Below are 84146 nucleotides of genomic sequence, written 5' to 3' on the forward strand. Positions count from 1 at the left end.
ATCTTCCAGGTCGCCGACATCGGACTCGTCGGCGACCTCTTCGCCATCGTCCCCGAGCTCACCGAAAAGCTCTGACACACACCCCAGGCCAAACCGAAAAGCCCCGCAAAACGCGGGGCTTTTCTCTATCCACGGGTCAAACCAGGGGGAGGGGTGCTCAGCCCAGCGCCCCGCTGGCGTGAAGATGGGCGGCGAGATGGTCGATCATCGCCCGCAGCCGCGCCGGGACGGCCGGGGCAGGGGCGTGGACCGCGAAGATCCCGACATCGTGCGAGCCCTGGTACTGCGGCAGCACCCGGCGCAGGGCTCCCAGCCGCAGCGCCTCGCCGACGTCCCACAACGAGCGGAGCGCGATCCCGCAACCGCCCAGCGCCAGCTCGCGCACGACCTCGCTCGAATTGGTCCGCACGTGGCTCTCGCCCTGGAGGGTGACCATGCCCTCGGGTCCGTCGAGCTCCCACGGCAGCTGGCTGGTGGTGGCCAGCAGGCGGTGTCGGGCGAGCGCGGCGAGGCTGTCCGGCTCGCCGAAGGCGGCCAGATAGGCCGGCGCCGCGCAGAGCACCCGGTGACTGGTACCCAGCCGATGCCCGACCAGCCCGGTCCCGATCCGCGCGCCGATGCGCACCGCGAGGTCGCACGAACCGTCGAGCAGGTCGACGAAGTCGTCGGCGAGATCGATCGACAGCGCGATGTCGGGATGGGCGGTCAGGAAGGCCGGCAGGCAGGGCACCACGTGCATCCGCCCGAACGAGGTCGGCGCGGTCACCCGCAGCGGGCCGCGCAGCAGGTCGGGCCGGCCGCCCACCCGTTCCTCGGCGGCGAGCAGCGCCCCGCGCAGCGGCAGCAGGGCATCGTGCAGCTCGCGCCCGGCCGGGGTCAGGGCGAGCCGCCGGGTGGTGCGGTGGACCAGCCGGGCCGAAAGGCGCTGCTCGAGCCGGGCGAGCCGTTTCGACAGCGCCGCGGTCGACAGGCCGCGGGCGCGCGCCGCGGCCGAGATCGAGCCGGCCTCGATGATCGCCAGGAACAGGTCGTAATCGGGATCGAACATTGTCAACTCAAACGAGAAGCTGTGTTGAATTCTTTCCTTCTAGTGCGGGGAAGGGCGCTGCGATAGGCCCGGCCGCAAGGAATCAGGAGATGACACGATGACCGCCTATGTCGAACGGGCCGGCTTGCAGATCGCCGCCGAGCTGGCCACCTTCATCGAGACCTGCGCGCTGCCCGGGACCGGGATCGATGCGGCTGCCTTCTGGACCGGCGCAGCGGCGATCTTCACCCGCTTCGTTCCGCGCAACCGCGCCCTCCTGGCCCGCCGTGACACGCTGCAGGCGGCGATCGACGGCTGGCACCGCGCGCGCGCCGGACAACCGCAGGATCTGCCGGCCTATCGCGCCTTCCTGGCCGAAATCGGCTATCTGGTGCCCGAGCCCGCGCCCTTCACGGTCGCGCCGCGCCAGGTCGACCGCGAGCTGGCCGAGGTCGCCGGGCCGCAGCTGGTCGTCCCGGTGCTCAATGCCCGCTTCCTGCTCAACGCCGCCAATGCCCGCTGGGGCAGCCTTTACGACGCGCTCTACGGCACCGACGCGATCCCCGGCGCCCCGGCCGGGCCGGGCTACGATCCGGTGCGCGGCGCGGCGGTGATCGCCTGGGCCAAGGATTTCCTCGACGCGGCCGTGCCGCTCGCCACGGGGTCCTGGTCGGCCTGGCCGGGCGGGGATCCGGTGCTGGCCGATCCCGCCCAACTGGTCGGCCGCGCCGGTGACACCCTGCTGCTGCGCCACAACGGCCTGCACATCGAGGTGGTGATCGACCGGAACCACCCGATCGGCCGCGACGATCCCGCCGGGATTGCCGACGTGGTGCTCGAATCCGCGCTGACCGCGATCTGCGACTTCGAGGATTCGGTCGCCGCGGTCGATGCCGCCGACAAGGTCCAGGCCTATGCCAACTGGCTGGGGCTGATGCGCGGCGATCTTGAGGACACGTTCGACAAGGGCGGGACCACGATCACCCGGCGGCTCAATCCCGATCGCCACTATGTTGCGCCGGATGGCAGCGCGATCACGTTGCCGGGGCGCTCGCTGCTGCTGGTGCGCAATGTCGGCCACCTGATGACCACCCCGGCGGTGCGGCTCGACGACGGCGCCGAGGCGCCCGAGGGGATCCTCGACGGGATCGTCACCAGCCTGATCGCGCTGCATGACCTGCGCGGCGCCGGGCCGCTGCGCAACAGCCGCGCCGGATCGGTCTACATCGTCAAGCCGAAGATGCATGGACCCGAGGAATGCGCCTTCGCCAACGACCTGTTCGATGCGGTCGAAGACCTGCTCGGGCTGGCGCGCCACACGCTCAAGATCGGCGTGATGGACGAGGAGCGCCGCACCAGCGCCAACCTGGCGGCCTGCATCCACGCGGTGAAGGACCGCATCATGTTCATCAACACCGGCTTTCTCGACCGCACCGGCGACGAGCTGCACACCGCGATGCAGGCCGGGGCCATGCTGCGCAAGGGGGCGATGAAGACCACCGCGTGGATCCAGGCCTATGAGGACCGCAACGTCCAGATCGGCCTTGCCTGCGGGCTGTCGGGCCGGGCGCAGATCGGCAAGGGGATGTGGGCCATGCCCGATCGCATGGGCGATATGCTCGAGCAGAAGATCGGCCACCCGCGCACCGGGGCCAACACCGCCTGGGTGCCATCGCCCACCGCCGCCACGCTGCACGCCACCCATTACCACCGGGTCGACGTCTTTGCTCGCCAGGCCGAACGCCGGGCCGAGCCGGTCGCCGCGCTCGATGCCCTGCTGACCATCCCGCTCGCGGCGGGCCGGAACTGGTCGGACGAGGAGATCCGCGAGGAGATCGAGAACAATGCCCAGGGCATCCTCGGCTATGTCGTGCGCTGGGTCGATCAGGGTGTTGGCTGCTCGAAGGTGCCTGATATCAATGACATCGGTCTGATGGAGGACCGCGCGACGCTGCGCATCTCGAGCCAGCACCTGGCCAACTGGCTGCTCCACGGCGTGGTCAGCCCCGCGGCGGTCGAGGCGGCGCTGCTGCGCATGGCGGCCAAGGTCGACGCGCAGAACGCGGGCGATCCGCTGTACCGGCCGATGGCCGCCGACCCGGCCGGCAGCCTGGCCTTCCAGGCCGCGCGGGCGCTGGTCTTCGAGGGCGTGGACCAGCCCAACGGCTATACCGAGCCGCTGCTCCACGCCTTCCGCCAGCGGGCGAAGGCGGCGGCCTGACCGTCTGGACAAGCCGCGTCGTGCATGCAACGGCGCGCGCCTGTTCACAGGGTTCACAGGCCAGGGATCACAGGCATGGATATCGCAGGACTTTCGGCCATCGTCACCGGCGGCGCCTCGGGGCTGGGGCAGGCCACCGCCGAGCGGCTCGCGGCGCGCGGCGCGCGGGTGACGCTGCTCGACCTTGACAGCGCCGCGGGCGAAGCCACCGCGGCGCGGATCGGCGGCCACTTCGTGCGCACCGACGTGACCGACGAGGCCGCGGTCGCCGCCGCGCTGGCCTCGGCCGAGCAGGCCCACGGGATCGCCCGCCTGCTGGTCAACTGCGCCGGGATCGCCACCCCGGCCAAGGTCATCGCCCGCGATGGCACGCCCACCCCGCTGGCCCATTTCAGCCGGGTCGTCACCATCAACCTGATCGGCAGCTTCAACGTGCTGGCCCAGTTCGCCGCCCGGGCCGCGACGCTCGAGCCGATCGGCGAAGAGCGCGCGGTGATCGTCAACACCGCCAGCGTCGCCGCCTTCGACGGCCAGATCGGGCAGTCGGCCTATGCTGCCTCGAAGGCCGGGGTCGCCGGGATGACCCTGCCGCTGGCGCGCGAACTGGCGCGCTCGGCGATCCGCGTGGTCGGCATCGCGCCGGGCATCTTCTGGACCCCGATGCTCGCCGGCCTGCCGCAGGAGGCGCAGGATTCGCTCGGCACCCAGGTGCCGTTCCCGAGCCGGCTCGGCAGGCCCGAGGAATATGCCCAGCTGGTCGAGAGCATCGTGACCAATCCGATGCTCAATGGCGAAGTCATCCGCCTCGACGGCGCGATCCGCATGGCGCCGCGCTGAGCGGCCGGGGGAGGCTTGGGCCGGGTTCGTCCGGCCTACCCGACCAAAGTGCAATTCCGCCCGGACGGACGTCATGGCACCCCGCGGGAAACACCTGCGGGAGACGATCGATGGCCCTTTCCACCCTGGCGCTGCTGCGCCCCGCCGCGCGGTCCGCGCTGGCCACCAGCCTGACCTTGGCGCTGTTCGGGCTGGCTGCGCCGGCTGTTGCCGCCCCGCCCGCCCCGCCGCCCGCGCCCGCGGTCTTCGCGCGCTGCGCGGTGTGCCACAATGCGGCCAAGGGCGCCGGGGCGAAGATCGGGCCCGACCTGTGGGGCGTCTATGGCGGCAAGGCCGCGCGCGGCGGCTTCGCCTATTCGGCCGCGCTCAAGGCCGCGCGGCTCAAGTGGGACGATGCCACGCTGGACAAGTGGATCACCGCGCCGATGGCGCTAGTGCCCGGCACGATCATGTCGTTCCCGGGGATCAAGGATCCGGCCAAGCGCGCCGAGATCATCGCCTATCTCAAGCAGTTGCGCTGACCCGGAACGGCGACCCGGGGAGCAGCGGGAACGGGCGGGAGTGGCAAGGGGGCCGCTCCCGTCCGTCCTGTGCGTGTTTCAGCGCAGGCCGACCCGCAGCCCCACCCACAGCGTACGCGGCACCCCGAGATCAACCGTCCCGCCCGAATTGCGGGTGATGATCCGCGTATCGGTAAGGTTCTCGCCGCGCAGCACCAGGCTGGCCGGGCCGGCCAGCGGGAGCTGGACGAAGGCATCGAGGGTGGTCGCGGCCGGCAGCACGTCGGTCTGCAGATCGTCCTCGAACTGGGCACCGACGTGGCGCAGGGTGAGCGCGGCGGTCCAGCCCGTCGCCGGGCGGAAGGCGGCGGTCAGCGCGGCGGCAACCTTGGGCGTCTGTGCGGGGCGCTTGCCGTTCAGCGCCTGCCCGGGTGCGCGCATCGCGGCATCGGTCAGCGCCAGCGAGCCGTCGAACGAGACCGGACCCCGCTCGAGATGGGCGGCGAACTCCAGCCCGCGCGCCTGGATCGCCGCGACATTGGCCCGCGTCCGCTGGTTCGGATCGGTCGCGCTGGTGACGTTGGCGATGGCATCGCGCACGCGGTTGGTGAAGGCCGTCACGCTCAGGCTGACGCCCGGCAGCGGAGCCAGGTCAAGCCCGGCCTCGAACCCGGCGAGCCGCTCGGCCTTGAGCAGCGGGTTGCGGTTGGTGGTCACCCCGGCGACCACGAATGAGCGGTACAGCTCGTTGAGGGTTGGCAGGCGCAGACCGGTGTAGCCCGCCGCGCGCAGTTTCAGGCCGGGGCTCACCTGGGCGACGGCGCCGCCGCGCAGGCTGCCCAGCCAGCCGCTGCGGTCGGCGAAGGTCAGGTTGCTGGTGAAGGTGCCGTCGGGGCGGGCGATCGAGGCGTGGCCGCTGCGGATCGACCAGCGGTCGGCACGGGCCCCGGCCGTGAGGATCAGCGCGCCCAGGGTCCAGTCATCCTCGGCGAAGACCCCCAGATCGCCATTGGTCCCGCCCGCCCGGCGATAGGTCACCGTGGGGGTCAGCCCGGTCTCCAGCGTCTCGCCGGTCGCGACCCGCCAGTCCCCGCCCAGCCGCAGCAGGTGGCCGCCGCCCACCGGCGGGCGCAGCTCGATCTTGCCGCCGGCCCCGGTCGACGGGGTGGCGCGCTGGTTCAGCGTGGGGCGGAAGGTGACGGCGCTGACCACCACGTTGGTGAAGTCGCGCCGCTGGACATAGCCGAGCACGTCGAACTGCCAGGCCCCGCGCCCGACCAGACGCAGGCTGGCATCCTCGCCCGCGGTGCCGGTGTCGGCCCCGGCAAAGCGCAGGGTGCGGTTGTCGCGGAAGGCCAGGACGCGGGCCTGCAGCTCGATATCGGAGGTGATCGGCGCGACGGCGCGCAGCCCGGCCGACCAGCTTTCGTAGCGCGCGCGGACGCTGGCCGCGGCGCGCTGCGCGGGCGGTGTGGTCCAGAACCCCGGGCCGCGGTCCCACCGCCCGGACAGCACGGCGAAGCCGCTGCCAAGCTGCGGGGCGAAGGTGCCGGCCAGCTCGGTGTCGCCGCGGTCGTCGACCAGCGCCGAGCCGGCGAAGCGCCCGAGCTGGTCGGCCGAGGCGCTGGCCAGCTCGATCGTTCCCGCCACCGCGCCCGCCCCGAAGGCGCCCGAGCCGCCCCCGCGAGTGACCCGCGCGCCCGCCAGCCGCTCCGGCGAGAGCGCCGAGAGCGGAACATAGCCGAAGAACGGATCGGCCATCGGCACCCCGTCCAGCAGGACCAGCGTGCGGCTGGTGGCGTTGCCGCCAAGCGCGCGCAACGTCACGCCCTGGGCCGAGGGATTGGACGAGCGGCTGTCCGAGCGGCGGAACTGCTGGAACCCCGCGACCGAGGCGAGGGCATCCTCGATCCGGCCCGAAGCGGCCTGGTTGAGCCGGTCGCCGGCAATGTCGGTCGAGCCATAGGCCGGGCTGGCCGGGGGCGCCTGGAGCCCGCGGCCCAGCACCACCAGCTCGGGCTGGCCCGGTGCGGCCTCGTCGGCCCGGGCCGCGCCGGGCAGCACGGCGAGGGACGCGAGGGGGAGGGTGGTCAGGGCAAGGAGCAGGCGGCGACGGGCGACCGAAGGGGACATGACAGGCACTTTCCAAAACCACCCGCCACCGGGCGGTGCTCCAGACGCAGGATGCTGCGCCGGCCTCTAGGCCGACGCAGCATCGCTGTCACCTGCACGCAAGGGGATCAGAAGAACAGGATCCCGCCCGCGGCCACCGCATCGCTCGATGCGGCATTGCCGTTGTGGGCGCGCGACTGGGTGTGGATGTATTCGCCGATCAGGGTCACCCAGCTGGTCAGGCCGTAGCGGACCTGGCCCACCGTGCTGGCATTGCGGCGCACCAGGGTGGGGTTGGCGGCAGCATCGGCGGCGCTGGCGAACTTCAGGAAGCTCGCGCCATAGGAGGCGCCGATGCCCCACTTGCCCTCGCTGAGCAGGGCCTGGACATAGAAGCCATTGCTCTTGCGCGGATTGCCCGCGGCGTCGGTGTCGAACAGGTTGAGCACGGTCGTGCCCAGCCCCTTGGCCGTGTACCAGTAGCCGGTCACGGTGAGCGGCCCGCCGGTGACCTTGGCGCCGAGATCCAGGCCCTGGCCGGTGTAGCTCAGCCCGGTCAGCGCGTTGTGGCGCTGGGTGATGCCCGAGAGCCAGCCATGCACCGACAGGCCACCGACCGCGCCATCGTAGGTAACCTTGCCCTGGAAGCCCGGCGTCTTGTTCTGCTGGGCCGCGCCGGTGAGGGAGGCGAGCGGCTGGAACACCCCGACCGAGGCCTGGAGCCCGGCCATGCTGGGGGTGGTATAGGTGATCTGCGGCTGGAAGTCGGTGTAGATGTAGCCCGAGCCGATCCGCCCCAACGTGGTGTTGCCCGGGGCGACATTGCCGCCCGGCGCGCCCGAGGAGAGCAGGGTGATGTCATTGAGGATCGCGTCCGAGCCGAACAGGCCGATGTCGCGGCCGATCTTCAGCGTGCCAAAGCCCGCCTTGCCCACGGTCAGGAAGGTCTGGCGGAAATCGATCCCCGAAGTGGCCAGCGCGGTCGGCTGGCCGCCGTTGTTGGCGCCGAGCGTGCCCCAGGCCGTGCTGTTGATCCCGGGATACATCCCGAAGTGCGCGCCAACGTCCCAGCCGTTCTGCTTGGTCGTCACTTCCACCTTGAGGAAGCCGGGCAGCAGGCCGTTGCGCACCGCGCTGGTGCCGTTGCCGCCGACATTCGCGATCCCGCCGGTCACCGCGGTGCGCGCCCCGGCGGCCTGCGGGCTGTCATGGACGTAGAACCCGTTCACCGAGCCGGTGAAGGTGAGCGTCGCGCCGCCGACCTCGAGCCCGACGCCGGAATCGGTCCGCCGGACCATGTGGCTGACGTCGAGCGCGGCCTGGGCCGTGGTCATGGCGGCGGTGGCCGAGGGTGCCGGCGCGGCGGCGGCGGCCTGCTCCTCGCGCGTCAGTTCGGCATATTCCTCGTCACTGAGGATGCCCTTGTCGTGGAGCCGCTTGAGCAGCGTCTCGGTGGTGCCGGCCTGGGCGCTGGTGGCGCTCAGGCACAGGGCCAGGACGGCGGACGCGCCGCCGAGCAGTGTGAACCTTCCCATGGTACTCCCCCAATTGATCATGCCGTCCGTTCGGCTGGAGCGGATCATGAGACGGGGGGGAGGGCCTCGGAATTGGACTTTCGGTCCTGATACCAAAGGCCAATGGGCGCCTGCCGCGGCCGGGTCAGGGCGCCACCGCGACACCCCACGGCCCCGCTCCGGCGCGGATCGTGGCGGTGACCTGGCCGGTGGCGAGATCGACCAGGCTGACCGTGTCGCTCATCCCGTTGGCGACCAGCGCGCCGCCGCCGTCCGGGGTCAGCGCGAGATGCCAGGGCCGCCCGCCGACCGCGCTGTAGGACAGGACCCTGCGGCTGGCGACATCGACCAGCGCGACGTGGTTGGCCCGCCCCAGCGCGATCACCGCGCGCCGCCCGTCGGCGGTGAAGCGGATCCCGCAGGGCAGGACCTTGTAGGCCGGCACGCCGGGCGGGGCGAAGGGGATCGTTGCGACCACCGCGCGGCTGGCCGGATCGATCACCTGGACCACCCCGCCGGCCTCGGCCGCCACCCACAGCGCGCTGCCGTCGGGCGTGAACTCGACATGGCGCGGCCGTTCGGCGGTGGCGGTCTCGGCCACGGGCTGACGGCTGGCGAGATCGATCCACGCCACGCTGTGCTGGTCCTCGCTGGTCACCACCAGCCAGCGGCCGTCGGGGCTTTCGGCGATGCCCTCGGGTTCGCGGCCGACCGGGACCTGCCAGGCGACCCGCCCGGCCGCGAGATCGATCGCGGTGGCGGCGGCATCGTCCTCGTTGGCGACGAACAGCAGGCGCCCGTCGCGCGAGGGAAAGAACTGCTCCGGGTCCTGCCCGGCGGGCAGGGTGGCGAGCAGCCGCCCGCTGGCGCGCTCGTGCACCTCGACCGCATTGTCCTGCCCGGCGGCGACGAACACCCGGCTGCCATCGCGGGAAACCGCGATGCCGCGCGGGCGCTTGCCTACGGCCCAGGTGGCGGTCACGGCCCGGCTGGCGAGATCGATCACCGTCACGCTGTCGCCGCGCTCGTTGCTGACATAGGCGGTGCCCTTGGCGGCGGTGCCCTTGGCGGCGGTGCCCTCCGCGGCGGCGGCGCCAGCCGTGTGGAGCAGCAGAAGCCCGGCCAGTGCGGCCCGGCAGGGGTTGGTCACGGTCATGCGTGGGTCCTCTCGTCCGCACCATCCTATGGGGCTGGCCCGGGGCCGATATGGGACCAAGGTACTATGTCTGGGCGCGGGCGCGGCCAGTACCTTCGCGAGCAGACCAAGGATGGCACCCGCCGGTCCGCGCCCCTGGCCGCCGCCAGAGCGAACGGCCGGTGCGAACGGAAGGATGCTGAGATGTCGGGCACGACCGGAAACCGCAAGATCGGGCGGATGCTGCTGCTGGCCGCCGCTGCGGCGCTGACGCTCAGCGCGGCGCCGCGCCTGTCGGCCCACGGCAATGTCACGCCGCAGGCGGTCGACACCACCGCGCTGCCGGACATCGCCCCGAGCAACGAGACCTGGCTGACGCACAATCCCTATCGCGGCAATGCCAAGGCGATCGAGATTGGCGCCTCGGCCTATGGTCAGAACTGCGCGCGCTGCCACGGGCTGGATGCCATCTCGGGCGGGATCGCCCCCGACCTGCGGCTGCTCGAGCTGGGCGATTCGGGCGATGAATGGTTCGTCCAGCGTTTCCAGCATGGCTCGGTCCGCGAGGGCAAGGTCTACATGCCGCCGATGGGCGAGGTGCTGGGCCAGAAGGCCGGCTGGGCGATCCGCACCTGGCTCGAGACCAAGCACACCGATGAGTGAGCCGCGCTCCGGCGGCCGGCTGGGCCGCCGTGCCCTGCTCGGCGGCCTGTTCGGCGCACTGGGCGCGGCGGCGTTGCTGCCGCAGCCGCTGCGCGCCGCACCGCTCGCCAGGGTCCGCGCCGAGGGCCGGCTAAGGGTCGGGGTCTATGCCGAAAACCGGCCGTGGTCGTGGAGCGAGGGCGGGGTGCTGCGCGGGATCGATGTCGATCTCGGCAAGGCGCTCGCCGCGGCGCTGCAGGTCCGGGCCGAGGTGGTCGAATTCTACGCCGGCGACGATCTCGCCGCCGACCTGCGCAACGTGGTGTGGCGCGGCGGCCTGCTTGGCTTCCAGCCCTGCGACGTGATGCTGCACGTCCCGTTCGACCGCCAGCTGATGCTCGACAGCGATCAGGTGGCGATCGTCGCGCCCTATTACCGCGAGGGCTTCGCGATCCTCTGCGGACCCGACGGCGGCGATTGCGAGGCCCCGCCGGTGCAGTTCCGCGGCAAGCGCCTGGCTGCCGAGACCGCGACGATGTCGGACGCCTACCTGCTCGGCAGCTTCGGCGGGGTGCTCGGCGCCGGGGTGCGCCACCACACCACCGGCTACGGCGCCATGGCCGCGCTGGCCGGCGGACAGGCCGACGTGGCCATGGGCACGCGCGCCCAGGCCGAGGCGGCGCTGCACGATTTCCCCGCGGCCGGGCTGCGCCGCCGCCGCGGCCCGATCCCCGCGCTGGCCTCGCCCGGCTGGGACGTCGCCATGGCGGTCAAGGACAACAGCCGCACGCTGGGCGATGCGTTGGAGGCGGCGCTGGCCGAGCTGGCCACGCGCGGCGATCTGGCCCGGCTGTTCGCCGCGCACGGCGTCGAATGGCACGCCGCGCTCGCAGGCTGAGCGCCCGCTCGACCACGTTCCCGCCCGCGCTGCCGACCCCGGGCGCGGCCCGGTCTAGGCCGAAGGTGCAATTGTCGCTCCTCCCCCGCCCGATAGGTTTCCCGGGGAAGCAACGGAAGGAGGGGCCCGCCGGGTCCCTCGGGGACTTCCGGGTTTCGGTTTCCGCGCGGCCAGACCGTGGGGAGCGAGCACAGAACAGGAGGAGAGTATGAAGGGCACTATCCGGCGCAGCCTCGTGAGCCTGGCGTCCGTGGCGCTGGTCACCGCCGCCCCCGTCCGCGCGGAGGGGCCGACCAGCCAGGACATCGCGGCGAGCGCGACCAACACCAGCGCGGTCCTCACCAACGGCATGGGGCCCTGGGGCCAGCGCTATTCCACGCTCACCCAGGTCAACACCGCCACGGTCAAGGGCCTCGTCCCCGCTTTCGCCTCGTCGCTGGGCGGCGAGAAGCAGCGCGGCCAGGAATCGCAGCCGATTGTCTATGACGGCACGATCTACGTCACCGGCTCGTACTCGCGCCTGTTCGCCTTCGATGCCCGCACCGGCGAAAAGAAGTGGGAGTACAACGCGCGCCTCACCGACGGGATCATGCCGTGCTGCGACGTGGTCAACCGCGGCGCCGCGATCCATGGCGACAAGATCATCTTCGCCACGCTCGACGCGCACCTGATCGCGCTCAACCGCAACACCGGCAAGGTGATCTGGAACAAGACCCTGGCCGACTACCAGGCCGGCTATTCGGCCACGGCCGCGCCGATGATCGTCAAGGACATGGTGATCTACGGCAACTCCGGCGGCGAGTTCGGCATCGTCGGCTCGGTCCAGGCGCGCGACGTCAACACCGGCGAGCTGATCTGGGAACGCCCGACCATCGAGGGCCATGTGGGCACCCTGCGCGGCCAGCCCAACGGCATGACCGGCAAGCTCAACGCCAGCTGGCAGGGCGACATGTGGAAGACCGGGGGCGGGGCCACCTGGCTGGGCGGCACCTATGACCCGGACAGCAACCTGATCTTCATGGGCACCGGCAACCCCGGCCCGTGGAACAGCCACCTGCGTCCGGGCGACAACCTCTACACCAGCTCGACCCTGGCGATCGACGCCGACACCGGCGTGATCAAGTGGCACTTCCAGACCACGCCGCACGACGGCTGGGACTTCGACGGCGTGAACGAGTTCATCCCGTTCGATGCCACGATCGGTGGCAAGCCGATGAAACTGGGCGCCAAGGCCGACCGTAACGGCTACTTCTTCGTGCTAGACCGCACCAACGGCAAGTTCGTCAGCGCGAGCAAGTTCGTGATGCAGACGACCTGGGCGAACGGGTTCAACCCCAAGACCGGGCGGCCCAACTACAACGACGACAACCGTCCGGGCGCGCCGGTCGGGGCCGAGAAGGGCAAGGTCGTGTTCTCCTCGCCCAGCTTCCTCGGCGGCAAGAACTGGATGCCGATGGCCTATTCGCAGCAGACCGGGCTGTTCTACATCCCGTCGAACGACTGGGGCATGGACATCTGGAACGAGCCGATCGCCTACAAGAAGGGCGCGGCCTATCTGGGCGCTGGCTTCACCATCAGGCCGATCGCCGAGGACCACATCGGCGCGCTGCGCGCGATGGACCCGACCGCCGGCAAGATCGTGTGGGAATACAAGAACAAGGCCCCGCTGTGGGGCGGCGTGCTGACCACCGCCGGCGGGCTGGTCTTCACCGGCACCCCGGAGGGCTACCTCAAGGCCTTCGACGCGAAGACCGGCCAGGAGCTGTGGAAGTTCCAGACCGGCTCGGGCGTGGTCGGCTCGCCGGTCACCTGGCAGCAGGACGGCGAACAGTACGTCGCCGTGATGTCGGGCTGGGGCGGCGCCGTGCCGCTGTGGGGCGGCGAGGTTGCCAAGACCTTCAAGGACATCAGCCAGGGCGGTTCGCTCTGGGTGTTCAAGCTGCCCAAGGGCTGACCGGGGCGGGTGGGGGAGGGCCTGTGGGTCGTCCCCCTTCGCCCCGATTGCCGGGCGTCCCATTCATGCTAAGTTGACCGGAGCAGCCACGGGAATGAATATCGAGATGGAACGGGTGCTGATCGTCGATGACCATTCGCTGGTCCGTGACGGCATGCGCAGTCTGCTCGAGATCAGCTTCCCCGACTGCGAGATCCTCGAGGCCGGGGCCCTGACCGAGGCGGTCGACGCCCTGTCGCGCGGCGACGAGGTCGACATGGTCCTGCTCGATCTCAACATTCCTGACGTCACGCGCTTTTCCGGCCTGACCGAACTGCGCGACCATTTTCCCAGCGTCCCGGTGGTGATGGTCTCGGGCCAGCTTGACCGCATCACCGTGCGCGAGGCCCTGGCCGCCGGCGCCGCGGGATTCGTCCCCAAGAGCCTGAAGCGCAACGAGATCGTCGACGCCCTGCGCCAGGTGCTCGAGGGCGAGATCTATATCCCCGAATTCCTCGGCGAGGAGGATGACGCCAGCCGCGAGGCCGCGCAGACCCTCGCCCGGATCGACACGCTGACCCCGCAGCAGACGGTCGTGTTGCGCCATCTGGTCAACGGCAAGCTCAACAAGCAGATCGCCTATGAGCTCAACGTGTCGATGACCACGGTCAAGGCCCACGTCTCGGCCATCCTGCAGAAGCTTCACGCCTATTCGCGCACCCACGCGGTGATCCTGGCGAACCGGGCGGGGTTCAACTGAGTCGCGCGGTTCCGGCAACCGGCCGGACAGGTCGGACCCCGCTGTCGCCACGCTGGATCCACGCAGGCAACCTCGTGGCGAATCCGAAAGCCAGGCTGCTCGAGCCCGCTAGGGCAAGGCATTGCCGAGGTTGTGCAGCACCACGGGCAGGGCCAGACTGCCGGTGCGCAGGCGCAGCCACACGGCCAGGAAGGCTGGGCCGCCGGTCAGTGCCATGGTGAGCGGATCGAACGTGAAGGTGCCGTGCGAGAATCCGAACGCGTGGGCCAGGCCGAACAGGAGGCACGACAACACGCTGCCCCAACCCCACTCGACCCCGAGCCAGGTCACCCGGCCGGTGAATGCCCGGTCCAGCGCCAGCAGCAGCACGCCGCGATAGAAGACCTCTTCCTCAAGTCCGGGCAGGGTCAACTGGAAGGCCAGCGTTTCACCATCGGGCTTGTCACCGGGAAAGGCCAGGGCCTTCGCCACGAACAAGGCCGCGTAGAGCAAACCGACCGCCAGCGCCGGGCGCCAGCTGCCCCGGGCCTGCGACAGGGTAAGCCCGGTCCGGCGCCAGCCGAACGCCGGCATGGCCGCAATCGCCAGACTCGCCCCGAGCGCCAGCAGCTTGCCCTGCCAGTTCCAGGTTCCACCAAGCATATTGGGCAGCAACCGGTAGGCATTGGTCAGCAAGGCATCGTTGAGCGTCACGAGTAGGGCCGAGATCAACAGCCACCGCGGCGAGAAGGCGGCGCGATTGCCGAGGCCCACGACCAGGCCGGCGCCGAGCAGGATGCCGATGACGCCCGCAAGTCCAATCAGACCATTCATCGCCTCACTCCGCCGCCACACTCTCCACCTTGCCAGCCGTCGACCCGCGCCCCAGCATGGTGCGCATCAGCGCGCGCAGCTGGCCGGGCTTGATCGGCTTGTGCAGCATCGGGATGCCCTGGGCGGCGAGGCTGGCCTTGACCTCGTCGCTGCGGTCGGCGCTGATCACCAGGGCGGGGAGGTCGCCCAGATCGCCGCGCAGCGCGGTGATCGCCGCGTCGCCGCGCTGGCCGTCGTCGAGGTGATAGTCGGCGATGATCAACGCCGGGCGCTGCCGGGCGAGGTCGAGCGCCCGGGCCGCGGCCAGGCTCGGCGCGGTCAGCACGGCATAGCCCCAGCGGCCGAGCAGCGCCTGCATGCCTTCAAGGATCGCGTCCTCGTTGTCGACGATCAGCACGGTGCCGCCGGCATCCTCGCCAGTGGCGCGGCCGCGCGGCCCGGTTTCCGTGCGTTCGGTCTGCCCGGCCGCCGCCAGCGGCACCCGCACCGCGAATTCGGAGCCCTGGCCCGGTTCCGAGGCGACCTCGACCGTATGGTCGAGCATCTGGCAGGCCCGGCGCACCACGGCCAGACCCAGGCCCTTGCCCGCCGGCCCCTTGTGGTGGGCGATGCGGCGAAACTCCTCGAAGATCGCCTCGAAGTTGTCCGGATCGATTCCGCGCCCGGTGTCCTTCACCGCGATCCGCACCTCGTCGCCCTCGCAGGTCACGGCCACCGAGACCCGCCCGGTCGGGGTATAGCGCAGCGCATTGGACAGGAAGTTCTGCAGCACGCGGCGCAGCATGCGAAAGTCCGAGCGAACCCAGAGCCCGGTGTCGGGGATGTCGAACGACAGCCCGGCCTGCTTGGCCTGGGCGGCGAATTCGATGCGCAGCGCGCCGATCATCCGGTCCAGCTCGAAGGCGGTGATATCGGGCTGAACCGCCCCGGCATCCAGCCGCGAGATCTCGAACAGGGCCTCGAGCAGCTCCTCGACCGAATCGAGCGCCACCCCGGTCTGGCGCACCAGCGCGCGGGTGGGCAGGGCCAGCCGCCGCTCGCTGAGTGCGGCGACGAACAGGCGCGCGGCGTTGAGCGGCTGGAGCAGATCGTGGCTGGCCGCCGCGAGGAAGCTGGTCTTCGAGCGGTTGGCGTGCTCGGCCGCGGTCTTGGCGGCGAGCAACTGCACTTCCACCGCGCGGCGCTCGGCCACCTCGGTCTCGAGCTCGGTGGTGCGCTCGGCGACGCGGCGTTCCAGCGTTTCGGCCGCCTCGCGCAGCTCGGCCTCGTAGCGCAGGCGGTCGGTGATGTCGTCGAAGCTGTAGGCCATGCCGGCGGGCAGGATCGGGGTGCTGCGGATCTCGACCACCCGCTCGCCCAGTTGCGCCCGCGCGCGCCGCCGCGCTCCGGGCGCCTGGCGCCAGTCCAGCACCTCCGGATCCTCGAGCCCGAGCCGCTGGCAATGCGCCATGAGCTCCACCTGAGTGGCGATCGGACGGCGATCGCCAGGAGCAAGGCAGAGGATCCGCTCGAGCCCGCCGTTCGAGACGACCAGGGCCTGGCTCTGGTCATAGAGGCAGACCCCTTCCGACAGGGTGTCGAGCGTGGCCTGCAAGGCCAGGTTGCGCTCGGCCAGTTCGCGCGCCCGTTCGCGTGCGTCCTCGGCCTTGACCTCGGTGATGTCGGTGTAGATTCCCACCGTCCCGCCTTCTGAGGTGCGGATCTCGTTGATCTGCAGCCAGCGGCCGTCGGTCAGGGCCTGGACGTGGACCCCGTCGGCCGTGGCATGCCGCGCCACCCGTTCCGCCACCCAGCGCTCGGGCGAGGCGAGGGCGCCGATCGTGCGCTGGCCCTCGGCCACGGCGCGGGCGACGTCGGCGAAGGGAGCGGCCGCGGGGAGGGCCGCCACCTCGGGCCAGAACTGGCGATAGGCCGCGTTGGACATGATCAGCCGGTCCTCGCTGTCGAACAGGGCAAAGCCGTCCTCCAGCGATTCGATCGCGTCGCGCAGGCGGGTCCGGGCGGCCTCGGCCTCGCGGTGGGCCACGGCGAGCTCGGCATTGGCGTGCGACAGCCGCGCCAGCACGTCCTCGAGCGCGGCGGTGCGTTCGCGCACCAGCGTTTCCAGCGAGATCGCTGTCTCGAACATCGAGAAGGCCCCGCCCTGCACGTCACTCGCCCGCTCGACCCGGTCGATCAGCGCGGCGTTGATCGTCTCGAGCTGGGCCACCCGCGCGGCCAGCTCGGCCTCGCGCGCGGTCTGGGGTGCCGGGCATCCGGCCGGTGGCGCGCCGGGCACCGGGGCGGAAGGCGCCGGCGCGCTCACCGCCCGATCGCCAGCCCGCTCAAGGTCTGGTTGATATGCGCGGCGCGGAACTGCTCGCCATAGGTGTTGAAGCCGACCACCCCGCGCTGGGCGTAGAGTTCGGATACGGCGCGCTGCAGCTGGCGCCGTTCGGCGTCGATGCGGTTGAGCACGCAGTCGAAGCCGATCACGTGGTCGATCCCGCCCAGCCCGGCCTCGAGCCCGTCGAACAGCCGTTCGAGCTGGCTCAGCCGGTCGACCGGCTCGCCGATGCTGAGCACGATGCCGTTGTCGATCGCGCAGTAGAAGGTCAGGCTGCCGTCGGGGTTGACCGACTGGATCGAGCGGACGTGGTAGCCGCCACCCGCGCGGACCATCGGCGGATGGGCGGCGAAGAAGGCCGCGTCGAGCTGCTCGCCGGTCCGCCCGGCCAGCCGCAGGTATTCGTCGGCGGCGGGCAGGGCATTGATCTGGTGGACCACCCGGGCGGCCGGATCGGCCGCCGTCACCACCATCTTCTCGGCGCCGGGGAGGTAGTGGTTGGCGGTGAAGGCCTGCATCGGCCGGCGGCTGGAGAGCAGCGCAACGACCGCGGCGTCCCTGAGGAAGCGGTCGCCCACCAGGATCCCGGTCTCGCGGAACCGCATGCCGTCGCCCGACGAGCCGCCGACCATCGGCGTGTCGCCGAGCGCCTCCTGCACGGTCATCGCCAGCAGCTCCTCGCGGTGCGACAGGCCATCGACCAGGAAGATCGCCGCACGGTTGGGCAGCGGCGCCGCCTCACCGCCAAGCTCGGCCCGGGTCAGGCGGGCGGCGAGCCGGCGGATCGCCTCGCGGCCCATCGCCGGATCGAAATGGTCGAGATCGTCGAAACAGTGCAGCGCCATGCGGAAGTCGCTGGCCGGAAAGCCGATGAAGACCAGGCTGTCCTCGTCGTAGCCGCGCTGGCTGAGCTCGCCGGCGCTGGTGCAGCCGATCAGTGGCAGACCGCCCAGCCGGCCGGCAAGGGCGCGGGCCAGCGGCTCGCGCGGGTAGCGGTGGGAGCAGAACAGCAGCCCGCCGGCGAGTCGGCGACCGCCGATCCCGGCGACCACTTCGGCCACGGCATCGGCCGGGTTGCTCCGGTGTGAAGACACGACGGCCAGATCATCGGCCAAGCCGGTTTGCGCCAACCTCTCCTCCATCCCCGTCCGGCTTGCGCCGGATCCGCGCCCCGCGTGTCCCGCCCGGGTTCTACCCAATCATCACCCGGGTTCCAATCCCTTTGCGACCGGGGCGCTGGTGGCGTCCTCGGCGCAGTCGCCCCGTGGCGGTTCGCCCGCGGCCAGGAGCGCCGCGGTCTCGGCCTCGTCGAATACCCGGCTGCGCACGATGAAGCGCAGCCCTGCCGGCGCCTCCAGGCTCATTCCGGCCCCGCGGCCCGGCACGACATCCAGGGTGATCTTGGTGTGCCGCCAGTATTCGAACTGGGCCGCCCCGATCCACACCGGGGTCGCCGCCCCCGGGCCGGAGCCCACATGGCCCAGCAGCACGTCCCGCCCGCCGACGCGGAACTCGCCGCGCACGAAGCACATCGGGGCCGATCCGTCGCAGCATCCACCCGACTGGTGGAACATCAGCGGCCCGTGCGCCGCAACCAGCCGGGCGATCAAGGCCTCGGCCGCCGGGCTGGCGAGAATGCGCGGGGGCGTGGTCATGGCCTGCGGCGCACCGGGATCAGCCGACCTCGCCAACCACGACGGTGACCCCGCCGGTGGCGAACTGGGCCAGATCGGCGACCGCGGCCTGGCCCTCGGCCGAGCCGAGCGACCGTTCCATCTGCTCCGGGCCGGCGAAGAACAGCTGGGCCAGGCGGTAATAGGCCGGCTTGCTGCCATCGGCATTGGGCAGGCCCCTGATCAGCACGGCCCGCTCGATCCCGGCGATCCGCGCGACCAGCGGAAGATGGGTCGCCGCGTAATAGGCTTCGAACGCCGCCGGATCGGCGGGTTCGCCATAAAGCACGTTGAGCACCGCCGCCTGGCTGGTCATCGCCGGATCTCCCCCATCCCAACGGCCCGATCCCGGGCCTGGGCGGGGCATGCCACAGGATCGCCCCGCTCCAGAACCGGCAGGCCCAAAACCGGAAGGGCCGCCTTCCGGAAGAAGGCGGCCCACCCTGTGCCCGTCGCCTCAGAAGAACCCGAGGGCCTTGGGGCTGTAGCTGACCAGCAGGTTCTTGGTCTGCTGATAGTGATCGAGCATCATCTTGTGCGTCTCGCGCCCGATGCCCGACTGCTTGTAGCCGCCGAAGGCCGCGTGGGCCGGGTAGGCGTGGTAGCAGTTGGTCCAGACGCGCCCGGCCTGGATCGCCCGGCCGAAGCGGTAGCAGGTGTTGGCGCTGCGGCTCCACACCCCGGCGCCCAGGCCGTAGAGCGTGTCGTTGGCCATGCTCAGCGCCTCCTCGTCGGTCTTGAAGGTGGTCACCGCCAGCACCGGGCCGAAGATCTCCTCCTGGAAGACCCGCATCTTGTTGTGCCCTTCCAGCACGGTCGGCTGGACATAGTAGCCCTCGGCCAGCTCGCCCTCATGGACCTGGCGCGAGCCGCCGGTCAGGACCTTGGCGCCTTCGCCGCGGCCGATGTCGATATAGGACAGGATCTTCTCGAGCTGGTCGTTCGAGGCCTGGGCGCCGATCATCGTCGCCATGTCGAGCGGGCTGCCCATGCGGATCGCCTGGACCCGCTTGATCGCCTTTTCCATGAACCGCTCATAGATCGATTCGTGGACCAGCGCGCGGCTCGGGCAGGTGCAAACCTCGCCCTGGTTGAGCGCGAACATGGCGAAGCCTTCCAGCGCCTTGTCGAGATAGTCGTCATCCTCGGCCATCACGTCGGCGAAGAAGATGTTGGGGCTCTTGCCGCCCAGCTCCAGCGTGACCGGGATCAGGTTCTCGCTGGCGTACTGCATGATCAGCCGGCCGGTGGTGGTCTCGCCGGTGAAGGCGATCTTGCTGATCCGCGGGCTGGTGGCGAGCGGCTTGCCCGCTTCGATCCCGAAGCCGTTGACGATGTTGAGCACGCCGTCCGGCAGCAGGTCGGCGATCAGTTCGGCCAGGACCATGATCGACATCGGGGTCTGCTCGGCCGGCTTCAGCACCACGCAGTTGCCCGCGGCGATGGCCGGGGCCAGCTTCCATGCGGCCATCAGCACCGGGAAGTTCCAGGGGATGATCTGGCCGACCACGCCGAGCGGTTCATGGAAGTGGTAGGCCATGGTGTCATGGTCGATCTCGGCGATCGAGCCTTCCTGGGCGCGGACGCAGGCGGCGAAATAGCGGAAGTGGTCGACCGCCAGCGGCATGTCGGCCGCGGTGGTCTCGCGGATCGGCTTGCCGTTGTCGATCGTCTCGGCCAGCGCCAGCAGGTCGAGGTTGGCCTCCATCCGGTCGGCAATGCGCAGCAGCACGTTGGACCGCTCCGTCGGCGAGGCCTTGCCCCAGCCTTCCTTGGCCTTGTGCGCGGCGTCGAGCGCCAGTTCGATGTCCTCGGCGGTGCCGCGGGCGACCTGGCAGACCGGCCGGCCGGTGATCGGAGAGATGTTCTCGAAGTACTGTCCCTTCACCGGAGCGACCCACCGCCCGCCGATGAAGTTGTCGTAGCGCTCGCGGAACAGCGAGGTGGCGGCGAATTTGTTCATGGCCTGTTGCAGCATGGGCTCTCTCCTGTGGAACGCCGCCGAAGCATCGTGGCCGGGCGGGCGGAATCGGCTGAGCGGGAGACTGCGCGCGGCTCCGGGCGGCGCCAATTGTACCTTCGGTCGGACCCGGCCGGGCGGCAGCGGCGTGATCCGCCGGCTCAAGGCGCGACGGTCACCGGATCGGCCGCGGCCAGGGCGCGGCCGGCGTCGTGCCAGCCGTCGATTCCCTCGGGTTGCCACCAGACGTTGGGCAGGCCGGCCAGCGCCAGCCGCCGCGCCGCATTCCAGCCCATCCAGCAATCGGCCCGGCAGAACACCACGACCGGCCAGTCTGGATGGCGCTTCCGGGCCGCCGCGACCGCGTCCAGCACCCCGCGCCACAGCACCGGATCGGGCGCCGCGCGGCCCACCTCGGGGAACCACCGGGCGCCCGGGATGGTCTGGTGCGGCGGGACCCCGCGCCAAACGCCCGTGCCGGGGTCGCGCCTGGCCCCCTCGGCGGGGAGCACGTCAAGGAACAGGGCGTCGTGCCCGGGCCGGAGCTGCAGCGCCGCGGCGAGCGTGAGCCGGCGCGCCGGATCGGGCGCGCGGTCGACCGGGGCGCGGTAGCGGGCCTGGCGGAACCCATCGGCGTCGAACAGCGCAGCCGGCGCCGCCGCAGCCGCGTCCTGCCCGCGCGCGGCTCCCGCAGCGCCGGGCAGGGTGCCGAGCAGCGCCGCAGGGGCGCCAAGCGTCAGCGTCAGGGCCTGCCTGCGTCTCATCCCATGGCACAATAGAGTGCCGCGCGCCGGGCGCTATTGTGCCAAGGTATGGTCCGCTTGCCCCTTCCTGCATTGGCCGCCTTGGCGCTGCTTGGCGCCGCCGCACCCGCGGCGCCCGCGCCGGGCCGGCCGCCAACGGTGGCGCGCGATCCGCTCGGCTCGCCCCTGTGGGCGCTGCACGCCGCGCGCCTGTTCGCCGGCGCCCCCGTGGTGTTCGATCCGGCCGTGCGCGTCGCATTGCCGGTCATTGCCGAGAACCAGCACATCTTCCCCGTGGCGGTCGATGCGCGGGCGCTGGGTGGGGTGCGACGGATCGTGATCCTGGCGGATCTCAACCCGATTCCGGTCGCGGTCGATTTCGCCCCGGGCGGAGCGGCGCCCTGGCTGGCGCTCCGGATCAAGCTGGACCAGCGCACGCCGGTGCGCGCCGCGGTGCTGGCCGGCGACGGGCGCTGGCACGTCAGCGGGGCCTGGGTCGATGCCGCTGGCGGGGGCTGTTCGGCGCCGCCGGTCAGCCGCGCCCGGGGCGACTGGGCCGAGCATCTTGGCGAGCTGCGCGGCGCGGCCTTCGCCACGCCCGAGGGCACGCGGCTGCGCTTCACCGTCCGCCATCCGATGGACACCGGACTGGTCGAGAACGTGCCCGCCTATCACGTGGAGACCGTCACCGTGGCCATGGCCGGCCATGATCCGGCCCGCCTGACCGTGTGGGGCGCCGTGGCCGAGGATCCGGCCTTCACCCTGCTGTTCCCCGGCCGGCCGGGTGCTGCCACGCTGCACCTGCGCGACAGCAACGGGCGCGAGTTCAGCGGGCGGGTGCCCGGCCCGGACCGGCCATGAGGCCGCGGCTGGGCGCGGCGACCCGGCGGCAGACGCTGGGCGCGCTGGCCGGGCTGGCCGTCGGCGCCGCCGCCCCGCTGCAGGGTGAGACCTTCGCCGGGCGCTATGCGCTGCGCCCCCAGGCGGTCGCGCCCGGGTTGTGGCTGGTGCGCGGAGCGGCGGCGCCGATGGCCTTCGCCAATGGCGGGGCCATCGCCAACTGCGCCATCCTCGCCACCATGGCCGGCCCGGTGCTGTTCGACTGCGGGCCCTCGCGCGGCTACGGCGCCGCCTTGCGCGCGCTGGCGCGGCGGCTGACCGGGCGCGATCCGGCGCTGGTGCTGGTCAGCCACCTCCATCCCGACCATGCGCTGGGCGCGGCGGCCTTCGACCCGGCGCTGGTCGCGGCCCTGCCCGAGACGATCGCCCAGCTCGAACGCGACGGCCCGGCCATGACCGATGCGATGTTCCGCCTGCTGGCCGACTGGATGCGCGGGACCGAGCTGGCCATCCCGCTGCGGCGGCTGACGCCGGGCCTGCTCGAGCTGGGCGGCCGTCGGCTGCACCTGGTGGCGCTGGCCGGCCACAGCGGCGGCGACCTGGCCGTGCTCGACGAGGCGAGCGGGACGCTGCTGGCCGGCGACCTGGTGTTCCACGACCGCGCGCCGGCGACACCCCACGCCGACCTCGCCCGCTGGCGCGCCGCGCTCGACACCCTGGCCGCGCTGCCGCACCGCCTGCTGCTGCCCGGCCACGGCCCGGCTGATCCGGCCGGCCGGGCGATCGCCCAGACCCGCGACTGGCTCGACTGGCTGTCCGAGGCGCTGGCCGGGGCGGCCGCGCAGGGGCTCGACATGGTCGAGGCCGGCGCCCAGCCGATTCCCGCGCGCTTTGCCGGGCTGGCCGCCGCGCGCTACGAGCTGCAGCGCAGCGTCGCGCACTTCTATGCCGCGATCGAGGCGGCCCGGCTGCCGCGGATCGACTGAGCGGGCCGCACCGGTTCCCCCCCCGGCCGGCCCGCCCGCCCGGTTCAGATCGCGTTGGCCTTGGCGAAGCGGCTGATGTGCTCGGCCGCGCGGAAGGCCAGCGCCTCGATCGTCAGCGTCGGTTGGCCGCGGCCCGAGGTGACCATGCTCGACCCGTCGCAGAGGAACAGGTTCTTCACGTCATGGGTGCGGTGGTACTTGTCGATCACCGAGGTGGCCGGATCGTTGCCCATCCGGCAGGTACCGAGCAGGTGGACCCCGCCGCTCGCCTCGCCCACTTCGCCCGGGACGATCTGCTTGGCCCCGGCCGCGTCCATGATCTCGACCGCGCGCTCGACCTGCCACTTGGCGTGCTTGATGTCGTCCGGGTGGTCCTTGTAGGTCACCCGCATCGCTGGCACGCCCCAGGCGTCCTTGAGTTCGGGATCGATGTCGACCCGGTTGGTCTCCTGGGCCAGCGAGGTGCCGTGGCCCGAGCAGTTCATCCAGTAGGTGTAGGATTCGAGGTATTCCTTGAACCCCGGACCCCAGCTCGGCGTGCCCTTGGGCACCGACTGGCCCCAGGTCAGCGGCCCGCCCGACCGCGCGTCGAACCCGCCGCCGCCGTAGAACCCGCGCTTCGGATCGCTGTCATAGAAGTCGTGCAGGATCCGGGTGACGTTGGCGCCCTTGTACTCGTTCAGCGGGTTCTCGAACCGGGCCATGGCCCCGCCACCCTTGTTGAACATCAGGTAGCGCCCGACCTTGCCGCTCGAGTTGGCAAGCCCCTCGGGCTGCGCGTTGGTGGCCGAGTTGAGCAACAGCTTGGGCGTTTCCGAGCCGTTGGCGCAGACCACCACGGCCTTGGCGTTCTGGAAGTGCTCGACCTTGTTCTTGTCGAAATAGTGCACCCCGGTGGCGCGGCCGGCCTTGTTCATGCCGATGCGGAACACGTAGCTGTCCGAGCGCACCTCGCAGCGGCCGGTCGCCTCGGCCTCGGGAATCATCGTCCAGACCGACGAGGACTTGGCCATGACCTCGCAGGCGAAGCCGCCGCACAGCCCGCACTGCGCGCAGGGCGGGCGTCCCCGGTACATCACCGAGTTGATCGCCATCGGCGAGGGGAAGGGGTGGAGCCCCAGCTTGCGCGCGCCGCGCTCGAACAGCACGCCCGATGACTTCACCGGCAGCGGCGGCATCGGATAGGGCTTGGAGCGCCACGGATCGAACGGGCTCGCCCCGGCCAGGCCAGAGACGCCGACCTCCCATTCGACCTTGGTGTAGTAGGGCTCGAGCTCGGCGTAGGTGATCGGCCAGTCGACCAGGCTGGCGCCCTCGATCGGCCCCCACTTGCTGCCCTCGATGAAGTCGATCTCGTGCAGGCGCCAGAAATTGGCGTTGAAGTGCGCACTGCTGCCGCCGACCACGCGGGCATAGGTCAGCGGGTTGCGCCCGCTCATCCGCTTGGCGGTCTCGGAGGGATCCTTGCGGAAGGTCTGCGGGCTGACCGCGGGGTTGTTGGTGATCCCCGAGAGGTTGCGGTACTTAAGCTCGTCGTGCTCGAACTCGTGGGCTCCCATCCGCGGACCCTGTTCCATCACGATCACGCTGTGGCCGGCCTGGGCCAGCTCGCGCGCCATGATCCCGCCCGAGGCGCCGGATCCGACCACGATGAAGTCGACGGTCTCGCTGGTCTTGTAGGTCTTCGCCATGGTCGGCTCCCTCAGGCGGTGTAGGGCTTGGTGCCGGGGTAGGGCTGGAAGCCCGGATAATCCTTGTCGTAGTAGCCGAAGGGGGGCTCCCAATAATGGTTGTCCTCCACCCCGATCAGCGTCCAGCCGATGTTGTCGCGGTTGCCGCCGTACTTGGGCAGGGCGAGCAGGCCGAGCACGGTGAGCCGGCGCACGGCCTGGAAGAACGGGGTCTTCTCGACCTGCCCGAGATAGGCGGTCTGCTGGTCGGGCGCGGCCTTGGCGAAGGGGGTGCTGACCCCGGCTTGCCGGGCGAAGCCGGCCTGGAACTCGGCCAGGCCCTGACGGAACGCGGTGAGCTGGTCCTTGAAGAAGCTGCCGAGCGCATTGTCGATGAAGTAGGGCACGCCCGCGGCGCGCGCTCCCGGCTTGGCCCCGCCGGGCACGATCAGATCGGCGATGGCGTCAACATCGGCCGCTTCCAGCGGGTTCAGCGTGGTGAAGCTGGTCGGCGGCGCGGCGCCGTCGGCCATCGCGTGGCCGGCATGGGCGTGCTCGGCGGGGGCCGCCGCGGCGATCGAGGGCCAGTTGAGCGCGACCCAGCTGGCACTGGCGAGATTGCCGACTGCCGTCAGAAACTGACGGCGCGAGGGGGATGCGTGCTCCATGGGTCGCTCCGGTCCGGGGACGAGATATCGCCCCCGGACAGAGCATTCTCTTGTTGGGCAACGTATACGAGATAGTGCGCATTGGCGCGGCGCCCCGCCCGGGCCACCTGCTTGGCGACTCCCGCTGTTTCCGCGCGCCCGGCGCGCCGGGCGAATCAGTCCCGCCAGGTGCGCGCCGGCAGGGTGATCGCCACCGGGGGCCCCAGCCGCTCGGCATCCTCGCCCAGCGCGAAGGTGTAGCGCCCGCCCTTGATCGTCCACCCCTGCGGGGTCCAGTCGGCCAGGATGCGCGGCTCGAGGGTGACGCTGACGGTGCGCGCCTCGCCGGCCTTGAGCTCGACCCGGGCGAAGCCGGCCAGGCGGCGGCGCGCCTCGTCACCGCGGCCGACCAGATAGACCTGGGCGACCGTGGCACCGTCGCGCGCGCCGGTGTTGCGCAGGGTCAGGCTGGCGGTGAGCGCCCTGGCGCCGCCACCGGCCAGCCGCAGCCCGTCGGCGGCGAAGCGGGTGTAGGACAGGCCGTAGCCGAAGGGAAACAGCGCCTTGTGCCCCTGCCGGGCGAACCAGCGGTAGCCGACGTCCGACCCCTCGATGTCGTAGTTCGCCACGAGGCTGGCGTCAGGCGAGGGGGCATCGCCGCTGAAGCTCGGCTCGAGCGCGAAGTAGCCGTCCAGCACGGGACGCGGGAGCTGGTCCGCGCTGGCCGGGAAGGTGATCGGCAGCCGGCCGGACGGATTGGCCTCGCCGAACAGGATCCGCGCGATCGCCTCGCCACCGCGGCTGCCGCCGTACCAGGCCTCGAGCACGGCCGGCACCTGGCCCAGCCAGGGCATGGCCACCGGGTTGCCGGTCTCGAGCACCACGATCGTGCGCGGATTGGCGGCCGCCACCGCGGCGATCAGCGCGTCCTGGCCGTTGGGGAGGCTAAAGTCGGCATGGTCCTGGCCCTCGGTCGACCACTTGGTCGCGAAGACGATCGCGAGGTCGGCCTTGCGCGCCTGGTCGACCGCATCGGCAATGATCGAGCCGTCGCGATAGGTCACCGTCGCGGCCGGGACTCGCGTGCGGATCGCGGCGAGCGGCGCAGTGCCATGAAACTGCTGGTTGAACAGGGCGGCGAAAGGGCCATCGGTGCCGGAGGGGATCGAGGCCTTGGGGCCGCCCTCCGGATTGGCCTGGCTCGAGCCGCCGCCCGAGAGCACGCCCGCCCCGGCATAGCCGCCAATCACCGCGATGCGCTTGGCCGTGGCCGCCAGCGGCAGCAGGTCGCCGCTGTTCTTCAGCAGCACGATCCCCTGGGTCGCCGCCTCCAGCGCCACCTCGCCATGGGCTGCCCAGTCGATCGGCTGGCCCGGCCGGGCATCGTTGCGATCGAGCCCGGCGGCATAGATCGCGGTCAGCACGCGCACGTTCATGTCGTCGAGCCGCGCCGCCCAGCGCGGATCGGCCTTGGCGCGCGCGGCCAGCGGCGCGCCGAAGAACACGGCCGGGTCGAGTTGCTCGCCGGATTGCTGGTCGAGCCCGAGTTCGGCCGCCTCGACCCCGGGCACGGCGCCCCAGTCCGACATGACGAACCCGCGCCAGCCCCAGTCGCGCTTCAGCACCCGGTTGAGCAGCCAGTCATTGGCGCAGGCCTGGGCGCCGTTGACCCGGTTGTAGGCGCACATCACCGAAAGGGGCTGGCCCAGTTCGATCCCGATCTGGAAGGCCAGCAGGTCGCTCTCGCGCGCAGCCGGCTCGGCGATCCGGACATCGACGAACTTGCGGCCGGTTTCCTGGCCATTGAGGGCGAAGTGCTTGATGGTCGAGATGATCCCGTTCGACTGGACGCCGCGGATCGCCGCGCCGACCAGGTGCCCGGCAAGCAGCGGGTCCTCGGCGAGGTATTCGAAAGTGCGGCCGTTGCGCGGATCGCGGGTGAGGTTGACCCCGCCGGCGAGCAGCACGTTGAAGCCCTTGGCGCGGGCCTCGCGGCCGATCATGGCGCCGCCGCGCTCGAGCAGCGCCGGGTTCCAGCTCGCCGCCTGGGCCAGCCCCGCGGGCAGGACGGTGGCGCCGTCGCGGCGGATCCCGCCGACCCACGACACGCCGAGCGAGGCGTCGGTCTCGCGCAGCGAGGGGATGCCGAGGCGCGGCACGCCGGGGATATAGCCGGCACCGGGGATCGCCTCGGCCGGAATCGCCGGGGCAGTGGGCCCGAACGGGAGCGGCATGATGCCGTGGGTGAGCAGGGTCTTTTCTGCCGGCTGCATCGTGGCGACCACGGCGCGCGCCCGCGTCGCCGCTGCCGCGATCTCCGCGGCAGTCGGCGCCTGCGCAGGGGCGGGGGCAGGGGCAGGGGCGGAGGGCGCTGCAGCCAGCGGCGTCGCCAGCAGCGCGGCTCCGGTCAGGATCGAACAGCGCAGGATCATCGCAGGTACTCCTTGGGGCCGGGCGGCCAAGAAAGGACAGCCGCGGACCTGGAGGCCAGGCCGCGGCTGTTTAGTCAGGGTGGAGGCAGGATCAGAACTTGAAGCCGGCGCGCACACCATAGAGCTGCGGGTCGGCCAGCTGGGCCGTACCGTTGGGCCCCGGCGCGATCGACGAGACGGTAATGGCGTTCTCCAGGTTCTTGACGAAGCCCTGCAGGTACCAGTTGCGGTCAGGAGAGTTGTAGGTGACGTTGATGTCGGTCTTCGAGAAGGCCGGCTGGGTCACCTGGTAGAAGTTGGCCAGGCCGGCCAGCTTGTAGCGGGTCGACAGGCGGCTGCGCACGTTGAACTCGATCGACCCGGAATTGCCGAGATCGAAGGTGCGGGTGTAGGCCAGCAGCACGTTCCAGGCCGGCGAGCGATCGAGCCTGCGACCCTGCCAGTTGGCGCCATTGGGCAGGGTGTAGCGGTCGTAGCGCGCGTTGAGCCAGGACACCGCCGCCTCGAACCGGTCGTTCGGGCTGGCCTGGATGGTGGTTTCCGCCTCGACGCCATCCACCTTGGCCGCCGCCGCATTGGTGGTCGCCTGGCACTGGCCGCCGCCGGGGGTGCAGGTGATGATCTGGCTGACCTGCAGGTTGGTGTAGTCGTAGTGGAAGGCGGTCAGGTTCAGCCGCACGCCGTCGGCGATGCGCGTCTTGGTGCCGATTTCGTAGGAGGTCAGCGTTTCCGGATCATAGTAGAGCGCGTCGGCGGTCAGGCTGCAGCCGGTGCCGGTGCCGCTCTCGCACCCGTCGTTGAACCCGCCGGCCTTGTAGCCGGTCGAGACGGTGGCATAGACCAGCGTGCGGTCGTTGAGGTCATAGTCGACCCCGGCGCGCCAGGTCACCTTCTTGAACGTGCGCGAGGCATCGTTGCGGGTGACGACGTCGGTGGCCAGATTGCAGGCCGTGGTCGAACAGGTCACGGTCCGGCCGACGCGGCTCTTCTGGTCCTCGGTGTAGCGGATGCCGCCGGTCAGGCGCAGGGTGTCGGTCAGGCTGTAGGTCGCCTCGCCGAAGGTGGCGATCGACTTGGCCTTGGTCGGGTTCTGCGGGAAGCCGAAGACGTAGCCGGGCGCGCCCACCGTCGGGTTGAGCAGACCGAGCAGGTAGAAGGCGATGCCCGACTGCTCCTGGAAGAAGTAGGCGCCGGCCTGGGCGCGCAGCGGCCCGGTGCCGTTGGTCGCCACGCGCAGTTCGTGGCTCTGCTGCCAGTATTCGCCGTCGAACCGGGTGGGGACCGCGACAGTGCCCAGCCCGCGGACGCTGAGCCCGTCCTCGCGGCGGACGAACTCGCGGTAGGAGCCAAGGTACTGGAGCGTTACCGGCCCGACATCGTAGTTCAGGTCGGCCATGATCCCCCAGGTCTTGTTGTCGCGCATGGTCGGCGCGCTGGTGGGGGTGTTGAGCGTGAATAGCGCGTCGGCCGAGCGGTCGCCGCCGATATAGGTCGGGTTGACGCCGTTGGTGGTGACCGTGCTGTAGAGGTTGCTGAGCGAGACCGCGTTCACGGTGCTGCCCTTGATCGCGCTGTAGTCGGCGCGGATGTTCAGTTCGCCGGCGTCGAACTTGTAGAGCGCCGAGCCCCGGAACGACAGGTTGTCCTTGAACGGGCTGATGTCCGAACGCAGGTTCGGGCCGGGCTGGACGAAGGTGTCGCGGCGGTCGAAGTTGGTGGCGAGGCGGAAGCCCAGGTTCTCGCTGGCGGGCACGTTGATCACGCCCGTTACCTGGGTGTTGTTGTAGTTGCCGTAGTTCACGTCGACATAGCCCGACACGCGGTCAAGCTGGGGCTTGTTCGACAGGACGTTGATCAGACCGGCCGTGGTGTTGCGGCCATAGAGCGTGCCCTGCGGGCCGCGCAGCACCTCGACCCGCTGGACGTCGAAGAAGCTGACTTCCTGGACCTGCGGGCGGGCGATGTAGATGCCGTCGAGCATGAAGGCCGCCGAAGGATCGCCCTTCTCGGTGCCGTCGGTCGAGGTGACGCCGCGAATCGTGATCTGCAGGCCATTGCCGCGGTCAATCGAGACGTTGGGTACCGTATCAGCCAGCGCGGTGGGGTTGGTGATACCGATCGCGCGCAGATTGTCCCCGCTCACCGCGGTCAGCGCGATCGGGGTCTTGGAAGCCAGGGTTTCGAACCGCGTCGCGGTGACGATGATCTCTCCGGCGGGGGGCGCATTGGTATCCTGTGCCATCGCGGCCGATGCCGCGAACAGCGCCAGCGCCGAAACCATACCCCCCATTACCACCTTGGTCATTTGTGCCTCTCCTCGTCGTCGGGCCTTGGCCCGTGCATGCACACCGGAGCGACGTTGTCGGAGCGGGAGGGAGCGAAGTGGCGCAAGGGCTGGACATGCCTGCGCCCGCGATGATGCCCCCCAGTCTCTCCCAACGTCGTTCTATATACACAACAACGCCCAAACACACTTTGTGTATTTTGGACGAGTCATGGCTAGACCACTCTGAAAACGATGTCAAACCGCATCGCCGGGGCGATGCCCAGGCGATACCAGCGTTCCGACCAGCGTTGCAGAAGGGTCACACCAGCGCGCTGAGCGCCAGGAACAGGAGCGAGGGACAGAGCAGGCAGCCGAGCCCGGTGTGGAAGGTCGCGGTCAGTGCGCCATAGGGCACCAGCCGCGGATCGGTGGCGGCCAGCCCCCCGGCCACCCCGCTGACCGTCCCGGCGAGCCCGCCGAACACCATAGCGCTGCGCGGGTTGTCCAGGCCCATCAGCCGGGCGCAGAGCGGGGTGAACACCATGACCAGCACGGCCTTGAGCACGCCGGTGGCGATCGACAGCGCCATCACCGGCGAACTGGCTCCCAGGGCCGCCCCGGTGACCGGGCCGACGATGTAGGTCACGGCCCCGGCGCCCAGGGTGGCAAGCGACACGGCATCGCGGTAGCCGAAGCTCCAGGCCATCCCGACCCCCACGGCGAAGGGAACCACGGTGCCGAGCAGCAGGGCGAAGGCGCCCAGCAGACCAGCCTTGCGCGCCTCGGCGGCATCGACCTCGAAGGCGGTCGAAACGATCGCGAAATCGCGCAGCATGGCCCCGCCTAGCAGCGCCAGCCCGGCGAAGGCGGGCAGGTCGGCGAGGCCCTTCTTCCCGCCGGTGAGAACGCCGCCCCACCAGGCCAGGGCCAGCGCGGCGAGGATCGCGATCGCGCTGGCGTGGATCCGCCCGCGCGAAAGCAGTCGCGAGACCACCACGCTGGCTCCCATCAGCGCCCCCACCAGGGCCAGGGCGATCAGCAGCGACTGGTCGGCGATCAGCTTGCCGGCGATCTCAGTCATCGCCGCGCCTCCCGAGCCGGCTCAGCAGGGCCACCAGGGTAAAGCACAGGGCCACGGTGCTGATCCCCGCAAGCACGACCATCGGCCCGCCTTCGAGCGCGGCGACCACGTTCTGCTGGGCGGCCATGGCCACGACGATCGGGATGTACAGCGCGGCCCAGAACTCGATGCCAAGGCGCAGCTGCGCGGTCAGCCAGCCGCGCCGCGCCAGCCAGGCGCGCGCCGCCATGAGCAGCAGCATCGCCAGACCCACCCCGCCGACATTGGCCTTGACGTGCAAGGCCATGCCCAGAGCTTCGCCCAGCGCCACGCCCAGCAGCGTGCACAGCGCCAGCAGGGCCGTTCCGAAGATTGCCACCTTACTCTCCCCCTCGCCGCCGCGCGGGCGGTCCCGTTCTGGTCACGCCGTCCGCTCAGAGTTCGCGGCTGGCGAGGTAGCGCTCGAGCGAGATGGAGGCCTTGAGCTTGTGCGCGCGCATGCAGCGCGCCGCCTCCTCGCCATCGCCGCGCATAATCGCTGCGACCACCTCGCCGTGCTCCGCGTGCGACTGATCCAGTCGCCCGCGGACGCGCAACTGGGGCAGCCGAAAAGCGGCCATCCGGTCGTGCAGTGCTGCTGCCTGTTCGACGATGAAGCGGTTGTGGGTGCCCTCATAAATGGCGTGGTGGAAGTCCCAGTTGAGCTGGTTGTAGCCATCACTGTCACCGGCGGCCACGATCGCTTCGGACTCTTCGTGCAGCTTGGCCAGACGGCTGCGCTCCACCGGATTCATCCGGTAGGCAGCGAGGCGCGCGCACATGGCCTCGATCTCCGCCGTCATTTCGAACATGTCGATCACCCGCTGGCTGTCGAAGCCCGAGACCACCGCACCGCGGCGCGGCCGGACCTCGAGCAGTCCTACCGCGGCGAGTTCGCGGATGGCTTCGCGCACGGGCGTGCGGGAGGCGCCGAAGCGGGCAGCGATCTGCCCCTCGTCGAGCGGGTGCCCGGGCTTCAGCTGGCCCGCCATGATCTCGTCGGCCAGCGCCGCGCGGATGCGTTCGGACAGGAGCAGGCCAGGGGCCTCAGGCAGCATCGCGATCACTGGACACCTTGCATGCAGAGTAATAACAGTACCGTCTTCTCGCATACACAAGCGCCTCGATCAATTGGTTCAGCGGTAACCCGCTGCGGCGCTCCAGAGGAAAAGTCCGTGGTCCAAGACATGTTCAGCCGGTTTCGCGAGCACGCCGAGACGGCGCCCGATGCGCCCTTCCTGATCCGGCCCGATCTGTCCGTGCTCAGCTATGGAGCGGCGCTCGCGCGGACCGCGCAGCTGGCCAACCTGCTGCAGGCGCAGGGCGTGCGCCCCGGCGACCGGGTGGCGATCCAGGTCGAGAAGACGACCGACGCCCTGCTGACCTATCTGGCCGCGCTGGCGATCGAGGCGGTGTTTCTGCCGCTCAACACCGCATACACCCCCGAGGAGGTGCGCTTCTTCCTGGCCGATGCCGAACCCGCGCTGTTCATCCACCGCCCCGAGGACGAAGCTGCCATGGCCGACCTGTGCGGCGCGCTCGGACTGGCCTCGCGCCTGACGCTGGATGCGGCGGGCCGCGGCACGCTGGCCGAGGGCGCCGATGCCCAGCCGGCCAGCTTGTCCTTTGGCGAACCGGCGCCCGACGGGCTGGCGGCGATCCTTTACACCTCGGGCACCACCGGCCGCTCCAAGGGCGCCATGCTGACGCGCGGCAATCTCGCCTCGAATGCCGCGGTGCTGGTGGAGGAGTGGCGGTTCACCGCGCAGGACGTGCTGCTCCACGCGCTGCCGATCTTTCACACCCACGGCCTGTTCGTGGCGACCAATGTGACGATCGCCGCCGGCGGTGCCATGATCTTCCTGCCCCGCTTCGACGTGGCCGAGCTGATCCGCCTGATGCCACGGGCCAGCGTGCTGATGGGGGTGCCGACCTTCTACACCCGTCTGCTCGGCGAGCCCGCCTTCACCCGGGCGTTGGCCGCACCGATGCGGTTGTTCGTTTCGGGTTCGGCGCCGCTGTCGGCCGAGACCCACAAGGCTTTCCAGGCCCTGACCGGTCACGCCATCCTCGAGCGCTACGGCATGACCGAGACCAACATGAACACCAGCAATCCCTACACGGGCGCGCGCGTGCCGGGCAGCGTCGGCCGCCCGCTGCCGGGGGTCGAGCTGCGCATTGCCGATCCCGCCACCGGGGCCAGCCTGCCGCAGGGCGAGGTCGGGGTGATCGAGGTGCGCGGCCCCAACGTGTTCCGGGGTTACTGGCGCCTGCCCGAGAAGACCGCGGAGGAGCTGCGCCCCGACGGGTTCTTCATCACCGGCGATCTCGGGCGGGTCGACGAGCGGGGTTATGTCAGCATCGTCGGTCGGGCCAAGGACCTGATCATCTGCGGGGGCTTCAACGTCTATCCGGCCGAGGTCGAGGCCGTGCTCGATGCCCTGCCCGGCGTGGCCGAGAGCGCAGTGATCGGGGTGCCGCACGCCGACATGGGCGAGGGCGTGGTGGCGGTGCTCAAAGCCAGCGATCCGGCACTCGACGAACCAGCCGTGCTGGCCGCCCTGGCGGGCCGGCTCGCCCGGTTCAAGCAGCCGCGCCGGGTGGTCTTCGTGCCCGATCTGCCCCGCAACGCGATGGGCAAGGTGCAGAAGAACCAGCTGCGCGACACCTATGCCGGGCTGTTCGCCCGCGAGCCGACGGGCTGAACCGGCGCCGCCTCAGCCGGTGAAGCGACTGAGGAAGTCGGCGCTGATCTGCATCGAGGCGAAGCGGTCGCGGGTGTAGGGCGGCTCCTGCTCGACGTAGTAGTGCTCGACCCCGGCGGCCGCGCAGGCGGGCAGGATGGCCCGCCAGTCGAGCTTGCCCTGGCCCACTTCGGCCGGGTCCTGGCGCAGCGCGTAGTTGGTCGTTGTGGTGGCCTTGATGTCCTTGAGGTGGACCATCCGCACCCGGCCCTTGAGCCGGCGCAGCTCAGCCGCCGGATCGATCCCGCCGGCCGCGGCCCAGCCGAGGTCGAGCTCGATGAACACCAGTGCCGGGTCCAGCTCGCCCAGCAGGGTCGCCCAGCCGGTGGTGCCGCCCTGCGGCCGGAACTCCATGTTGTGGTTGTGATAGCCGAGCGCGATGCCGAAGGGTTTGAGCGCGGCGGCGCGGTCGTTGAGCAGGGCGGCCAGGCGCTTCCACATGTCGAGCCCGCCGGCATCGACCGCACTGGCCAGGGCATCGCGCGGATCGCCCGAGGCCGGTGCCGCGAACGTCTCGGGCAGCAGCGGCATCGGCAGCACGGCCTTGGTCACCCCCAGCGCGCCGAGCGCATCGGCGAGCTGTTGCGGACTGCTCATCAGCGACAGCGCGCCCGGGGCGACGCGCGGCGGCAGGCCAAGGTGGATCGACCCGTAGCGGACCCCCGCCGCCTCGGCCTCGGCGCGCAGGGCCTGCGGGGTGCGGTCATAGAACCCGGGCAGCTCGATATCGCGGTAGCCCATCGCGGCCAGCCGCCGCAGCGTCCCCGCCAGGTCCTTGCGCGGCGCCTCGCCGAGGGCATAGAGCTGGATCCCCAGGGGCTTGCCGATCCGCTTGAACAGCGGCGTGCGCCGGGCCGCACCGGCGGGAACGGCGGCAGCGAGGCCCGCCGCGCCCAGGCCGGCGAGAAGGGTGCGACGATCGAGCGGATGGGTCATCAGGCAATCTCCGGAGCGGTGGCGGGAGCCGTGGTGGTCGGGCGGAAGGCCAGTGCGAGGATCACCGCGCCGAGCGTGGCGAGCCCGGCCGGGACAAGGAACAGGCGGCTGTAGTCGACCGTGCCGTCGGCGCCGGTCCAGGCCGCGGTAAGCGCCGGGAAGAGGGCGCTGGCGATCACGTTGCCCACGCCCAGGATGAGCAGGTTGAACAGCCCCTGCGCGCTTGACCGGACATCGCGCGGGCAGACCTCGTCGACGAAGATGTAGACGGTCGCGAAGAAGAAGGCATAGCAGATCCCGTGCAGCAACTGGACGCCGATGATCGCCGGCACGCTGTCGGCCAGGAAGGCGAAGGCCAGGAACCGCGCCGCATGGCCAAGGATCCCGACGATCATCGTCACCCGCCAGCCGAGCCGCGCCAGCACCCGGCCGAGCGCGAGCATGGTCAGGATCTCGGCGATCTGGCCGAGCGAGAGCACCACCATCGAGAGGTTGCCCGCGATCCCGACGCGGTTGGTGAGGAAGGCGTCGGCCATCACGAAATAGCCGTTGTGGACCACCGAATCGATGAAGGTCACCACGAACAGGACCGCGACGACCGGCTGGCGCAGCAGCCCGAAGGCGCGCCGCCAGGCCAGGGCATCGACGCCGTCGCTGGCCGGCCGGGGCGGGGTGTGCGGCAGGGTCAGCGAGAAGGCGGCCAGCGCCAGCGAGATGGCGCCGGCGACCAGGAAGATCGCCCGCACGTCCTGCGGTCCGGACTGGGCCCCGAGCAGGAAGATGAACGGCCAGCTCGCCATCACCCAGCCCACTGTCCCGCCTGCCCGGACGCGCCCGAAATCCTTGCCATCGGCCAGATGGGCAAAGGCGATCGTGTTGCTCACCGACAGGGTCGGCACATAGACCAGGCTGTAGGCCAGATAGCAGGCGAAGAATGGCCCGAACGTGGTCGCATAGGCCGCGCCGATCAGGCACAGACCGCCGATCAGGTGGCTTACCGCAAGGAACCGCTCGGCCGCGAAATGGCGATCGGCGAACTGGTTGGAGAAGAAGATCCCGGCGACCGAGGCGATGCCCCAGCACGAACCGACCAGCGCTTGTTGTCCGGGGGTGAAGCCCAGCATGCCCATGTAGGGGAACAGCTTGGGCGCCCAGGCTCCCCAGATCGCAAGCTGGAGCGCCATCATCCAGAACAAGGCCATGGTCGGAGGCCGCTGCGCACGCGGTGTTGACAAGGTTAGCTCCTCTGCCCAGTATTTTTGGAAACGTTGCCAGAACGAATCTGCCCGGGTCAAGTGGCAATAACCGCTGCCCCGGAATAGCCAGTGGCGTTATGGTCGGGAGCCGCGCGTGCTGCGTCGGCCGAGGGGATGGAGGAGGCGCATCGATGCTGGAGCTTGATCGTCGTAACCTGCTGGCCGTCGTGGCCGGGCTGATCGGTGCGGCGGCCTTGCCGTCTGGCGCCCTGGCGGCGGCGGCGACACCCGCGCGGGCCGGGCTCGACCCCGCCACCCGAGCCCTCGTCACGGCCGTGGCCGATACGCTGATCCCGCGCACGGACACCCCCGGGGCCCGCGATGCCGGCGTGCCGGCCGTTTTCGCCGCCCTGATGCGTGACTGGGCCAGCGCTGAGCGGCGCGCGACGTGCCTCGGCGCACTGCAGGCGATCGACACCGCGGCGCAGACCACGGCGGGCCAGCCCTTCGCGCGCCTGTCTCCGGCCCGCCGGACCGCGGTGCTGACCGCCCACGACGCGGCCCGGCTGGGCAGCGACGCCGGCTATACGATGACCAAGGAGCTGCTGGTCGCACTCTATTACCTGAGCGAACCAGGGGCCACCCGCGAGTTGCGCTACGAGCATGCGCCGGGGGCCTGGGAGGCATCGATCCCGCTGACCGCGCAGACCCGCGCCTGGGCCGGCGCCTGAACGCGCCTCAACGTAACAAGAAAGCGGGAGAGACCCATGTTTGACGCGATCGTCATCGGCTCGGGCATGAGCGGCGGCATGGCCGCCAAGGAACTGTGCGAACGCGGGCTCAAGACGCTGGTGCTCGAACGGGGCCGCAAGCTGGAGCACGGCACCTCCTACACCGATTCGCTGCAGCCCTGGGAGCTGCCCAATGCCGGCGGCATCCCGGAGGAGGAACTGGCGCGCGACTATCCGATCCAGCGCCAGTGCTACGCGGTCAACAGCGCGACCCAGCAATACTGGGTGAAGGACAGCGAGCACCCCTACGAGACCCCGGCGGACAAGCCGTTCTCGTGGATCCGCGGCTATCATCTGGGCGGCCGCTCGATCATGTGGGGCCGCCAGACCTACCGCCTGTCCGAGCTCGATCTGTCCGCCAACGCGCGTGACGGGCACGGGGTCGACTGGCCGATCCGCTATGCCGATCTGGCCCCGTGGTACGATCATGTCGAACGCTTCATCGGCGTGTCGGGCGAGGCCGAGGGCCTGCCGCAGCTGCCCGACGGGCAGTTCCTCCCGGCCATGCCGATGACCGATGGCGAGAAGCTGTTCAAGGCCGCGGTCGAGCGCCAGTTCGGCGACCGCAAGGTGATCATGGGGCGCTGCGCCCACCTGACCGAGGCGCAGCCGCAGCATACCGAGCTTGGCCGCGCCCCCTGCCAGTACCGCTCGCTGTGCGAGCGGGGCTGCTCCTACGGCGCCTATCACTCGAGCCTGTCGTCCTCGCTCCCGGCGGCCGAGCGGACCGGCAACCTGACGATCGTCACCGATGCGATCGTCCACTCGATCATCACCGATCCGGCCACCGGCAAGGCGACCGGGGTGCGGGTGATCGACCAGAACACCCGCGCCGCGACGACCTACCAGGCGCGGGTCGTGTTCCTCTGCGCCTCGACGATCGGGACCGCCCAGATCCTGCTCAACTCGGCCTCGGCCGCGCACCCCCGCGGGCTGGCCAATGGCTCGGATCAGGTCGGCCGCAACCTGATGGACCACGTCTACGGGCCGTCGGTGCAGGCGATCATGGACGGGCCCGAGACCTATTACCGCGGGCGGCGGCCCAACGGCCTCTATATTCCGCGCTACCGCAACATTGCCGGCCAGGAGGAACCCTATGTCCGCGGGTTCGGGTTCCAGGGCCGGGTGATGCGGCAGGGCTGGCGCCAGATGGCCGGCAGCGCCCCCGCGGTGGGCGCCGCGCTCAAGGACCAGACGCGCCACCCCGGGCCGTGGCTGGCCGGGCTGGCCGGCTTTGGCGAGATGCTGCCGAATCCGGCCAACCGGGTGACGCTCCATCCGACCCGGACCGATGCCTGGGGCCTGCCGCAGCTGGTGATCGACTGCAGCCATGGCGAGAACGACCGCGCGATCGGGCGGCAGATGCTCGAGGATGCCAAGGCCATGGTGCGCGCCGCCGGTGGCCGGATCGTCCGCGAGACCGCGCGGCTGCATCCCCCGGGGCTTGGCATCCACGAGATGGGCACGGCCCGGATGGGGCGCGATCCCGCCACCAGCGTGCTCAACCGCTACAACCAGGCCCATGAGGTGCCCAACCTGTTCATCACGGATGGTGCGGCGATGGCCTCGAGCGGCTGCCAGAACCCGTCGCTGACCTATATGGCGCTGTCGGCCCGCGCCGCCTATCACGCCGCCGAGTTTCTGAAGGCGGGGACGATCTGAGCAGCGGCATGGCCAGGCCTGTGGTGACCATCCGGGATATTGCGCGGCGGGCGGGGGTGTCGATCACCACCGTGTCGCGGACGCTGCGCGAGCCCGCGGTGGTGCGGCCCGACAAGCGCGAGCGCGTCCACCAGGCGATCGCCGAGATGAACTACGTGCCCAACGCGATCGCGCAGCAGCTGCGCCGGCCGCGGCACGAGACCGTCATCGTGATCGTGCCGGCGATCGACAATCCGTTCTTCGCCGACATCGTCCAGAACATCGAGCTGGTCGCGCATGAGCGGGGCTACCGGGTCCTGATCGGTGAGACGCAGAGCCGCCAGGACCGGCTTGACCATTATGCCGACATGGTCACTACGCGGCTGGCCGACGGTCTGATCCTGCTCGGCGCGCTGCTGCCCAGCCAAATGCGCGATGCGCGCACCGCCGGGCTGCCAGCGCCGCTGCCGCTGGTCTTCGCCTGCGAACGCAGCGATTCCGCTTACGGTCCCCACGTGGTGATCGACAACCACGGCGCCGCACGGACCGCGGTGGCCCACCTGATCGCCACCGGGTGCCGCCGCATCGCCACGATCACCGGTCCGCTCGACAACCTGCTGTGCCAGGACCGGCTGGCCGGCTACCGCGCCGAACTGGCCGCGGCCGGGCTGCCGCAGGATCCCGCGCTGGTGGCCGAGGGCGATTTCTCGCTCGGCTCCGGCCGGGCTGCGATGCTCCGGCTGCTGGCCGGCGCGGACCGCCCCGACGCGGTGTTCTGCGCCAGCGACCAGATGGCGATCGGCGCGCTGCAGGCGATCGCCGCGGCCGGATTGGCCGTTCCCGGGGATATCGCGGTGGTCGGCTTCGACGACCTGCCGTTCGGGGCCTTCACCGTTCCCCCGCTGACCACCATCCGCCAGCCCACTGCCGCGATCGGGGCGACCGCGATGCGCATGCTCGACGCGTTGCTGCATGGCCGCGACCTGCCCGAGCGGACCGTGGTCCTGCCGCACCAGCTGGTCGTGCGCGCCTCGTCGGTCGCCGGGCCGCCGCTCGCCCCCGACCCGCCTGCTCAACCCGAACCGCCAGACCGACAGGAGACCTTGGCATGACGAACGCGCTCCCCGGCACCGGGGCGCTGCTTGGCCTCGCCCTCGCGGCGGCGGTGGCCGCACCGGCCGGTGCGGACCGCGCCGCTGCACCGCGGCAACCCGAGCTGGGCCTGCGCAGCAAGACAGTGATCACGGTGCAGGGGCTGCGTTTCCGTGATCTCGACGGCGACGGGCGGCTGACTCCCTATGAGGACTGGCGCCTGAGCCCGGCCGCACGCGCGGCCGATCTGGTTCGCCGGATGACCCTGGCCGAAAAGGCCGGGCAGCTGGTCCACGGCACCCTGCCCGGGCTGGGTGGAGTGGTCGGGCAGTCGGCCGCTGGCTATGATCTGGCTGCGGCGACCCCGCTGATCCGCGAGCGTCACATCACCAGCTTCATCACCCGCCTGTCGCTGCCCCCGGCGCAAATGGCCGAGCAGGCCAATGCGGTCCAGGCCCTGGCCGAGGCGGGGCGGCTGGGCATTCCGCTGACGATCAGCGCCGATCCGCGCAACCACTTCCACCACGTGCTGGGTGCGGGCGAGAGCGCGGCCGGGGTGACGCAGTGGCCCGAGCTGCTCGGCTTCGCCGCGCTCGGCGATCCGGCCCGGGTCTCCGCCTTCGCCGCAATCGCCCGGGCCGAGTATCGTGCGGTGGGCATCCACCAGGCGCTCAGCCCGCAGGTCGATCTGGCAACCGAGCCGCGCTGGGGCCGCATCACCGGAACCTTCGGTGCCGATGCCGACCTGTCGAGCCGGCTCGGCGGGGCCTATGTCGCCGGCTTCCAGGGCAGTCCGCGTGGGCTTGCCCCCGACGGGGTGATGACCGTGGTGAAGCACTGGGCCGGTTATGGCGCCCAGCCCGAGGGCTTCGACGCGCACAATTACTATGGCCGTACCGCGCGGCTCTCCACCGCCCAGCTCGAGCGCCACATCGCCGCCTTCAACGGCGCGCTGGCGGCCGGGACCGGTGGGGTCATGCCGACCTATCCGATCATCGTCGGACCGCGTCCCGGGGGCAAGGCGCTCGAGCCCTACGGGGCCGGCTACAGCAAGGTCCTGCTGACCGACGTGCTGCGCCGCCGGCTTGGCTTCACCGGCATCCTCCTGTCCGACTGGGGCATCACCTCCGATTGCACGCAGCGCTGCCTGGCCCCGACCGCCGAGGCGCCGCAGCGCCCGCAGGACATCTCGACCGCCTGGGGGGTGGAGAGCCTGACCGTGCCGCAGCGCTTCGCCCTGGGCCTCGCCGCCGGGCTCGACCAGTTCGGCGGCACGCAGGACACGGCGGCGCTGCTGGCAGCGGTGCAAGCGGGCGGGGTAAGCGAGGCGCGGCTTGACCAGTCGGTCCGCCGGATCCTCGCGGTCAAGTTCCGCCAGGGCCTGTTCGAGAACCCCTATGTCGATCCGGCGGCCGCCGCCGCGGCGATCGCCGCACCGGCCGGGCATGCCCTCGCGGCGCAGACCCAGCGCGAGGCGCAGGTGCTGCTGACCAACCGCGGCCTGCTTCCGCTCGACCCGGCGCAGCGGCGGAAGGTCTGGCTGTTCGGCATGGCGCCCGCGGCTGCCACTGCCGCGGGGCTGACCGTGGTTGCCACCCCGGCCGAGGCCGACTTTGCCCTGATCCGCGCCGAGAGCCCGGCGGAGCTGCTGCACCCCCACCACTTCTTCGGCGGCCGCCAGAAGGAGGGCCGGCTCGACTTCCGCGATGGCGATCCCGCCTACGAGGCGCTCAAGCAGGCGCGCGCAGCGGGGCGTCCGGTGGTTTTCGCGCCGTTCCTCGACCGGCCCGCGGTGCTCACCAACGTGGTTGATCAGGCCGATGCGATCCTCGCCAACTTCGGCGCCAGCGACGCCGCAGTGCTCGACGTCGTGCTCGGGCGCGCGCGGGCGCGGGGGCGGCTGCCGTTCGAGCTGCCCCGCTCGATGGCCGCGGTCGTGGCGCAGGACCCGGCCGAGCCCGACGACAGCCGCGACCCGCTGTTCCCGCGCGGCGCGGGGCTCTAGGGACCGTTCCCGGGGTACGGGAACAGGGCCGGCGCCGCTGCCATCCACGGGAAATGCTCTAGGGCAAAGCCCGGAGTTGTCCGCCGGGGTGCGGCTCCCCTATGCCGCGCCATCGCTCTATCGCCCCGCCCATCGTTCGCACGGTCGGCCGGGCCAGAAAGGTCTGTTTCGCATGGTCGTGTCTCTCCCGCTGTCCGGCTGTCACTGCCGGCCCGATCCCCGGTCGCCGGTGCCGCAGGGCCGGCCCGCATGAGCCTGCGGCTCGAGCGGGCAGGGCCCGTCGCCCGGATCCTGATCGACCGGGCCGGGCGGCGCAATGCCTTCACCCTGGCGATGTGGCAGGCCCTGCCACGGCTGGTCAACGAGGCCGAGGCCGATCCGGCGGTGCGGGTGATCGTGCTTGCTGCGGCCGAGGGCGGTCCGTTCAGTGCCGGGGCCGATATCGCCGAAATGCTGGCTCACCGTGCCGACCGGGACTGGCTGGCCGCCAACCAGGCGGCGATCAACCACGCACAGTGGACGCTGACCCGCGCCAAGCGGCCGACCCTGGCCTTTCTGGATGGCGACTGCATCGGCGGCGGCTGCGCGATCGCGCTGGCCTGCGACCTGCGCCTCGCCACGGCGCGGGCACGGATCGGGATCACCCCGGCGCGGCTCGGGCTGGTCTATCCGCTGCACGATACCAAGCTGCTGGTCGATCTGGTTGGTCCGGCGCAGGCCAAGCGCCTGCTGTTCACCGGTCGCCTGTTCGACGCGGCCGAGGCGCTGCGGATCGGGCTGGTCGACGAGCTGGGCGAGAGCCCCGAGGACCTGATCGGGGCGATCGCCGGCAACGCTCCGTCGAGCCTGCTCGCGCTCAAGAGCTTCGTGCGCCGGGTCCTCGACGGCCAGACCGAGGACGATCCGCACACCCTGCGGATCTTCGCCGACGCCTTCGCCGGACCCGACTTCGCCGAGGGCGCGGCGGCCTTTCTCGACAAGCGACCGCCGCGTTTCGGGTGAGGCGGGTTGGAGCGCAACCGGGCCATGGCACGGTTGCGCTCCGCCCGGAGTACGCCCGGCGCAACCGGCAGGCCTGGCGCGACCAGGGCACACGATGGACCGCCGTCCCGTGCAGGTGAACGCAGAACCGCCGAATGTCAGTGCATAAATGGGAGCGGCGGTGACCGGCCAGACCAAGAAATTGATGATTTGATCTGTTACCACTGGCAAGATAACCGCTCGAGATCTTGAAGGTTATCGACTTGCGATACTGTCATTCAACCCGAATCCTCCTGGGGCTCGTGCTGGCAGTCCTGCTCTGGCCGGTCGCAGGCAGGGCGGATGACAGCCCGACGCGGACCGTCATCTCGCTCGATGCGGGGTGGATGTTCTATCGCGGCGTGGCCGAGAACGCCCAAGATCCCGGGTTCGACGACAGAGAGTGGACGGCGGTCACTCTGCCGCACACCTTCAATGGCGCCGATGGCGAGGATGGCGGCAGTTACTTCAGGGGGCCCGGCTGGTACCGGCGGACGATGGTGGTCAAGCAACTGGTGCCGGGACGCAGGGTCTGGCTCCAGTTTGACGGTGCGGCCCTGACGACCCAGGTCTGGGTCAATGGGCGGAAGGTTGGCGACCACGAAGGCGGGTACGCCGGATTTCGGTTCGATATCACGGCCGCGCTCCACGCGGGACGCAACACGATCGCCGTCTGTACCGACAACACCCCGTCTCGGTCCGTCACGCCACTGGGCGGTGACTTTACGGTGTTCGGCGGCTTGTATCGCCACGTCTGGCTGATCGAAGTCCCCGGCGTGCACATCGATCTGGCCGACTTGGGCGGCCCTGGCGTCTATGCCACCGCCAGCAGGCTGGATGCCAGGCGGGCGACTGTCGAGGTCCGGGTTCGTGTGCGCAATGATGGCCCCGGGGAGGAACGCCTGCCGCTCAACGTGCGCGTCCGAGACCGCGGCGGCCACGTCGTTTCGAGTGCCCAGCGCATGATCCACTTGCCTGCGAACATGGGGACATCGACGACCATCGGCCTGTCGATTGACCGGCCGCACCTGTGGCAGGGCCGCAGCGATCCGTATGTCTATGCGGTGACCGCCGAAATCGGCGCCGATGCGGTCGAGGTTCCCTTGGGACTGCGAACGATCGCTTTCGATCCGAGGCGCGGGTTCTTGCTCAACGGGCGGTCCTATCCCTTGCACGGGGTGAACCTGTTCCATTCCGGCCGGCCCGGCAAGGGCCTGGCGGTCACCGATCCCGAAGTGGCCCAGGACATGCAGACGCTGGACGAGCTGGGCGTCACCGGCGTGCGCCTTGCCCACTTTCAACATCCGCAGACAGCCTATGACGAGGCCGATCGCCGAGGCCTGGCGGTCTGGACCGAACTCGGTCTGAACGGGGTCAGCGATCCGGGCGAGGGATTTTCCCGGAATGCAGCCCAGCAACTGCGGGAGCTGATCCGGCAAAACTACAATCATCCGTCGGTCGTGCTGTGGGGCCTGGGGAATGAGGTCTATGCCACGACGCCGGATGTGACGAGCCTGCTCCAAGCGCTCCAGGCGGTTGCCCACGAGGAGGACAGCTCACGGCCGACAGTCTATGCCCATTGCTGTCAGGCCGACGATCACGACAAGGCGATGGTCACCGACGTGATCGGCTTCAACCGCTACTTTGGTTGGTATCCCGGCCAGCAAGGGACCATCGGGACCTGGGCGCAGGGATACCACGCGCAGCACCCGACGCGCGCCTTTGCGGTGAGCGAATATGGTGCCGGCGCCAGCATCCTGCATCAGCAGCTCAGCCCTCCCGAAGTGAATGTCCCCGGCGGCGGCTGGCATCCGGAACAGGCGCAGACCCGCTATCACATCGCGAACTGGCGGGACCTGAAGGATCTGGCCTACGTCTGGGGCAAGTTCGTGTGGGTGGCCTTCGATCTTGCCTCGGATGGTCGCCACGAAGGCGATCGGCCCGGCATCAACGACAAGGGCCTGGTGACCTACGATCGATCCGTGCGCAAAGACGCCTTCCACTGGTACCGGGCCAACTGGTCGGCGGCACCGATGATTCATCTGACGGACCGGCGACTGGCCCGGCGCACCGAAGCCCAGACCACAGTTCGCGCCTTCACCAATGAAGCGGAAGCGACACTGACGGTCAACGGCCGGAGCCTGGGACGCGCCAAGGTGACGGATCGTGTCGTGCAGTGGCAGGGCGTGCCGCTGCAGCAGGGCGAGAACGTGATCGTCGTCAGGACAGCTCACGCCCTCGATGAGATGCGGGTGATGCGGATCGGGCCATCAGCCCTGGGGGTATCCGAAGTCCCGCAAACGACGATCCCGCCAGCGCCAGCCCAAGCGGACACCAAGCCTCCGGGGCAGTAGCCGGTGAGCGCGCGGGTGCTTGGTGAGCGCGAACCCCGCCGGGTGCTGGCGCTGCGGCAGATTCAGCAGGATTGGGTCAGAAGCATGTCGTCCACCCCGACCGGGCCGGGTCACGGCTGGATCGGCAGCTGGAAGCCGGGTGCGGGAAGCGGCGTGTCGTGATCGTCGAAAAGGTTGACCAAGGGACTATCCGCCCAGGCGTAGCGGACCGTGGTCGCCTTGCCTTCGGGGTCTTCGAGCACCACGGTGCGATCCTCGATCCGGGCGATGGCATAGCGGCAGCTGTCCGGTGCGGCGGCGCACAGTTCGAAGCCGATGGGAGCCGGGTTGCTCCAGCTGTGCCAGCGCCCTGTCACCCCGTCGAAACTCACCCGCACGGAGGATCCCTCGCGACGGGCGGCGCGCGGTGTCGGCGGGGTCTCGCCCAGCGCGGCCCAGGCGATGCGGCGGCCCAGCTCGTTCTTGTTGGCCGGATGAATGTCGAGCCGTTCGCCCAGATCCAGCGCGGGAACAAGAGTGGCCCGGGGGTCCGCCAGAACGGCCTGGCGCTGCTGCTCCCGCAGCTCGGCCCAGCCGGACGGGCCCGGCGCCAGCTGCGGCGTTCCGAAGTTTGCGAGCTGGACCACCACCATGCGGGTCGCCGCGCCGAACTGGGCACGCCAACCGGCGAACAGGGCCTTCAGGCGGTCGGCATAGCCGGGCATGCCGACATCGCTCTCGCCTTGGTACCAGGCCACGCCCGCCAGAGCCACTTGGCCGAGAGGCGCGATCATGGCGTTGTGCATGATGCCGATTCCGCCCTGGCGATCCCAGGGGGCGCGCGGGGGCAATCCGCGCACCTTCGCAACAGAGAAGCGCCAGCCTTGATCGAGTGGCAGCGTCGTCCCGCTGGAGAGCACGAGCCGGTAGCTGTCCGGCGTGCCGGTGAAGCCGCCACCGCCCCACAGGTTGGATACCGCGATCAGAACCTCGTTGTCGCCCGCTCGCAACACCCCTGGCGGCAGCGCATAGTCACGACTGGCATCCCAGCCATAGGTGTTGCCGACGGCGCGACCGTTGACCCAAGTCTGGTCCATGTCGTCGAGCCCGCCCATGACCAGCCGGGCGGGACCGCGCGCCTGCTCGGCCGAAAGGCGGATGGTCCGCCGCAGCCAGACCGTTCCGATCGGATCGCGATCGAGCCCCGAGCCGGGCCAGGTGTTCCACGGTGAGACCGCTGGAACGGTCGACCATTCGAGGTGGTCCGGATGGCGCCACGGCTCCTGACCACCGCTTGCCCGACGGAACCATTCCTCCCACAGCGGAGCCATCTTGGCGACCGCGCGGCCGGGGTCGCGGACGTAGAGCGCCAGGAGATCCATATCTGCCGCGCCATAGATCGCCAGCCCCCCGGCGGGGGTCAGCCACGGCCGGCTAGCCGAGCCGCCCCAGCTGGCATTGATCGCCCCGACTGGCATGCCGGTCCGGCGGCGGAGCTCGCGCGCCATGTAGTAGCAGCTTGCGGAAAAGGGCGTGATCGTGGCCATGGTGGCGCGCTGCCACCGGACCGGGTTGGCGAAGGCCTGCTGCGGCTGGTGGTGGGTCGCCTTGAGCACGTTCACCAACCGCAGATCGGGATCGCTCATGTCTGGCGGCGACCAGAAGTTCAGGGCATTCGCGACCGGCATTTCCATGTTCGACTGACCCGAACACAGCCAGACCTCGCCCACGGCCAACCCGGTCAGACGAGCCTGCAGGCCCTGCGGACTGCTCAGCTCGAGCGTGAGCGGGCGGGCATCGGCCGGACGCGGCGGAAAGGTTGCGGTGAAGCGCCCCGTGGGGTCAACCGTAACCGCCCGCGCGATGCCATCCAGCGTCACCACGGCCGGTTCGCCGGGGTGGCCGAAGCCTTCGATCAAGATCGGCCGATCTTTCTGGATCACCGCATCATCGGTCCAGATCGGAGCCAGGGTCGGGGTCGCGGCGGCGGTCGCGGCCAAGGGCGCCAGGCTCATGGCCAGCACCATGCGCGGCAGCGATCGGGCCGGATTCAGCACGCCAGTCATCGCCATACTCCCCGTGTCCTGTCGGCTGTGGTCGCCGGCATACCGTCAGGGTAGCGCTATCACATTCCGGTTTGCAAGAGTGTACATGGGAGCCGTGAGAGGCCGCCGGCATGGCCGGCGCGCCTGAGATCATCGCTGCAGGCAACGGCGGCCGCCCCTCCTTTCCGGACGCGGTCGCCGCCGTGACGGGCAAACTCGCAGTCCGCTTGAATATGGTAACGCTACCGTATAGGGTGCCCCGGTCCTGGCGATCAAAAGCGGCGCAGGCCGGTGCCTTGGGGAGAGCAGAATGGCTGGAACGGCGCTCAAGTCGCAATCGCTGAGGGGTGTGCGCGCGATTCTGGCGGGGCGAAGACCACGCCAGCGGGTGCTGGGCGCCGTTCTCGCCGTCTGGGCCAGTGTCGCGCTTGGCCAGGACATCCCGCGGATCGTCAGCGAGGGCGGCCGGCATGCCCTGTATGTCGATGGCGCACCGTTTCTGGTCCTGGGTGCTCAGGCCAACAATTCGAGCAACTATCCCGAACCCTTGGGCAAGGTCTGGCCGGTCATCGAGCGCCTGGGCGCCAATACGCTCGAGATCCCCGTGGCCTGGGAGCAGGTCGAGCCGGTGGAAGGGCAATTCGACTTCGCCTGGCTGGACACCCTGCTGGCGCAGGCGCGGGCCCATGACAAACGGCTGATCCTCTTGTGGTTTGCCACATGGAAGAACACCGCCCCCGCCTATGCGCCGCGCTGGGTCAAGCTCGACAACGCCCGGTTCCCGCGAATGATCACTCCGACCGGGGCCAGCCACTATGCCTTGTCCCCGCACGCCAGGTCCACGCTGGACGCCGATCGCCGGGCCTTCGTCAAGCTGATGGAGTATCTGCGCGACAAGGATTCCCGGAACACCGTGATCATGGTCCAGGTCGAGAACGAGCCCGGGTCATACGGCCTGGTCAGGGACCATGGACCCGAGGCGCAGCGCTTGTTTGCCGGGCCGGTCCCGGAGGCGTTGCGCAAGCGGCTCGGCCGTAAACCCGGCACCTGGCGCGAGGTCTTCGGCGCGGACGCCGATGAGTTCTTCCAGGCCTGGGCGGTGGCGTCGCACATCAATGCCGTGGCTGCGGCGGGGAAAGCGATCAAGCCGCTGCCGATGTACAGCAATGCCGCCCTTGCCGCCGCGGCCGGGCGGCAGTCTGCCGCCACCTATGCGAGTGGCGGTCCGGTTCACCATGTGATCGACATCTACAAGGCGGCGGCCCCGGCGCTCGATCTGGTCGCACCCGACATCTACACTCCGGACGAGAGCGCCGTAGCGGCCTACCTGGACTTCTACGCCAGACGGGACAATCCGCTGCTGGTGCCCGAAATCGGAAACTCCAGACCATTCGCCCGCTACTTCTTCGATGTCATCGGGCATGGCGGCATCGGCTTCGCCCCCTTCGGCATGGATGCCACGGGCTATGCCAATTATCCGCTCGGCGCCCGCTCGTTCGATGAGGCGCTTGACCTGTTCGCGCGCATCTACCGGTTGTTTGGTCCGATGCAGCGCGAATGGGCCAAGGCCGCGGCGGAAGGAAAGGTCTGGGGGGTGTCCGAGCCGGTCGGCGCAGCCGCCGGCCACCAGCGCACCATCCAGTTGGGTCCCTATCGTGCGACCGTCAGCTTCGGGCGCCACCAGTTCGGCTTCGATCCGCCCACCGGCAATCCCGAACCGACCGGTGGCGCCGCCATCGCCCAACTCGGTCCCGACGAGTACCTCGTCACCGGCTTCGATGCCCGTGTGGAGTTTGCCCTGGCCGAAGCCAAGGATGGCAAGGCCACCGGGGAATCGCTGCTCTTTGACCGGGTGGAGGAGGGCCGCTTCGAAGGCGGCCGCTGGATTTTCGCGCGGGTCTGGAATGGTGACCAGGTCGATTACGGCCTCAATTTCACAGGCCAGCCGCAAGTCCTGCGGGTGAAACTGGCGCGCTTGCGCACGGCCAGGATCATCCCGGTGGGGAACCCCAACTAGCCGACGACCCCCGGGAAGCTGCCCTGTCCCAGGGCCCCCGGATTGACGAATGCCCTGCAGGGAGAGAGCAGACCATGACTACACCCCGTTCGCTGCGCCAACTGCTGATCGCGGCATTGTGCGCCGGATCCTGCCCGGCGGCCTTCGCCGCTTCGGTTGATCGGATCGACCACGGCGTCATCGTCACGCCCGACAGCGGCCCGGCCCAGCGGGTGCGGATCCTCGCCTATGGCGACAACCAGATCCGCGTCACCGCCATCCCGGGCACCGACTGGCGGACCGTGACCGACAGCCTTGCCGTGGTGGCTCGGCCTGCTGGCGAGCCGCGGATCGAAACCGGGGCGGGTGAGGTCAAGGTCAGCCTGGCCGGGCTGATCGCGCGGGTTTCGCTGGCCGACGGGCGCGTGAGCATGTCCGACGGATCCGGCCAGCCGCTGGTCGCGGAATCCCCGCGTGCCCCGTTCAAGCCGGTGACGATCGAAGGACAGCCCTTCTACACGGTGACCCAGCGGTTCAATCCGGGGACCGATGAGGGGTTGTTCGGACTGGGCCAGCACCAGAACGGCATGATGGACTACAACGGGCGCGACGTGGAGCTCGCGCAGCACAACATGGACATCGCGATCCCGTTCGTGCTCTCGACCCGGGGTTACGGGCTGATGTGGGACAACAACGGGATCAGCCGCTTCGGCAATCCGCAACCCTACGGCCTTGCCGGGCTGGACGGGTTGACGGTCCGGTCGGGGGGCAAGCCGGGCTGGAAGGCGGACTATTATCTGGGCGACCGGCTGGCCATATCGCGGCAGGAATCGGCGATCGCCTACGAGTTCATCCGCGACCAGGCCAAGTGGCCGGCCGAGGCCAAGGCCAGGACCCAGGCATCGGGCGAAAGCGGACAGAATACGGCCGGTGTGGCGCTGGACCGGCAACGGGTGGTGTGGACCGGCGATATCTCCAGTCCCCGCGCCGGAGTGCACCGGTTCCGGCTCTACTCGTCGAGCTACGCCAAGGTCTTCGTGAACGGCAAGCCGGTGCTGGAGCGCTGGCGCCAGAACTGGAACCCCTGGGACCATCTGTTCGAGGTGCCATTGCAGGCCGGCAAACCGGTCACGGTGCGGATCGAATGGGAGCCGAACGCGGGCTACATGGCGCTGCGCCACGCCGATCCGCAGCCTGACGCCGAGCGGCACTCGCTCACCATGACCTCTGACACGGCCAAAGCGATCGACTACTATGTGGTCGGTGGGGGCACCCCGGACAAGGTCATCGCGAACTATCGCGCCCTCACGGGCAAGGCATCCATGCTGCCGCAGTGGGTGTTCGGGTTCTGGCAAAGCCGGCAGCGCTACGAGACCCAGGAGCAGCTCCTGCAGGTCGTTCGCGAGTATCGCAAGCGCGAGATACCGCTCGACAACATCGTGCTCGACTGGCGGTACTGGGTCGATGACCAGTGGGGCAGTCACGAGTTCGACAAGAGCCGCTTTCCCGATCCCAAGGGCATGGTGGACGAGGTTCACGCCCTGGGCGCCCGGATCATGATCTCGGTCTGGCCCAAGTTCTATCCGAACACGGAGAACGGCAAGGCCCTGGCAGCGAAGGGCTGGCTCTATCCGGGCAATCTGGCCATGGGCAATCGCGACTGGGTCGGGCCGGGCTATGCCAATACCGACTACGATGCCTATGCCCCGGGCGCCCGCCAGCTGTACTTCGAGCAGATCAAGACCCGGCTGGTTGACCTCGGCTTCGACGCCTGGTGGCTCGACGCCACCGAACCCGACATCCATTCCAACCTGTCGATCGACGAACGGATCCGCACCATGGGTCCCACCGCCGCAGGCCCCGCGGCTCCGCTGTTCAACACGTACCCGCTGGTGCATGGCGGCGGCTTCGCCGACAACCTGCGCGCGGCGCTGCCGGAGGTGCGGCCCTTCATTCTCACCCGCTCCGGCTTCGCCGGATCACAGCGAACGTCATCGGCGGTGTGGTCGGGCGACACCGCTGCGCGCTGGGACAACCTGCGCGAACAGATCAGCGCCGGGATCAACACCGGACTGTCCGGCATGCCCTGGTGGACGCACGACATCGGCGGCTTTGCCGTCGAGGATCGCTACACCCGGCAGGAGCCCGCCCATCAGGCCGAATGGCGCGAGCTGAATCTGCGCTGGTTCCAGTTTGGCGCGTTCACGCCCCTGTTCCGCAGCCATGGCGAGTTTCCCTTCCGGGAGATCTACGAGATCGCCAAGGATGACGCGCCGATGTACGACGCGATGGTCCACTACACCCGCCTGCGCTACCGGTTCCTGCCCTATATCTACTCGGTCGCGGCCGAGACGGCGCTCAATGACAGCACGATGATGCGCGGGCTCGTCATGGACTATCCCGATGACCTCCGGGCGCGCCGGAGCGACGATGCCTACATGTTCGGACCGGCCCTGCTGGTGGCGCCCGTATCGCGCTTCAAGGCCACGTCCCGCGAGGTCTATCTCCCCCGCGGTGCCGGATGGTTCGACCTGGACAGCGGGGCCTTCCATCCGGGTGGGCAGACGATCAGCGCGGCCGCCCCGAGGGAGCGGATTCCGGTTTTTGTTCGGGCCGGATCGATCGTTCCGACCGGCCCCGCCATCCAGACGACCCGGCAGGAAACGGATGGCCCACTGGTGATCCATGTCTATGCCGGGGCCGACGCCAGGTTCGAGCTCTACGAGGATGATGGCCTGTCGATGGGCTATGCGCGCGGTGAGGCCGCGCGGATCCCGCTGAGCTGGAACGAGGCCAGCCAGACGCTGACGATCGGTGCGCGCCAGGGGCGGTTCCCGGGCATGGCCGAGAAGCGGGCGATGTCGGTCAGGGTCTACCGTCCGGGCCAGGCCAGTCGGCTCGATCTCGGCGAAAACCCGGCGCGCCAGCTGGTCTACAGTGGCCAGGCGGTGACCGTCAGCATGCGCCAGAACTGACCGTTCCAAGCTGGTCTGGACGGCGCCGGGTCGGCCGTTCAGACCAGTCCCCGGCCTTCCAGGCGGATCACCGGCACAATCCGCGGGCCCGCCTTGCGGGGCAGGGTGACGGTCAGGCCGGAGGCGTCCTGCCGCCAGGTCACGGTTCCCCCGCCCAGCAGGGTCGCCCGTTCGATCACGGCGCCACCCAGGGCCGCCGTGCCCAGCGCAGCGATCCGCACCGGACGTTCGGGCCACGCCATCAGCGCCGCAAAGACGGCGCCGCCCTTGGTGGTGAAGCGCACATCCTGTTCCGTCATGTGCGCGGCCTGGCTCTCGCCGAACTGCCCGCCGGCTATGCGCGTGGGCCCTTCGCCATAGATCCGCCAGGGACGGCTGCCATGGATCATCGTGTCGCCGTGAACCGCCATCCACGCCGTGATGCCGTCGAGCACCCGTTCCTCTTCGGCATCGATCGTGCCATCGCCGCGCAGGGGGATCGACAGCAGCAGGTTGCCGTTCTTGGACACCGTATCGACCAGGCGCCGGATGACCTGCTCGGCCGGGACATAGCTCTTGTCGATAAAGCGCTGCCGGTTGTAGTGCCAGTCGCCGATGCAGGTACAGGCCTGCCAGGGCCGGGCGCGCAGGGTTTCAGAATAGCCCCGTTCGACATCTTCGACCAGCGCACCTTGCTGGTAATCGGTCAACAGCTTGGCCGTGGCGACCACATCGGCCGTGCCATGCCAGGCCTCCGCCTGCTGGTAGTAGTGCGCCAGCGCGGTCAGTCCCAGCGGTCCGAAGGGGAGCCCGGCATCGTCAAAATAGACCAGATCCGGACGGTACTGTTCGACCAGGTCCTGCTGACGCAGCAGCCACTTGGCGGCAAAGGCGAAGTCGGGACCGGGTCCGTGGTCCAGCCAGCGGCCGCCATGCGTCGCATGCCAGTCCGCCATGGCCTGCGGTGATGCCAGGCCATCCGGTGGAGCCGGATGGCCACCCCCATAGAGTTCCTGGGGGTCGAGGCCGTCCCACCAGGTCCCGGCACCGTCCTCGCGGCGCAGGCGGAACGCATCGTAGCGCTCGCCTTTGCGTGGTCCCTTGGTGTCATAGCCATAGGCGGTCTGCCACCAGTGCCACGCATGGCTGGTGTGATTGCTGACCCCGAAGCGCAAGCCCTCGGCCCGAACGGCGCGTTCCCAGGTCCCGACGATATCGCGGCGCGGTCCGACCCGGGTCACATTCCAGGCGTGGTGGCGGCTGGCGAAGGCATCGAGATTGTCGTGATGGCAGGCCAGTGCCACCATGTACCGGGCGCCAGCCGCCTTGTAGCGCCGCACCAGATAGGCCGGATCCCAGTTCTCCGCCTTCCAGAGATTTTCGATTTCCAGAAAGCCGCGGTCGGCGGGGTGGCCCCAGGTGCGCAGATGATGCGCGTAGTGGGGATGGTCCTCGACATACATCAGGCGACCGTACCAGTCGCCCTGTTCGGGGACGCACTGCGCGCTCCAGTGGGCCCAGATGCCGAAGCGGGCTTCGCGGAACCAACCGGGCACCTGCCAGCGGCTCCGCAGCGACGTCCAGTCAGGCGAGATGGTCGCTCGTGCCGGACGCGTCAGGCCCAGCAGGGTGGCCGTCGCGCTGGCACCCAGCACGCCGCGACGATTCCAGCTGGTCATGCGCCGGCGATCAGCTGATCGGCACGGCAGTGCTGGTTGATCCACGCCGACTGGAGCGGCATGCCAGCCGCGGCCTCGGCCATGACCTTCCGCATGGCCCGCAAAATGGCCTCAAGCTCGCGCGGGGGGACCATGTTCGTCAGCGGATCGAAGCCGCTCGGCTCGATCCCCTGGCCCAGCATCACGGCCAGCCAGCTCGCTTCCTGGAACAGGTCCTGACCGCGTTCGATCAACCGGCCATTGGCCCGGAACATCGCCAGCTTGTCGGCCAGGCTGTCGGGGATCGGCATGGTGCGGCAGTAGTCCCAGAACGGCGTCCCGGTTCGTTCGGTGGCATGGTAATGCAGCACCAGAAAATCGCGCACACGCTCGAACTCATGGATCGCGATGCGGTTGTACTCGGCCTCTGGCAAAGGCCCGAAACTGGTGTCGGGGAACCAGCTGAGCAGCTTGATGATCCCGGTCTGGATCAAGTGGATGCTGGTGGATTCGAGCGGTTCGAGAAAGCCGCTGGCGAGCCCCAGGGCGACGCAGTTCTTGTGCCAGAACTTCGCTCTGCGGCCGGTGGTGAAGCGGATCAGGCGGGGATCGGCCATGGCCGGACCGTCCAGGTTGCTCAGCAGGATGTCCGCTGCCTCATCGTCCGACAGGTGGTCGCCGCAGTAGACCAGCCCGTTGCCTGTGCGATGCTGCAGCGGGATGCGCCATTGCCAGCCTGCGGAGCGCGCGGTCGACCGGGTATAGGGCACGTCGTCCAGCCGCACGCCACTTGGCACCGCCAGCGCGCGGTTACAGGGCAGATGGGCCGACCAGTCGACGAATGGCACCTTCAGGGCATCGCCCAGCAACAGGCTCCGCAGCCCGGTGCAATCGATGAACAGCTCGCCGCGGATCGTGCCGCCATCCTCCAGCGTGAGCGAGGTGATCCGCCCGCTTTCGGCATCGAGGTTTACCGCGGCGATCTTGCCCTCGCGCCGGACCACACCCATGCCTTCGGCATGACGCCGCAGAAACGCGGCATAGCGCGCGGCGTCGAAATGGTAGGCATAGGACAGCGTCGTGAACACCGCCGGATCGCCCGGGCGAGGCGGCCTGAACCGGCCGCCCATGGCGGCGAGCGTGGTCAGCGAGTAGTCCGACAGCGGCTCCGGTGCCCCCAGCTGGCGCGCCCGCAACCAGTGCTGGTGGAACGGCGACATCGCGAAGTCGTCGCCAAAGCGGCCGAAGGGGTGGAAATAGCGATGGCCCTCCCGCAGCCAGTCGACGAACTCGATCCCCAGCTTGAAGGTCGCGCCGGTCTCGCGGACGAAGGTCGCCTCGTCGATCCCGAGGATCTGGTTGAACTGCTGGATCGGGGGAATCGTCGCCTCGCCAACCCCGACGATGCCGATCTCGTCGGATTCGACCAGCGTGATCTGGCAGCGTTCAGGGTTGTGCGCGCGGGCGAGCGCAGCGGCGGCCATCCAGCCTGCGCTGCCACCGCCCGCGATCACGATCGACCGGATCGAGGTATCTGCGTTCATGTCGGCATCCTGCAATTCCGGTCGATGTAGTATTGGTGGAGGGGCATGGCATCGGCCGCCTCTGCGATGGCTGCGCGCCGGCGTTGCATCAGGGCCGTCAGCTGTTCCGGAGACAGGCGGTCCACGATCGGATCATGGCGCCGGGGGATCAGCCCGTTGCCCAGCAGGACCGCGACCCAGCTCGGCTCCTGGTGGGATTCTTCGCTGAGCAGCGGCACGCGGCCACAGGCCTGCCAAACCTCGAGCTTGTGCGCCAGGCTATCCGGGATGGCCATGCCGCGGCAATAGTCCCAGAGCGGTTCCTCGCGCTGCGACGGGTGGTAATGTGCGATCAGGAAATCGCGGATCCGGGCGAATTCGTTGGCGGTGACGCGGTTGTATTCCGCGGCGATGGCCGGGTCGAAGGTGCGGTCGGGCAGGAACTCTATCAGCCGCGCGATCGCGGTCTGGATCAGCTGGATCGAGGTGGATTCCAGCGGCTCCATGAATCCTGCCGCCAGACCGACGGCGAGGCAGTTGCGGTTCCAGAACTTGCGCCGGTGTCCGGTGGTGAAGCGCAGCACCCGGGGCTCGGCCAGCGGCTGGCCGCAGAGATTGGCGAGCAGGACGTCGCGGGCCCGTTCGTCGCTGGTGAAACGGCTCGAATAGACATAGCCGTTGCCCTCACGATGTTGCAGCGGGATCCGCCACTGCCAGCCTGCCTCGAGCGCGGTCGAGCGGGTGAAGGGATTGGGTGGTCCGGCCAGGCTGGTCGGCACCACCACCGCCCGGTCCGCGGGAAGCCAGTGCGACCAGTCAACATAGCCGGTCTTGAGCGCCTGCTCGATCAACAGACCCTGGAAACCCGAACAATCGACGAAGAAGTCGCCGCTGACCTCCACTCCGCCACTGGTCGTGACGCTCTGGATGAAGCCGGTGTCCCCCGACAGCGCCACATCGACGATGCGCCCCTCGATCCGCTTTACGCCGGCCTGCTCCGCATAGGTCCGCAGCTTGCGGGCGTAGAGCGCGGCGTCGAAATGGAAGGCGTAGCGGTAGGGCGCCGAGAAGAGGTCATCGTCGTTTGCGGCGAACCGCCCGCGCCGCGCCGCGGCATAGGGAAACGACCAGTCGTCGATCGGTTCCAGATCACCCAGTTGGCGCAGGCGCAGCCAGTGGTGATGGGGTGACACACCGTCGATCGGTTCGCCAAAATCGCCAAAACCGTGGAAGTGGACCGCGCCGGGCCGGCCCCAGCCGACGAATTCGATCCCCAGCTTGAAGGTGCCATGCGTCTCGGCCACGAACTGGCGCTCGTCGAAGCCCAGCAAGGCGTTGAAGTGCCGGATCAACGGGACCGTGGCTTCGCCGACGCCGACCGTTCCGATGTCCTCGGATTCCACCAGGGTGATCGAGGTCTGGGGGGGTGGCAGGAAACGCGACAGGACTGCCGCCGCCATCCAGCCGGCCGTACCTCCGCCAACAACGACAATGGAGCGCAGGGCGCGGTCGGACATCACCAAGTTCTATCGCGTCACACGGGATGCACAAGAGCGACCGGGGCAGCGCATGGCGGCGCTGCCCCGGATCGGTTCAGAACCGGGTGCGGACCAGGAAGGCAATCCGTCGGTCCGTATCTGTCCAGCTGTAGGGCGTGGCCAGCGCCGACCCACCCACATCGAGCTTTGTGCGCGAATTGAGGAGGTTGGTGGCCTGGACGCCGATCTTCACATTCGCAGTGAGCGAATAGATCAGCGAGCCGTCGAGCTGCCCGAAGGCATTGGACCAGACGGGCGCGTTGAGGTTCGCGGCCGAGGTGGTGAGCAGGTAGCGCGACCGCCAGTTGTAGGCCAGGCGGAACGAGACCCCGTACTTCTCGTAAAGGGCCGCCACGTTGAAGGAGTACTTCGACAGACCTTCGAGCGGCAGGGTCGGGTCGTTGGCACCGGCCCGCTGGTTCGAATCCAGGGTGTTCACCGCCGTGTTGCGACCACCGGAGGAGTCCACGAAGGTAAAGTTGCCCTGCAGACCAAGCCCGCTGAGCGCCCCCGGCAGGAAGTCGTAGAACTGCTGATAGGCCAGTTCCACGCCCTTGATGGTGCCCTCGTCGCCGTTCATGTTGCGGGTCACGTCGAAGGACACGGTCTTGCCGTTGCGCGTGTAGGTCTCCGTGCTCACGCCGGCAAAGATGTAGTCCTTCACGCTCTTGAAGAAGGCCGCGACGCTGAGCGAGTTGGACGATCCCCAGTAGTACTCCCAGGACAGGTCGAGCTGGGTCGACTTGGTGGGCTTCAGGTAGGGGTTGCCGCCGGTTCCGGTCCGCGCGCCGGCCACGGCCGGGGTGTAGCCATCCGGGGCAAAGCTGAAGCTCAGCGTGTTGAACGGCACCATTTGCTGGAAGCTGGGCCTGACCATCGCCTGGCCTGCCGCAAAGCGAAGCAGCATGTTGTTCTGCAACGCGAACCGGAGGTTCAGCGTCGGCAGCACGTCGGTGTAGCTGTTGCGATAGACATAGTCCTGGGCGCTGTTGCCCGCGGTGAAGGCAATGGCATCGGCCAAAGGCTGGCACGCCGTGGGATTGGTGGGATTGGCCGTCTGGCACTGGGTGAGCGAAGCACCCTGCAGCGGGCTGACAATCAGCTTGCCGATGGCGGAATTGTCGGTGCGCACAATGCGGACCCCGATGTTCCCGTCGAACGCGCCAACCGGGCTCTCTTCGGTGCCGAAGCGCAGCAGCGCATAGCCGGCATAGGTCCGTTCGCGCTGGATGCTCGTACCGGCCGAGACGTTGTCTGCGCCCGGCACAGCCGTGTCATAGGCGGCCTCGGTCAGCGGGGTCCATCCCCAGCCGGACGTGAGGGTGCTCCTCAGATAGCTGTAGGCGTTGGCCGTGCCGTTGCTGACCAGCGCATCGGAGGCGAACCAGCCACCGCTGGGCATGGCGATCTTGCCGCGCAGGAAGTTGTCGTAGGTGAACAGGTTGGCCTGGCTGGGGAGCCCGGGATTGGCCGGCGAACCCGTCTGGTTGAGATAGACCGGAGCGCCGCCGCCGCTGCCCCAGAACTGCTGGCTGAGCAGCCCCCAGTTCCAGCCGGTCTGACGCGTGACGGCCTCCTTGTCGGTCGCCCGGGCGCCGACGCGCAGGCTCTTGAAAAAGCTGCCTTCCGAGAACTTGTACTCAAGGTCGGCGCGTTGCGCCCAAGACCCGGCGGTGTTGTGCTCGATGTGGTCCATCGCGGCCGCCCACCAGTAGTTGGCCGGATTGCTGAGGGCTGCGCCGTTCTCCTTGACGCTCATCGACGGCGAGGAGTCGTTGAGATCGAAGATGAAATCGGGGCGGTTCGCGTTGAAGAAGCCGGGCTGCACACCGAACTGGGTGAAGGCGGTCATGCTCAGGACGTTCGCTTCCGAGGTGATGCGCTGCACGTCGGCCGTCACCGTGATCCGGTCAGTCGGAGACCAGTCGACCCGCGCCGAGAAGTCCCGGGTGATCTTGTCCTGGCTGCCGAAACGGGTGTTGAAGTCCATGTTCGCGTTCTGGTTCGTACCGGAAAGCAGGACGTTACGGCTGTCGAACTGATAGGTGGCGCTGGTTGACGGCAGGCCGAAGGCGCCCGCGGCATGCTCCATATCGCGCGGCGAGGCCTTGGCGATGAAGGCCTCGAAGGTGAACAGCGTGCCGCCCACGGTGCGCAGCTGCACCGATCCGTCGAAGGAGGTGCGCTTCTGCTCCCAGTCGATCCGGCGATAGCCCATGCCGGAGGGCACGTAATAGGTCTGCCCTGCTCGCATGTTGCCAATCGGCGCAAAGGTGCCGGTTGGCTGGGTCCCGTTGACCGGGTCGGCGATTCTGATGCCGGCATAGGTACCGGTCTGGAGGCTGTCCGTGCGGTTGCCGATGTTGCCGATGCTGCCGGACAGCAGGACACCGAGCTCGGTGCCGTTCAGGTCCCATGCCTTGCTCAGCAGGGCGTTGCCCGACCAGTAGCCCTTCTTGCGCAGATCGGCATAGTTGTAATCGCCCGATGCCGCGAACACCGTCTTCATCGTGTCGAGCGGCTTGCGCGTGCGCAGGTTGACCAGGCCGCCGACGCCACCCTCGATCATGTCGGCCGACGGGTTCTTGTAGACATCAACCCCGGCGAGAAGATCGGCCGAGACGTCCTCGAAGCCGAGCGAACGGCCGTTGTTGGCCGAAAAGATGTCGCGGCCGTTGAATTCGCTGCGCACCCACGACAGGCCACGGATGAAGACACCGCCGCCTTCAGCGGCAAGGCGGGCCGGGTCGCGGTTCTCGTTGGTGCGCTGCAGGGTCACGCCGGGGATCCGCTGCAAGGCTTCCGAGACCGAACGGTCGGGCAGGGCGCCGATGTCGGCTGCCGAAATCGAATCGACGATCACCTCGGCATTGCGCTTGGTTTCGCGCGCATTGGTCAGCGACTGACGGATGCCGCTGACCACGATGGCCGGCGCTTCCTCGCCATCGTCCTGCGCGTCGGTGGCGGCAGGGGCCGCGGCCTGCGCCAGGACCGCCGAGCTCGACAGCGTCATGGCCAGCGCAGACGCTCCCGCCAGAAGCTTGAGCGTGCAAATTCGGTTTGCGCTTTGGTTCTTCAATGTTGCCTCCCCCAACTAAAACCTGTCGATGGGACCCGCTTCGGGCCCCTGCCGGTTCCGCGTGTTGACGGCGCGAACCGGCAAAATCTGTTTTGTCGTCAGCGCTTTGGTGCGCCGTATTTGGTAGCGTTACCTAAAACAGATCCGCGCAGGCGTCAACACCCCATGGCGCAGGCGGCGATTTTTCCGCCCATTTCCACGGGAAAAGATCGTGGAATCAGCGGAGTAAATAATTCCGGTTCCGCGCGCGGGGCACATTGCTGTATGGGAGCGCTCACATAAGTTCCATTACCGTGCCTTGGGAGAACGACGATGAGCAGGTTGGTCGCTGGTTTGGCGATGTTGGCCGCTTCGAGTGGCGCGATCGCACAGGTCGCTGCGCCTCCAGTTGCAGCAGTGCCGGATAGCGCGATCGCCCACCCGCAGCTGTGGCCGCAAGGTCGGAGCCAGGGATTGGTCAATCCGGCCACCGAAGCGCGCATAACCGCCCTGCTGGCGCAGATGTCGCTGGCGGAGAAGATCGGCCAGATGATCCAGGCCGACATCTCTGCGATCCAGCCTGATGATCTGCGCCGTTACCCGCTGGGCTCCATCCTCGCGGGGGGCAGTTCGCCGCCGCTCGGCGCCCCGGATCGCTCCCCGGCTGGCCCGTGGATCGCCACTGCACGGGCGTTTGACGCCGTCGCGCGCGAGTCGCGGCCAGGCCATGTGGCGATTCCGCTGCTGATCGGGATCGACGCCGTGCACGGCAACAACAACATCGTCGGGGCCACGCTGTTTCCCCATAACATCGGACTGGGCGCAACCCGCGATCCCGGCCTGATCGAACGAATCGGACGTGCGACGGCGGTGGAGACGGCGGCTGCCGGAATCAACTGGGCGTTCGGGCCGACCCTGGCGGTTCCGCAGAACGACCGCTGGGGGAGGACCTTCGAGGGCTATTCGGAGGACCCTGCCGTGGTCGCCAGCTATGCGGGAGCGATGGTCAAAGGCCTGCAGGGAGCGCCCGGGAAGGGCACGATCCAGCAGGGGCAGGTGGCCGCATCGGTCAAGCACTTCCTTGGTGACGGCGGCACCACGGACGGGATCGATCAGGGCGATACCGCAGTGGATGAAGGCACGCTGATCCGGGTCCACAACGCCGGCTACCCCGCGGCAATCGCAGCCGGGACCATGACCGTGATGGCCAGCTTCAACAGCTGGAACGGCGTGAAGATGCACGGGAATCGCAGCTTGCTGACCGATGTGCTCAAGCAGCGCATGGGCTTTCAGGGTTTGGTGGTGGGCGACTGGAACGGACACGCCCAGATTCCCGGATGCACCGCCACGGACTGCCCGGCGACGTTCAACGCCGGGCTGGACATGGCCATGGCGCCCGACAGCTGGCGGGGCCTGTTCGATTCGACCTTGGCTGCGGCGCAGCGCGGTCAGATTCCCCTGGCCCGGATCGATGACGCGGTGCGCCGCATTCTGCGCATCAAGTTCGGTCTCGGGCTGTTCGATCCGAACCGCCCGATGGAAGCCGACACCCGCTTGATCGGCGCGCCCGAACATCGGGCGATCGCGCGCGAAGCCGTGCGCAAGAGCATGGTCCTGCTGAAGAATCAGGGCGTGTTGCCGATCCGGCCATCCGCGCGGGTGTTGGTGACCGGTGCCGGTGCCGACAGCATCGCCCAGCAGTCCGGCGGATGGACCCTGTCCTGGCAGGGGGACGGCAACAGCAACGCGGACTTCCCCGGGGCGACGTCGATCTACCAGGGGATCAAGGCTGCTCTCACGGCCGGAGGCGGCGCGGCCGAGCTTTCCACGGATGGCAGTTTCGCATCGCGCCCCGATGTGGCGATCGTGGTCTTCGGCGAAAAGCCCTATGCCGAAATGCGGGGCGATATCCGCACGCTGGAATTCGAAGCCGGCGAGAAGGAGGCTCTGGCCCTGCTGCAGCGCCTGAAGCGGCAGGGGATCCCGACCGTTTCGGTGTTCCTGTCCGGCCGGCCGCTTTGGGTGAACCCCGAGCTCAACCAGTCGGACGCATTCGTCGCTGCCTGGCTGCCCGGTTCCGAAGGGGCGGGGATTGCCGACGTGCTGATCGGCGGGAAGACCGACTTTGTCGGGACGCTGCCCTATTCATGGCCCAAGACGGCAGGCCAGTTCCGGCTCAATGCCGGGCAGCCAGGCTACGACCCTCTGTTTCCGCTGGGTTATGGCCTCAGCTATGCCCGTCCTGGTCACGTTGCGGCCCTGCCGGAAGTCGCCGGACTTGATGCAAGCCTGGCCAACACCAGCATCTTCTTCGCCCGGGGGAAGAGCCCCGCCCCCTTCCGGCTGCTGTTCGACCCATCGGTGGCGGCTTACGCCGTCGACAGCGCGACGACCCAGGAGGGCGCGAACCGGTTGGAATGGAGCGGCGCGGGCCAGGTCCGGATCGCCGGGCCGGTCGCCAACTTCGAGCGCGAAAGCAACGCCGATCTCAACCTGCAGGTGGTGCTGCGCCTCGATCAGACAGCCGGACCGGTCCAGCTGCGCTTTGCCGGCGGGGCGATCGATCTGGCCGGTATGCTCGGGACCGGGGCAGCGTGGCAAACCCTGCGAATTCCGCTCAAGTGCTTCGTGGCGCGCGGGGCCAGACTGGACAGTGTCACCGAGCCCGTCGCCATCGCCGGCACGAAGGGCCTGAAGCTGACCATTGCCGATCTGCGGCTCAACGCGGATCCGGCCGGGGCCAGATGCCCGTGATGCCCCGGACCAGCCGGCCGTCCTCGGCTTGGTCGCGGTTGGTGGCGCTGGCACTGATCGCCGGCACCGTACCGCATCCGGCACGCGCCGGCGCCCCGCCGCCGCGAGCGGTCAGGCTGGACTGGAGCAGGCCCGGTCCGCCGGTCGACCGCTTCTTCGATCTCGCGATCGGTGCAGACTATCCCGGGACGCTGATCCGTCCCGACACGCAGGCTCAGCTCAAGACCGCGGTCAACGAGCTGGGCTTCCGGACCATCCGGTTCCATGCGATCTTCCACGATGTGCTGGGGACCGTGCAACAGCGCGATGGCCAGATCCGGTACGACTGGAGCGGGATCGACCGGCTTTACGATCAGTTGCTGGCCAGCGGCATCCGGCCGTTCGTGGAGCTGGGTTTCACCCCTTCGGCGCTGCGCAGTTCGGATCAGCAGATCTTCTGGTGGAAAGGCAACACGTCACACCCCCGGCCTGCGCCATGGCGAGATCTGGTCCGGGCCTTTGTGGAACACCTGCGTGAGCGTTACGGCGCCGAGGAGGTTCGCGGCTGGCGGTTCGAGGTCTGGAACGAGCCGAACCTCGACGGTTTCTGGGAACGGGCCGACCAGCAGGCCTATTTCGCGCTCTATCGGGACACGGCGCTCGTGCTTAAGGCCATCGACCCGGGCCTGCAGGTCGGCGGACCTGCGACAGCGGGCGCTGCCTGGGTGCCCGAGTTCCTGGCCTTCGCCCGGCAGACCGATACGCCGGTCGATTTCGTGACGACCCACAGCTATGGCGTGGATGGCGGCTTTCTGGACGAGGACGGCAAGGCCGACACCCGGCTCTCGGCCGATCCACTCGCCGTGATCCGGGACGTGCGCAACGTTCGGGCGCAGATCGATTCAAGCCCCTATCGTGGCATTCCGCTGTACTTCACCGAATGGAGCACCAGCTACACGCCGCGGGACTTCGTTCACGACAGCTATGTCAGCGCGGCTTACATCCTCGACCGGCTGGCGGGGACAGCAGGCTATGCCCAGGCCATGAGCTACTGGACCTTCACCGACCTGTTCGAGGAACCGGGGCCGCCACCGACCCCGTTTCATGGCGGCTTCGGCCTCATGAACCGGGAAGGTATCCGCAAGCCGGCCTGGTTCGCCTACAAGTATCTGGCTGCGCTGAAGGGGTTGCGCCTGGCCAGCGCCGATTCCGCGGTCATGGCAGCCCGCGATGGACAGAGCCTGTCGGCGGTGGCCTGGGACTGGCAGCAGCCGCGCCAGTCGGTCAGCAACACACCGTTCTTCGGCCGTCTGCACCCGTCAACGCCCAGCCGCCCGCTGGCGCTCGAGCTGACGGGTGTGCCGGCAGGCCGCTATCGCCTGCTCGTTCATCGCACCGGATACCGGGCCAACGATGCCTTCAGCGCCTACATCGCCATGGGCAAACCCGCGTCACTCAATCCCCGTCAGCTCGCCAGGCTCCAGGCGATCACGGCCGATCGTCCCGAACGGCAAAGGTTGCTGCGGGTCAGCGGCCGCGGCGTGGTGCGCACGACGGTGGCCATGCGCAGCAACGATGTTGTGCTGATCCGGCTGGTTCCGGTCGGCCCGGCGACCCGACGCGGTCCGGCCGCGCCGCGCCGCTAGGCCCGGCGCCTGCGGCGACCGGTCAAGGCGCCGGCCGGTTCAGCGGGCGTCCGACGATGATCCCGCGGCCATGCGGTGCGAGGTACAGGGTTCCGGGTTCAAGCATGTCGCCGACCATGGCGCGCAGCTCTCCGTACCGGTGCTGGTCATCGTTGATCCTGAGCCAGGATGCGCCGGCGTTGCTTGAACGCCACAGACCTTCCTGGCCACGGACCTTGCCCCACAGGAACACCGTGGGATAGGCGCCCTGCACCAGGGGCGCCCCGAAAGTGACCTGCCAGGCCGCATCGACATGCTTGATCTGGACCATCTTGCTCTTGCTGTCGGCCGAGTGGAACAGGCCTCGCGGCATGGCCAGCCACAGGTCGCGCATCCGCCCCGGCACGATCGCCAGCTGGGCCGCTTCCCACGTTTCCACGCGTGGCAGCCCTTCGGCGATCGGGGTGAAGCTGGCGCCGCCGTCACCGCTGGCATAGATCGCCGAGCCGGGCTGGTCGTGGACATAGAACAGGCCATCGACGGCCTTGTCGGCGAGGGGCCGGAAGGTGAACTCGGGCCGCTCCGGCAAGCCCGTCGCTGGGCTCCAGGTCCGGCCCATGTCGGACGAATGGAACAGGCCGGCCTTTTCGGGAGCCCAGACCAGGCTGGTTCCCCGGGCCGAGACCGCAACGATCCCCGGACCGCGCCACGGCTCGTCCTTGGCGGGCGGACGATAGGGTGATGTCGCAAAGGGCTTCCAGCTGACGCCGCCGTTGCTCGAATAGAACCCATAGCCGGGCGCTCCGGCCGCAGTCCGGGCCAGCACCCCGGGGGTCAATCCCGCATAGTCGATACTGAAGTTCGTCTCGTTCACCGGCTTGAACAGCCCGGCCGCAGGTGTCCTGGCGAGATCGTCCCAGGCCGCGCCGGCGACGTCCCCGAACGCGGCCAGCAGGGTGGCGCCGCCGCTGGGCGAAGTGAGCTGCAGCGTGGCGGTTTCCTCCAGGTTGTCGACCGCGAAGTCGAATGCCACCGGATCATTCCCCGCCGCGCTGCCGAGGTCGCGGCTCATCCACAGGCCGTAGCCTGTGCCATAGACCAGTTCCGAATTGCGGAAGGGATTGAACTGCAGGTCGGAGATCCAATGGCCGATGCGCTTGTCGGTGCCGATGTAGGATGCCAGCCACGGGTACCGGCCGGTCTCGAGACGGGCCCGGGACGACAGGGCCTGCCACTGTCGGCCGCCGTCGGCGGACAGGTAGATGTCATCCCCCGGCCACCAGCGATCGAGCGTGGAAACCGCCACCGTCCCGTCGGCCCGCACCGCCAGACCGGAAAAGCCACCCTTGGCGCCCGGGCCCGGGCTGGGCGGAGTGACGTCCCGCCAGGGTCCGGTCCTGCCCTCCCGCTTCCACACGCGGCCGTCCTCGGCGCCGCTGGGGTTCAGCACCACACCGGCCGCGCCCCGGGCAAACGTCACGTAGAGCGAGCCGTCCGGGGCAAAGGCGATCCGCTGCGGCACCATCTGCGGGAGCCCTGCGACCGGAGTGAAATGGTTCCCCCCATCGTTGCTCAGCAGCAAGGCGCCGCCCTGATCTGCGGAGCCGGCCCATACTCTGTTCGCCACCTCGGGATCGGCGGCGACCAGGCTGAAGGCCAGTTGCTCGGCCCCGGTCCGGGCAAAGCTCTCGCCGCCGTCGGTGCTTTTCCAGAAGCCGTCCTGGTTGGAGCCGAAGTAGACGATCCGGCCATCCGCCGGATCGATCGCCAGCCGCTCGCCACTGCCGCGGCCGTCCGAGTTTCCGCCGATCCGGATCGGCAGTTCGGTGACCTGCCAGGTCTTGCCGCGGTCGTCCGAACGCAGGATGGCCCCGCGCCGGGCCCACTGGTTCAGGTAAAGCCCGGTTGCCAGAAGAATGCGATCCGGCGCCTGAGGGTCCAGGGCGATGCTGAGCACGCCCATCAGATCGCCATCGGCGCGCGCCAGGTGATCGAGCAGGGGAAGCCAGCGACGGCTCGCAAAATCGAAACGATAGGCCCCCCCGATATCCGTGCGGGCATAGAGGATGTCGGGTTGGCGGGGATGGTAGGCAAACCCGTCGACATAGCCGCCACCGCCAAAGGGGACCGATTGCCACTGATATCCGTCCGTCGCCACAGGCGCAGGGGGCGCCGCGGTTGCCGGCGCCGGCCAGGCCGATACGAGCGCGACCCCCAGCACCAGCCGGCACCACCGCCCCATCCCGATTTCGCCATTCTTTCGCATTCACGTCCTCGCTTGTTCCGTCAGTCCCGTGATCGGCGGCGGCTCGGTGGTCTCCCGCACCGGTCACGGGAAGGGCCGGCCCTTGTGGTCAACCCGCTGGTCGGTCAGTCTGCCCAGCGCAGATGGACGACCTTGAAGCCGCCTTCGCGGATCGTCCGCAGCAAGGCCGGCATGGCGCGGGCGGTCGGACCGTTGGCATCGTGCATCAGGATGATCCCGCCCCGGAAGGTCTTCAGCCGCTCGGCCAATCGTTGGCTCAGCTTCTGCGTGGTGTCGTCGGGTTGCCAGTCATCGATCCCGAGATCGACCGACAGCACCGTCGTTCCATTCTCCCGGAGTGCCCTCAGGGTCGGAGGGGTCTCCTCAAGGTAGGGAAACCGATAGGCCGGCGGCGCGCTGCGGAAAATGGCGCTGTAGGCCCGCCTTGCCCGTTCGAGATCGGCGATCTGATCCGCAGCGGACAACCCCGGAAGGTGATCATGGCCATAACTGTGGATGCCCAGGCTATGCCCCTGCGTCGCAGCCCGCCGGGCCAGGTCTGGCGCTTCTTCGAGGTTGCGGCCGACCGTCATGAACGTCGCCAGCACACAGTGCGCGGCCAGGGCCTGCAGCACCTGGGGGGTTGTCTCGGCTCGTGGACCGTCGTCGAAGGTCAGCACCACCTCGTTGGCAGCCAGGGGCAGCCGCCGGGTTCCCTGGGCGCCGTAGCGGGCGTGTTCCCGGGACAGCAGCAGGGTGCGCGAGGTGCCAAGCGCATCGGGCGGGCATTCAGCCCGCGCCGGCACCGCCATGGATCCCAGCGCCAGGATCACTCCCAGCGCCATAGCGGTCCCACCTGAGCCTGTTGCTCGCCGTTCCATCTCTCGCCCGGTTGTTGACCGTCGCTGCCGCGATCTGTAGGTAGCGCTATCATCGCAAACGCCAGACGCTTGTCAAGCCTCGGTGGGCCGGTCATGTCCCGGTCGTGGTGCGCTGCTGGGTCGGAGTGGTCCGGTGCCAGGCGCAGCGCGGAGCCTGGTCCGGGGGTTGGCGCTGCGAGAGGCCATGGCGAGGGCTGCGCGATCCCGCTTCAGCCAACCCTGGCACAGGCTGTGAATTGCATATACGCTTGCTATATCGACATAAGTAAGAGTTCCGTGCCCCCGCCTGACCTGCCGGCAAACAAGGGTTCCGCTCCGTGTCCATTGGCTTTCTTGTCCTGGCGGCAGCCAGCAATCCGGTGGTGCCGACGACCTTGCCGGGGCCCGCGGAGGGGCTCGCGGCCGCGCCGGCGGCACCCACCGAGACCGAGACCGTCTTGCCGCCCGAGGCTGAAGACATGCTGGGCGCGGTCGCCCTCACGCACAACGAGCAGGCCCTCCAGGCCGTGGCGGCCTATCTCCGCCGCACCCTGCCCCGGGCCGGCGGGGCGATCGATGCCTGGCTGAAGTGGAACGTGCGCGCCGGTTCCCTGATTCCGCCCGTGCCGGCCGCGATGCAGGCCAGCAACGTCGCCGCGGAGGTGGCCGATATCCGTCCGCGAGTGACCTGGAGCGGGGAGGGCGAGCTGGGCGCTTTCACGAGCACTGGTAGCGCTCCCGCCACCGGTTTTCTCGGCGCGTTCAAGCTCGCCGGGGAGGGGGGCAACTGGCGCGTCGGGACGTCCGGCCGCGTCGATTTCCAGAAGACCTCCAATGTGGTCGCGCGCGAGCAGATCCGCCTGACGGTCGAGCCCAACTACAAGTTCAACGGTCGTGGCTATCTGTTCGGGCTGGGCCAGTTCGAGGAAGACCGGTTCCAGGGCTTCACCGGCCGCTACAGCCTGTCCGGCGGGCTCGGCTACAGCCTGCTGGCCGGGCCGGACCACAAGCTTTCGGTCAAGGCCGGCCCGGCCTGGCGATTGACCCTGCCGGTCAGCGGTCCGCGCGATTCGGCGTTGGCCGGCGTGGCCCTTGTCGATCTCAAGCTGAAGCTCAACCAGGCGCTGCGCTTCAGCCAGGAGGCCAGCGCCTATTTCGATGCGGAGCGGCAGACCTACTATACCCTGGCCGCGGTTGACTCGCAGCTGACCGGTCAACTCAAGGCCCGGCTGTCCTACATGGTGCAGCACGAAGCCGGCGAACAGCTTGGCCAGTCGCTGACCGACACCACCAGCCGGCTCACCTTGGTCTATGGCTTCTAGCGCGCAATCGGGCCCGATTGCCTCGGACGGATCGCTCTAGGCCGCTACTTTGCGGCGTTGTCCGCGGCACTGGATGATTCCAGCCAGTGGGCCACCGCGCCAGTCCGCAACCGGTGCGGCCAGGCTCTGCCGCGGATCGACCGCCCCGACACCGAGCGGGCGCCAGCCGACCCGATCGCGTGTGCGTCAGGGCCGCAGCCCCGCGCGACCGCGATCAGGGCACCAGCACGGTCGAGCCGACGGTGCGCCGCGCTTCGAGTTCGATGTGGGCGCGTGCCGCCTCGGCGAGGGCGAACCGCTGGCCGATCGTGACGGTCAGCACGCCGCTGGCCAGCAGGTCGAACATCCGCGCGGCGCCGGCCGTGCGCTCCGCCGGCTCGCGGTAGTAGTCGTAGGCCGTCGGGCGGGTGCAGAACAGCGAGCCCTTGGCCGCGAGCACGCCCAGGGCCACGCCCGTTACCGGGGCGCTGGCATTGCCGTAGCTGACGATCAGCCCGCGCCGGGCGGTGGCATCGAGCGAGGCCTCCCAGGTGTCCATGCCGACCCCATCGAAGGTCACGCGCACCCCTTCGCCTCCGGTCCAGTCGCGCACGGCCGGGGCGATCGCCTCCTCCGTGGTGACGATCACCCGGTCGGCCCCGGCGGCGCGGGCCAGCTCGGCCTTGGCCGGGGTGCTGACCGTGCCGATCACCCGGGCGCCGGTGTGGCGCAGCCACTGCACCAGCAGCAGTCCGACCCCGCCCGCCGCGGCATGGACCAGCACGCTGTCGCCGGGCTGGACCCGGGCGCAGCGTTCGACCAGGAATTCGACGGTGCAGCCCTTGAGCAGGGCGGCCGCGGCCAGCTCGTCGCTGATCGCGTCGGGGGTGGGGAACAGCGCCGCGGCGGCGACATTGCGCGCGGTGGCATAGGCGCCCAGCGCCGGGCCGAAGGTGCAGACCCGGTCCCCCGGGGCGAGGCCGGCAACCTCTGGCCCGACCGCCTCGACCACGCCGGCGGCCTCGACCCCCAGCGGGGTCGGCAGGGCCACGGGATAGACCCCGCGGCGGTGATAGGTGTCGATGTAGTTGAGCCCCACCGCCGTGTGGCGCAGCCGCACCTCACCGGGTCCGGGCGGAGGCAGGTCAACCTCCACCCACTGCATGGCGTCCGGGCCTCCGAAGGCGGCGATCTCGATCCTGTGGTCCATGGCCCGGCTCTAGCCGCTCGGGGCGGCGGCGACAATCGGGTGAGGGGGATGGGTCAGGCGCTGAGCGGCGATGTTGTGCGAACCAATCCGACCAGCGGATGGCCCGGTCCGAACTGCGCGGTCCAGTGCGGGCCATAGGCCAGCCCGATCGTTCGGGTGCGGGCAAAGTCGGCCAGGCCCACCATCGCCACCCCCGCCCGCGCGAGCGAGTTTGGCGCCACGGTGACGCCCAGCCCGGCTGCAACCATCGCCAGGACCCGGTCGTCGTTGTCCGAGCGCAGCGCGAAGCGCGGGCGCACCCCGCGTTCGGTGAAGAACCGGCTGGTCTCGCCGAGCAGCTCGCAGGCGCGGCGCGCCAGCATGGTCTCGCCGGCGACCTCCTCGGCGCGCAGGCTGTCCCGGCGGGCCAGCGGATGGTTGACCGGCAGGGCCAGGCGGTAGGGCTCGTGCCACAGCACCTCGTGGGCGAAGCGCAGCCCGCCGGGCGGGATCAGTGTCAGCGCGGCATCGACCGCCTCGCTGGCGAGCGCGGCCTGCAGCTCGCGCTCGCCGCCCTCGAGCAGCTCGAGCGGTTCGGCCGCGGTGCGGCCATAGCCGGCGACCAGCCCGGCGAGCCAGGCCGAGGCGAGCGATTCGAGCACGCCCAGCCGGATCGGCCGCACCGTCACCGGCAGCTGGCCGACGCGGGTCTCGGCCTGGTGGAACTCGCGCTCGATCGCGCGGGCCATCGGCAGCAGCAGGTTGCCGGCCTCGGTCAGGCGGATGCGGCGCCGTTCGCGCACGAACAGGCGGGTGCCGAGCTGGCGCTCGAGTTCGGCGATCCCGCCCGACAGCGAGGGTTGGGCCACATTCAGCGCATTGGCCGCGCGGGTGAAGCTGCCGGTGTCGACGACGGCCAGGAACTGGCGGATCTGGGTGCGGCTTAGCATAGGATTATCCTATCATCCTGACCGATCAAATCCAGTTTTTCCATTGAGCCCGTTTGCGCTAGCACCACCGGCAAAGCCTGCGAGGAGAGGACCCGAGCCGATGCGCGCCACCCCGGAGTTCGATTTCGGCCTGACCGAAAGCGCCCGCATGATCCGCGAGGCGACCGCGCGTTTCGCCGACGAGCAGATCCTGCCGCTGGCCGCCGCGATCGACCGCGACGACCGCTTCCCGCGCGAGCTGTGGGAGCCGATGGGCGCGCTGGGGCTGCACGGGATCACGGTGGACGAGGCCGATGGCGGGCTGGGGCTGGGCTATCTGGATCACGTCATCGCGATCGAGGAGGTCAGCCGCGCCTCGGGCGCGGTCGGCCTGTCCTATGGCGCGCACTCGAACCTCTGCGTCAACCAGATCCGCCGCTGGGGCAATCCCGAGCAGAAGGCGAAGTACCTGCCGAGGCTGATCTCGGGCGAGCATCTCGGCGCGCTCGCCATGTCGGAGGCCGGCGCCGGATCGGACGTGGTCGCGATGAAGCTGCGCGCCGACAAGGTCGAGGGCGGCTGGCGGCTCAATGGCACCAAGTTCTGGATCACCAACGGCACCTATGCCGATGTGCTGGTGGTCTATGCCAAGACCGTGCCCGATGGCGGCTCCAAGGGCATCACCGCCTTCCTGATCGAGAAGGGCATGCCCGGCTTCGCGATCGGGCAAAAGATCGACAAGATGGGCCTGCGCGGCTCGCCCACCGCTGAACTGGTGTTCGACGACTGCTTCGTGCCCGACGCGAACGTCATGGGTCCGCTCAACCAGGGCGTGAAGGTGCTGATGAGCGGGCTCGACTATGAGCGCGTGGTGCTGGCGGGCATGCAGATCGGGATCATCCAGGCCAGCCTCGACGTGGTCATCCCCTATGTCCGCGAACGCAAGCAGTTCGGCCAGCCGATCGGCTCGTTCCAGCTGATGCAGGCCAAGGTGGCGGACATGTACGTGGCGATGCAGAGCGCCCGCGCCTACGTCTATGCCGTGGCCAAGGCCTGCGACGCCGGTCAGACCACCCGCTTCGACGCCGCCGGCGCAATCCTGCTCGCCTCGGAGAACGCTTTCCGCGCCGCCGGCGAGGCGGTGCAGGCGCTGGGCGGAGCGGGCTATACCCGGGACTGGCCGGTCGAGCGCTTCCTGCGCGATGCCAAGCTGCTCGACATCGGTGCGGGCACCAACGAGGTGCGCCGCATGCTGATCGGGCGCGAACTGATCGGGACGCTGTGATGCGGGACATCATCAGGATCCTCCCTGTCGGCGGAGCCGGTGGGGAGGTGGCACGCGCGCCGCGCGTGACGGAGGGGCTTCGGGCGCGACGCAGGCCCCTCCACCACCGCCTGCCGCGGTGGTCCCCCGCCCCATCGCTTCGCGACAGGGAGGATTTTCCGCTATGACCGCCCCCGTCATCCCCACCAGCCTCGACCTCACCACCCCCGAGGCCCAGGCGCGCGCCGCGCACAACCGCGCGCTGGCCGCCGAACTGCGCGATCGCGTCGCCACGGCTGCGCTCGGCGGCGACGAGCGCAGCCGCGCGCGGCATGTTTCCCGCAGGAAACTTTTGCCGCGCGATCGGGTCGAGCGTCTGCTCGATGCCGGCTCGCCCTTCCTTGAGATCGGCCAGCTCGCCGCGAACGGGATGTATGGCGACGAGGTGCCGGGGGCCGGGATCATCGCCGGGATCGGCCGGGTTTCCGGCCGGCAGTGCATGATCTTCGCCAACGACGCCACGGTGAAGGGCGGCACCTACTTCCCGATGACGGTGAAGAAGCACCTGCGCGCCCAGGAGATCGCCGGGGAAAACCGGCTGCCCTGCATCTATCTGGTCGACAGTGGCGGGGCGAACCTGCCCAACCAGGCCGAGGTCTTCCCCGACCGCGACCATTTCGGACGGTTCTTCTACAACCAGGCGAACATGTCCGCCCGCGGGATCGCCCAGATCGCCGCGGTGATGGGATCGTGCACCGCGGGCGGGGCCTATGTGCCCGCCATGTCGGACGAGAGCGTGATCGTGAAGGAGCAGGGCACGATCTTCCTCGCCGGTCCGCCACTGGTCCAGGCCGCCACCGGCGAGGTGATCTCGGCCGAGGAGCTGGGCGGCGGCGATCTCCACGCGCGCAAGTCGGGCGTGGCCGACCACCTGGCCGAGGATGACGAGCACGCGCTGACGATCGTGCGCGACATCGTTGCCACGCTGGGCGCGCCGCAGGATGCCGGGATCGCCCGGCGCGAACCGCGTGCGCCGCTCTATCCGGCCGAGGACCTCTATAGCATCATCCCTGAGGATGTGCGCGCGCCCTACGATGTCCACGAGGTGATCGCGCGGCTGGTCGACGGCAGCGAGTTCCACGCCTTCAAGCCGCTGTTCGGCACCACGCTGGTCTGCGGCTTTGCCCATATCCACGGCCTGCCGGTGGCGATCCTCGCCAACAACGGGGTGATCTTCTCGGAAAGCGCGCAGAAGGGCGCGCACTTCATCGAGCTGGCCTGCCAGCGCCGGGTGCCGCTGCTGTTCCTGCAGAACGTCTCGGGTTTCATGGTCGGCGGCAAGTACGAGGCCGAGGGGATCGCCAAGCACGGCGCCAAGCTGGTCACCGCGGTCGCCACCGCCAGCGTGCCCAAGCTCACCGTGCTGATCGGCGGCTCGTTCGGCGCGGGCAACTATGGCATGTGCGGCCGGGCCTACCAGCCGCGCTTCCTGTTCACCTGGCCCAATGCGCGGATCAGCGTGATGGGCGGCGAGCAGGCCGCCTCGGTGCTCGCCACGGTCCACCGCGACGCGGCGCAGTGGACCCCCGAGGAGGCCGAGGCGTTCAAGGCGCCGATCCGCCAGAAGTACGAGGACGAGGGCAATCCCTGGTACGCCACGGCCCGCCTGTGGGACGACGGGGTGATCGATCCCGTTCAGACCCGCGACGTGCTGGGGCTGGCGCTCGAGGCCTGCTTTGAAGTACCCATCCCGGAACGGCCGGCTTTCGGCCTATTCAGGATGTGATGACCATGCTCGACTCCCCCGCCATCGATCCGCGCCACTTCCGCCAGGTGCTCTCGGCCTATCCCACCGGCGTCTGCGTGATCGCCGCGCAGGACGGGGAAGGGCGCAAGCACGCGATGGTGGTGGGCTCGTTCACCTCGATCTCGCTCGATCCGCCGCTGGTCGGGTTCTATCCCGCCAAGAGCTCGGCAAGCTGGGCGGCGATGGCCCCGATCGGCGGCTTCGCGATCAGCGTGCTCGGCGCCGACCAGCTCGCCGAGTGCCAGCAGTTCGCCTCGCGCGGGATGGACAAGTTCGGCGACCTGGCCCACGGCGCCACCGCCGCCGGTCACCCGCTGATCGACGATGCCCTCGCCTGGTTCGACTGCACGCTCGAGGTGACCCACGAGGTGGGCGATCACTATCTGGTGGTCGGCCGGGTTCAGGCGCTCGATGGCCAGGCCGCGCGCGAACCGCTGCTGTTCTATGGTGGCCAGTACCACGGCCTGGGTGAGGCGGTCACCGCCTCGCCCCAACCGGCATAAGGACGTTCCCATGATCCGCTCGCTCCTGATCGCCAACCGCGGCGAGATCGCCTGCCGGATCATCCGCACCGCGCGGCGCCTGGGCGTGCGCACCGTGGCGGTCTATTCCGATGCCGATGCAGGGGCGTTGCATGTGCGTCTTGCCGACGTTGCAATCCACATTGGCCCGGCGCCGGCCCGGGAATCCTATCTGGTCGGTGAGCGTATCCTCGCCGCCGCCAGGCAGGCCGGGGCCGAGGCGATCCACCCCGGCTATGGCTTCCTGTCCGAGAACGCCGAGTTCGCCCAGGCGGTATTCGACGCCGGGCTGGTCTGGGTCGGGCCCAAGCCGCACAGCATCACCGCCATGGGGCTCAAGGACGCGGCCAAGCAGCTGATGCAGGACGCCGGGGTGCCGACCACGCCGGGCTACCTGGGCGCAAACCAGGACCCGGCGCACCTCGCCGCCGAGGCCGGCAAGATCGGCTATCCGGTGCTGATCAAGGCCGTGGCCGGCGGCGGTGGCAAGGGCATGCGCCTGGTCGAGCGGGCGGAGGACTTCGCCGACGCGCTCGCCTCGTGCCAGCGCGAGGCGGCCGCCTCCTTCGGCAACGCCCATGTCCTGATCGAGAAGTACATCCTCTCGCCCCGCCACATCGAGGTGCAGGTGTTCGGCGATAGCCATGGCAACGTGGTCCACCTGTTCGAGCGCGACTGCTCGCTCCAGCGCCGCCACCAGAAGGTGATCGAGGAAGCTCCCGCCCCGGGCATGGACGCCGCCACGCGCGAGGCGGTCTGCGCCGCGGCGGTGCGGGCGGCCAAGGCGGTCGACTACGAGGGCGCGGGCACGATCGAATTCATCGCCGACGGCAGCGAGGGCCTGCGCGCCGACCGCATCTGGTTCATGGAGATGAACACCCGCCTGCAGGTCGAACACCCCGTCACCGAGGCGATCACCGGGCAGGACCTGGTCGAATGGCAGCTGCGCGTGGCGAGCGGCGAGCCGCTGCCGAAGACCCAGGACGAACTGGCGATCCAGGGCTGGGCGATGGAGGCGCGGCTCTATGCCGAGGACCCCGCCAAGGGCTTCCTCCCCTCGATCGGCCGGCTCGAGGTGCTGCGCTTCGGCATGGCCGACGGCGGCCGGATCGATACCGGGGTCCAGGAAGGCGCCGAGGTATCGCCGTTCTATGACCCGATGATCGCCAAGGTGATCGCGCTGGGCAGCACGCGCGACATGGCGCGCCAGCGGCTTGGGACGATGTTGCGGGAAACGGCGATCTGGCCGGTCAAGACCAATGCCGCCTTCCTGGTCAAGGCGCTGGAGCATCCCGACTTCGTCGCCGGGACGGTCGACACCGGGCTGATCGGGCGCGACGGCGCCGCTCTGGCCGAGCCCCCGCCCCCGTCCGAACGTGCGCTGGCCGGGGCGGCGATGAAGCTGGTCCAGCGCGGGCTGGTGCCCGGGTTCCGGCTCAACGCCCCGCCGCGGCGGACCGCCCCCTTCCTGCTCGACGGCGACACGATCGAGCTGCCGCTCACCGGCCAGGGCAGCGCGGTCCCGGCGACAACCACGTTGCTGAGCGAGAATGGCCAGACCTGGGAGCTTGCCGCATGGCGCCGCGATGGGGCCCATGGCGTGACCGCGGGTGACGGCGCGATCCTCGCCCCGATGCCGGGCAAGGTGATCGCGGTCGCGGTGCGCGAGGGCGAGGCGGTGACCCGCGGCCAGAAGCTGCTGACGCTCGAGGCGATGAAGATGGAGCACACCTTGACCGCGCCGTTCGACGGCACCGTGGCCGAGCTCAAGGTCAGCGCCGGGGCGCAGGTCCAGGTCGAGGCGTTGCTGGTGCGGATCGTCGAGGGGGGTTCAGACTAGATACCGCTAGCCGTTCGTGTCGAGCGAAGTCGAGGCACGGGCGCGAGAGTGTCTCGACTTCGCTCGACACGAACGGATCTGGATATGAGTGGCAAGTACTTCGACCAGTGGCAGGTGGGTGACCGGATCACGCACCCGATCCGCCGCACCGTGACCGAGACCGACAACCTGCTGTTCTCGACCATGACGCACAATCCGCAGCCGCTGCACCTCGATGTCGAGGCGGCGCGGGCCAGCGAGTTCGGGCAGATCCTGGTCAACGGCACCTTCACCTTCGCGCTGATGATCGGCCTCTCGGTGGGCGAGACCACGCTTGGCACGCTCGTCGCCAATCTCGGCTACGACGAACTGGTCATGCCCGCGCCGGTGTTCCTCGGCGACACGCTGCGCGTGACCAGCGAGGTGGTCGCGCTCAAGGAATCCCGCTCGCGTCCGCAGGCCGGGATCGTGACCTTCCGCCACGAGGCGCTCAACCAGCGCGACGCGGTGGTCTGCCGCTGCCTGCGCTCGGCCCTGGTCCAGCGCCGCGCCGCCGGTGGCTGATTCCGCCGCGCCAGGCGTGGGATGGCCCGTTCAGCCCGGTGGGGGCCTGCTGGTGGCTGTGCTGATGGCTGGGCTCGCGACCCGGTTCGGTGCGGCCAAGCTCGACGCGGCCTGTGCCGGGCGTCCGCTGGGCGCCTGGGCGTTCGACCATGCCGCGGCGCTGGCCGCGCCGGTGCTCGCCGTGGTCGGCCCGCAGCCGCCGGCCTGGCTGGCGCCGGATCAGCCCCGGGTGGTCAACCCGGCCCCCGCCGCGGGCCTCGGCGGCTCGGTCGCGCTGGCCGCGCAGGCGGCCCAGGCCGCGGGCGCAGGGGCGCTGCTGGTGGTCTTGGCAGACATGCCGCTGGTGGGACCGGCGACACTGGCGCGGCTGGTCGCGCTGGCGGCGACGCACGGCCTGGCGGCGACGCGCTATCCCGACGACCGGCGCGGGGTCCCGGCCTGTTTCGCCGCACGGCACTTCGCCGCCATGGCCGCGCTGAGCGGGGAGTCCGGCGCGCGCGACCTGCTGCGCCGCTGCCCTGCCGCCGCGCTGGTGACCCCGTCCGCCGACGAGCTGCTCGATGTCGACCGGCCGGCGGACCTCGCCCAGGTCGCTGCGCTGCTTGCCGCCCGCGCCGACGCGGCGGCCGGAGCCCCGGCATGAGCCCGCCCGTGCTGGTCCGGTCGGCCGACCATGCGGTGATTGCCGCGGCGCTCGCCCCCGGCGCGGTGCTCTGCACGCTGGTCGGGATCGACGGCGGGTTCTCGCGCCGGCGCGGCGCCCAGCTCGTGATCGGCGCGGATGGAACCATCACCGGCAGCCTGTCGGACGGCTGCCTCGAGGCCGAGCTGGCCCGGCAGGCCGACCAGGCGCGCGCCGCCGGCACGCCCCGTGCGCTGCGCTATGGCGCCGGCTCGCCGTTCATCGATTTCCGCCTGCCCTGCGGCGCGGGGGTCGACCTGATTGTCGATCCCCGGCCGGATCGCACCGCACTGGCGGCGGTGCAGGCAGCGCTCGCGCGCCGCCTGCCCGGGCGGCTCGACGTGCCGGGCGCGGAGGGCACGGCCGGACTGTCGGTCGATTACCTCCCCGCCCTGCGGATCCTCGCGCTGGGCGCCGGGCCGGAGGTGAGTGCGCTGGTCCGGCAGGCTGGCGCCTTCGGGGCCGAGGTGGTGCCGGTCGTGCCCACGGGTGGCCTGGCTGACCCTGACCCGCCCGCGCTGCCGCCGGTCGATCGCTGGACCGCGATTGCCTTCCTTTTCCACGAGCATGAGTGGGAGCGCCGCCTGCTTCCCTGGGCACTCGCCAGCGAGGCCTATCTGATCGGTGCAATCGGCGGGACGCGGACGCGCGCGCAGCGCCTGGCGATGTTGCGGGAGGCCGGACTGGACAGGGCACAGATCGCCCGCGTCCGTTCACCGCTCGGCCTGATCCCGGCCACCCGCGATCCGGCCACGCTGGCCCTGGCCGTTCTCGCCGAGATCGTCCGCGACTACGAGGCGCTGATCGATGCGGCGCCGTAAGCGGCCCGCGCGCCGTTCAATAGTTCCACTGCAGCTGGGCGCGCAGCAGGTCGCCGCGGGCCACCCCGCTGCGGCGTTCGTCGGCCTCGCTGCGGCGCATGCGGGCATAGGCCATGGTCACCTCGAACTCCTTGAGCGGCAGCCACTCGACCCCAAGTTCGACCTCGTCGGTCGAGATGCGCGGGGCATTGGTCGCGGTCTTCCAGCCGCCGCGGTAGGATTGCCAGCGGGCATAGGGGATCAGCGAGCCGATCGGCGAATGCTTGATCCGGTACATTGCCTGGACATAGCCGCCGTTGAGCGGCCGCGCCGTGACCGCCCGGGTCAGCGGGTCCCATTCCGGTCCCTTGCCCCAGCTCCATTCCGCCTGGAGCCCGAACGGGGCCGGGTAGAGGATCGCATGGAGGTTGACCCGGTTGTCGGTCACCGCCTGCGCACTGACCCCGCCGGTGCGCACTTCCGGGTGGAAGGTGTTGATCATCCCCTCCGCACCCAGCTCCAGCACCTGGCCGCGGAAGAGACCGCCCAGCCCGTCGAGCTTGAACGGCACGGTTGCCATGGCAACCTTCATCAGGCCGTCGTTCTTCTCGGTGCGGTTGGTGCCCTGGCCGTTGAAGACGCCCAGCCCGAAGGCGCCGTAGTTGCCGAAAAGCTTCTGGCCGTCCTTGGCCAGATGGTCCCAGATCGCCTGGATCTTGGGTGGCGTGTAGTAGCCGACGATGCCGATGTCGCGTTCGCCCGGAACCGCACTGTTGGGGCCGTCTGCGCGGTCGAGTGTGATGCGGTTTGACGAGGACTGGAGGTTTTCCCAGCCGAACGGCACCTTCGACTGGCCGACCCGCAGCCTGATCGTGCGATCGGCAAAGTAGACGTCGGCATAGGCATCGCGCAGCTGGAAGAAGTTTTCGCGCCGCTCGCCGTTGGCCTGGCCGGTCACGGCCGAGGCGAACTCGCCCTGCAGATAGAGCCCCATCCGTTCCGAGACGTCGCCCTGAAGCGCCAGGCGGATCCGGCGGAAGGTGAAGTTGCCTTTCTCGCCCACGCCCGAATCCTGGACCGAGCGCAGCCGTGATATGCCGGCCGGGCTGTCGGTGTCGCCGGCCAGCACTTCATTCACCCGCAACTGGGTATAGCCGCGCAGCTGGAGACGGTCGTACCATGCCTTGGGCTTGGCCGGCTTGGTGGCGGCCGGCACCGGGCTGACTGTTGCGCTGGCAAGGGTCGCGGTAGCCGGTGAGGCGGCTGGCGCAGGGCTCGCCGGCGTAGCGGCGGGCGCGGTCACCGCTGCCACGGCGGCAGGCGGCGGCGCGGCCGGGTCCTGCCGGGCAGCCTGGAGCGCGATCAGCGCCTGAACCTGGGCGCGCAGTTCGTCGATCTGCCGCTGCAGCGCGGCGATCGTCGCCGGATCATCCGCCGCCAGAGCCGGGCTGGCCAGCCCGCACAGGGCGAAGCCCCCGCCCGCCAGCAAGATTCGCCGCATTGCACCCATTGTCCTGTCCTGCCAGCCGTGTTCGCTGGGGCGGCCCTAAGACAGTTCGATGACAGTTGAGTGACACTCATCGGACAGTCTGGCGGGTGTCGCCGAGCGGACAATCTGGACGCGCGGATCGATCGGCACGGTTCAGCCGGCTGCCACCTCGCGGACCAGCTCGAGCACGCGCGCGGCGTGCTCCGTCCGGCAGATCAGCAGGTCGGGCATGTAGGTGTCGGCCTGGTTGTAGACCAGCGGGCTGCCGTCAACGCGCGAGCAGTGTAGGCCGTGCGCCAGCGCCACGGCGACCGGGGCGCAGGAGTCCCATTCGTACTGGCCGCCGGTGTGGAGGTAGATGTCGGCCTCGCCGCGCACCACGGCCATGGCCTTGGCCCCGGCCGAGCCCATCGGCAGCAGCTCGGCGCCGAGCCGTTCGGCCACGGCCACCGCCTCGGCGGCGGGGCGGGTGCGGCTGACCACCATGCGCAGCCGCTCGGGCGCGGGCGGCACCGCGGCCGGCCGGTCCGAGCGCAGCACCACGCCCAGCCCCGGCAGCGCCACCGCGCCGATCACCGGCACCCCGTCCACCGCCAGCGCGACGTGGACCGCCCAGTCGGTGCGGGCCTCGCCGTACTCGCGGGTGCCGTCGACCGGATCGACGATCCACACCCGCGACCGGGCGAGCCGCTCGGCATTGTCCTTCTCCTCCTCGGAGAGCAGCCCGTCATCGGGCCGCTGCTCGCGCAGGGCATGGCAGAGAAACTGGTTGGCCGTGGCGTCTCCCGCCTGGCCCAGCGCCTTGAGGCTGAGCAGCCCCGAGGCACGCACCTCGATCAGCAGACGCCCGGCGACCTCGGCGAGGTGGGCGGCAAGGTCGGCATCGGTCATCGTCTCGGACATCGCGCTCACTTCCACGGCATCAGCTGGCGGATGATGTGCTCGGCCGCCTGTTCGGCGGTCATCTCCGCGGTGTTGACCCGGATCTCGGGGTTGAGCGGGGGCTCGTAGGGGCTGTCGATCCCGGTGAAGTTCTTGAGATCGCCGGACCGTGCCTTCTTGTAGAGGCCCTTCACGTCGCGCGCCTCGGCCACCTCGAGCGGGGTGTCGACGAAGACCTCGACGAACTCGCCCTCGGGCAGCATCGCACGCACCATCTCGCGTTCGGCGCGGAACGGCGAGATGAAGGCGGTCAGCACGATCAGCCCGGCATCGGCCATCAGCTTGGCCACCTCGCCGACGCGCCGGATGTTCTCGATCCGGTCGGCCTCGGTGAAGCCCAGGTCCTTGTTGAGCCCGTGGCGGACGTTGTCGCCATCGAGCAGGAAGGTGTGGCGGTTCATCACGTTGAGGCGCTTTTCCACCTCGTTGGCGATGGTCGACTTGCCCGCGCCCGACAGGCCGGTGAACCACAGCACCTTGGGGCTCTGGTTCTTGAGCCGGGCGTGGTCGGCGCGGGTCACGTCGGTGGGCTGCCAGTGGACGTTCTGCGCGCGGCGGAGCGCAAACTGGATCATGCCCGCGGCGACCGTGGCATTGGTGATCTTGTCGATCAGCACGAAGCCGCCGAGCGTGCGGTTGTCGGCATAGGGCTCGAACACGATCGCCTTGTCGGCGATGATCTGGGCGACGCCGATCGCGTTGAGCTCGAGCGTCTTGACCGCGACGTGCTCCATCGTGTTGACGTTCACGGCGTACTTCGGTTGCTGCACCGTGGCCGAGACGGTCTGGGCGCCCAGCTTCAGCCAGTAGGCGCGGCCGACATGAAGCGGCTCGTCGTTGAGCCAGACCAGGGTGGTCTCGAACTGGTCGGCGGACTGGGGTGGCTGGTCGGCGATCGCGATCACGTCCCCGCGTGAGCAGTCGATCTCGTCGGCAAAGCACAGCGTCACCGACTGGCCGGCGACGCCTTCGTCCAGATCGCCGTCAAGCGTGACCACGCGGGTGACGGTCGAGGTCTTGCCCGAGGGCAGGACGCGCACGGCCTCGCCCGGCTTGACCGTGCCGCTGGCGATCAGTCCCGAGAAGCCGCGGAAATCGAGGTTGGGGCGGTTGACCCACTGCACCGGCAGGCGGAACGGCTTGTCGGCATCGCGCGAGGTGATGACCTCGACGCTTTCGAGATGCTCGATCAGGGTCGGACCCTGGTACCATGGCGTCTGGGCCGAACGGGTGGTGATGTTGTCGCCCTTGAAGCCCGAGATCGGCATGGCGGTGAAGCTCTCGATCCCGATCGAACGGGCGAACGCGGCATAGTCCTTGACGATCGCGTCGAAGGTGGCCTGATCGTAGCCGACCAGGTCCATCTTGTTCACCGCCAGCACGATGTTGCGGATCCCGATCAGGTGGCACAGGTAGGAGTGACGCCGGGTCTGGACCAGCACCCCCTTGCGCGCGTCGATCAGGATCACCGCGAGGTCGGCGGTGGAGGCGCCGGTCACCATGTTGCGGGTGTACTGTTCGTGGCCCGGGCAGTCGGCGACGATGAACTTGCGCTTCTCGGTGTTGAAGAAACGGTAGGCCACGTCGATCGTGATGCCCTGCTCGCGCTCGGCGGCGAGGCCGTCGACCAGCAGGGCGAAGTCGATCTCCTGGCCCTGGGTGCCGACCTTCTTGCTGTCGGTCTCGAGCGCGGCGAGCTGGTCCTCGAAGATCATCTTCGAATCGTAGAGCAGCCGCCCGATCAGGGTCGACTTGCCGTCGTCCACGCTGCCGCAGGTGATGAAGCGCAGCATGGTCTTGTGCTGGTGCTGTTCGAGGTAAGCCTCGATGTCCTCGGCAATGAGGGCCTCGGTGACGTAGACGGGGTCGGTCGTTGTGGTGGTGACATCAGTCATAAAGCACTCCGTCATGCTGAACTTGTTTCAGCATCCATCGCGCACTCGGGCGATGGTCTTGCGGGAGGAGAGATGGACCCTGAACCAAGTTCAGGGTGACGATTGAAGCAGCGGTTTCTGTCTTGGGGGTGACCCCGTCAGAAATACCCCTGCTGCTTCTTCACTTCCATGCCGGCGCCGCCGGCATCCTTGTCGATCACGCGGCCCTGGCGCTCGCTGGTGGTGGTCAGCAGGGTCTCCTGGATCACCTGCGGAAGGGTCTTGGCCGTGCTCTCGACCGCACCGGTCAGCGGGAAGCAGCCGAGCGTGCGGAAGCGGACCGACTTCATCTTGATCTCGGGGCGGTAGCCCAGGACCTTTTCCAGCCGCGGAATGTCGTCGGCCATGAACAGCTGGCCCTCCCACTCGTAGGTCGGGCGCTCCTCGGCGAAGTACAGCGGCACGATCGGCACGTCGTTGAGGTGGATGTACTGCCAGATGTCGAGCTCGGTCCAGTTCGAGATCGGGAAGACGCGGATCGATTCGCCCTTGTTCTTGCGGGCGTTGTAGAGGTTCCACAGCTCGGGCCGCTGGTTCTTCGGGTCCCAGCCGTGGCTGGCGGTGCGGAACGAGAAGATCCGCTCCTTGGCCCGGCTCTTCTCCTCGTCGCGGCGGGCACCGCCGAAGGCGGCATCGAAGCCCCACTTGTCGAGCGCCTGCTTGAGCCCCTCGGTCTTCCACATGTCGGTGTGGAGCGGGCCATGGTCGAACGGGTTGATGCCCTTTTCGGCGGCCTCGGGGTTCTGGTGGATCAGCAGCTCCATGCCGCTCTCGGTCGCCATGCGCTGGCGCATCTCGTACATCGCCTGGAACTTCCAGGTGGTGTCGACGTGGAGCAGCGGGAACGGCGGCGGCGAGGGGAAGAACGCCTTGCGCGCCAGGTGCAGCATGACCGCGCTGTCCTTGCCGACCGAGTAGAGCATCACCGGACGCTCCGCTTCGGCAACGACCTCGCGCATGATGTGGATCGCCTCGGCCTCGAGGCGCTGGATGTGGGTCAGGGTGGCTCGATCGGTAGGCTTGGACATCGCTCTCTCCGCCATTGCGGTGTGCCGCGTCCATCCTCCTCCGCGCTTGACCCCGATGCTCCCAAATGGGAGAAAAATGCATGACCGTCTTGCCCGCCGACCAGCGCGAGCTGTTTCTGCCCCTGATCGAGGGTATCCACGAGAGCCCGCCCTGGGGCGTGTTCCTGCGCAATCTGGTGGCCCGAACCTACGCCCGCCGGGCCTATCTGATCATCACCCTGGCCAATGCCGGCGCCGACCAGGTGCCCACCGTGCTCCACGTCGCCGCGCCGCGCGCCGCGCACGAGCCGCCGCTCGATTTCATGCGAATCGCCCGGCTCGGGCTGCATCCCTATGGCCAGCTGCGCCCCGAGCGGGTTTACGCGATCGACGAGCTGCTCGACTACGATACCCCGGGCAAGGCCGCGGCGCAGCGCGCCGAGCTTGACGCGATGGGCATGCGCTATGGCCGGTGGCTGCGGATCTCGGCCCGGGGCGTGGCCGATGCCTGGCTGGCGCTGGCCCGCGAGCGCGAGGATTTCTCCGCCAGCGCCGTGGCCACCTTGACCGCGATCGCGCCGCAACTGGCCGTCGCGCTGCGCACCCTGGTCGCGCTGATCGAGCAGCGCCTGCAGACCGCCATGGCGCAGGATGCGCTCGCCCGGCTGGGGGTGGGTCAGCTGGCCTTCGATGCGACCGGGCGCGTCATGGCCGCCGATCCCCTGGCCGAGCGCAGCCTCGCCTTCGCGCCCGAGCCCGAGCCGGTGCCGGGCCGCCGCCTGCAGCTGGCGCCCGAGCCGCGCCGCGCGCTCGAGGCCGCCTGCGCCGCGCTGGCCACGGCCCCGCCCGAGGCGCGCGAGCTGGTGCTGCT

62 protein-coding genes are annotated in these 84146 nt (G+C 69.6%); 29 read left to right on the forward strand and 33 right to left on the reverse strand.

Going from position 1 to position 84146, the window contains the following annotated elements:
* Positions 1–157: 157 nt before the first annotated feature.
* Positions 158–1048 (reverse strand): LysR family transcriptional regulator, encoded by an 891-nt coding sequence (locus H7F53_RS13060; RefSeq protein ID WP_185679943.1) that lies wholly within the window; start codon positions 1046–1048, stop codon positions 158–160.
* A gap of 97 nt (positions 1049–1145) precedes the next feature.
* Here H7F53_RS13060 and H7F53_RS13065 point away from each other — a divergent pair, with 97 nt between their 5' ends.
* From H7F53_RS13065 to H7F53_RS13075, 3 genes are all read left to right on the forward strand, one after another.
* The gene (locus tag H7F53_RS13065) at positions 1146–3248 is read left to right on the forward strand and encodes a malate synthase G (RefSeq protein WP_185679944.1); all 2103 of its coding nucleotides are present in this window, start codon (positions 1146–1148) and stop codon (positions 3246–3248) included.
* Positions 3249–3323: 75 nt separating this feature from the next.
* Positions 3324–4085 (forward strand): SDR family NAD(P)-dependent oxidoreductase, encoded by a 762-nt coding sequence (locus tag H7F53_RS13070; protein ID WP_185679945.1) that lies wholly within the window; start codon positions 3324–3326, stop codon positions 4083–4085.
* Positions 4086–4195: 110 nt separating this feature from the next.
* A complete protein-coding gene (locus H7F53_RS13075; RefSeq protein ID WP_185679946.1) occupies positions 4196–4606 on the forward strand; it encodes a c-type cytochrome in 411 nt (136 codons plus the stop codon).
* A 78-nt stretch (positions 4607–4684) separates the two neighbouring features.
* Here H7F53_RS13075 and H7F53_RS13080 read toward each other — a convergent pair whose 3' ends face one another.
* The 3 genes from H7F53_RS13080 to H7F53_RS13090 form a co-directional block, all read right to left on the reverse strand.
* Positions 4685–6718, reverse strand: a complete 2034-nt coding sequence (locus H7F53_RS13080) for a TonB-dependent receptor (RefSeq protein ID WP_185679947.1) — start codon at positions 6716–6718, stop codon at positions 4685–4687.
* A gap of 107 nt (positions 6719–6825) precedes the next feature.
* Complete coding sequence (locus tag H7F53_RS13085; RefSeq protein WP_185679948.1) at positions 6826–8232, reverse strand: porin family protein; 1407 nt, start codon at positions 8230–8232, stop codon at positions 6826–6828.
* A 124-nt stretch (positions 8233–8356) separates the two neighbouring features.
* Complete coding sequence (locus H7F53_RS13090; protein WP_185679949.1) at positions 8357–9367, reverse strand: PQQ-dependent catabolism-associated beta-propeller protein; 1011 nt, start codon at positions 9365–9367, stop codon at positions 8357–8359.
* 219 nt (positions 9368–9586) lie between these two features.
* On the opposite strand from H7F53_RS13090, the gene pedF reads away from it, so the two are divergent.
* The 4 genes from pedF to H7F53_RS13110 all read left to right on the forward strand — a co-directional run bounded on the left by pedF (position 9587) and on the right by H7F53_RS13110 (position 13579).
* Positions 9587–10009, forward strand: a complete 423-nt coding sequence (gene pedF, locus H7F53_RS13095) for a cytochrome c-550 PedF (protein WP_246438894.1) — start codon at positions 9587–9589, stop codon at positions 10007–10009.
* The gene (locus H7F53_RS13100) at positions 10002–10886 is read left to right on the forward strand and encodes a substrate-binding periplasmic protein (RefSeq protein WP_185679951.1); all 885 of its coding nucleotides are present in this window, start codon (positions 10002–10004) and stop codon (positions 10884–10886) included. The genes pedF and H7F53_RS13100 overlap by 8 nt, the downstream gene beginning before the upstream one ends.
* Positions 10887–11094: 208 nt before the next feature.
* Positions 11095–12840 (forward strand): methanol/ethanol family PQQ-dependent dehydrogenase, encoded by a 1746-nt coding sequence (locus H7F53_RS13105; RefSeq protein ID WP_185679952.1) that lies wholly within the window; start codon positions 11095–11097, stop codon positions 12838–12840.
* Between the two features lie 94 nt (positions 12841–12934).
* Positions 12935–13579, forward strand: a complete 645-nt coding sequence (locus H7F53_RS13110) for a response regulator transcription factor (protein ID WP_185679953.1) — start codon at positions 12935–12937, stop codon at positions 13577–13579.
* Positions 13580–13687: 108 nt separating this feature from the next.
* On the opposite strand, the gene H7F53_RS13115 is transcribed toward H7F53_RS13110, so the two are convergent.
* The 7 genes from H7F53_RS13115 to H7F53_RS13145 all read right to left on the reverse strand — a co-directional run bounded on the left by H7F53_RS13115 (position 13688) and on the right by H7F53_RS13145 (position 21115).
* Positions 13688–14392, reverse strand: coding sequence for a CPBP family intramembrane glutamic endopeptidase, BDIM_20840 family (locus H7F53_RS13115; protein ID WP_185679954.1), 705 nt, complete (start codon positions 14390–14392; stop codon positions 13688–13690).
* Positions 14393–14396: 4 nt separating this feature from the next.
* On the reverse strand, positions 14397–16670 hold the full coding sequence (locus H7F53_RS13120; RefSeq protein ID WP_379542791.1) for a hybrid sensor histidine kinase/response regulator: 2274 nt from the start codon (positions 16668–16670) through the stop codon (positions 14397–14399).
* A 23-nt stretch (positions 16671–16693) separates the two neighbouring features.
* A complete protein-coding gene (locus H7F53_RS13125; protein ID WP_185679955.1) occupies positions 16694–17860 on the reverse strand; it encodes an FIST N-terminal domain-containing protein in 1167 nt (388 codons plus the stop codon).
* Between the two features lie 60 nt (positions 17861–17920).
* Positions 17921–18373: a DUF779 domain-containing protein gene (locus H7F53_RS13130; protein ID WP_185679956.1), complete on the reverse strand. Its 453-nt coding sequence runs from the start codon at positions 18371–18373 to the stop codon at positions 17921–17923.
* A 19-nt stretch (positions 18374–18392) separates the two neighbouring features.
* On the reverse strand, positions 18393–18707 hold the full coding sequence (locus H7F53_RS13135; protein ID WP_185679957.1) for an EthD family reductase: 315 nt from the start codon (positions 18705–18707) through the stop codon (positions 18393–18395).
* Positions 18708–18848: 141 nt separating this feature from the next.
* A complete protein-coding gene (gene adh / locus H7F53_RS13140; RefSeq protein ID WP_185679958.1) occupies positions 18849–20369 on the reverse strand; it encodes an aldehyde dehydrogenase in 1521 nt (506 codons plus the stop codon).
* A 143-nt stretch (positions 20370–20512) separates the two neighbouring features.
* Positions 20513–21115 (reverse strand): rhodanese-like domain-containing protein, encoded by a 603-nt coding sequence (locus H7F53_RS13145; protein ID WP_185679959.1) that lies wholly within the window; start codon positions 21113–21115, stop codon positions 20513–20515.
* Between the two features lie 48 nt (positions 21116–21163).
* On the opposite strand from H7F53_RS13145, the gene H7F53_RS13150 reads away from it, so the two are divergent.
* Together H7F53_RS13150 and H7F53_RS13155 are read left to right on the forward strand one after the other, a co-directional pair.
* A complete protein-coding gene (locus H7F53_RS13150; RefSeq protein ID WP_185679960.1) occupies positions 21164–21955 on the forward strand; it encodes a quinoprotein dehydrogenase-associated SoxYZ-like carrier in 792 nt (263 codons plus the stop codon).
* A complete protein-coding gene (locus H7F53_RS13155; protein WP_185679961.1) occupies positions 21952–22920 on the forward strand; it encodes a quinoprotein relay system zinc metallohydrolase 1 in 969 nt (322 codons plus the stop codon). The genes H7F53_RS13150 and H7F53_RS13155 overlap by 4 nt, the downstream gene beginning before the upstream one ends.
* Positions 22921–22964: 44 nt before the next feature.
* Here H7F53_RS13155 and H7F53_RS13160 read toward each other — a convergent pair whose 3' ends face one another.
* The 7 genes from H7F53_RS13160 to H7F53_RS13190 all read right to left on the reverse strand — a co-directional run bounded on the left by H7F53_RS13160 (position 22965) and on the right by H7F53_RS13190 (position 32092).
* Positions 22965–24611, reverse strand: coding sequence for a GMC family oxidoreductase (locus H7F53_RS13160; RefSeq protein WP_185679962.1), 1647 nt, complete (start codon positions 24609–24611; stop codon positions 22965–22967).
* Positions 24612–24622: 11 nt separating this feature from the next.
* A complete protein-coding gene (locus H7F53_RS13165) occupies positions 24623–25258 on the reverse strand; it encodes a gluconate 2-dehydrogenase subunit 3 family protein (protein ID WP_185679963.1) in 636 nt (211 codons plus the stop codon).
* A 155-nt stretch (positions 25259–25413) separates the two neighbouring features.
* Positions 25414–27669 (reverse strand): beta-glucosidase family protein, encoded by a 2256-nt coding sequence (locus tag H7F53_RS13170; RefSeq protein WP_185679964.1) that lies wholly within the window; start codon positions 27667–27669, stop codon positions 25414–25416.
* 91 nt (positions 27670–27760) lie between these two features.
* Complete coding sequence (locus H7F53_RS13175; RefSeq protein WP_185679965.1) at positions 27761–29974, reverse strand: TonB-dependent receptor; 2214 nt, start codon at positions 29972–29974, stop codon at positions 27761–27763.
* Positions 29975–30254: 280 nt separating this feature from the next.
* Positions 30255–31016 carry a malonate transporter subunit MadM gene (gene madM / locus H7F53_RS13180; protein ID WP_185679966.1) on the reverse strand — a complete coding sequence of 254 codons (762 nt, stop codon included), beginning with the start codon at positions 31014–31016 and terminating at the stop codon, positions 30255–30257.
* Positions 31009–31374, reverse strand: a complete 366-nt coding sequence (gene madL, locus H7F53_RS13185) for a malonate transporter subunit MadL (RefSeq protein WP_185679967.1) — start codon at positions 31372–31374, stop codon at positions 31009–31011. Before madL ends, madM begins: the two co-directional genes overlap by 8 nt.
* A 55-nt stretch (positions 31375–31429) precedes the next feature.
* Positions 31430–32092, reverse strand: coding sequence for a GntR family transcriptional regulator (locus H7F53_RS13190; protein ID WP_185679998.1), 663 nt, complete (start codon positions 32090–32092; stop codon positions 31430–31432).
* A 117-nt stretch (positions 32093–32209) separates the two neighbouring features.
* Between H7F53_RS13190 and H7F53_RS13195 the strand changes: the two genes are divergently transcribed.
* Positions 32210–33739 carry a malonate--CoA ligase gene (locus H7F53_RS13195; RefSeq protein WP_343062062.1) on the forward strand — a complete coding sequence of 510 codons (1530 nt, stop codon included), beginning with the start codon at positions 32210–32212 and terminating at the stop codon, positions 33737–33739.
* Positions 33740–33751: 12 nt separating this feature from the next.
* On the opposite strand, the gene H7F53_RS13200 is transcribed toward H7F53_RS13195, so the two are convergent.
* Together H7F53_RS13200 and H7F53_RS13205 are read right to left on the reverse strand one after the other, a co-directional pair.
* Entirely contained in the window at positions 33752–34714 is a 963-nt protein-coding gene (locus H7F53_RS13200) for a sugar phosphate isomerase/epimerase family protein (protein WP_185679968.1), read from the reverse strand.
* Positions 34714–35949, reverse strand: coding sequence for a nucleoside permease (locus H7F53_RS13205; RefSeq protein WP_246438891.1), 1236 nt, complete (start codon positions 35947–35949; stop codon positions 34714–34716). Before H7F53_RS13205 ends, H7F53_RS13200 begins: the two co-directional genes overlap by 1 nt.
* A 152-nt stretch (positions 35950–36101) precedes the next feature.
* Between H7F53_RS13205 and H7F53_RS13210 the strand changes: the two genes are divergently transcribed.
* The 6 genes from H7F53_RS13210 (at position 36102) to H7F53_RS13235 (ending at position 44813) form a co-directional block, all read left to right on the forward strand.
* Entirely contained in the window at positions 36102–36641 is a 540-nt protein-coding gene (locus H7F53_RS13210) for a gluconate 2-dehydrogenase subunit 3 family protein (protein ID WP_185679970.1), read from the forward strand.
* Between the two features lie 36 nt (positions 36642–36677).
* Positions 36678–38363, forward strand: coding sequence for a GMC oxidoreductase (locus tag H7F53_RS13215; RefSeq protein ID WP_185679971.1), 1686 nt, complete (start codon positions 36678–36680; stop codon positions 38361–38363).
* Positions 38364–38371: 8 nt separating this feature from the next.
* Positions 38372–39454 carry a LacI family DNA-binding transcriptional regulator gene (locus H7F53_RS13220; protein ID WP_221773735.1) on the forward strand — a complete coding sequence of 361 codons (1083 nt, stop codon included), beginning with the start codon at positions 38372–38374 and terminating at the stop codon, positions 39452–39454.
* Positions 39451–41439, forward strand: coding sequence for a glycoside hydrolase family 3 protein (locus tag H7F53_RS13225; RefSeq protein WP_185679972.1), 1989 nt, complete (start codon positions 39451–39453; stop codon positions 41437–41439). The genes H7F53_RS13220 and H7F53_RS13225 overlap by 4 nt, the downstream gene beginning before the upstream one ends.
* A gap of 249 nt (positions 41440–41688) precedes the next feature.
* Positions 41689–42441, forward strand: coding sequence for an enoyl-CoA hydratase/isomerase family protein (locus H7F53_RS13230; protein ID WP_185679973.1), 753 nt, complete (start codon positions 41689–41691; stop codon positions 42439–42441).
* 281 nt (positions 42442–42722) lie between these two features.
* Positions 42723–44813, forward strand: a complete 2091-nt coding sequence (locus H7F53_RS13235) for a glycoside hydrolase family 2 TIM barrel-domain containing protein (RefSeq protein ID WP_221773736.1) — start codon at positions 42723–42725, stop codon at positions 44811–44813.
* A gap of 110 nt (positions 44814–44923) precedes the next feature.
* On the opposite strand, the gene H7F53_RS13240 is transcribed toward H7F53_RS13235, so the two are convergent.
* Positions 44924–46858 carry a sialate O-acetylesterase gene (locus H7F53_RS13240; protein ID WP_246438892.1) on the reverse strand — a complete coding sequence of 645 codons (1935 nt, stop codon included), beginning with the start codon at positions 46856–46858 and terminating at the stop codon, positions 44924–44926.
* A 289-nt stretch (positions 46859–47147) separates the two neighbouring features.
* Between H7F53_RS13240 and H7F53_RS13245 the strand changes: the two genes are divergently transcribed.
* Positions 47148–48854, forward strand: a complete 1707-nt coding sequence (locus tag H7F53_RS13245) for a DUF5597 domain-containing protein (protein WP_185679975.1) — start codon at positions 47148–47150, stop codon at positions 48852–48854.
* A 74-nt stretch (positions 48855–48928) separates the two neighbouring features.
* Positions 48929–51808 (forward strand): glycoside hydrolase family 31 protein, encoded by a 2880-nt coding sequence (locus H7F53_RS13250; protein ID WP_246438893.1) that lies wholly within the window; start codon positions 48929–48931, stop codon positions 51806–51808.
* 38 nt (positions 51809–51846) lie between these two features.
* Here H7F53_RS13250 and H7F53_RS13255 read toward each other — a convergent pair whose 3' ends face one another.
* The 4 genes from H7F53_RS13255 to H7F53_RS13270 form a co-directional block, all read right to left on the reverse strand.
* Entirely contained in the window at positions 51847–53466 is a 1620-nt protein-coding gene (locus H7F53_RS13255; RefSeq protein ID WP_185679976.1) for an alpha-L-fucosidase, read from the reverse strand.
* Entirely contained in the window at positions 53463–54989 is a 1527-nt protein-coding gene (locus tag H7F53_RS13260) for a tryptophan halogenase family protein (protein WP_185679977.1), read from the reverse strand. Before H7F53_RS13260 ends, H7F53_RS13255 begins: the two co-directional genes overlap by 4 nt.
* Positions 54986–56485 carry a tryptophan halogenase family protein gene (locus H7F53_RS13265; RefSeq protein ID WP_185679978.1) on the reverse strand — a complete coding sequence of 500 codons (1500 nt, stop codon included), beginning with the start codon at positions 56483–56485 and terminating at the stop codon, positions 54986–54988. Before H7F53_RS13265 ends, H7F53_RS13260 begins: the two co-directional genes overlap by 4 nt.
* 76 nt (positions 56486–56561) lie before the next feature.
* A complete protein-coding gene (locus H7F53_RS13270) occupies positions 56562–59519 on the reverse strand; it encodes a TonB-dependent receptor (protein ID WP_185679979.1) in 2958 nt (985 codons plus the stop codon).
* Positions 59520–59897: 378 nt separating this feature from the next.
* Here H7F53_RS13270 and H7F53_RS13275 point away from each other — a divergent pair, with 378 nt between their 5' ends.
* Together H7F53_RS13275 and H7F53_RS13280 are read left to right on the forward strand one after the other, a co-directional pair.
* Positions 59898–62318: a glycoside hydrolase family 3 protein gene (locus tag H7F53_RS13275; RefSeq protein ID WP_185679980.1), complete on the forward strand. Its 2421-nt coding sequence runs from the start codon at positions 59898–59900 to the stop codon at positions 62316–62318.
* A gap of 41 nt (positions 62319–62359) precedes the next feature.
* Complete coding sequence (locus tag H7F53_RS13280; RefSeq protein ID WP_343062065.1) at positions 62360–63943, forward strand: GH39 family glycosyl hydrolase; 1584 nt, start codon at positions 62360–62362, stop codon at positions 63941–63943.
* 22 nt (positions 63944–63965) lie between these two features.
* On the opposite strand, the gene H7F53_RS13285 is transcribed toward H7F53_RS13280, so the two are convergent.
* Positions 63966–66080 (reverse strand): sialidase family protein, encoded by a 2115-nt coding sequence (locus H7F53_RS13285; protein WP_185679981.1) that lies wholly within the window; start codon positions 66078–66080, stop codon positions 63966–63968.
* Positions 66081–66292: 212 nt separating this feature from the next.
* Entirely contained in the window at positions 66293–67012 is a 720-nt protein-coding gene (locus H7F53_RS13290) for a polysaccharide deacetylase family protein (protein WP_185679982.1), read from the reverse strand.
* Between the two features lie 353 nt (positions 67013–67365).
* Between H7F53_RS13290 and H7F53_RS13295 the strand changes: the two genes are divergently transcribed.
* Positions 67366–68349, forward strand: coding sequence for a DUF481 domain-containing protein (locus tag H7F53_RS13295; RefSeq protein WP_343062067.1), 984 nt, complete (start codon positions 67366–67368; stop codon positions 68347–68349).
* A 214-nt stretch (positions 68350–68563) separates the two neighbouring features.
* Here H7F53_RS13295 and H7F53_RS13300 read toward each other — a convergent pair whose 3' ends face one another.
* Together H7F53_RS13300 and H7F53_RS13305 are read right to left on the reverse strand one after the other, a co-directional pair.
* On the reverse strand, positions 68564–69538 hold the full coding sequence (locus tag H7F53_RS13300; protein WP_185679983.1) for a quinone oxidoreductase family protein: 975 nt from the start codon (positions 69536–69538) through the stop codon (positions 68564–68566).
* Between the two features lie 53 nt (positions 69539–69591).
* Entirely contained in the window at positions 69592–70467 is an 876-nt protein-coding gene (locus H7F53_RS13305; protein WP_185679984.1) for a LysR family transcriptional regulator, read from the reverse strand.
* A 100-nt stretch (positions 70468–70567) separates the two neighbouring features.
* On the opposite strand from H7F53_RS13305, the gene H7F53_RS13310 reads away from it, so the two are divergent.
* From H7F53_RS13310 to H7F53_RS13340, 7 genes are all read left to right on the forward strand, one after another.
* Positions 70568–71731: an isovaleryl-CoA dehydrogenase gene (locus H7F53_RS13310; protein ID WP_185679985.1), complete on the forward strand. Its 1164-nt coding sequence runs from the start codon at positions 70568–70570 to the stop codon at positions 71729–71731.
* 163 nt (positions 71732–71894) lie between these two features.
* Positions 71895–73496: a carboxyl transferase domain-containing protein gene (locus H7F53_RS13315; RefSeq protein WP_185679986.1), complete on the forward strand. Its 1602-nt coding sequence runs from the start codon at positions 71895–71897 to the stop codon at positions 73494–73496.
* A gap of 5 nt (positions 73497–73501) precedes the next feature.
* Positions 73502–74020: a flavin reductase family protein gene (locus H7F53_RS13320; RefSeq protein WP_185679987.1), complete on the forward strand. Its 519-nt coding sequence runs from the start codon at positions 73502–73504 to the stop codon at positions 74018–74020.
* 10 nt (positions 74021–74030) lie between these two features.
* Positions 74031–75878 carry an acetyl/propionyl/methylcrotonyl-CoA carboxylase subunit alpha gene (locus H7F53_RS13325; protein ID WP_185679988.1) on the forward strand — a complete coding sequence of 616 codons (1848 nt, stop codon included), beginning with the start codon at positions 74031–74033 and terminating at the stop codon, positions 75876–75878.
* 78 nt (positions 75879–75956) lie between these two features.
* Positions 75957–76421: a MaoC family dehydratase gene (locus tag H7F53_RS13330; RefSeq protein WP_343062070.1), complete on the forward strand. Its 465-nt coding sequence runs from the start codon at positions 75957–75959 to the stop codon at positions 76419–76421.
* A gap of 64 nt (positions 76422–76485) precedes the next feature.
* Positions 76486–77064 (forward strand): NTP transferase domain-containing protein, encoded by a 579-nt coding sequence (locus tag H7F53_RS13335; RefSeq protein ID WP_185679990.1) that lies wholly within the window; start codon positions 76486–76488, stop codon positions 77062–77064.
* Positions 77061–77924 (forward strand): XdhC family protein, encoded by an 864-nt coding sequence (locus tag H7F53_RS13340; RefSeq protein ID WP_185679991.1) that lies wholly within the window; start codon positions 77061–77063, stop codon positions 77922–77924. The genes H7F53_RS13335 and H7F53_RS13340 overlap by 4 nt, the downstream gene beginning before the upstream one ends.
* A 16-nt stretch (positions 77925–77940) precedes the next feature.
* Here H7F53_RS13340 and H7F53_RS13345 read toward each other — a convergent pair whose 3' ends face one another.
* From H7F53_RS13345 to cysD, 4 genes are all read right to left on the reverse strand, one after another.
* Positions 77941–79404, reverse strand: a complete 1464-nt coding sequence (locus H7F53_RS13345) for a porin (protein ID WP_185679992.1) — start codon at positions 79402–79404, stop codon at positions 77941–77943.
* A 141-nt stretch (positions 79405–79545) separates the two neighbouring features.
* Positions 79546–80295, reverse strand: a complete 750-nt coding sequence (locus H7F53_RS13350; RefSeq protein ID WP_185679993.1) for a 3'(2'),5'-bisphosphate nucleotidase CysQ — start codon at positions 80293–80295, stop codon at positions 79546–79548.
* 5 nt (positions 80296–80300) lie between these two features.
* On the reverse strand, positions 80301–82229 hold the full coding sequence (cysN, locus tag H7F53_RS13355; protein ID WP_185679994.1) for a sulfate adenylyltransferase subunit CysN: 1929 nt from the start codon (positions 82227–82229) through the stop codon (positions 80301–80303).
* A gap of 137 nt (positions 82230–82366) precedes the next feature.
* Positions 82367–83296 (reverse strand): sulfate adenylyltransferase subunit CysD, encoded by a 930-nt coding sequence (cysD, locus tag H7F53_RS13360; RefSeq protein ID WP_185679995.1) that lies wholly within the window; start codon positions 83294–83296, stop codon positions 82367–82369.
* Between the two features lie 80 nt (positions 83297–83376).
* Here cysD and H7F53_RS13365 point away from each other — a divergent pair.
* Positions 83377–84146 (forward strand): LuxR family transcriptional regulator (locus H7F53_RS13365; RefSeq protein WP_185679996.1); only part of this gene is annotated, 770 nt, incomplete at its 3' end.

This window comes from Novosphingobium piscinae (assembly GCF_014230355.1).
GTDB lineage: Bacteria > Pseudomonadota > Alphaproteobacteria > Sphingomonadales > Sphingomonadaceae > Novosphingobium > Novosphingobium piscinae.

Excerpts from the sequence above, each read along its gene's own strand:
- H7F53_RS13060 (WP_185679943.1), bottom strand. The coding sequence starts at position 1,048 with ATGTTCGATCCCGATTACGACCTGTTCCTGGCGATCATCGAGGCCGGC.
- H7F53_RS13065 (WP_185679944.1), top strand. The coding sequence starts at position 1,146 with ATGACCGCCTATGTCGAACGGGCCGGCTTGCAGATCGCCGCCGAGCTG.
- H7F53_RS13070 (WP_185679945.1), top strand. The coding sequence starts at position 3,324 with ATGGATATCGCAGGACTTTCGGCCATCGTCACCGGCGGCGCCTCGGGG.
- H7F53_RS13075 (WP_185679946.1), top strand. The coding sequence starts at position 4,196 with ATGGCCCTTTCCACCCTGGCGCTGCTGCGCCCCGCCGCGCGGTCCGCG.
- H7F53_RS13080 (WP_185679947.1), bottom strand. The coding sequence starts at position 6,718 with ATGTCCCCTTCGGTCGCCCGTCGCCGCCTGCTCCTTGCCCTGACCACC.
- H7F53_RS13085 (WP_185679948.1), bottom strand. The coding sequence starts at position 8,232 with ATGGGAAGGTTCACACTGCTCGGCGGCGCGTCCGCCGTCCTGGCCCTG.
- H7F53_RS13090 (WP_185679949.1), bottom strand. The coding sequence starts at position 9,367 with ATGACCGTGACCAACCCCTGCCGGGCCGCACTGGCCGGGCTTCTGCTG.
- pedF (WP_246438894.1), top strand. The coding sequence starts at position 9,587 with ATGCTGCTGCTGGCCGCCGCTGCGGCGCTGACGCTCAGCGCGGCGCCG.
- H7F53_RS13100 (WP_185679951.1), top strand. The coding sequence starts at position 10,002 with ATGAGTGAGCCGCGCTCCGGCGGCCGGCTGGGCCGCCGTGCCCTGCTC.
- H7F53_RS13105 (WP_185679952.1), top strand. The coding sequence starts at position 11,095 with ATGAAGGGCACTATCCGGCGCAGCCTCGTGAGCCTGGCGTCCGTGGCG.
- H7F53_RS13110 (WP_185679953.1), top strand. The coding sequence starts at position 12,935 with ATGAATATCGAGATGGAACGGGTGCTGATCGTCGATGACCATTCGCTG.
- H7F53_RS13115 (WP_185679954.1), bottom strand. The coding sequence starts at position 14,392 with ATGAATGGTCTGATTGGACTTGCGGGCGTCATCGGCATCCTGCTCGGC.
- H7F53_RS13125 (WP_185679955.1), bottom strand. The coding sequence starts at position 17,860 with ATGGAGGAGAGGTTGGCGCAAACCGGCTTGGCCGATGATCTGGCCGTC.
- H7F53_RS13130 (WP_185679956.1), bottom strand. The coding sequence starts at position 18,373 with ATGACCACGCCCCCGCGCATTCTCGCCAGCCCGGCGGCCGAGGCCTTG.
- H7F53_RS13135 (WP_185679957.1), bottom strand. The coding sequence starts at position 18,707 with ATGACCAGCCAGGCGGCGGTGCTCAACGTGCTTTATGGCGAACCCGCC.
- adh (WP_185679958.1), bottom strand. The coding sequence starts at position 20,369 with ATGCTGCAACAGGCCATGAACAAATTCGCCGCCACCTCGCTGTTCCGC.
- H7F53_RS13145 (WP_185679959.1), bottom strand. The coding sequence starts at position 21,115 with ATGAGACGCAGGCAGGCCCTGACGCTGACGCTTGGCGCCCCTGCGGCG.
- H7F53_RS13150 (WP_185679960.1), top strand. The coding sequence starts at position 21,164 with ATGGTCCGCTTGCCCCTTCCTGCATTGGCCGCCTTGGCGCTGCTTGGC.
- H7F53_RS13155 (WP_185679961.1), top strand. The coding sequence starts at position 21,952 with ATGAGGCCGCGGCTGGGCGCGGCGACCCGGCGGCAGACGCTGGGCGCG.
- H7F53_RS13160 (WP_185679962.1), bottom strand. The coding sequence starts at position 24,611 with ATGGCGAAGACCTACAAGACCAGCGAGACCGTCGACTTCATCGTGGTC.
- H7F53_RS13165 (WP_185679963.1), bottom strand. The coding sequence starts at position 25,258 with ATGGAGCACGCATCCCCCTCGCGCCGTCAGTTTCTGACGGCAGTCGGC.
- H7F53_RS13170 (WP_185679964.1), bottom strand. The coding sequence starts at position 27,669 with ATGATCCTGCGCTGTTCGATCCTGACCGGAGCCGCGCTGCTGGCGACG.
- H7F53_RS13175 (WP_185679965.1), bottom strand. The coding sequence starts at position 29,974 with ATGACCAAGGTGGTAATGGGGGGTATGGTTTCGGCGCTGGCGCTGTTC.
- madM (WP_185679966.1), bottom strand. The coding sequence starts at position 31,016 with ATGACTGAGATCGCCGGCAAGCTGATCGCCGACCAGTCGCTGCTGATC.
- H7F53_RS13190 (WP_185679998.1), bottom strand. The coding sequence starts at position 32,092 with ATGCTGCCTGAGGCCCCTGGCCTGCTCCTGTCCGAACGCATCCGCGCG.
- H7F53_RS13200 (WP_185679968.1), bottom strand. The coding sequence starts at position 34,714 with ATGACCCATCCGCTCGATCGTCGCACCCTTCTCGCCGGCCTGGGCGCG.
- H7F53_RS13210 (WP_185679970.1), top strand. The coding sequence starts at position 36,102 with ATGCTGGAGCTTGATCGTCGTAACCTGCTGGCCGTCGTGGCCGGGCTG.
- H7F53_RS13215 (WP_185679971.1), top strand. The coding sequence starts at position 36,678 with ATGTTTGACGCGATCGTCATCGGCTCGGGCATGAGCGGCGGCATGGCC.
- H7F53_RS13220 (WP_221773735.1), top strand. The coding sequence starts at position 38,372 with ATGGCCAGGCCTGTGGTGACCATCCGGGATATTGCGCGGCGGGCGGGG.
- H7F53_RS13225 (WP_185679972.1), top strand. The coding sequence starts at position 39,451 with ATGACGAACGCGCTCCCCGGCACCGGGGCGCTGCTTGGCCTCGCCCTC.
- H7F53_RS13230 (WP_185679973.1), top strand. The coding sequence starts at position 41,689 with ATGAGCCTGCGGCTCGAGCGGGCAGGGCCCGTCGCCCGGATCCTGATC.
- H7F53_RS13240 (WP_246438892.1), bottom strand. The coding sequence starts at position 46,858 with ATGACTGGCGTGCTGAATCCGGCCCGATCGCTGCCGCGCATGGTGCTG.
- H7F53_RS13245 (WP_185679975.1), top strand. The coding sequence starts at position 47,148 with ATGGCTGGAACGGCGCTCAAGTCGCAATCGCTGAGGGGTGTGCGCGCG.
- H7F53_RS13250 (WP_246438893.1), top strand. The coding sequence starts at position 48,929 with ATGACTACACCCCGTTCGCTGCGCCAACTGCTGATCGCGGCATTGTGC.
- H7F53_RS13255 (WP_185679976.1), bottom strand. The coding sequence starts at position 53,466 with ATGACCAGCTGGAATCGTCGCGGCGTGCTGGGTGCCAGCGCGACGGCC.
- H7F53_RS13260 (WP_185679977.1), bottom strand. The coding sequence starts at position 54,989 with ATGAACGCAGATACCTCGATCCGGTCGATCGTGATCGCGGGCGGTGGC.
- H7F53_RS13265 (WP_185679978.1), bottom strand. The coding sequence starts at position 56,485 with ATGTCCGACCGCGCCCTGCGCTCCATTGTCGTTGTTGGCGGAGGTACG.
- H7F53_RS13270 (WP_185679979.1), bottom strand. The coding sequence starts at position 59,519 with ATGACGCTGTCGAGCTCGGCGGTCCTGGCGCAGGCCGCGGCCCCTGCC.
- H7F53_RS13275 (WP_185679980.1), top strand. The coding sequence starts at position 59,898 with ATGAGCAGGTTGGTCGCTGGTTTGGCGATGTTGGCCGCTTCGAGTGGC.
- H7F53_RS13290 (WP_185679982.1), bottom strand. The coding sequence starts at position 67,012 with ATGGCGCTGGGAGTGATCCTGGCGCTGGGATCCATGGCGGTGCCGGCG.
- H7F53_RS13300 (WP_185679983.1), bottom strand. The coding sequence starts at position 69,538 with ATGGACCACAGGATCGAGATCGCCGCCTTCGGAGGCCCGGACGCCATG.
- H7F53_RS13305 (WP_185679984.1), bottom strand. The coding sequence starts at position 70,467 with ATGCTAAGCCGCACCCAGATCCGCCAGTTCCTGGCCGTCGTCGACACC.
- H7F53_RS13310 (WP_185679985.1), top strand. The coding sequence starts at position 70,568 with ATGCGCGCCACCCCGGAGTTCGATTTCGGCCTGACCGAAAGCGCCCGC.
- H7F53_RS13315 (WP_185679986.1), top strand. The coding sequence starts at position 71,895 with ATGACCGCCCCCGTCATCCCCACCAGCCTCGACCTCACCACCCCCGAG.
- H7F53_RS13320 (WP_185679987.1), top strand. The coding sequence starts at position 73,502 with ATGCTCGACTCCCCCGCCATCGATCCGCGCCACTTCCGCCAGGTGCTC.
- H7F53_RS13325 (WP_185679988.1), top strand. The coding sequence starts at position 74,031 with ATGATCCGCTCGCTCCTGATCGCCAACCGCGGCGAGATCGCCTGCCGG.
- H7F53_RS13335 (WP_185679990.1), top strand. The coding sequence starts at position 76,486 with ATGGCTGGGCTCGCGACCCGGTTCGGTGCGGCCAAGCTCGACGCGGCC.
- H7F53_RS13340 (WP_185679991.1), top strand. The coding sequence starts at position 77,061 with ATGAGCCCGCCCGTGCTGGTCCGGTCGGCCGACCATGCGGTGATTGCC.
- H7F53_RS13345 (WP_185679992.1), bottom strand. The coding sequence starts at position 79,404 with ATGCGGCGAATCTTGCTGGCGGGCGGGGGCTTCGCCCTGTGCGGGCTG.
- H7F53_RS13350 (WP_185679993.1), bottom strand. The coding sequence starts at position 80,295 with ATGTCCGAGACGATGACCGATGCCGACCTTGCCGCCCACCTCGCCGAG.
- cysN (WP_185679994.1), bottom strand. The coding sequence starts at position 82,229 with ATGACTGATGTCACCACCACAACGACCGACCCCGTCTACGTCACCGAG.
- cysD (WP_185679995.1), bottom strand. The coding sequence starts at position 83,296 with ATGTCCAAGCCTACCGATCGAGCCACCCTGACCCACATCCAGCGCCTC.